This window comes from Alkalimarinus alittae, from assembly GCF_026016465.1.
Classification (GTDB): Bacteria; Pseudomonadota; Gammaproteobacteria; order Pseudomonadales; family Oleiphilaceae; genus Alkalimarinus; species Alkalimarinus alittae.
In genome coordinates this window covers 2,354,727-2,470,069 of sequence record NZ_CP100390.1, presented here as the reverse complement: position 1 = coordinate 2,470,069, position 115,343 = coordinate 2,354,727, and the positions used below count along the sequence as shown (strand labels likewise).

General features: G+C 41.4%; 115 protein-coding genes and 1 pseudogene (2 of these 116 cut by a window edge). 75 read left to right on the top strand and 41 right to left on the bottom strand.

Annotation, left to right across the window (positions count from 1 at the left end):
- On the bottom strand, window positions 1-212 hold the 5' end (the start) of the coding sequence (locus NKI27_RS11260) for a TetR/AcrR family transcriptional regulator (protein ID WP_265046152.1). Its footprint begins 418 nt before the window's first position; 212 of the gene's 630 nt are visible here — the first part of the coding sequence; its start codon is at window positions 210-212; the stop codon falls past the left edge of the window.
- Window positions 213-459: 247 nt separating this feature from the next.
- On the opposite strand from NKI27_RS11260, the gene ttcA reads away from it, so the two are divergent.
- Window positions 460-1,308: a tRNA 2-thiocytidine(32) synthetase TtcA gene (gene ttcA / locus NKI27_RS11255; protein ID WP_265046151.1), complete on the top strand. Its 849-nt coding sequence runs from the start codon at window positions 460-462 to the stop codon at window positions 1,306-1,308.
- A 10-nt stretch (window positions 1,309-1,318) separates the two neighbouring features.
- Here the strand turns inward: ttcA and NKI27_RS11250 are convergent, their stop codons facing one another.
- The 15 genes from NKI27_RS11250 to NKI27_RS11180 form a co-directional block, all read right to left on the bottom strand.
- On the bottom strand, window positions 1,319-1,855 hold the full coding sequence (locus tag NKI27_RS11250; protein ID WP_265046150.1) for a hypothetical protein: 537 nt from the start codon (window positions 1,853-1,855) through the stop codon (window positions 1,319-1,321).
- Between the two features lie 300 nt (window positions 1,856-2,155).
- Window positions 2,156-2,683 (bottom strand): Tll0287-like domain-containing protein, encoded by a 528-nt coding sequence (locus NKI27_RS11245; RefSeq protein ID WP_265046149.1) that lies wholly within the window; start codon window positions 2,681-2,683, stop codon window positions 2,156-2,158.
- Between the two features lie 125 nt (window positions 2,684-2,808).
- Window positions 2,809-3,339 carry a phosphoribosyltransferase family protein gene (locus tag NKI27_RS11240; RefSeq protein ID WP_265046148.1) on the bottom strand — a complete coding sequence of 177 codons (531 nt, stop codon included), beginning with the start codon at window positions 3,337-3,339 and terminating at the stop codon, window positions 2,809-2,811.
- Between the two features lie 183 nt (window positions 3,340-3,522).
- Window positions 3,523-4,914, bottom strand: a complete 1,392-nt coding sequence (gene hemN / locus NKI27_RS11235) for an oxygen-independent coproporphyrinogen III oxidase (protein WP_265046147.1) — start codon at window positions 4,912-4,914, stop codon at window positions 3,523-3,525.
- Between the two features lie 121 nt (window positions 4,915-5,035).
- A complete protein-coding gene (locus tag NKI27_RS11230; protein WP_265046146.1) occupies window positions 5,036-5,719 on the bottom strand; it encodes a sulfite exporter TauE/SafE family protein in 684 nt (227 codons plus the stop codon).
- A gap of 58 nt (window positions 5,720-5,777) precedes the next feature.
- The gene (gene ccoS, locus NKI27_RS11225; protein WP_265046145.1) at window positions 5,778-5,990 is read right to left on the bottom strand and encodes a cbb3-type cytochrome oxidase assembly protein CcoS; all 213 of its coding nucleotides are present in this window, start codon (window positions 5,988-5,990) and stop codon (window positions 5,778-5,780) included.
- Window positions 5,991-6,067: 77 nt separating this feature from the next.
- A complete protein-coding gene (locus NKI27_RS11220; protein WP_265046144.1) occupies window positions 6,068-8,488 on the bottom strand; it encodes a heavy metal translocating P-type ATPase in 2,421 nt (806 codons plus the stop codon).
- Window positions 8,489-8,995, bottom strand: a complete 507-nt coding sequence (locus NKI27_RS11215) for a FixH family protein (protein ID WP_265046143.1) — start codon at window positions 8,993-8,995, stop codon at window positions 8,489-8,491.
- A 159-nt stretch (window positions 8,996-9,154) separates the two neighbouring features.
- Window positions 9,155-10,582 (bottom strand): cytochrome c oxidase accessory protein CcoG, encoded by a 1,428-nt coding sequence (gene ccoG, locus NKI27_RS11210; protein WP_265046142.1) that lies wholly within the window; start codon window positions 10,580-10,582, stop codon window positions 9,155-9,157.
- 169 nt (window positions 10,583-10,751) lie between these two features.
- Window positions 10,752-11,648 (bottom strand): cytochrome-c oxidase, cbb3-type subunit III, encoded by an 897-nt coding sequence (gene ccoP, locus NKI27_RS11205; protein ID WP_265046141.1) that lies wholly within the window; start codon window positions 11,646-11,648, stop codon window positions 10,752-10,754.
- Window positions 11,641-11,826, bottom strand: coding sequence for a cbb3-type cytochrome oxidase subunit 3 (locus NKI27_RS11200; protein ID WP_265046140.1), 186 nt, complete (start codon window positions 11,824-11,826; stop codon window positions 11,641-11,643). Before NKI27_RS11200 ends, ccoP begins: the two co-directional genes overlap by 8 nt.
- Before the next feature lie 8 nt (window positions 11,827-11,834).
- Window positions 11,835-12,443: a cytochrome-c oxidase, cbb3-type subunit II gene (ccoO, locus tag NKI27_RS11195; protein WP_265046139.1), complete on the bottom strand. Its 609-nt coding sequence runs from the start codon at window positions 12,441-12,443 to the stop codon at window positions 11,835-11,837.
- An 11-nt stretch (window positions 12,444-12,454) separates the two neighbouring features.
- On the bottom strand, window positions 12,455-13,882 hold the full coding sequence (gene ccoN, locus NKI27_RS11190; protein ID WP_320109422.1) for a cytochrome-c oxidase, cbb3-type subunit I: 1,428 nt from the start codon (window positions 13,880-13,882) through the stop codon (window positions 12,455-12,457).
- A 379-nt stretch (window positions 13,883-14,261) separates the two neighbouring features.
- Complete coding sequence (locus NKI27_RS11185) at window positions 14,262-14,981, bottom strand: helix-turn-helix domain-containing protein (protein WP_265046138.1); 720 nt, start codon at window positions 14,979-14,981, stop codon at window positions 14,262-14,264.
- 32 nt (window positions 14,982-15,013) lie between these two features.
- A complete protein-coding gene (locus tag NKI27_RS11180; protein WP_265046137.1) occupies window positions 15,014-16,579 on the bottom strand; it encodes a methyl-accepting chemotaxis protein in 1,566 nt (521 codons plus the stop codon).
- Window positions 16,580-16,882: 303 nt separating this feature from the next.
- Between NKI27_RS11180 and rlmM the strand changes: the two genes are divergently transcribed.
- Window positions 16,883-17,950, top strand: coding sequence for a 23S rRNA (cytidine(2498)-2'-O)-methyltransferase RlmM (rlmM, locus tag NKI27_RS11175; protein WP_265046136.1), 1,068 nt, complete (start codon window positions 16,883-16,885; stop codon window positions 17,948-17,950).
- A 14-nt stretch (window positions 17,951-17,964) separates the two neighbouring features.
- Here rlmM and NKI27_RS11170 read toward each other — a convergent pair whose 3' ends face one another.
- Window positions 17,965-18,249 (bottom strand): antibiotic biosynthesis monooxygenase family protein, encoded by a 285-nt coding sequence (locus NKI27_RS11170; protein WP_265046135.1) that lies wholly within the window; start codon window positions 18,247-18,249, stop codon window positions 17,965-17,967.
- A 152-nt stretch (window positions 18,250-18,401) separates the two neighbouring features.
- On the opposite strand from NKI27_RS11170, the gene tusA reads away from it, so the two are divergent.
- The gene (gene tusA / locus NKI27_RS11165; protein ID WP_265046134.1) at window positions 18,402-18,638 is read left to right on the top strand and encodes a sulfurtransferase TusA; all 237 of its coding nucleotides are present in this window, start codon (window positions 18,402-18,404) and stop codon (window positions 18,636-18,638) included.
- Window positions 18,639-18,723: 85 nt separating this feature from the next.
- Here the strand turns inward: tusA and dsbD are convergent, their stop codons facing one another.
- The gene (gene dsbD / locus NKI27_RS11160; RefSeq protein WP_265046133.1) at window positions 18,724-20,583 is read right to left on the bottom strand and encodes a protein-disulfide reductase DsbD; all 1,860 of its coding nucleotides are present in this window, start codon (window positions 20,581-20,583) and stop codon (window positions 18,724-18,726) included.
- Window positions 20,584-20,869: 286 nt separating this feature from the next.
- On the opposite strand from dsbD, the gene NKI27_RS11155 reads away from it, so the two are divergent.
- The 6 genes from NKI27_RS11155 to NKI27_RS11130 all read left to right on the top strand — a co-directional run bounded on the left by NKI27_RS11155 (window position 20,870) and on the right by NKI27_RS11130 (window position 26,981).
- On the top strand, window positions 20,870-21,409 hold the full coding sequence (locus tag NKI27_RS11155) for an elongation factor P hydroxylase (RefSeq protein ID WP_265046132.1): 540 nt from the start codon (window positions 20,870-20,872) through the stop codon (window positions 21,407-21,409).
- Window positions 21,410-21,537: 128 nt separating this feature from the next.
- On the top strand, window positions 21,538-22,983 hold the full coding sequence (locus NKI27_RS11150) for a DEAD/DEAH box helicase (protein ID WP_265046131.1): 1,446 nt from the start codon (window positions 21,538-21,540) through the stop codon (window positions 22,981-22,983).
- Window positions 22,984-22,996: 13 nt separating this feature from the next.
- Entirely contained in the window at window positions 22,997-24,133 is a 1,137-nt protein-coding gene (pdxB, locus tag NKI27_RS11145) for a 4-phosphoerythronate dehydrogenase PdxB (protein ID WP_265046130.1), read from the top strand.
- A gap of 31 nt (window positions 24,134-24,164) precedes the next feature.
- Complete coding sequence (locus NKI27_RS11140; protein ID WP_265046129.1) at window positions 24,165-24,845, top strand: flagellar brake protein; 681 nt, start codon at window positions 24,165-24,167, stop codon at window positions 24,843-24,845.
- Between the two features lie 77 nt (window positions 24,846-24,922).
- Window positions 24,923-26,071, top strand: coding sequence for an ATP-NAD kinase family protein (locus NKI27_RS11135; RefSeq protein ID WP_265046128.1), 1,149 nt, complete (start codon window positions 24,923-24,925; stop codon window positions 26,069-26,071).
- Complete coding sequence (locus NKI27_RS11130; RefSeq protein WP_265046127.1) at window positions 26,064-26,981, top strand: class I SAM-dependent methyltransferase; 918 nt, start codon at window positions 26,064-26,066, stop codon at window positions 26,979-26,981. Before NKI27_RS11135 ends, NKI27_RS11130 begins: the two co-directional genes overlap by 8 nt.
- Before the next feature lie 130 nt (window positions 26,982-27,111).
- Here NKI27_RS11130 and NKI27_RS11125 read toward each other — a convergent pair whose 3' ends face one another.
- Together NKI27_RS11125 and NKI27_RS11120 are read right to left on the bottom strand one after the other, a co-directional pair.
- Window positions 27,112-27,558 carry a hypothetical protein gene (locus NKI27_RS11125; RefSeq protein WP_265046126.1) on the bottom strand — a complete coding sequence of 149 codons (447 nt, stop codon included), beginning with the start codon at window positions 27,556-27,558 and terminating at the stop codon, window positions 27,112-27,114.
- Between the two features lie 67 nt (window positions 27,559-27,625).
- Window positions 27,626-28,840 (bottom strand): pyridoxal phosphate-dependent aminotransferase, encoded by a 1,215-nt coding sequence (locus NKI27_RS11120; RefSeq protein ID WP_265046125.1) that lies wholly within the window; start codon window positions 28,838-28,840, stop codon window positions 27,626-27,628.
- Window positions 28,841-28,998: 158 nt separating this feature from the next.
- On the opposite strand from NKI27_RS11120, the gene NKI27_RS11115 reads away from it, so the two are divergent.
- Complete coding sequence (locus tag NKI27_RS11115; RefSeq protein ID WP_265046124.1) at window positions 28,999-29,664, top strand: DNA-3-methyladenine glycosylase I; 666 nt, start codon at window positions 28,999-29,001, stop codon at window positions 29,662-29,664.
- Window positions 29,665-29,724: 60 nt separating this feature from the next.
- Here the strand turns inward: NKI27_RS11115 and NKI27_RS11110 are convergent, their stop codons facing one another.
- Both NKI27_RS11110 and NKI27_RS11105 read right to left on the bottom strand, forming a co-directional pair.
- Entirely contained in the window at window positions 29,725-30,261 is a 537-nt protein-coding gene (locus NKI27_RS11110; protein WP_265046123.1) for a hypothetical protein, read from the bottom strand.
- Window positions 30,262-30,884: 623 nt separating this feature from the next.
- Window positions 30,885-32,041 (bottom strand): IS3 family transposase gene (locus NKI27_RS11105; RefSeq protein ID WP_265049475.1). Its coding sequence is split into 2 segments (ribosomal slippage): window positions 30,885-31,795 and window positions 31,795-32,041, totalling 1,158 coding nucleotides; the frame shifts between segments, so codons are not numbered across the junction.
- A gap of 23 nt (window positions 32,042-32,064) precedes the next feature.
- On the opposite strand from NKI27_RS11105, the gene NKI27_RS11100 reads away from it, so the two are divergent.
- From NKI27_RS11100 to NKI27_RS11025, 16 genes are all read left to right on the top strand, one after another.
- The gene (locus NKI27_RS11100) at window positions 32,065-32,751 is read left to right on the top strand and encodes a substrate-binding periplasmic protein (RefSeq protein WP_320109462.1); all 687 of its coding nucleotides are present in this window, start codon (window positions 32,065-32,067) and stop codon (window positions 32,749-32,751) included.
- A 287-nt stretch (window positions 32,752-33,038) separates the two neighbouring features.
- Window positions 33,039-33,527, top strand: a complete 489-nt coding sequence (locus tag NKI27_RS11095; RefSeq protein ID WP_265046122.1) for a glutathione peroxidase — start codon at window positions 33,039-33,041, stop codon at window positions 33,525-33,527.
- A gap of 47 nt (window positions 33,528-33,574) precedes the next feature.
- Complete coding sequence (locus NKI27_RS11090; RefSeq protein WP_265046121.1) at window positions 33,575-34,066, top strand: MarR family winged helix-turn-helix transcriptional regulator; 492 nt, start codon at window positions 33,575-33,577, stop codon at window positions 34,064-34,066.
- A gap of 212 nt (window positions 34,067-34,278) precedes the next feature.
- On the top strand, window positions 34,279-34,986 hold the full coding sequence (locus tag NKI27_RS11085) for a succinate dehydrogenase iron-sulfur subunit (protein ID WP_265046120.1): 708 nt from the start codon (window positions 34,279-34,281) through the stop codon (window positions 34,984-34,986).
- Between the two features lie 151 nt (window positions 34,987-35,137).
- Complete coding sequence (locus tag NKI27_RS11080) at window positions 35,138-35,377, top strand: CDGSH iron-sulfur domain-containing protein (RefSeq protein WP_265046119.1); 240 nt, start codon at window positions 35,138-35,140, stop codon at window positions 35,375-35,377.
- Between the two features lie 31 nt (window positions 35,378-35,408).
- Window positions 35,409-35,762: a DUF1428 domain-containing protein gene (locus NKI27_RS11075; RefSeq protein ID WP_265046118.1), complete on the top strand. Its 354-nt coding sequence runs from the start codon at window positions 35,409-35,411 to the stop codon at window positions 35,760-35,762.
- Window positions 35,763-35,815: 53 nt separating this feature from the next.
- A complete protein-coding gene (locus NKI27_RS11070) occupies window positions 35,816-36,265 on the top strand; it encodes a hypothetical protein (RefSeq protein ID WP_265046117.1) in 450 nt (149 codons plus the stop codon).
- 174 nt (window positions 36,266-36,439) lie between these two features.
- Entirely contained in the window at window positions 36,440-37,105 is a 666-nt protein-coding gene (locus tag NKI27_RS11065; RefSeq protein ID WP_265046116.1) for a PEP-CTERM sorting domain-containing protein, read from the top strand.
- Between the two features lie 128 nt (window positions 37,106-37,233).
- Window positions 37,234-37,905, top strand: coding sequence for a pseudouridine synthase (locus tag NKI27_RS11060; protein ID WP_265046115.1), 672 nt, complete (start codon window positions 37,234-37,236; stop codon window positions 37,903-37,905).
- Window positions 37,906-37,937: 32 nt separating this feature from the next.
- Window positions 37,938-38,390: an immunity 22 family protein gene (locus NKI27_RS11055; protein WP_265046114.1), complete on the top strand. Its 453-nt coding sequence runs from the start codon at window positions 37,938-37,940 to the stop codon at window positions 38,388-38,390.
- Between the two features lie 55 nt (window positions 38,391-38,445).
- On the top strand, window positions 38,446-38,655 hold the full coding sequence (locus tag NKI27_RS11050; RefSeq protein ID WP_265046113.1) for a hypothetical protein: 210 nt from the start codon (window positions 38,446-38,448) through the stop codon (window positions 38,653-38,655).
- A gap of 76 nt (window positions 38,656-38,731) precedes the next feature.
- A complete protein-coding gene (recC, locus tag NKI27_RS11045) occupies window positions 38,732-42,091 on the top strand; it encodes an exodeoxyribonuclease V subunit gamma (protein WP_265046112.1) in 3,360 nt (1,119 codons plus the stop codon).
- Window positions 42,088-45,621: an exodeoxyribonuclease V subunit beta gene (recB, locus tag NKI27_RS11040; RefSeq protein ID WP_265046111.1), complete on the top strand. Its 3,534-nt coding sequence runs from the start codon at window positions 42,088-42,090 to the stop codon at window positions 45,619-45,621. The genes recC and recB overlap by 4 nt, the downstream gene beginning before the upstream one ends.
- Entirely contained in the window at window positions 45,614-47,464 is a 1,851-nt protein-coding gene (gene recD / locus NKI27_RS11035) for an exodeoxyribonuclease V subunit alpha (RefSeq protein ID WP_265046110.1), read from the top strand. The genes recB and recD overlap by 8 nt, the downstream gene beginning before the upstream one ends.
- A gap of 13 nt (window positions 47,465-47,477) precedes the next feature.
- Entirely contained in the window at window positions 47,478-48,596 is a 1,119-nt protein-coding gene (locus tag NKI27_RS11030) for a helix-turn-helix transcriptional regulator (protein WP_265046109.1), read from the top strand.
- Window positions 48,597-48,810: 214 nt separating this feature from the next.
- A complete protein-coding gene (locus NKI27_RS11025) occupies window positions 48,811-49,362 on the top strand; it encodes a helix-turn-helix domain-containing protein (RefSeq protein WP_265046108.1) in 552 nt (183 codons plus the stop codon).
- 54 nt (window positions 49,363-49,416) lie between these two features.
- On the opposite strand, the gene NKI27_RS11020 is transcribed toward NKI27_RS11025, so the two are convergent.
- Window positions 49,417-49,842, bottom strand: coding sequence for a response regulator (locus NKI27_RS11020; protein ID WP_265046107.1), 426 nt, complete (start codon window positions 49,840-49,842; stop codon window positions 49,417-49,419).
- 347 nt (window positions 49,843-50,189) lie between these two features.
- Between NKI27_RS11020 and NKI27_RS11015 the strand changes: the two genes are divergently transcribed.
- The 4 genes from NKI27_RS11015 (at window position 50,190) to NKI27_RS11000 (ending at window position 52,167) form a co-directional block, all read left to right on the top strand.
- Window positions 50,190-50,588 carry a PilZ domain-containing protein gene (locus NKI27_RS11015; protein WP_265046106.1) on the top strand — a complete coding sequence of 133 codons (399 nt, stop codon included), beginning with the start codon at window positions 50,190-50,192 and terminating at the stop codon, window positions 50,586-50,588.
- A 76-nt stretch (window positions 50,589-50,664) separates the two neighbouring features.
- Window positions 50,665-51,069 carry a hypothetical protein gene (locus NKI27_RS11010; RefSeq protein ID WP_265046105.1) on the top strand — a complete coding sequence of 135 codons (405 nt, stop codon included), beginning with the start codon at window positions 50,665-50,667 and terminating at the stop codon, window positions 51,067-51,069.
- A gap of 9 nt (window positions 51,070-51,078) precedes the next feature.
- Window positions 51,079-51,675: an SCO family protein gene (locus NKI27_RS11005; protein ID WP_265046104.1), complete on the top strand. Its 597-nt coding sequence runs from the start codon at window positions 51,079-51,081 to the stop codon at window positions 51,673-51,675.
- Between the two features lie 192 nt (window positions 51,676-51,867).
- Window positions 51,868-52,167, top strand: a complete 300-nt coding sequence (locus NKI27_RS11000) for a hypothetical protein (RefSeq protein WP_265046103.1) — start codon at window positions 51,868-51,870, stop codon at window positions 52,165-52,167.
- 117 nt (window positions 52,168-52,284) lie between these two features.
- On the opposite strand, the gene NKI27_RS10995 is transcribed toward NKI27_RS11000, so the two are convergent.
- From NKI27_RS10995 to NKI27_RS10980, 4 genes are all read right to left on the bottom strand, one after another.
- Window positions 52,285-52,884 carry a hypothetical protein gene (locus tag NKI27_RS10995; RefSeq protein ID WP_265046102.1) on the bottom strand — a complete coding sequence of 200 codons (600 nt, stop codon included), beginning with the start codon at window positions 52,882-52,884 and terminating at the stop codon, window positions 52,285-52,287.
- Window positions 52,885-53,001: 117 nt separating this feature from the next.
- On the bottom strand, window positions 53,002-54,909 hold the full coding sequence (locus NKI27_RS10990) for a putative bifunctional diguanylate cyclase/phosphodiesterase (RefSeq protein ID WP_265046101.1): 1,908 nt from the start codon (window positions 54,907-54,909) through the stop codon (window positions 53,002-53,004).
- 348 nt (window positions 54,910-55,257) lie between these two features.
- Window positions 55,258-55,896 (bottom strand): hypothetical protein, encoded by a 639-nt coding sequence (locus tag NKI27_RS10985; RefSeq protein ID WP_265046100.1) that lies wholly within the window; start codon window positions 55,894-55,896, stop codon window positions 55,258-55,260.
- Window positions 55,897-56,019: 123 nt separating this feature from the next.
- On the bottom strand, window positions 56,020-56,433 hold the full coding sequence (locus NKI27_RS10980) for a hypothetical protein (RefSeq protein WP_265046099.1): 414 nt from the start codon (window positions 56,431-56,433) through the stop codon (window positions 56,020-56,022).
- 415 nt (window positions 56,434-56,848) lie between these two features.
- Here NKI27_RS10980 and NKI27_RS10975 point away from each other — a divergent pair, with 415 nt between their 5' ends.
- Window positions 56,849-57,715, top strand: a complete 867-nt coding sequence (locus NKI27_RS10975) for a DHH family phosphoesterase (RefSeq protein ID WP_265046098.1) — start codon at window positions 56,849-56,851, stop codon at window positions 57,713-57,715.
- A gap of 2 nt (window positions 57,716-57,717) precedes the next feature.
- On the opposite strand, the gene NKI27_RS10970 is transcribed toward NKI27_RS10975, so the two are convergent.
- Window positions 57,718-60,024, bottom strand: a complete 2,307-nt coding sequence (locus NKI27_RS10970; RefSeq protein ID WP_265046097.1) for a YgiQ family radical SAM protein — start codon at window positions 60,022-60,024, stop codon at window positions 57,718-57,720.
- A gap of 299 nt (window positions 60,025-60,323) precedes the next feature.
- On the opposite strand from NKI27_RS10970, the gene NKI27_RS10965 reads away from it, so the two are divergent.
- From NKI27_RS10965 to NKI27_RS10950, 4 genes are all read left to right on the top strand, one after another.
- Window positions 60,324-60,983, top strand: coding sequence for a class I SAM-dependent methyltransferase (locus NKI27_RS10965; RefSeq protein ID WP_265046096.1), 660 nt, complete (start codon window positions 60,324-60,326; stop codon window positions 60,981-60,983).
- A 79-nt stretch (window positions 60,984-61,062) separates the two neighbouring features.
- Complete coding sequence (locus NKI27_RS10960; protein ID WP_265046095.1) at window positions 61,063-61,680, top strand: MlaC/ttg2D family ABC transporter substrate-binding protein; 618 nt, start codon at window positions 61,063-61,065, stop codon at window positions 61,678-61,680.
- A 31-nt stretch (window positions 61,681-61,711) separates the two neighbouring features.
- Complete coding sequence (locus NKI27_RS10955) at window positions 61,712-64,267, top strand: efflux RND transporter permease subunit (protein WP_265046094.1); 2,556 nt, start codon at window positions 61,712-61,714, stop codon at window positions 64,265-64,267.
- Window positions 64,268-64,330: 63 nt separating this feature from the next.
- Window positions 64,331-65,506, top strand: coding sequence for an acyl-CoA dehydrogenase (locus NKI27_RS10950; protein ID WP_265046093.1), 1,176 nt, complete (start codon window positions 64,331-64,333; stop codon window positions 65,504-65,506).
- A 111-nt stretch (window positions 65,507-65,617) separates the two neighbouring features.
- On the opposite strand, the gene NKI27_RS10945 is transcribed toward NKI27_RS10950, so the two are convergent.
- Window positions 65,618-66,016, bottom strand: coding sequence for a hypothetical protein (locus NKI27_RS10945; RefSeq protein WP_265046092.1), 399 nt, complete (start codon window positions 66,014-66,016; stop codon window positions 65,618-65,620).
- A 226-nt stretch (window positions 66,017-66,242) separates the two neighbouring features.
- On the opposite strand from NKI27_RS10945, the gene NKI27_RS10940 reads away from it, so the two are divergent.
- Window positions 66,243-66,647, top strand: coding sequence for a hypothetical protein (locus NKI27_RS10940; RefSeq protein WP_265046091.1), 405 nt, complete (start codon window positions 66,243-66,245; stop codon window positions 66,645-66,647).
- 71 nt (window positions 66,648-66,718) lie between these two features.
- Here the strand turns inward: NKI27_RS10940 and NKI27_RS10935 are convergent, their stop codons facing one another.
- Window positions 66,719-67,387: a glutathione S-transferase gene (locus tag NKI27_RS10935; protein ID WP_265046090.1), complete on the bottom strand. Its 669-nt coding sequence runs from the start codon at window positions 67,385-67,387 to the stop codon at window positions 66,719-66,721.
- A 255-nt stretch (window positions 67,388-67,642) separates the two neighbouring features.
- On the opposite strand from NKI27_RS10935, the gene NKI27_RS10930 reads away from it, so the two are divergent.
- Together NKI27_RS10930 and NKI27_RS10925 are read left to right on the top strand one after the other, a co-directional pair.
- Window positions 67,643-67,777 carry a hypothetical protein gene (locus tag NKI27_RS10930; RefSeq protein ID WP_265046089.1) on the top strand — a complete coding sequence of 45 codons (135 nt, stop codon included), beginning with the start codon at window positions 67,643-67,645 and terminating at the stop codon, window positions 67,775-67,777.
- A gap of 61 nt (window positions 67,778-67,838) precedes the next feature.
- Window positions 67,839-68,312 carry a nuclear transport factor 2 family protein gene (locus NKI27_RS10925; protein WP_265046088.1) on the top strand — a complete coding sequence of 158 codons (474 nt, stop codon included), beginning with the start codon at window positions 67,839-67,841 and terminating at the stop codon, window positions 68,310-68,312.
- 11 nt (window positions 68,313-68,323) lie between these two features.
- On the opposite strand, the gene NKI27_RS10920 is transcribed toward NKI27_RS10925, so the two are convergent.
- Entirely contained in the window at window positions 68,324-69,625 is a 1,302-nt protein-coding gene (locus tag NKI27_RS10920) for a DsbA family protein (protein ID WP_265046087.1), read from the bottom strand.
- Between the two features lie 151 nt (window positions 69,626-69,776).
- Between NKI27_RS10920 and NKI27_RS10915 the strand changes: the two genes are divergently transcribed.
- From NKI27_RS10915 to NKI27_RS10850, 15 genes and pseudogenes are all read left to right on the top strand, one after another.
- Entirely contained in the window at window positions 69,777-70,238 is a 462-nt protein-coding gene (locus tag NKI27_RS10915; protein ID WP_265046086.1) for an NfeD family protein, read from the top strand.
- Between the two features lie 17 nt (window positions 70,239-70,255).
- Window positions 70,256-71,107 carry an SPFH domain-containing protein gene (locus NKI27_RS10910; protein ID WP_265046085.1) on the top strand — a complete coding sequence of 284 codons (852 nt, stop codon included), beginning with the start codon at window positions 70,256-70,258 and terminating at the stop codon, window positions 71,105-71,107.
- Between the two features lie 104 nt (window positions 71,108-71,211).
- Window positions 71,212-71,916 (top strand): class I SAM-dependent methyltransferase, encoded by a 705-nt coding sequence (locus NKI27_RS10905; RefSeq protein WP_265046084.1) that lies wholly within the window; start codon window positions 71,212-71,214, stop codon window positions 71,914-71,916.
- 196 nt (window positions 71,917-72,112) lie between these two features.
- Window positions 72,113-72,211: pseudogene (locus NKI27_RS19485) on the top strand (YdeI/OmpD-associated family protein); the annotation flags it as partial.
- Between the two features lie 98 nt (window positions 72,212-72,309).
- Window positions 72,310-72,837 carry a M23 family metallopeptidase gene (locus NKI27_RS10900; protein ID WP_406802349.1) on the top strand — a complete coding sequence of 176 codons (528 nt, stop codon included), beginning with the start codon at window positions 72,310-72,312 and terminating at the stop codon, window positions 72,835-72,837.
- 49 nt (window positions 72,838-72,886) lie between these two features.
- A complete protein-coding gene (locus tag NKI27_RS10895; protein WP_265046082.1) occupies window positions 72,887-73,183 on the top strand; it encodes a hypothetical protein in 297 nt (98 codons plus the stop codon).
- A gap of 182 nt (window positions 73,184-73,365) precedes the next feature.
- Window positions 73,366-73,920: a WG repeat-containing protein gene (locus NKI27_RS10890; protein ID WP_265046081.1), complete on the top strand. Its 555-nt coding sequence runs from the start codon at window positions 73,366-73,368 to the stop codon at window positions 73,918-73,920.
- 129 nt (window positions 73,921-74,049) lie between these two features.
- Window positions 74,050-74,196 carry an FMN-binding negative transcriptional regulator gene (locus NKI27_RS10885; protein ID WP_320109421.1) on the top strand — a complete coding sequence of 49 codons (147 nt, stop codon included), beginning with the start codon at window positions 74,050-74,052 and terminating at the stop codon, window positions 74,194-74,196.
- Entirely contained in the window at window positions 74,189-74,734 is a 546-nt protein-coding gene (locus NKI27_RS10880; protein WP_265046080.1) for a DUF6624 domain-containing protein, read from the top strand. The genes NKI27_RS10885 and NKI27_RS10880 overlap by 8 nt, the downstream gene beginning before the upstream one ends.
- Window positions 74,735-74,808: 74 nt before the next feature.
- The gene (locus NKI27_RS10875; RefSeq protein ID WP_265046079.1) at window positions 74,809-75,141 is read left to right on the top strand and encodes a rhodanese-like domain-containing protein; all 333 of its coding nucleotides are present in this window, start codon (window positions 74,809-74,811) and stop codon (window positions 75,139-75,141) included.
- Between the two features lie 178 nt (window positions 75,142-75,319).
- Window positions 75,320-76,348, top strand: a complete 1,029-nt coding sequence (locus NKI27_RS10870; protein ID WP_265046078.1) for a DUF2157 domain-containing protein — start codon at window positions 75,320-75,322, stop codon at window positions 76,346-76,348.
- Window positions 76,349-76,570: 222 nt separating this feature from the next.
- Window positions 76,571-77,110 (top strand): PEP-CTERM sorting domain-containing protein, encoded by a 540-nt coding sequence (locus NKI27_RS10865; protein ID WP_265046077.1) that lies wholly within the window; start codon window positions 76,571-76,573, stop codon window positions 77,108-77,110.
- 269 nt (window positions 77,111-77,379) lie between these two features.
- Complete coding sequence (locus NKI27_RS10860; RefSeq protein ID WP_265046076.1) at window positions 77,380-77,934, top strand: PEP-CTERM sorting domain-containing protein; 555 nt, start codon at window positions 77,380-77,382, stop codon at window positions 77,932-77,934.
- 199 nt (window positions 77,935-78,133) lie between these two features.
- Window positions 78,134-78,385 (top strand): hypothetical protein, encoded by a 252-nt coding sequence (locus NKI27_RS10855; RefSeq protein WP_265046075.1) that lies wholly within the window; start codon window positions 78,134-78,136, stop codon window positions 78,383-78,385.
- A 595-nt stretch (window positions 78,386-78,980) separates the two neighbouring features.
- Complete coding sequence (locus NKI27_RS10850; protein ID WP_265046074.1) at window positions 78,981-79,265, top strand: hypothetical protein; 285 nt, start codon at window positions 78,981-78,983, stop codon at window positions 79,263-79,265.
- A gap of 352 nt (window positions 79,266-79,617) precedes the next feature.
- Here NKI27_RS10850 and NKI27_RS10845 read toward each other — a convergent pair whose 3' ends face one another.
- The 3 genes from NKI27_RS10845 to NKI27_RS10835 are packed head-to-tail and all read right to left on the bottom strand — an operon-like array spanning window position 79,618 to window position 84,693.
- Complete coding sequence (locus NKI27_RS10845) at window positions 79,618-81,843, bottom strand: molybdopterin oxidoreductase family protein (RefSeq protein WP_265046073.1); 2,226 nt, start codon at window positions 81,841-81,843, stop codon at window positions 79,618-79,620.
- 9 nt (window positions 81,844-81,852) lie between these two features.
- Window positions 81,853-82,866 (bottom strand): YheT family hydrolase, encoded by a 1,014-nt coding sequence (locus NKI27_RS10840; RefSeq protein ID WP_265046072.1) that lies wholly within the window; start codon window positions 82,864-82,866, stop codon window positions 81,853-81,855.
- Window positions 82,867-82,869: 3 nt separating this feature from the next.
- Window positions 82,870-84,693, bottom strand: coding sequence for an acyl-CoA dehydrogenase (locus tag NKI27_RS10835; protein WP_265046071.1), 1,824 nt, complete (start codon window positions 84,691-84,693; stop codon window positions 82,870-82,872).
- 133 nt (window positions 84,694-84,826) lie between these two features.
- Between NKI27_RS10835 and NKI27_RS10830 the strand changes: the two genes are divergently transcribed.
- The 5 genes from NKI27_RS10830 to NKI27_RS10810 all read left to right on the top strand — a co-directional run bounded on the left by NKI27_RS10830 (window position 84,827) and on the right by NKI27_RS10810 (window position 89,221).
- Window positions 84,827-85,798: a GlxA family transcriptional regulator gene (locus tag NKI27_RS10830; RefSeq protein WP_265046070.1), complete on the top strand. Its 972-nt coding sequence runs from the start codon at window positions 84,827-84,829 to the stop codon at window positions 85,796-85,798.
- Window positions 85,799-86,019: 221 nt separating this feature from the next.
- A complete protein-coding gene (locus tag NKI27_RS10825) occupies window positions 86,020-86,286 on the top strand; it encodes a hypothetical protein (RefSeq protein WP_265046069.1) in 267 nt (88 codons plus the stop codon).
- A gap of 162 nt (window positions 86,287-86,448) precedes the next feature.
- Entirely contained in the window at window positions 86,449-86,781 is a 333-nt protein-coding gene (locus NKI27_RS10820; protein WP_265046068.1) for a glutaredoxin family protein, read from the top strand.
- A 94-nt stretch (window positions 86,782-86,875) separates the two neighbouring features.
- The gene (locus tag NKI27_RS10815; protein WP_265046067.1) at window positions 86,876-88,798 is read left to right on the top strand and encodes a DNA topoisomerase III; all 1,923 of its coding nucleotides are present in this window, start codon (window positions 86,876-86,878) and stop codon (window positions 88,796-88,798) included.
- Window positions 88,799-88,966: 168 nt separating this feature from the next.
- The gene (locus tag NKI27_RS10810) at window positions 88,967-89,221 is read left to right on the top strand and encodes a hypothetical protein (RefSeq protein WP_265046066.1); all 255 of its coding nucleotides are present in this window, start codon (window positions 88,967-88,969) and stop codon (window positions 89,219-89,221) included.
- A 158-nt stretch (window positions 89,222-89,379) separates the two neighbouring features.
- Here NKI27_RS10810 and NKI27_RS10805 read toward each other — a convergent pair whose 3' ends face one another.
- Window positions 89,380-89,670: a YkgJ family cysteine cluster protein gene (locus NKI27_RS10805; protein WP_265046065.1), complete on the bottom strand. Its 291-nt coding sequence runs from the start codon at window positions 89,668-89,670 to the stop codon at window positions 89,380-89,382.
- A gap of 105 nt (window positions 89,671-89,775) precedes the next feature.
- Here NKI27_RS10805 and NKI27_RS10800 point away from each other — a divergent pair, with 105 nt between their 5' ends.
- The 3 genes from NKI27_RS10800 (at window position 89,776) to NKI27_RS10790 (ending at window position 94,772) form a co-directional block, all read left to right on the top strand.
- Window positions 89,776-90,546, top strand: coding sequence for a ribonuclease H family protein (locus tag NKI27_RS10800; RefSeq protein ID WP_265046064.1), 771 nt, complete (start codon window positions 89,776-89,778; stop codon window positions 90,544-90,546).
- A 102-nt stretch (window positions 90,547-90,648) separates the two neighbouring features.
- Entirely contained in the window at window positions 90,649-92,535 is a 1,887-nt protein-coding gene (locus tag NKI27_RS10795; RefSeq protein WP_265046063.1) for a propionyl-CoA synthetase, read from the top strand.
- A 212-nt stretch (window positions 92,536-92,747) separates the two neighbouring features.
- Window positions 92,748-94,772: an NADPH-dependent 2,4-dienoyl-CoA reductase gene (locus NKI27_RS10790; RefSeq protein ID WP_265046062.1), complete on the top strand. Its 2,025-nt coding sequence runs from the start codon at window positions 92,748-92,750 to the stop codon at window positions 94,770-94,772.
- Window positions 94,773-94,894: 122 nt separating this feature from the next.
- Here NKI27_RS10790 and NKI27_RS10785 read toward each other — a convergent pair whose 3' ends face one another.
- Window positions 94,895-95,485: a Crp/Fnr family transcriptional regulator gene (locus NKI27_RS10785; RefSeq protein ID WP_265046061.1), complete on the bottom strand. Its 591-nt coding sequence runs from the start codon at window positions 95,483-95,485 to the stop codon at window positions 94,895-94,897.
- Between the two features lie 194 nt (window positions 95,486-95,679).
- Here NKI27_RS10785 and NKI27_RS10780 point away from each other — a divergent pair, with 194 nt between their 5' ends.
- The 14 genes from NKI27_RS10780 (at window position 95,680) to eda (ending at window position 110,819) form a co-directional block, all read left to right on the top strand.
- A complete protein-coding gene (locus tag NKI27_RS10780) occupies window positions 95,680-96,555 on the top strand; it encodes a MotA/TolQ/ExbB proton channel family protein (RefSeq protein WP_265046060.1) in 876 nt (291 codons plus the stop codon).
- Window positions 96,545-96,961, top strand: coding sequence for an ExbD/TolR family protein (locus NKI27_RS10775; RefSeq protein ID WP_265046059.1), 417 nt, complete (start codon window positions 96,545-96,547; stop codon window positions 96,959-96,961). The genes NKI27_RS10780 and NKI27_RS10775 overlap by 11 nt, the downstream gene beginning before the upstream one ends.
- Window positions 96,958-97,383 (top strand): ExbD/TolR family protein, encoded by a 426-nt coding sequence (locus NKI27_RS10770; protein ID WP_265046058.1) that lies wholly within the window; start codon window positions 96,958-96,960, stop codon window positions 97,381-97,383. The genes NKI27_RS10775 and NKI27_RS10770 overlap by 4 nt, the downstream gene beginning before the upstream one ends.
- Window positions 97,380-98,207 carry an energy transducer TonB gene (locus NKI27_RS10765; protein ID WP_265046057.1) on the top strand — a complete coding sequence of 276 codons (828 nt, stop codon included), beginning with the start codon at window positions 97,380-97,382 and terminating at the stop codon, window positions 98,205-98,207. The genes NKI27_RS10770 and NKI27_RS10765 overlap by 4 nt, the downstream gene beginning before the upstream one ends.
- A gap of 187 nt (window positions 98,208-98,394) precedes the next feature.
- Complete coding sequence (locus NKI27_RS10760; RefSeq protein ID WP_265046056.1) at window positions 98,395-100,653, top strand: TonB-dependent receptor; 2,259 nt, start codon at window positions 98,395-98,397, stop codon at window positions 100,651-100,653.
- 58 nt (window positions 100,654-100,711) lie between these two features.
- A complete protein-coding gene (locus tag NKI27_RS10755) occupies window positions 100,712-101,395 on the top strand; it encodes a Fe2+-dependent dioxygenase (RefSeq protein ID WP_265046055.1) in 684 nt (227 codons plus the stop codon).
- Between the two features lie 18 nt (window positions 101,396-101,413).
- On the top strand, window positions 101,414-102,550 hold the full coding sequence (locus tag NKI27_RS10750) for an alpha-hydroxy acid oxidase (RefSeq protein WP_265046054.1): 1,137 nt from the start codon (window positions 101,414-101,416) through the stop codon (window positions 102,548-102,550).
- A 175-nt stretch (window positions 102,551-102,725) separates the two neighbouring features.
- Window positions 102,726-103,166, top strand: a complete 441-nt coding sequence (gene cynS, locus NKI27_RS10745) for a cyanase (protein ID WP_265046053.1) — start codon at window positions 102,726-102,728, stop codon at window positions 103,164-103,166.
- A 180-nt stretch (window positions 103,167-103,346) separates the two neighbouring features.
- Window positions 103,347-104,159, top strand: coding sequence for a formate/nitrite transporter family protein (locus tag NKI27_RS10740; RefSeq protein ID WP_265046052.1), 813 nt, complete (start codon window positions 103,347-103,349; stop codon window positions 104,157-104,159).
- Between the two features lie 87 nt (window positions 104,160-104,246).
- Window positions 104,247-105,959 carry a bifunctional protein-serine/threonine kinase/phosphatase gene (locus NKI27_RS10735; protein WP_265046051.1) on the top strand — a complete coding sequence of 571 codons (1,713 nt, stop codon included), beginning with the start codon at window positions 104,247-104,249 and terminating at the stop codon, window positions 105,957-105,959.
- Between the two features lie 181 nt (window positions 105,960-106,140).
- The gene (gene zwf / locus NKI27_RS10730) at window positions 106,141-107,631 is read left to right on the top strand and encodes a glucose-6-phosphate dehydrogenase (RefSeq protein ID WP_265046050.1); all 1,491 of its coding nucleotides are present in this window, start codon (window positions 106,141-106,143) and stop codon (window positions 107,629-107,631) included.
- The gene (pgl, locus tag NKI27_RS10725; protein ID WP_265046049.1) at window positions 107,628-108,338 is read left to right on the top strand and encodes a 6-phosphogluconolactonase; all 711 of its coding nucleotides are present in this window, start codon (window positions 107,628-107,630) and stop codon (window positions 108,336-108,338) included. Before zwf ends, pgl begins: the two co-directional genes overlap by 4 nt.
- 13 nt (window positions 108,339-108,351) lie before the next feature.
- Window positions 108,352-110,157 (top strand): phosphogluconate dehydratase, encoded by a 1,806-nt coding sequence (gene edd / locus NKI27_RS10720; protein WP_265046048.1) that lies wholly within the window; start codon window positions 108,352-108,354, stop codon window positions 110,155-110,157.
- 32 nt (window positions 110,158-110,189) lie between these two features.
- Window positions 110,190-110,819, top strand: a complete 630-nt coding sequence (eda, locus tag NKI27_RS10715) for a bifunctional 4-hydroxy-2-oxoglutarate aldolase/2-dehydro-3-deoxy-phosphogluconate aldolase (RefSeq protein WP_265046047.1) — start codon at window positions 110,190-110,192, stop codon at window positions 110,817-110,819.
- 19 nt (window positions 110,820-110,838) lie between these two features.
- Here eda and NKI27_RS10710 read toward each other — a convergent pair whose 3' ends face one another.
- The 5 genes from NKI27_RS10710 to NKI27_RS10690 all read right to left on the bottom strand — a co-directional run.
- Complete coding sequence (locus NKI27_RS10710) at window positions 110,839-111,909, bottom strand: HDOD domain-containing protein (protein WP_265046046.1); 1,071 nt, start codon at window positions 111,907-111,909, stop codon at window positions 110,839-110,841.
- A 151-nt stretch (window positions 111,910-112,060) separates the two neighbouring features.
- On the bottom strand, window positions 112,061-112,291 hold the full coding sequence (locus tag NKI27_RS10705; RefSeq protein WP_265046045.1) for a hypothetical protein: 231 nt from the start codon (window positions 112,289-112,291) through the stop codon (window positions 112,061-112,063).
- 120 nt (window positions 112,292-112,411) lie between these two features.
- A complete protein-coding gene (locus NKI27_RS10700) occupies window positions 112,412-113,089 on the bottom strand; it encodes a YoaK family protein (RefSeq protein WP_265046044.1) in 678 nt (225 codons plus the stop codon).
- Between the two features lie 58 nt (window positions 113,090-113,147).
- Window positions 113,148-114,491, bottom strand: a complete 1,344-nt coding sequence (gene mgtE, locus NKI27_RS10695) for a magnesium transporter (protein WP_265046043.1) — start codon at window positions 114,489-114,491, stop codon at window positions 113,148-113,150.
- A 71-nt stretch (window positions 114,492-114,562) separates the two neighbouring features.
- Window positions 114,563-115,343, bottom strand: the 3' portion of a protein-coding gene (locus NKI27_RS10690; RefSeq protein WP_265046042.1) for a tyrosine-type recombinase/integrase. It continues 470 nt past the right edge of the window; 781 of the gene's 1,251 nt are visible here — the last part of the coding sequence; its start codon lies off the right edge, out of view; the stop codon is at window positions 114,563-114,565.

Below are 115,343 nucleotides of genomic sequence, written 5' to 3'. Positions count from 1 at the left end.
ATGTAGTTTGAGAGTAAGGCAGAGAATATAGATTGTTTATCTTCGAAATAATTATAAAATGTGCCTGAGGCTAAGCCTGTGCGTCTTATAATATCCCGAACAGTGACCTGGTCGTAACCTTTCTCACTGAAACAGTCCCTTGCCGCAGAGATGATCGCTTTCCGATTGTTAATGCGATTTAACTCTCTCTTCCCTAAGTTCTCTTTAATCATCCTTATATCCTTTATGAATTAGAGCAGAGTGATTATATATCTTTTAGTTTTTATTGCCCATAGCCGTAGATGGCTAAAGTCATAAAATGTAACGTTATTATTAATATTATCAGTAATATCAGTCGATTATAGAGGTATGATTAGGGGGGTCGATTAATGATGAAATCTTAGGTTATCGTTTAAGGTCTATATGATTTATAATCAGCGCCATTAAAATTGTGCCTAAATTGCAGGTTAATAGAGCGTTATGACAGTTTCGGTTAGCGAAGATAAAATTGAACAGCTTGAAATGAACAAGCTTCAAAAGAAGTTAAGGCATGATGTCGGTAAGGCTATTGTTGACTTCAATATGATTAGTGAAGGCGATAAGGTTATGTGTTGCTTGAGTGGAGGTAAAGACTCGTATGCAATGCTTGATATCTTGATCAATCTTCAACGAAGGGCACCTATCCGTTTTGAAATCATCGCTGTTAACCTTGACCAAAAACAGCCGGGTTTCCCTGAGGCTATCTTACCAAACTACCTAAAAACGTTAGGTGTTGATTATCATATTATTGAAAAAGATACCTACAGCATTGTTAAGGATAAAATTCCTGAAGGTAGTACAACATGCGGACTTTGTTCTCGGTTAAGACGTGGTATTTTATATAATTTTGCAGCTGAGCATGGCGTCACCAAAATAGCGCTCGGTCATCACCGTGATGACATTTTAGAAACGCTCTTTTTAAATATGTTTTATGGTGGAAAGCTGAAGTCGATGCCTCCGAAGCTGAAAAGTGACGATGGTAGAAATATAGTCATTCGGCCAATGGCTTATTGTCGCGAAAAAGATATTGCACGCTATGCTGAGATTAAACAGTTTCCTATTATTCCTTGTAACCTGTGTGGGTCACAAGAAAATTTACAGCGTAAAAAAATCAAAGAGATGTTTCAAGAGTGGGATCAACAGCACCCAGGACGCTTAGAAAGTATGTTTAGGGCTATCCAAAACGTTGTTCCTTCGCACTTAGCTGATACTACTCGGTATAATTTTGATTCAATGACGCAGGCAGAGCCTATTGAGCCATTTGAGAAACTCGATGTTCTGAATATATAAAGACTCAGCGCTAAGCAATATTAATTATGCGAGAAGGTCGCTGTTCATTTATAGGTGATGTAATGCCCAATACTAAGCGTTTATAGCTTTCACAAAAATCATGCTGATTATGGTGTGACTTTTGAGGCCGAAAGTGTCGGTGCCAATATGCTGCTAAGTATTGAATACTGTCTTCACTGAGTGCGACCTTTGCCCGCCTATAAATGCACCAAGCAATGCTGGTAGCGTATGCTAAGTTGGTGTTAAGTTCATCGTGAGGATTACTAAGAAAGGTTCTTTGGCTTGCTAGCCCCCTAATCTGGCTTGCTAAATCCGGATCAAATGCCAGATAGTTATCCCATATATCCATGTGGCGCCGTTGAGAAATATTGTACAGTCCGATCCCAGTATCTTCTTTACTAGCATCATAAGCCCTCAGTGGCGTAAGGCCAGTCTCAACAGCAGCGGTGCCTACTAGCAACTTCGCCGTTACAGCATTCGTCTCATTTAAGTATTTGAGCGTTGGCGAAATGATTTGCTGCTTTAAACTACCCGCGTCTATCAACATGATCAGATCCACATCAACCTTTACTTTAGATAAAGCAATTTATGAGCCATTAGATAGCTTAGGATAAGTTCCAATGTTCTAAGTTAGCTTCACTTCATTAAAATTATTTTAATTAACCGCTCTAACTTTCTGTTAAATAAAGTATAGGTGTGATTGTGTTTTGTTGTAGTTGTAACGAAGGATAATAATGTAAAGAATTGTAAGTTTTAGGTACTCCGAGAGGGAGAGCAGGCGACCCTTTTGGCTAAGGAGGCCGCCTATTTTATGACACTAATACTGGGTCCTCAGGAACTGAGGGCTTTAGAGCTTAATCTTAACCGTAAATGCACCTCTAATATCACCCTCTTTAAAGCCTGTTGCAGTGTCATTAGGGTAGAGGGCTGAAATTTTTTCCTTTAAGTCTGGTTTAACAGTGCCGCCATGACAGGCAAGGCATCCTGCTTGTGTTGGGATTGCTTTCATAAATCTAAATATTTTTTCTCCATCAATAACGGTGATAGCGCCATGCTCTAGCATCGACATATCAACACCTTCATTTTTTTGTTGTTCAAATGAGGCTAATATTTGACGCTCCCAGCTGTCAGGGGCGTTTGATGAGTTTCTTGGCTTCAAGCTTGTTCGTCTAACATCAATATCTTGGTCTGTTGATACTGATGTTGTGATGATAGGGGCTTCGATATTACATACTTCAAGTGCAGCTGAAGGCCCCTTAGCTTTCATTGTCGAAGTTAGTGTATGTTTTAACGCTGAACCAAGCTGCTTAATTGCCACCTTGCTTTGCTGGGTTAGCGACTGAAGATCGTCATCAGCATTGACGGTCTGACTCATTATTAGACCAGTAAGTAGGGTTGTGAAAATGCTCAATTTTGTTGTTTTATGTATTAAGTCCATAGGGGGTTGACCTATATTTACATGTCAGTTTAGTTATATATCTAAATGGTTATGTAAATATACTACAAAGAAATAAGGGGGTATAGATTTAAATCAAGTGATTGGGCTTGTGCTACTCCGCCACAATCAGATAATGCCACTATGCAGCAGATCTCATTTATACTGGCGCCACTACGCCTTACCAAAGCAGATGCTGTGCTGATCGTGTGTCCAGATATAACAACGTCATCAAATAAAAGCACGTTATCAGTACTTTCACACTCATCTTCTCTTATATAAAGCGCCTCATAATTAATGCCAGGGTGTAGTTCTTTGTACCATTTTTCTGGGGTTCGTTTATATTTTCTGATGAATGATAAGGGGCAATTGAGGCCGTAAGCGACTGCTGATGCGAAAGGTAATGCATTTGTTTCTATAGCAACGATTCGATCAATATTGGCATCGATGTAATGTTGAACAAAACCATCAATGACCATTCTGAATGCTTTTGGGGTCGATATTAATCTAGAAAGATCAATATAGCTGATGCCTTTCGTTGGGAAGTCGTTATAACGGGAGATTAAAGACTTAATAAGATAATCATCAAAAACCATAGTGTTCACCTTAACCGTTAATAGCCATTAGTGCTAAACAAATGGAATAGAAATACTAGGCGTTGTTATAAGTAAGTATAGATTAAGTTAGGTTAACTTGGGGAAAGATATAAAGATACAAGCGAGTAACGTGTTTTACTACGCGACTCGCTTAGACGTCGTTAAATTATTTACAGCAGGACGCTAGATGATTCTAGAATAGCCCTTTTGTATTTCTTCAGCAGGAATGTATTTATCAAATACTTTACAGATTGCACGTATTAGAAGTCGCCCACCGGGTTGTACGTAAATGGTATCACCCTCGATATTTATAAGCTTGTCAGTCACGTACTGAGATAAGCGGCTCATTTCATCTTTAAAGTATTCAGCAAAAACTAAATTGTGTTGTTTTTCAAACGCGTTCATATCAAGGCTGAAATGACAGATAAGCTGCATAATCGCATCTTTTCGAATTAAGTCGTCATCAGTAAGCCAAACACCACGTTTTACTGGCAGTAAGTTGTCGTCAATAGCTTGATTGTATTCTTCAAGATCATGGTGGTTCTGGTAATAACATTGACCCACTTGACTGATAGATGAAACGCCCATACTGATTAAGTCGCAGTCGCTGTGAGTTGTATAACCCTGAAAGTTGCGATGTAACTTACCGTGTTTTTGTGCGATCGCTAATTCGTCATCTGGCTTAGCAAAGTGATCCATACCGATATAAACATAACCGGCATTCAATAGCGTTTCGATGGTCTCATGCAGAATGACAAGCTTTTGATCAGGTGTTGGTAAATCTTCTTCATTGATTCTTCGCTGAGGCATAAATCTGTGGGGCATATGCGCGTAGTTAAATACAGATAGCCTGTCTGGGCTCATATCAAGTACACGTTGGACTGTCTCAGCAAACGTTTCAGGTGTTTGAAAGGGGAGACCGTAAATAAGGTCAAGGTTGATAGACTTAAACCCTAGTGCTCTACCGGTATCAAGTACAAACCGTGTTTCTTCCTCTGACTGTACGCGGTTAACGGCTTTTTGAACTTTAGGGTTAAAGTCTTGAACACCTAATGAGATCCGATTGAAGCCAATTTCTCGAAGGGTTTTTAAGGTCTCTTCGCTGGCTTCTCTTGGGTCAATTTCAATCGAGTAATCGCCACTATCATCATCAAGTAATTTGAAGTTTTTACGCAATTCAGACATTAACTCACGCATCTGTTCATCGGCTATGAATGTGGGTGTACCGCCACCCCAATGCAACTGCTCTACAATGCGATTTTCGGAGAATAAATCTGATTGCATTTTAATATCTTTATACAGGCGATCTAGATATGGCTGTGCACGATCGCGATGCTTAGTAATCACTTTGTTACAAGCACAGTAGTAGCAAACATGCGCGCAAAAAGGAATGTGAACATACAGTGATAACGGCGCGTCGCTATTTCTGCACATGTCAGCGGCAGATACGCAGTCCTTGGCGCCAAACTCTCCATCGAATTGAACCGCTGTTGGGTATGAAGTGTATCTTGGACCAGAAAGGTCGTAACGCCTGATAAGATCTTCATTCCAAACTAACTTGTCGATATTGTTCATATTGAAGGTTAACCTGATAATAGGTGAAATAGGTATAAAATATTCTGTTCAGTATAGCGGGTTGTTAGGTAGGGTCGTTGACACATATCAACGGATGTTTATTGCGTTTATTCGTTAGCTTTTAGACTGCTAATGATTGTATAAAAGGAAAGCTCCAAACCCCATAAATGATTAACAGTGTTCCTGACATGGCTTTAAAGCCTTTATTTTTGAGTAGGCTGGACGCCCTCTCAGCTAGTAAACCGGTGGTAAGGATCGCGGGGAGTGTTCCTAGCCCAAATGCCATCATTAAAGCGGCAGAGCTTAGAGGTGCATTAGCCATGCTAGACCATACTAGTGTCGAGTAAACTAGGCCGCAGGGTAACCACCCCCAGAGCATTCCTAGCAGTAGAGCGCCTCTTAGGTCTTTGACGGGTAATATTTTTTTAGAATAAGGCTCTACTTTTCTCCATAGTGTACTGCCTGCTTTTTCGATCAATGTTAGGCCGTTTCCCCATCCTGCTATATAGATCCCCATCAGTACTAATAACGTGGCAGCGAATGTTCTAAGTCCTAAAAAAACAACAGAGCTTTGGTCTGCCAGCAGCCAACCGAAGGTGCCAACAATAAGCCCCGCTACTGAATAGCTAGAGATACGGCCTACGTTATAAGAAAGTAGGGTAAGTAGTAGGCGTTTTTGATAGCCCTCACCTGTTGGGATTGCCATCGATAGCGCGCTAGTGATGCCTCCACACATACCAATGCAATGTGTACCGCCAAGAAGGCCTATGATGAATGCTGTGCTGAGTTCAAGCGTGTGTTCCATAATGAATATCTGTCGCTGTTTTAAGGCGTGAGGATTTTGCTCTAAAAGACGTTAAAGACTAGTCAGTATTATTAGGTTTACAGACGGGGACGGTTGGCTCAGGTTTTGAGTTGTTTGATGGCACCATACCCTCATCATCGTCAAATAAAATGCTATGGGCGGGGCCTTCAAGGTCATCAAATTGGCCACTCTTTACTGCCCAGCTAAATATAACGACGGCTAGAGATATTAGGACAATTGATAGCGGGATTAATATGTATAGGATTTCCAACGTGTAAACCTCTAACTGGAATCAACAAGGTTGAATTATAACAGAGACGCTTTCTGGCTACGAACTTCTCTAATTATTTAAGCTTTAAGTCGCATGGCATTACACACAACAATAAGCGAACTGGCAGACATACCGATTGCTGCAGCATAAGGGGGGATCATACCGCTTGCAGCTAAGGGGAGTGCTAAAAGATTGTAACCGATTGCCCAGCTGATATTCTGGCGGATTATTTTACGGGTTTTTTTACCGGTCAATAACGCTAATTCAAGAGTATTAAGATTGTTTGATAGTAAAATGGCATCCGCTTTCAATTTTGCTAGGTCATTCGCATTGCCCATGGCTACGGAAAGCTGAGTGCCAGCCATTACGGGGACATCATTGAGCCCATCACCGATCATTATGGTGTTTTTACCTGCCTCTTGTTTTGACTGCATATAACGTAACTTGTCTTCAGGAGAGGCGCCACCAATTGCGTCTTTAATACCTAATGTTTTAGCCGTAGATATTACTGAACCTGATTGATCACCGCTTAATAACGTACACTGATAACCGTCTAACTGAAGGTTTCTAATGACATCTATGCTTTCATCTCTCAGTCTGTCTCCGATTAGAAACCAACCAACGACTTGCTTTGTTGAGGTTAAGGCTAGCCACTGATCATCACTTGGAGCTGAAATAGTAGAATTAGGGTGGTCGATTAACGCTGAAGCATATTTAATATGCCCTATGCGATATTTACAGCCGTTAACTATACCTTCTATACCACCACCTGGTGTAGCGACGATAGATTCGGTTATAAGCGGCTGAAATTCTTGAAATGCTTTAGCAATAGGGTGTTCAGAGTGCTGTTCCAGGCTTGCAGCAATGTTCAGTAGTGTACTTCGGTCGAGTGTCGAGGTGGGTATGACGTCACTGACAATGATTTGCCCAACAGTTAATGTGCCGGTTTTATCAAATATAAGGTCGTTAGTTTGAGCGAGAGACTCTAAGACGTGTCCGCGTGTAATTAAAAACCCTTTTGAGCGTAATAAATTGGTGGCGGCGGTTAGTGCGGTAGGTGTAGCTAAAGAGAGTGCACATGGGCAGGTAACGACTAATACAGACAGTGCAATGGAAAACGCATCGGCTGAACCCTTTAGCCACCAATATATAAATACAGAAGAGGTAATCACTAATACGGCAGCCACAAAATAACTGGCGACTTTGTCAGCAATAAGTGCAGTCTTAGGTTTCTCGCTTTGAGCTCGGTTAAGTAACCTCATGATGGAGCTGATGCGAGCGTTTGAGCCCACCGCTGTAACCGTCATCTCAAACGCGTTCTCAACGTTGGTGGTGCCTCCGGTAACTGCATCGCCCGCTTGTTTTGTCACAGGCATAAATTCACCGGTTAAAGCTGATTCATCTAGGCTACTCTGGCCGAGGCTAATAATACCGTCTGCGGGGATGACAGTGGCAGGCTTAATAAGTACTAAATCCCCAACTTTGAGATCTTTTGCCGCAATGATAGCCTCTTCACCGTCAACTAATTTTATGGCAGAAGGTGGGATTAAACTTATTAACTGCGAAATCGATTGGCCGGACTTTAATCGTGCTTGGCTCTCTAAAAAACGCCCCAATAGAAGGAAGAAAGTAAACATCGCCACAGAGTCAAAATAAACATCTTCTCCACCAGTAATCGTAATATATACGCTAGCGGTGTAGGCAATGAATATAGCGAGAGATACGGGCACGTCCATGGTTAAGTGGCGTGTTTTAAGGTCTCTAATAGCCGCTTGAAAGAAAGGGCGAGCGGAGTAAAGCACAACCGGCGTGGTCACAAAAAGGCTTACCCAGCGAAAAAGTAAAACGAATTCATCAGAGATGCCATTTATCATACCTACATACAGTGGTACTGATAGCATCATATTCTGCATCATCGCGATGCCAGCAATGCCAAGCCTAATAATAGCGCTCTTTCTTTCTCTGTTTAAAATTTCTTCTTCTAAGTTCGGCTTAAAGGGATGTGCTTTATAGCCCAGCTGGTAAACCATCAGCAAGATATCACTTAATAACGCTTGGCTAGATGACCAAGTTAATAGTGCTCGCTGGGTTGTGTGATTAATATGAAACGATTTAACCCCTTGATTAGAGGATATATGCTTTTCGAGTAGCCATATACATGCTGAACAGGTGATACCTTCAATGATAAGCGTTGCTTCATTGATCGCAGAAGAGCCTTCAGAAGCCTGAACTTCTGTTACAAACTCTTTTTGGAGTTCAGGGTTATCGTACAGCTTTAATTCATTCTTTGTGATGTCAGCAATTTCTTGCGGTGTTGTAGATAATTGACTTCGATGTTGATAGAACCCCTCCATTCCGCTATCAGATATCATCTGAGCAACGGCTTTGCAGCCTTGGCAGCAAAAATCACGATTTTTACCACCAAGCGCTAGCGTTATATTTGCGTTTTTGGGGTTTGGCTCGCCGCAGTGGTAACAGAGTCCAGGGTTTTGGTCCACTTAAGCACCTGAGTCTAGTTGTATGACGGTATCGCTAGGTAACGCTGCTTCTCCTTTAAGCCTCCATGTTGAGTCTTGCGCGATTATATCGATATACCAGCGGCCAGTGAGTGGCTTTTCAAACTGAGTAGAGTATGTGCTTCCTGGCTCTGGCAGAAGCTTTGTTTCAATATCTTGTCCATCAAGCGTAGGGTGGAGTAACTTTAATGTTAAAAAAGAAGGTGGCGACGTTAGATCTCCGTTAAGTGACAGTGCAACTCGACCCGAGCTATCGAAACTGACTTTTGCACTGAGGTTAAGTTCTGTCGCTTTGTTATCTAGCGCAAGCTCCTGGTTAATCGCGAGACCATCTTTATAGTAGTTATCGCTGACTAATGAGTTTTCAGTTGATATAGCGGTATATATCATCAGCATACAGTAGCAAATTGTGACTGCAGGAATGGAGATTAGGAACCATAGCCAAAACTGTTTATACCAAGGGGCCGTATCATTATCAAAGTGTGTCATAGGTATTTAATTCTACAATATTAGAGTGTAAGAGCTTAGAGAACCTCTGCAAACCGCTTAAATGAGCGATTAATAGAGATTCTCTCAGTAATGTGTCAAGAAGCCAAGAACCCTTTTGTTATAAGGGGTGTGGCTTCAAGAAATGAATGTCCATAGGGACTAATAATTTAGCGGAGCAAGAAAACGACTATCTGATGTTGCTTTAACGGTTGGGTCATCAACAGCAATAACTTCAAATTCAATATCATGTTTAGTTTCTGTCATATTTGCCGGGTCAATTTCAATGCTTGTTGGCAGAGAGTGCACTTCGCCAGAGTTTGCCGTAAATCGAGTTGTTGTGGTGATCTTTATTCCTTCAATGCCCGATACACGCACTTCAAATTCGCGCTCTGTATTAGCCATATTAATGACTTTTAGGGTATAAGAGTTTTCAACTAGGCCCATACCGGTCAGTTGATAGAGTGCTCCACGGTCTTTTATGACATCAAGTGCTACCGGTACTCTCGAATAGACGGCATAAATAACAGACGAAATCATGAATAGAAGCACTAGACCATAGCCAACCGACTTTGGGCGAACCATATGGCTCTCTTTACCTTCAAGCGTGTTTTCATTGTCGTATCGAATCAGCCCTTTCGGGTAATTCATTTTTTCCATGACTTGATCGCATGCGTCAATACATAAAGCGCAGCCAATGCATTCATATTGAAGCCCGTCTCGAATATCAATACCTGTAGGGCATACCTGAACGCATAAGCCACAATCAACGCAGTCACCCAAACCAGTTTGCTTAGGGTCTACTGATTTCTTCCGACTGCCGCGAGGTTCACCCCTGTTAGGATCGTAAGAAACAACCATGGTATCTTTATCGAACATAACTGACTGAAAGCGTGCATAGGGGCACATATAGAGACAGACTTGTTCCCTTAACCAGCCCGCATTGGCGTAAGTGGCAGCGGTAAAGAAAAGAATCCAAAAATAAGCCCAGCCACCAATGAAGTTAAAACTGAAGAAATCTACGATAAGCTCACGGATAGGGTAAAAATAACCCACAAACGTAAGCCCTGTGGCAAAGGCTATCAAGAGCCAAATAGAATGCTTGAGCACTTTCTTAAAGGTTTTGGACGCGTCATTAGGCGCTTTATCAAGCTTCATGCGCTTATTTCTGCTTCCTTCAACTTTCTCTTCAACCCACATAAAAATAAAGGTCCAAACTGTTTGAGGGCAGGTATAGCCACACCAAACTCGACCAAATAGGGACGTGATAAAAAACAGGCCAAAGGCACAAATGATCAAAAGCCAAGAGAGTAAGACAAAATCTTGTGGCCAAAAAGTAGCGCCAAATAGGTGGAATTTTCGACCAGGAATATCAAAATAAATGAGCTGCTCGCCATTGATGGACACCCAGCAGAACACAAAATACATGCCCATTAGAAGCCATAAAGAGCCTGTTCTTATTCGTTGGAATACACCCGTAACGGCTTTAACATAGATTTTTTCACGCGATGCATACAGGTCGTAAGTAGTGACTTCAGCATCATTTTTAGAAGAAGGGTCAATATTTTTGACTGGAATCTTGGCGCTCATTGCTCTCACCGTATTGTAATCTGTTTAGCAATAGAGTTTGAAACAACCGCATTGCCTAAAAAGACTAGGTTGGAGATAACTAACTTAACTGTGTAGGGTCAAACTACGTATAAAATGAATTGTTTTTATTAGAAATTAAGGAGGGTTGAATCAACCCTCCTTAAACTATTTATTTACCTTGTGAAAGGCTATAAATATAAGCTGCTAGCACGTGAACCTTCTCTTCACCAAGAAGGTCATTGTGAGCAGGCATCACGCCAGCACGACCATATTCAATCGTCTGCATGATCATTGTTGGAGTGCTTCCGTATAACCATACGTTATCGGTTAGGTTTGGAGCCCCCATTGCTGGTGTACCTTTAGCATCAGCACCATGACAAGCAGAACAAGCGGTTTGGAACATTTCTGCTCCGCGTTCGCTAGATGCGTTATCTGTAGCTCTGTTGCTAAATGACAGCAAGTAGTTAGTCAAATCAGCAATATCTGATTTAGTCATCGCAGGGTTTAAACCCTTAGCAGGCATGTTGCCATTTCTACCGTGCGCAATAGTCTGCTTAATGGTGTCAGGGTCACCACCATAAAGCCAATCATTATCAGCAAGGTTAGGGAAACCCACAGAACCTCTTGCAGTCGAACCATGACAAATTGCACAGTTGTTAGCAAATAGACGCTGACCTACTTTTAGTGCTGCATCGTCAGTTGCTAGCTCTTCAATAGACTTTTCTGCAAAGGCTTCAAAGATAGGACCATATTTAGCGTCTGCATCTGCGACTTCTTGTTCCCACTGACCGGTTGATGTCCAACCAAGTAGGCCTTTGTAAGAGCCTAGACCAGGGTAAAGTGCGTAGTAAGCAAGCGCGAAAAAGATGGTCCCCATAAACATGTAGAACCACCACTTAGGAAGCGGGTTGTCATACTCCTCTATACCATCGTAGACATGGCCCGTTGTTGCTTCAGATTCGGTGTTGTTCTTTTGGCCTTTACGGGTGGCAAATAAAAGCCACCAGCAGCCAAAAACACTGCCTAAACTGATAATTATGATCCATGCGTTCCAAAAACTACTCATGGTCTTTTTTCTCCGTATCGATCAAAGTACGCTTGGCTATTTCTTCATCTTCAAAAGGTAGATTAGCGGCATCATCAAACTTGTCTTTGCGCTTAGAACTATAAGCCCAAAGACAGATGCTGATGAACGCAATCATGACTAAAATTGTTGAAATGCCACGTAACGTATTAATATCCATGATGCTTATTACCGCTTACTCTTCAGCAAAGTACCTAATTGCTGAAGATAAGCCACCATTGCTTCAATTTCGGTTTTACCTTTAACTGCTTCAGATGCACCAGCAATATCTTCGTCTGTATAGGGAACACCTACTGATCTAAGGGCTTCCATACGCTTTGGCGTGATTTTGTGGTCAATCTTATTGGTAAATAACCATGGGTATGATGGCATTTTAGACTCAGGTACAACGTTTCGAGGGTTGTACAAGTGAGCTCGATGCCAATCGTCGCTGTATCGTCCGCCTACACGTGCCAAGTCAGGCCCGGTACGCTTAGAACCCCATAAGAATGGGTGCTCATAAACATGCTCGCCTGCAACAGAGTAGTGACCATAACGTTCGGTCTCTGCACGGAAAGGTCGAATCATCTGTGTATGACAGACATGGCAGCCTTCACGAATATAAACGTCACGTCCTTCTAATTCCAATGCACCTAGTGGCTTAAGGCCTTCTATTGGTTCAGTTACCTGCTTTTGGAAGAACAAAGGAACAATTTCTACTAGTCCCCCAAAGCTAATGGCAACTAATATCAACACAATCATTAGCCCGAGGTTTTTTTCTACAACTTCATGTTTCATGTTAAACCTCCTTAAGCTGTCTGTGGGACGTTATCAAGTGCCTGAGCACCTTTTACGCGCACAGTCATCCAAGTGTTATATGCCATTATCAGCATTCCTGAAAGGAATATTGCACCACCGATAGCGCGTACTAAGTAACCAACATGGCTGGCTTCTAGTGACTCAACAAAGCTATAGGTAAGTGTTCCATCATCATTGATCGCTCTCCACATCAAACCCTGCATAATACCGTTTACCCACATTGCTGCGATATACAGTACGGTACCAATAGTGGCAAGCCAGAAGTGAACGTTGATTAATGAGGTGCTATACATGCTATTAAGGTTGTATAGCTTCGGAATCAAGTGGTACATGGCACCGATAGACACCATTGCAACCCAACCTAAAGCGCCTGAGTGAACGTGACCTACGGTCCAGTCAGTGTTATGTGATAAAGCGTTAACTGTTTTAATCGCCATCATCGGGCCTTCAAACGTAGACATACCGTAGAAGGAGAGAGAGACAACTAAAAATCTAAGAATTGGGTCTGTACGTAGTTTATCCCAAGCACCTGATAGCGTCATCATACCGTTAATCATACCACCCCAAGATGGCGCAAGCAGGATTAGCGACATTGCCATACCGGCACTTTGTGCCCAGTCAGGGAGTGCGCTGTAATGCAAGTGGTGAGAGCCTGCCCATACATAGATTGAAATCAATGCCCAAAAGTGAACGATTGATAATCTATATGAATATACAGGGCGGCCTGCTTGCTTAGGTACGAAGTAGTACATTATTCCGAGGAAACCAGCGGTTAAGTAGAAACCAACGGCATTATGTCCATACCACCACTGAACCATCGCATCAATAGTGCCTGGATAGATAGAGTATGATTTCCATAGTGTGACTGGAACTTCAAGGTTATTAAAAATGTGTAGGACAGCAATCATTAAAATGAATGCGCCGAAGAACCAGTTTGCAACGTAAATATGCTTTGCTTTTCGCTTCATGATCGTGCCAAAAAACAAAACAGCGTAAGATACCCAAACAATTGCAATTAGGATGTCGATTGGCCACTCTAGTTCTGCATACTCTTTAGTCGATGTATAACCTAATGGTAAGGTGATAACGGCTAAAACGATAACCAGTTGCCAACCCCAAAAGATGAAGGATGCCAAAGAGTCGGAAAACAGTCGTGCTTGGCAAGTGCGCTGCACAACATAGAAGGAAGTTGCAAAAAGTGCTGAACCACCAAAAGCAAATATAACCGCATTTGTGTGAAGAGGGCGAAGACGACCAAAGCTAAGCCAAGGTGTATCGAAGTTGAGTGCTGGCCAAACTAATTGTGATGCGATCAATACGCCCACGGCCATCCCAACAATACCCCACACGACAGTCATAATGGCGAATTGGCGCACCACTTTGTAGTTGTATGTCGTCTGATTGTTTACTGTGCTCATTATTCAGGATCCAATTTTTATCACAAGCTAGAAGTGAAGAGGACTATAAGAAATAACGCAAGCTATCTCTTTGAGGTTGAAAAAACATAACCGTGCTCCCGACCAGTTAATTCAACTAATATCGCTACGTGTATATAAATAAATCGACTAAAATCGATAAATCTATAGTAGCAGCGCGCGAAGGATACGTTTTGTTATTGATAAAAGTCAATAGACACGCCCTTGGGAGGCAGTCTATTTTGTTTGTGGTTAAGGGGTGATTGATATAAATCAATACCTTGCTTATAAATACCTCTATTTAGGTATTTTGAAGGGGGTTAATATTGATTCCAAAACTATACAACAATGATGCTGATAGTTTTACAAGGGCTGGAGGGGATTAGATTTTTAGTTCTGAGTAGTTAACGATATGAATGTTTTTACCGCTAGCTTCAATCAAATTTTTATTTTGTAGAATAGTTAATGAACGGCTTAAGGTTTCTTTAGTAATACCCAAGTAATTAGCTATTTCGCTTCTGCTCATGCTGAGCTTAATATCTATATAGTTTTGACTTCTTAGCTTATATCGCGATGAAATATTATAAAGAAAAGCCCTTACTTTCGTTTCAGCATTAGTGGTTACTGCGAGGCTTTTTCTTATTTCAGTCTCTTGGTGGCTATCGATTGCAAACAGATTAACTAGATTAGTTAAAAGTGAGGGTAGGCTATTAGCGCTTTTGATCAGACTTTGGTAATCCATTATGCAAACACTACTGTCCTCAAGCGCTATTAATGTATTTGGGTAAGCGCCCATAGCAATCCCGTTTTGGCCAGCGAGTTCGCCTTTTAATTTGAACGATGTAATTTGTGGCTTAGGCAGACTTGAATGCCAAACTTCTTTTGCAGACCCTGCTGTAAATGCATAAAGGTCCTTAAACGGTTGACCTTCAGTATAGATGATTTGCCCTGCTTTTATGGGCTGTTTTTTGAGTACTAATGACTCAGAAATGTCTATAACGGATTCGCCAATAGTTTTAGGAGCGCAAACAGGGTGTAATGCGCAATCTAAACAGGCGATGTGGTCTGTATTTTCTGTTTCGGGCAATAAGATTTGATTCATGCATAGAATTACACCCTAGTGCACTGAAGCAATCATTGATGATGATCAAGCTGCGAAAAATAGATTTTATAGTCAGAATATAGGAGGTTAACGTTATCTGATGTGTCGGTGATCTGTTTTGATAGCATTGAACCATTGGTGCTGATCAGCGTTAAGTTGTCAGCTAGATCAGACGTAAGTTGATGTTGTTTGGTTAATGTTTCACTGTGGTTGATGATCTCAGTGTTAAATTGATCCAGTAATTGAGTTATGTCTTGTAGGTGCGCGTTAAGGGTATCCAAAATAACGGTTGTATCGTTCACCTCGTTCCGCGTGTTGTTAAGTAGTTCTTTGGTGTCATGAGTGTCTTGGTCGAGTGTGCCTAAAATAGATTCTATCGCCTCAGTTGACTGTTGAGTTTTTGTGGCAAGCGTTCTTACTTCGTCAGCAACAACGGAAAAGCCTCTACCTGCATCTCCAGCTCTTGCTGCTTCAATAGATGCATTCAGTGCGAGTAAGTTGGTTTGCTCCGCTATTCCTTTTATTTCAGACAGTATGGTCGCTATCTGGGTGCAATCATCAATTAGCTTGTCGGCTAATGCGCTTGATTTGATAGAGTTCTCATCAAGCTTACGTGTTTTCTTTATAGATTGTTCGCTGCAATCAGTGCTTTCAGAAACCTGCAAAAGCATGTTTTCTGTGCCAGTTAAATGAGATTGCGCTCCGACTAATACGCGTTCAGAGTGGGCGATAAAGCGTTGAACCTGATCCGCTAAATTAGTGTATTGATTAGTTTGCTCAGCGCTCAATTCTATTGCATGTTTGAGCGGGTTTAGTGTTTCGTCTGCTTTTGCTGCAATATCGGTGATAGATTGTTCAAAACGATATTTCATAATATCACGCTGACGTTCTAGCGTTTTTAATGCAGTGTGGATATTAGAGGTGTGAGACACCTTACCGGTATACATATACTGGGTGATTTTACTTGAGTAAATATTGTTAGCGATATTCCTGATGTACTTAGACTCTTTCGTTAAGTAAGTACTGAACAGCAAACCGATAATGACGGTTGATAACACGATTATCGGCAACGCCCACTCAATCGGGGCAGTTTTTACTAATAAACCGGTCATGCAGGCAAGTAGAGCATAAGATATTAGCCCCATGAGAGCGGGTGGAAGTTTGTAGTGCTTAGGCGTTATTGATTTTCGATTATCTTTAATTCGGCTATATATAATCTCAGCGCGGAGCTTCTGCTGATCTGAGGCCGCAACGCTAACAGACTCAAACCCGATGATTTTACCCTTATTAGTGATGGGCTCTATGTATGTGTCTGTCCAATAAAATTGGCCCGCCTTACTTCTATTTTTGATAACGCCCATCCAGGTATTGCCACTCTTTAAGGTTTTCCATTGCTCTTCAAACATTCGTGACGGAACATCTGGGTGGCGAACAATGTTGTGAGGAGTATGTGTTAACTCCTCTGTTGAATAACCTGATATTTCGATAAATGCGTCGTTACAGAACGCTATTTCACCTTCGGCATTGGTTCTTGTTACTAGGGTTGCTTTAGGTGGGAAACAGCGTTCCTCATTTGTAATGGGTAAATTTTTACGCACTGATTATCCGGTAGTAAGGAAATGAAGGGTTATGCTTAAGAATAGGTTGTGATTGAGGGTAAGACAAATGAAGTTATTAGACTGTCAGTATTTAGGTGGTAAATGATGATCTTTCTCAGTTATGTATGCATTCGTATCAATTTTGTAGGTTTTTCTTCATAATAGCGCTCCATCTGGATAAATTTTTTTTAAACTGTTTTGTTTTATTAGATTCTGAGACGTGAGACCAGAGCCGACCGACTAAATCGGTATGTTGACTAACCTGAATAATCTATACGTAAAATACACCGATAATAGGTAAATATGAATATTATTTTATTGTACTGCCGTGCAGGCTTTGAAGGTGAGTGCTCTCAAGAAATACAAGAAAAAGCGTCGTACGCAGGTGTTTTTGGGTATTGCAAAACAAATAAAGGGCAAGGGTTTGTTGAATTTGTGCTTACTGATGCTAAAGATGTAAAAAAGGTCTTTAAACAGGTAGCGCTAAATGAGCTTATTTTTACGCGCCAGTGGGCTAGGGTTAATGAGCCGTTAGAAAATGTATCTCGCGAAGATAGAGTTCAACCTATAATCGACTTCCTTTTGTCATCAGGTCAAGGTGTATGCGGCAAGGTGTCTGTAGATTGTCCGGACAGTGAGGGTACAGCCAACTTAAAAACCTTTGCCCGAAAATTCACAGCGCCAATTTCTAAAGCACTTAGAAACAACGGGCTTTTAACGCCAAAACAAGATCCAAATCTAGATGTGCTTTGTCTATTTTTCTCTGACTTCGATAAGGTTTACATTGGAGAATTAGATAATAAGAACAGCAGTCCTGATCACTTAGGTATCTCTCGCTTAAAATTCCCAAAAGGCGCGCCAAGTCGATCAACGCTAAAACTAGAAGAAGCTTGGCGAACATTTTTTCATCCTGATGAATGGTATGACTTGTTGGGCGGTCATCAAAAAGCAGTGGATCTTGGCGCCTGTCCAGGCGGTTGGACTTGGCAGTTAGTTAACCAGGGGATGGATGTATTCTCGGTTGATCATGGTCCTATGGACGACGATTTAATGAAAAGCGGTCATGTTACCCATGTGCTTGAAGATGGGTTTGTATATAAGCCAGCTAAAAATGTTGACTGGATGGTCTGTGATATTGTTGATAAGCCAAAACGGGTTAGTTCAATGATAATTGATTGGCTTGTAGGTGGGTATTGCACAAAAACAGTTTTTAACTTGAAGCTACCTATGAAAAAACGGTATCAAGAAGTGCAAGAATGCCTTCAATTAATTCAAACCGCTTTATCTGAGAATGGGCAGCGGTGCCGCATTCAAGCCAAGCATTTGTATCACGACAGGGAGGAAATCACCTGTTTTATACAGGTGATTTGAAAGCCTGAAAAAGTTTATGCTTGTTCAAGTATGGTGATTTTTTCATCCGTCTCAAGCATAGGCATAAGTACGTTCATGACGTCTTTACGCTCATCAGACTGAAACCAGCGATGCCAGTCTTGAACGCTTCTCCAGTTTGAGAGAATTAATCGGTGGTTTGGGTCATTTGCGTTTCTAAGTGACTCACCCGAGATGAATCCATCTGCTGACACAGCTTGTTGCAGTGTGTTTTTAGCCGCCTGCTCATAAGTTGTTTCTAAGGTTTCAGCAATATGCCGCTCGATAATCACTCTGATCATAAATTGAACCCCATGTTTTTTGTTAGTTAATGCTAAATATGTAAAACATATAATTAAATGCCTGATGAAGCATCAATATAATGTATATGTTTTATTGGATATGGTTATTATACTAGTACTATTTAATGTTAGACGACAAGGTAAGAACTGCTTTGAGTGAAATAAAAGTGAGTCATAGGTTAGACACAAAAGGGTTGTATTGTCCTGAGCCTGTAATGATGCTTCATACCCAAATAGATGATTTGGCGGCAGGTGATATATTAGAGGTGTTGGCAACCGACCCTTCTACCAAGCGAGATATTCCTAAATTTTGTGCATTTTTGGGTCATGAGTTACTTGAGCAAGGCGAAAAAGAATCCATTTATTATTATTTAATTCAAAAAGGCTAATGCAGTCTCTGCAACGCTTGTTTATGCCGGTAGCTCGGGTAATCGTCACATAATGGTCGGCCCGATTTACTGCGATTAAATACAATTAAGTTGCAATGTTTAGCTGGCTAAGTACGTCATTTAGCTTGTTTATAAACTGTTCTTCGTCTAGCTCGCCCATGACCCTTAAGTTAATTAATTCGTTTCCATTAGAGTCAAAAAATAGAATTGATGGTGGCCCAAAAAGTCCAAATTCATCTAAAAATAACTGGTTATCTACATCGTTTTCTGTGACATCCGCTTGAACTAATGTGAAGTTTGACATGAGTTCTGCAGGTAGCGGCTTTGAAAACACTTCTCGCTCCATAACTTTACAACTAATACACCAGTCAGCATAAAAATCTAAAAGAATGGGTTTACCTACGGCAATAGATTGTTCCGTCAGGGTATTGAACTGATCTAAGTTATAAACTCTTTCGAACGCTGCTGTTTCAAAAGTAGTAGACGTTGAACGCTCTGCGTTGCTACTTATCAATTTCTCTAAAGGATTAAGTGGATCGCTTGCGCCAGTTAAAGCGCCAATAAACAGGGTGGTAGCATACAGAACTAGAAATAATCCTAGTCCTTTTCCTAGTCGCTCCCAGCCAAATTTAGCGGCTTCAAAAGCTCCCATCTGAGCGCCCGACAACCCTACAAGAAGAGACCAAAGCAAAAGCGTTACCGTTGATGGTAATAGTCTTTCGAGTAGCCAAATCGCGACCGCAATCAGCATGATACCAAACACGGCTTTTACGGCATTCATCCAGTGACCTGCCTTGGGTAAGAACTTACCACCCCCAACGCCTACTGCGATAAGAGGAACACCCATACCAAGGCCTAAGGCAAATAGCGATAGTCCTCCTAGGGTTGCATCAGCGGTTGTGCTGATATAGAGCAGCGCGCCTGCAAGAGGGGCTGAAACACAGGGTGACACAATAAGGGCAGACAGAGCCCCTATAAAAAATACACTTAGTGATTGGCCACCTCTAATATTCTGGCTTTTGTTATTTAAGCGGTCTCTTAATCGTTCGGGGAGTTGTAATTCATAGAAACCAAACATTGAGAGCGCAAGTAACACAAAGACAATCGAAAAGGTGATTAATACAGCTGGTGCTTGTAGATAAGCTTGAATATTGGCGCTAGCCCCGAGTAGACCAGTAATGACACCGGCTGCTGCATAAGTTAATGACATGCCTAATACATAAGCGAATGAAAGATTAAATGATTTCAATGTTGTGGGGTTCTTTTGACCCGCAATAATACTAGAAATAATTGGAATCATAGGGAACACGCAGGGCGTGAAGGTTAGACCTAGCCCTAGCAGAAAGAAAATTCCAATGATAGCAGGTAGCGAGGCAGTTTGAATAAAGCTAAAAATACCGTTAGCACTGTCGTAGTCTGCTGCTAGAGATTGGTTATTATTCGCTGCTTGTTTGGTTAATGCTGATGACGAGGTATTCGTGTTTTTAATAAATAATGCTGTTTTTGTCTGCGGTGGATAACAAAGCCCCGCATCTGCACATCCCTGATAACTCACGTCAATTGAGGCTTCTTGAAGGTTGTTCAAGGTAACCGGGATTTGAACCATAATGTCTTTATGAAAGACAGTGACTTCACCAAAGTAAGGGTCGTCTTTTTTCTCGCCCACTAATGAGTAGACAGGGGTACCTAAGGTGCCTACTAAGGCATCAATTTCAAACTTAAAACGTTCTTTATAAAGGTAATAACCCTCTTCAATATCCCAGAGGAGGATAATGTTATTACCCTCAACGCGTGAACGAAAGCGAAAAGCGTCGTCTACAGGTAAAAATTCAGAGTCTGTAAACAGACCGTTAGCGAATCCTGATGTGCTGCTACCGAATGATGCATATGAACTAGCGGAAGAAAAAAGTAGAATAACCGTTAATAAAGATATAAATCTATACATGAATTTTAAACCGCTTGGATAATGAGACTGTTGTTTGACGTATTGGCTCTATGTCTGACGTCAATATAATGCCAAAGTTCCTTTGGGGACGTGACCTTGGTTAATAAACGTTAGTTTTTTCGAGTACTAGATAAAGATTAAGCACCTCATGATCAAATATGTTCGTTTTGTACCGTTTCAACAGTGGATTATCAAGTTATAATGATTAACATTTATTAATATACTCAGTTACGCTTGCCGTTGTGAACCTAAAACCCAGTATACAGTGAAGAGATAAGCAGTAGAAATGCCCGTTTTTCCAGAAGTTTCAAGCCTTATAGCACTATTTAATAGCTGCTTCAAAGAGTCAGAAAATACTATTTTAGTTAAAGGGGATGATGAACCTATTTACCTGCCTGCCACTGTCAATAACCCTTACAATCAAGTGATTTTCGCGCATGGTTATTTTAGTAGCGCACTGCATGAAATTAGTCATTGGTGTATAGCGGGTAAAGAACGACGCAAGAAAGTTGATTTTGGATATTGGTATGAGCCAGATGGAAGATCAATTGAGCAGCAACAAGCGTTTGAAACTGTCGAAATTAAACCGCAGGCGCTAGAGTGGATTTTCTCATTGGTATCAGGCATAAAATTTAATCTCAGTGCAGATAATTTAGGCGGTGAGGTGTCACCCACTGCCGACCTTTTTGCCCAGAATGTACGTTTGCAGGCACTTAGTTATTTGAGTCATGGCTTGCCTAGCAATGCCGCTCAGTTTACGGATGCTTTAATAACTCATTTTGGCACCAGAGACCAGTTAGTACCTGATGCATTTGAATTACATTAAGCGGGTTAATTGTAAAGAGAGGACGCAGCGCTAGTCGGCGATGCTATAAAGAAATATAAAGTTGAATTATTGACCAAAACCACCCACTATAAGTGGGTCGAAAGTTTATTAAAATCAAGGAATACCCATTGTTAAACAAATTATTTGACCTTTTTTACCGATTGCTTCAATTATTGGGGCTTAAACCACAGAATAACGAAAGTGAAAAAGGCTTAAAATCAAGTGTTAGTCGGCAATCGCCGAGTAACCCAAAAGCGTCAAATTCTAAGGCTAATACTCAGCCGAAAAGCAACTCAGAGCATGTATCCGTCAACCAGAGCTCAACCGCAAAATCTGAAAAGAGCGTTAAGCCTGCAAAAAAAGAGCGTACCTGGACTGCTGATCAATTTGTTGTAGAGCCCGAAGAAGGGAAGTCACGGTTTCACGATTTCGGCCTCGATGATCGACTTTTGCATGCGATCTCAGATTTAGGGTTTAAATACTGTAGCCCAATACAGGCTGAGTCGTTACCCTATACGTTACAAGGTAACGATTTTATTGGGAAGGCTCAAACAGGCACCGGTAAAACAGCGGCGTTCTTAATAACCACTATCCAGAATTTCTTGCTAAACCCTATCCCAAAAGAAGACCGCTATGCGAGTGAACCAAGAGCTCTCATTATTGCGCCAACGCGTGAGCTGGTGATGCAGATAGAGAAGGACGCACATCTTCTTACTGCTCACACCGACCTGCAGGTGTACTCCGTTATGGGGGGAATAGACTACCAAAAGCAACGAACACATATGAGAGATAAGGTTGTCGATATCCTCGTTGCCACACCAGGACGTCTTATCGATTTCTTAGGCAGTAAAGATGTATTTTTAGATCAAGTAGAAACGCTGGTGATAGATGAAGCTGACCGCATGTTAGATATGGGCTTTATTCCTGATGTAAAACGAATCATTAGTCACAATAAACCCGTGGGTGAGCGGCAAACATTGTTATTTAGCGCCACTTTCAATGATGATGTATTAAACTTGGTGAATAACTGGACTAAAGATGCCAAGTTTATAGAAATTGAAGCTGAACAGCAGACTACTGATAGAGTTGAACAAACTGTATTTATGGTCTCAACCGATGAGAAGTTGACGGTCATCTGTAACTATATTCAACAAAATAATGTCCAAAGGGCTATTATTTTTGGTAACCGAAGAGATGAAACAAGAAGGTTACAAGAAACCATCAGAAAGCTTGGTATAAAGTGTGCGCTTTTGTCGGGAGAGGTGCCGCAGCATAAGCGTATTAAAACCCTTGAAGGCTTTAAGAGTGGTGAGATTCAGATATTGGTTGCTACGGATGTGGCAGGTCGCGGCATTCATGTCGATGATGTGACTCATGTATTTAATTATAACCTACCTGAAGACCCAGAAGATTATGTTCACCGCATAGGACGAACAGGCAGAGCAGGTAAGGAAGGTAAGTCTATTAGTTTTGCGTGTGAAGATGATGCGTTTTTATTGCCAGAGTTAGAGCGTTTTATCGGAATGAAGCTCGATTGCACGTACCCTGACGAGACGCTAACAAAAAAACAATAACGTGGACTGACTGATGAAGATCGTTGCAGACGAAAACATTCCTCTCCTTCATAATTTTTTTGGTGATGTTGGAGACATTGAAACCTATCCTGGCCGAGCGTTAACGAATGAGTGCGTTATGGGGGCCGATATATTATTAGTTCGGTCCGTCACTCAAGTTAATGAAACGTTACTGGCAGGGAGTAATGTTAAGTTTGTAGGAACTTGCACCATTGGTACTGACCATATCGATACCGCTTATTTGCAGAGCAAGGGCATCACGTTTTCAAGTGCACCTGGGTGTAACGCTACATCAGTTGTTGAATATGTAATCAGTACGTTGTCTGTGTTATCTGAAGTTAGACAAATTGATCTTTCGGATATCACTGTTGGTGTTGTTGGGTGCGGTAATGTTGGGAGTAGAGTTGTTTCTACGTTAAAGCGATTAGGGCTTAAAGTGCTCGCAAACGACCCTTTGGTTGACCAGACCGAGATGGTTTCATTTGAAGAAATTCTAAAATGCGACATTATTTCGCTGCACACACCGTTAACAAAAGAAGGTGATTATCCCACGTATCATTTGTTTGATGAAAATACGCTTGCCAAATTAACTGAACAACAGGTGTTGATCAATACCGGCAGAGGTGCTGTTATTGATGGTGAGGCATTAAAGCAAAAATTAAAGAAACAACCTAGATTTACTGCCGTTCTCGATGTATGGGAGACAGAGCCAAATGTCGACATTGAACTGGCGGGTCTAGTGACTATCGGTACGCCTCATATTGCAGGGTATAGTCTTGATGGTAAAGTAAAAGGCACCGAGATGATTTATCAAGCCCTTTGTCGCCATTTGGGGTTACCTTTAAGGCATCAGGTTGCGCAATTTATCCCTTCTCCACCCTTGTCTAGAATGCATTTTACGTCAGAAGCTGAGCAGGCGTGGTCTATGCATACGGCTATTAGAACGGTTTATGATGTAAGGCATGATCACTATAACCTGATGAATACACTACAAGGTACAGAGCAGCAAAGAGTGCAGGCATTTGATCAGTTAAGAAAGCAATATAGACCACGTAGAGAATTTTCAACGATTAAAGTTTTTCTTAAAAATACCGATTCCGCTATGCATAGTATGTTTAAAGCGTTGGGTTTCAACGTTAAAAGTGCTTGAATTATAAATTTTAATAATAAGAGATATTATTTTGGCTGAAGATGCTAAATCTAAGGAAAATACTCAACCGTTTGAGGCTCTGGGTGTCACGGTTGGCTCGCCCTTAACGATTGAAACCATTTCGCCTAGTCGACGTATGAATGTAAAGGTGATGGGCTATCTAGTCGGTAAAAGCCTTTTAATTTCCCCACCCCTTAAAGATGGCAAAGAGCAACTGCTCGAAAAAGGCGAAACGCTTGCAGTAAGAATGCTTATTCGAAAGCAGATTTGTGCCTTTGAAACACGGGTTAAGTACCGCTCTTTGCAGCCATATTCATACTACCATCTTGAATACCCTACTGCGTTAGCATCACTTCAGGTTAGAAGTTCAGAGCGGGTGGATGTTAATATTCCTGTCATTATAAAAAGTGATTTTGATATCGGCTTAGGCGACTGGCCTAAAGAAGCTTCAATTACCAATATGAGTAAAACCGGGGCTGCAATTACATGTAGCAACGCCCTCGGGTTTAATGGTCATGAGATAGTAGTGGTATTGGATGTTGAAGTAAGTGGCCTTAAGCGCACACTAGAACTTCACTCCATTATTCGTAATAAAGAGCCGCTAAAGGGTGAGTCTGATTTATGCACGTTTGGTGTTCAGTTCATCGACCTTAAGGATGAAGATACACTGTCTTTAGCAGGTTTCATTTATGAAAATAACATGGGTGTATAACACAGTTTACCGTACTTGATGTTTAGGGCATATTAGCTCGCTATATTTTTCTTACTTCCCCTTTTTGTAGGATCTTCATGTTTAAAATAGGACTTATTGTCAACCCTGTTGCCGGTATCGGTGGCCCTGCGGGCTTAAAAGGAAGTGATGGAGAGAACATCTATCTGCAAGCAAAAGCGTTAGGGTTTGAATCAAAGTCATTGCAAAGAGCCATCGTTGCCATCAGTCGTTTAGAGACAGTAGGCGATTCGGTTGAGTTTATTACCTGTGCGGGTGCCATGGGAGCTGATTGTTTTAAAGACTCAACTCTAAGATATCGCGTTGTATATTCCCCAACTGATCAAACTCACACTCAACCTGATGATACTCGCCATGCAGCGACAGCAATAATGGCGTTTGGCGTAGATATTATATTATTTGTTGGGGGGGATGGGACTGCCCGCGACATTTGTTCTGCTGTAGATAATAATCAACCTGTATTGGGCATACCCGCCGGCGTTAAAATGCATTCCGGTGTTTTTGCTGTTACTCCTAAAGCGGCAGCTCAGTTAGTCATTGATATGATAAAAGGTGGATTAGTCTCCATTGCAGAGCATGAAGTTCGAGATATTGATGAAGATGCTTTTAGGTCAGGCGTTGTAAAGTCAAAACATTACGGTGAGATGCTAACCCCTCAAGAAGGCCGATATTTACAGCATGTAAAATGTGGCGGAAAAGAAATAGAAGCGCTAGTGCTTGATGATATAGCGAGTGAAATCATTGAAAATATTGAAGATGATACGCTTTATGTCATGGGCTCTGGTGGTACCGTGATGCATATTAAGAATACACTCAGTGATGAAGAATGCTCATTATTGGGTGTTGATTTATTTCTAAATAACAGCCTTGTTGCTAAAGATGTTAATGAGCATCAGCTTTTTGATTGGCTAAGTCAGTACCCAAGTAGGCTTATCGTAACGGTCATCGGCGGACAAGGTCATCTTTTTGGTCGTGGTAATCAACAGTTGAGCCCTAGAAATCTTCGAAAGATTGGCTTAAACAATATCACCATTGTGGCGACAAAGAATAAAATCAAAGAGATGGATAGTCGCCCGCTAGTGGTTGATACAGGCGATGATGAACTTGATCAATGTTTAGCGGGGGTGCGTCAAATTGTGACCGGCTATGATGATCGGATTGTTTACCCTGTCGAGTATGTGAATGGACAGGTCAGTACTGATGAATGAATTAATTGAGCAAGTAAAGCGTAATGTTTTAGCGCTAGACAGTAGTCAGGATAGCGGAAGAGTTTTTCATGGACGAGGTAAAAGTCTGTCTGGTTTTGAAAATATAACCGTCGAATATTTATCAGGTACATTGCTCGTCATTATGTTCGGTGAGCGATCAGATGAATGGATACAGGATTTTGCACACCAAATATCAGACGAACTTAAGCAACACGTCAGCATGGATGTGCTTTTTCAAGCGCGTTACGTTAAACAAGCGCCGGTTTTTAACTCAAACGGTGAGCCTGTTGAGTTAGAAAAAATCATAAATGAAAAGCATCTAAAGTATCAGCTTCATCTAGGTGGCAGTCAAAACTTCGGCTTTTTTACTGATATGGCCAATGGCCGAGAGTGGGTTTCACGTCACTCTAAGAATCGTAAAGTTCTGAATCTCTTTAGTTATACCTGCTCTTTTTCTGTGGCTGCGGTATCGGGTGGGGCCGAAAAAGTGGTTAATATAGATATGAGCTCTGGCGCTTTATCGGTAGGTAGAAAAAATCATCAGCTGAATGGTTTGCCAATAGGTCAGGTTCTTTTTCAAAAGCTTAATATTTTAAAGAGTTGGGGGCGGATAAAAAGATACGGCCCTTATGATCTTGTCATTGTTGATCCGCCATCCTTTCAGAAAGGAAGTTTTTCATTTAGCAAAGACTATCGAAAAATGGTGAGCCGTTTGGCTGAAATGACCACGGCTAATGCCGATGTGTTATTTTGCTTAAATGATCCGTTCGTAACGGTTGAAGCGTTTAAGCAGCTACTAGAAAGCGACTCCTTTGAATTTCTATCAAGGATTGAAAACCCCGTAGTGATGAAAGAAGTGCAGGACGATTTAGGGTTAAAGGTTTTACATTATAAAAGGGTATCGGGTTAATATAATCCACTCTCGTAGTTTTGGTGGGCAGCTGAACGACTTGAGTTAGGCGTTAGCGCTGGCTTTTCGCGTCTTTCTTTGATTCCGCTTCGCTGCATCACGGCTACAAATGATGAGGTTGTTGCGCGTTTTACTCTCGAAACAGTAGTCGCTGCATGGCTTCAGCAAGTTGAGTTGACGTTCCTTTTCTCTGGATTTTTCGCACTAAATTGATGTTTGTCTGTAAGTCTGAAGGGGTGTTACTCAGTTGGGCGCCACTTCGCTCAGACAGTTCGATAATCTTGGGGTCATTGCACACGCGTGAGAGAAGCGAGAATGACTTCTGAGTCAACACTGCTTGGTCAATCGCATCCTGTCGTATCGTTGACTCAAACCGTAAATAACCTTCTTCTTCGAGCCAAAGCATGCAGCCGAAGCACGCTTGATGGCGTGGGGCATGAAGGCCATATTCATCGGGCGTATCTTCACCCGAGATATCTTCAACAAAAACACTGCTTTTCTTAGGGAAATTAAGGTAAAGCTGATTTAATATTTTAGCCGCATCTTTAAAGAAGTCTTCTATATGTAAATCAGCCATGTCTTAATGTTCTTGTTGCTGGATTTTATGCCTTTAGAAGGCCGTAAATGAGTACGTGAAGTAGATGTTATTGCTTATACTTCTTTAAAAAGTGAGCGAAACGACCAATAGCATCTTCAAGTACGTCGACTCTTGGAAGAAATACAACACGAAGATGCTGAGTATCGTCTATGTTAAATGCGCTACCTTGTACGAATAGCATTTTTTCTTGTTTTAACAAATCGAGTACAAGTTGCTCATCGTTTTTAATATTAAAGTGTTCAGGGTCTAGCTTAGGGAACATATAAAGTGCGCCCTTAGGCTTTGTGCAAGATACACCGGGTATGTCATTCAGTAATTTCCAGGCTAGATCGCGCTGTTCTAGTAACCGACCACCGGGTTGCACAAGATCATTAATGCTCTGGTAACCGCCAAGCGCTGTTTGAATTGCATACTGTGCAGGTACGTTCGCGCAAAGTCTCATAGACGATAGCATTTCAATCCCTTCGATCAAATCAGTAGCTTGGTGCTTGGCGCCACTAATAATCATCCAACCAGATCGATAGCCGGCTGCTCGATAGGCCTTAGATAATCCATTAAAGGTCAGGAATAAAATATCATCTGCGAGTGACGCTAGGCATGTATGTACGGCGTCATCGTATAAAATTTTGTCATATATCTCATCGGCCAAAACAATTAAGCTGTGTTCTCTAGCCACTTCTACAATTTCTTTGAGTATCTCAAGACTATAAACAGAGCCAGTAGGGTTGTTTGGGTTGATGACCACGATAGCTTTAGTATTGGGTGTGATCTTACTGCGGATATCATCCATATCCGGCTGCCAATCGTTTTCTTCATCACACTTATAATGAACAGCGTTACCGCCACTTAGCTTAACGGCCGCAGTCCAAAGCGGATAGTCGGGAGCAGGGATCAATACTTCATCCTTAGGATTGAGCATTGCTTGCATCGCCATCACAATCAATTCACTAACGCCGTTCCCAAGGTAAATATCTTCTATTTCAACGCCGGTAATGTCTTTTTGTTGGGTATAATGCATGACGGCTTTACGGGCAGGAAACAGCCCTTTTGAGTCGCAATAACCTTGAGCGGACGCTAGATTATGAATGATGTCTGTTTGAAGCTCTTCAGGCACATCAAAGCCGAACGGGGCAGGGTTACCAATGTTAAGCTTAAGAATACGATGGCCTTCTTCTTCAAGCCTTCTTGCTTCTTTAAGCACCTCACCACGGATTTCATAGCAGACGTTGTCTAACTTACTGGATTTTTTGATTGTTTTCATAAATGTAGGCTTTCTTAAAATGAGGTGTGTAGCATTAGAACAGATAGTTCCTTATATTAGCTATTGTATATAATAGCAATGCTTTTGAAAAAGTTTTTAATTCAATAATCTATAGTCTGGTGGTAAAAAACTAGCGTTCAATGGTGAGGTAGCGCGTTTTGAGTACGTTTGATCAAATATTTGATTTGGCATTAAGAAAGTTTAACTCGCTAGAGGCGCTTGAGTCTTTAATGCCAACAGTGCTAGATGCTGCTCAGCTGAAAGCTAAGAGTAATGCCTTTTACCTATCCGCTATGACCCGAAGAATATTTCAAGCGGGCATGACTCACTCAGTCATTAATTCAAAGTGGGCGCATTTTGAAAAAGTCTTTTGGGGGTTTGATCCAAATAAGTTGGTACTGATTGATGATGCTTTTATGGAGCGAGCGATGCAAGATAAAGGGCTGATTCGTCATTGGGGAAAGCTACAAACGATCCCGATCAATGCGCTTGAAATGAAAGATATAACGGCAGAAGGTGTTGATTTTGGGCAATTGCTTGCAGAGTGGGATCAAGATATCACCCAATTATGGACGTATATCGCCAAACGTTTCAAACGAATGGGCGGACAGTCTACGCCTGCCTTTCTTAGAATGGTGGGCAAGGATACTTTTGTGCTAACCGATGATGTGGTCCACATGCTTATGAGGCTGAATGTTATTGATAGCAAGCCAACTTCAAAGGCCGATATTTTGAAGGTTAGCCGATTTTTTAACGAGCTAAAAGACACATCAGGAAAGCCTCTTTCTTATATCAGTAAACTTATGGCGCTGTCTTTGAATTAGAGTGGGGCATCAATAAAGTCTGAGACTATACTCTCGATAGATCAGCCCCCCAAAATGTCATTACTTAGATGATGGTTTAGAGTATACAAACTCTGGACCTTTTGACGTACAAAGCCCCTCGCCAGCTTTTAGGTAATGCTCATCTACAGGTGGATACATTACGATAGCGTAAGAGGATTGCAAGGCAGAGTCTTCATAAACGTTTCGCAAACATCGGTCTATTTCTCCTTCTGTAGGGCATCTTGATTCTGAGTAAGTCATCGTGTGATTTTCCATTTCACCTTGAATCTCGCACGCTAATCTTCGCTCATCTTTATCAGGAATAATATTGTAATAGACAGATTCCGTGCACATATTGCTGACACCCCAGCTACCTCCATTTGTACTTTGAAAGCAACTTGTTATTAAAGGTGTCTCATCCGAATCGGTATCAATAACGTCGGAAGGATCCATTGTGCTGGCTTCATCGATCAATTTACTTTCTTCTATAGCGTCTAGAGTGTCTTCTGGCGTGTATTCGTCACTGCTCTCGGAACAGCCCATAATGAACATGGATAATGATAAAATGAGGGTGCTATTTTTAACGGTTGTATTCATCTATGACTTCCTTATCAGCACATAGTAGGAAAATTAAAAAACTAATCAGGATATATAAGAAAAAAGTGACTAATAGTCAGTATGGGCTCGTTAACCCCACTACTTAACGGAGCAAAAGAAGGTGTTCTAATGGCTGCTGTTAACTTAAGTTTAAAAGACCGCAGTACCTATTTCTTAAAATCCCTTTTAAAGAACCTGAATGATACAAGAATTCTCTTAATTGCCATAATTTATTTAGCGGTTAAAAGATACGCGTATAAGGCCTTGCCTGCGTGAAATTTTATAATGAGAGGGCGTTGAGCGAATTCTGAAATTATTGAACGTTTTGAAACTACTGGCTTCCGACTGTTAAGTCATCCACTGTGCTGTTAGTATCAAACATAGCCCCTTTTTTCTCTTTTTATATATACTGTGTTTTAAAATACAACTTAAAATGGTGAACGATTTGTTAAGCGTTACGCAATCATTTAGGTTTGTTCGTCAGGCTGTCTTAGCCATGATTCTAATCGGTGGCTTGACGTCACCATCTTTTGGCGCATGCGATAAAACACTTAGGTTTGGGTGGGACAACTGGGCACCTTATCATTTCAGAAATGACGCAGGCCAAAATATAGGTGTTCTGGTCAACTCCAGCCGGACACTTTCCTAAAGGAATTCTCAAACTCAATTGGCGACTGATCAGCATTAGCTGAATGTAGTCGATCAACATTATAATATTTCATGTATTTTGTTACGTCTTCTTGCATATGTTCACGCGTTGGTTGCGGCACTTTAAGCAACCAATCATGTTTTAAACTACCGAAAAAACGTTCAACAACAGCGTTATCCCAGCACGCTCCAACATCACCCATGCTCGCACGACAATTTAACCTTTTCAATAAACGCCTAAAGCCATTACTTGTGTATTGAGAGCCGCGATCACTGTGGAATACCACCCCTTTTGGAGGTTTTCGCAAGTGATGTGCTTTTGTTAGTGCTTTCTCCACTAGATTACGCGTCATGCGCTTAGATATATGCCAGCCAACAATACGGCGTGAATATAAATCCATCACAATGGCTAGATAAAGCCAGCCTTCACCTGTCTTTAAGTAACTTACATCGCCAGCCCATACTTGATTTGGCCCAACAGGGTTAAAGTTCATGTTTAGCAGGTTGTCTGCAACACTATCGCTATGTTTTCGTTTTGTTGTGACTTTATAAGCAATACGCTGGGTCACAACTAACTTCAGTTTTTTCATTAATTTAATTACGCGATAACGCGTTACTTTAAAGCCTTCTTTGCGTAATACCTTAACAAGCTCTCGACTACCCAAGCTGTTTCGACTTGCTTGAAACAAAACTTTAGTACGTCGATACAAGCGCAGTGTTTCATCGTTTATTAATTCACCTGGTTTTTTTAACCAAGCATAATAAGCGGATGAACTAACCTGCATTGCTTGGCACGCTATTGATATGGTGTACTTTGTACCAAGCTTACTGATAAATGAATATTTTATTTCATTTCTTTCGCAAAGAAGGCGCTGGCCTTTTTTAATATCTCACGCTCCATTTGTAAGCGCTTATTATCTTTTCTAAGCTGAATCAGTTCTGCTCGTTCATCAACTGACAGCATTTCACCTGAAGCCTGCTTTTTGTGTTTTGCGACCCAGTTATATAAGATTTTGTCAGTGACGCCTAATGATGCGGCAGCCTCTACAACGGTATAATTTTGTTCGAGCACTAAAGCAACTGCTTCTTGTTTAAACTCGTCTGGATAACTTTTATTTGTTCGTTTAGTCATATTCACCTCAATAATAGGATTATATTCCATTATTAAAGTGTCCTGTTAATTCAAACACAACAATAGGTGTGTCCTTTGATGTGATGGATAAAATCACGAAGGCCATTAATTGTCCGTATGAGGCTCACCGATACCCCTGGAAACGGTTGATCTATCTTATGGAAACGGATGGTATTGATGTGTTGTCAGACATACAACCAAATGCTGAGCGAGCAAAAATTGCTTATTTCAGTAAGCCTTACGGTTATCAACATATTGCCTTATTTGTTAGAAAGGGAGAATCAGAAAAATATCCGATTAATTCACTTGAAGAGTTAAACCAATATAAATTCTTATTAGGTGTAAGGGATAGCGTCGACTATGGCCCAGAATTTAAACGAATGCTAGATAACCCTAATTTTAACACTAGGCTCGATTGGCTAGCTGGACCTACCAACCCCAAAAAACTCGCAGGAAAAAGAATCGACGGTCTGCTTATGGACCCTCTGGCCGCGCCGCATGTATTCCGAGAGCAAGGTGTCTACGACAAGCTTGAGAGGCACCCTATGCCTTTCCTAAAAGCGGGTCAGCTTACGCTGATGCTAAACAAAAACAATGTTAGTCCGCGGGTTGTCAAAAAAATTAATGAGGCAATTGATGACCTGAAAATTAGTCAACAATATCTCCCTATGTTACTAAAATATGAAGATGTTATGAGCACCAGTAAATAATTAGTTAATAGGGCGGACACGCAGGTCCTCCCCTACAAAGGTTGGATTATATATATTCCCCCTAACGTAGTGGCAGGCCTATGTGTTTGCCCTGATTTTGACCTAAGTACACACTTTACGTTCTTAGCCTTTGTTTCTGTAAACCGTATTGTCTAAAAAAAACACACACATTCATCAGTATGGCAATGCCTTAATATATTTATATTGTGTACGATCTAATTGCTCAAAATATAAATATATGCAATAGTGCTTTTTCGTTTTTAGACTAACTTTCTGGAGAGTTTCAAATGAGTGATACTATTTATGAAATCCCGCTTAAAAAAATAAACGGCGAAGAAGCAAATTTAGAGCAATATAAAGGTAAGGTGCTTCTTATTGTGAATACCGCTAGTAAGTGTGGGTTTACGCCTCAGTTTGAAGGACTCGAAAAACTCTACAAGCGTTATGTCGATAAAGGGTTGGTGATTTTAGGTTTTCCTTCTAATCAGTTTTTGCATCAAGACCCTGGTTCTAACGATGAGATTAGTGAGTTTTGCTCGTTAAACTACGGTGTGACGTTCCCTATGTTTGGTAAAATCGATGTGAATGGACCTGATACTCATCCGCTGTATGCTACATTAAAAAAGTCTGCCAAAGGCTTGCTAGGTTCTGAAAAGGTAAAGTGGAATTTCACTAAGTTTTTGGTTAATAAAGAAGGGCAAGTAGTTAAGCGTTTTCCGCCTACGACTGAACCATCAAAGTTAGCGCCTATTATTGAAGAATTGTTAGCGAGCTGAGTTGCTTAAAGCATATTTTAATCCTGGTATCTCTGAGTAGACGGTTTATGAATGATCCTATAGGTTCTAAAGAGAGTGACGCTCTCAAACTTGAAAATCAGCTGTGCTTTTTACTCTATACAGCATCAAGAAAAATGACGTCTGCTTATCGGCCATTATTAACTGAGCTGAATTTAACATACCCACAATATTTGGTAATGCTAGTGTTGTGGGAATATTTTGATGATGTAGCAACGATTCGTTCGAAGCAGGGGCTCAAAGTAGGCGTTATTTCAGAAAAGATTCAATTAGATAATGGTACATTAACCCCGCTACTAAAAAGGCTAGAAACGCAAGGCTTAGTCACGAGAGCAAGAGATTTAGAGGACGAGCGAGTGGTAAGAATTGGTTTAACACAAGCGGGAATTCAGTTAAAAAAGCGTGCAGGTAAAATACCCGAAACAATGTTGTGTAATAGTGGTTTAAATGCCGACCAATTTGCTGAAATTTATGCAGAATTAAAAGTGGTACTTAAGAAAATACCGGGAATGGTGGGGTAGCAACCATCATGCATCCGGTGGGGGTGGCCGTCAATACTGTGCAACCCATTGGCATGTGAGGAGAGGTCTGTTGGCTAGAGGTTAATCGCGTAAGCTAATCAAATTATTTTTTGCATAAAAAATGAGCTAGTGAAGTAGGGGGATATCAACTATATAACTAAGGGTAAGAGTTTAGAGTTTGCAAGAAAGCGACCTGTTAAATGGTGAAAGCAATGATTGATGTACAGCTCTATCGATACAACCCTGAATGTGATGATGTTCCTTATATGCAATCGGTAACGCTCCCTGAAGCGTTTCGTGGGCGCATGGTTTTGGACGCCTTAGAATACCTACGTAAATTAGATCCAACGTTGGCATACCGGCGTTCCTGCAGGGAAGGGGTTTGCGGTTCTGATGGCATGAATATTAACGGCAAAAACTGGCTAGCCTGCATAAAACCCGTTGCGGAAGCTATTGTGAAATCCAGTCTACTGGTTATAAGGCCTTTGCCGGGCATGCCTGTCATTCGTGATCTGGTGGTAGATCAGACCCTCTTCTTCGAGCAATATAAAAAAGTCCAACCCTGGCTTATCACTCATGACCAAAATCCACCTATAGAAAGACTACAGTCACCGGAGGACCGCGCTAAACTCGATGGTCTGTATGAGTGCATACTTTGTGGTTGTTGTACTTCACAGTGTCCGTCTTGGTGGTGGAACCCACAACAGTATTTGGGGCCAGCTGCATTATTGCAATCATTACGGTTTATTCTTGATAGCCGAGACCAAGCGCGTATTGAACGCCTAAGTAATCTGCAAGATCCATTTAGTGTGTTTCGCTGCCGAAGTATTGGTAATTGTTCTTGGGTGTGCCCAAAGGGCCTTAATCCCATGGGGGCAATCGGAATGCTAAGGCGCGAATTGATGCGTGACGCTATATAATAAATATCAAACTGTCACTTTTCAGAAGTCTGACCTAGTCTATAGCTTATTACTTAATATATCAGACCTAGCGTTTCTGAAGTTTAACCATGAAGCTCAGTGGTTTTTAAGTTTCTAGTTTCATGTTCACTTATAAAAAAGAGATACGATAATGGATGAGCCAGTCAGAGTTTCAAATACACCTTATGCAACCGAAGTGGAGGCAGGTAAAACCTATTTTTGGTGCGCATGTGGTAAAAGTGCTAAACAGCCTTTCTGTGATGGTTCACATCGAGCCTCTTCATTTACGCCTGTGAAATATGAAGCTAGCGAGTCTAAAAAGGTATTTTTCTGTGGTTGTAAGCATACAAAATCACAACCCTTGTGCGATGGCAGCCATAAAAGTAAATAACCAATAAATATCAGGCTAATGGGTGATTTAAATGACGTATATAGATGGTTTTGTCGCTGCAGTGCCTACTGTCAGCAAAGATAAATATATCGAACATGCTAAGTTGTCTTCTGTTGTTTTTAAGGGGTATGGTGCTTTAAAAATTATAGAGGCATGGGGGGATAACGTGCCTGACGGAGACGTAACTTCGTTTCCTATGGCGGTTAAATGCGCGAAAGATGAAACGGTCGTATTTTCAACGGTTGTTTGGCCGTCTAAAGAGGTTCGTGATGCAGGGTGGGCGGCTATTATGGAAGATCCAAGAATGCACCCAGATCAGAATCCGATGCCTTTTGACGGTAAGCGTTTAATATATGGTGGTTTCGACGTAATTTTAGAAGAATAAGTGTTAGTCGATTTATTTTTTTAAAATTCGGACTCATTACAAAGGATAAAATAATGATAATTACTCACGTATTATTCGTTGCTCTTGTTTCTTTATTAGGTGCGTCTCAGGTTTATGCAGATTCATCTCCATCAAGTGATGCTAAAGGTATGTCTGGTGCAAAGGGTACGTTTAGTTTTAAGCCCACTGATCATACACCTGGTATCGTCACATGGTGGAAAGATACTGACGGTGTTAGCCCTGGTGTGGCAGGCTGTCATGTTGGAACGAACGAGCAAGGTGTGCCGAACGGAAGAATGTTTGGAGAAGCTTGCCTTGATGATGGTATGTTGGTTGAGTCGAACCCTGGAAAAGGCGTTATTCACCGTCATAAAAGTGACATAGGGCATCCTGATAAGTTTGATTGTAATGCTTGGTGTGTTGGAGAAGGTATGACGGAAGGCGTGTGCAAGGTAGCAAGCGCACCTCCTTGCGAGCAATCTGCAGTCTGCGCTTGTGAGTAGTTTGTGCTTGCAGAATGCTTACGGGCGTCCATATATTTTACACTTTGTATCCGATTTATTGTTTTAAAGTTTTTAAGGTACTGTTATTAAGTCTTTTTTAATTAAGTGGTCTACTCTATGCTTGTTTAATGTAAGAATGTAAAATAAACAAACTAAGAAATGGATTTAAATAATATGAAATTAAGAAGTATTCTTATTGGTGGTATCTTAAGTGTAGTGTCAACGGCTACTTTAGCAGCGCCTATCTCAATCGACTCTTATGATATTCAGAATGCGAATGTAAGTGGCTATGGAAACTGGAGTCACTCATACGACGGAATTATTTCACCTCTTGCAGGAAGTGTTGCTAATTACAGTGACGGTTCTGGTACTTTGAATGATGGCGTAATTGGATCAAATAAAGACAATACTCAATTATTTTCTACTGGCGATAATGCTTCAATAGATTTATTTTTAGGTACGAGTTCTACGCTTTCTTCGCTTTCGTTGTTTAGCTTTAATGGTTCTTCAAATGGTATTCCTGGAAACATCACAGGCCTTAATGTCACTATTAACGGCATTACTGAGTATTTTTTAACCTCTGGTTTTGGTACTTCAATCAATCGCCACTCAAACCCTCATGAGTATATTGATTTGTCTGGATCAGCGTTGTCTGGCTTAACTGCAGATGTGGTTACGCTGTCTGGTTTTACTACTGTAAACCCATTTGCTGAGTATTATTCAATTTCTGAAATTCAGATTGAAGGGATGGCTTCACAGGTTCCAGAGCCTGGTAGTTTGGCATTGTTGCTTGCTGGTGTAGCGGGTATTAGTGCTTCTCGTAAATTGAAAAAAGCTTAAGTTTCTATAAATAAGCTCAATAGAGACACCAATAAGTATGTTGGTGTCTCGACTCTTTTAGTTCTAAACTTCAATCGATTTAAGTATAGTGGTCTTTAGCTTTTAAACACTATGATTAGATCACCCTTATGCAGCCTCAGGCAGACCCGTTTATAGTTCCTATTTGTAAAGAATCGATTGAAATCCTCTTCGAGGATGAACATCTTCTGCTTATTAATAAGCCCACAGGTTTGTTAAGCCTTTCGGGAAAGCATCCCGCTAATATTGATTCAGTTCATTATCGTTTAGTTAAAGATTACCCTACAGCTACGATGGTTCATCGGTTAGATTTTGGCACCTCTGGCTTGCTAATTATTGCCTTAAATAAAGTCGCTAATGCCCATTTAACAAAACAGTTTCAGGCTCGTACCGTAATAAAATCTTATACAGCGGTGTTACATGGGCATGTTAAAGATGATGTGGGTTCGATTGATATACCGATGATAAAAGATAAAGAAAACTTCCCCCTTCAAAAGGTATGTTATGTTACGGGGAAATCGGCACAAAGTGATTATCACGTTATTGAAAGGTCAGCTCGTCCGCAAACGACAAGCGTTATATTTAAGCCTATAACAGGGCGAACACATCAATTGCGCGTTCATAGCAGAGAGTTGGGGCACCCTATACTGGGGTGCGACTTATATGCGACAGATGAAGCTTTCTTTATGGCGGATCGGCTAATGTTACATGCCACCCATATTGAATTTGATCATCCAGTATCAGGGGAAAGGGTTAATGCTTGTTGCCCGAGTCCTTTTTAGTTTTTATATCATCTTATTTTATGGAGTGACAAGTGGAGTCAAAGAAAAGTAGCGTTGCTAAAGGGCATGATTTCTCAAAGAAAAATAAAGTATCCGTTTGGGTATCGCAGCACCCTTATGCAGATATTCCTGATGAGTATTTTGAAGAAACATTTAGCAAGAAGAACACCCGCGCAACCAATACGTGGTCAGATAACTATAATCTGGCTTATTTTGTTGTTGAAAACATGGAAACCAATGGGGCTGAAACCGGTACAATCCAAGTGAAAAACGCCGCTGGGCATTGCTCATTTTCAACTTCGTATATCGAAACGCTGATGAGTAAAGCCAAAAAGAAAAAAATTGACGATATTACTTGGATCATTTTATTGTTTGATTGTGAGTTTAGCCCTAAATTATCGGGTGTTGAAAAAGATCAATACACTACGTTTTTGGGTGCCTTTAATTATGATGTCGAAGCGGATAATCTATATGAGGTTGACTAGTGTTTGTTCGTTAAACACTTAAAATAGACCCCAATATTTATCATGTAGGTATTAGATGAGTTTAAAAGCATATGAATTAGGGCCTTTGATTGTATTTGCCCCTAATGGTGTGACCGCGAAATCATTCGCGGCACCTCAAATTCGTCCTAGCAGTGAGTGGGCCAAATCTGTATCTGAGTGGGTGGCGTTGATGGCGACTCGACGTAATGACTTGGATCACCTGTTAGATCCCACAAAACAAGACCCTTATATCCACGAGCAATAAATATAGCCGCTCTCCTTGTTGATGGTTCAAAGGCATCGTGTAAATCCCCCCTTTTGCATAATAAGAAGGATTCTGTATGTTGAATTTCTACCCAGGTAACCGAATGGAAGACCTGGTGACATTGTTAAGTCGATTATTAGAAATCCCTTCTGATGACCCTTTGTCTGAAGATACTGTTGTTGTGCAAAACCAGGGTATGCATCACTGGCTATCGCTTGAGTTAGCCAGCCGTAGAGGGGTCGTAATGAATACCCGTTATCCGCTACCGGGTAACTTTTTCTGGGGATTAATTAATACCATTTTAGCGGACGAATCCTTACCTGATAAAACACCCTATAGCCGTGAAATCCTTATTTGGGCTATTTATGAGTCACTAGGGGCTGATTCGTTTTTTAATGATCCTAGCTGTGCTGAGGCTAATCATTACTGGTTTGATGCAGCGAATCAGAAAGAGGACGCGTTAAAGCGCTTTCAGTTATCAAGAGAGTTAGCTGACCTTTTTGAACAATATTTAATTTATCGACCTGAGTGGATATCATTGTGGGCGTCGGACGGTGGGCGTGCGGCTAGTGAGGCTAATGCAAGTGACCTTATAGCTCATCACTGGCAAGGCACGCTATGGACACATTTACATAAGCGCCTAGGGGATCCTCCGTTATCTTTAATAGAAAAAGCCATCGCAAAATTAGCAACAAGTTCTCAGCCATTACCAAAACGTATATTTATTTTTGGCATTAACGCGTTGCCTCCGGTATGGATGGACTTTATTAAGGTTATTGCATCCTATACGGATGTTCATTTTTTTATGCTTAATCCCTCTGATGAATATTGGGGTGATATAAGAAGTGAAAAAACGCTCATTCGCGAGCGTGCCAAGTGGCTTGAAAAAGGGCAGCCTTTATCTGCGATTTTCGATGAAATCGGTAATCCCTTACTGGCGAATCTTGGTCAACAAGGTCAAGAATGTTTAAAGCTGTTATGCGATCGTACAGATACAGAAATACCACTATTTTATAGCGCAGGTCGCGATACGTTATTACAACGTGTGCAGGATGACATTCTTACTTTGTCTGATAAGCGCACTAAACAGCCAGATAGCGCCAGTGAGCAACCTGAAGAAGGCGACTCAAGTATCGTCGTCGCCTCTGCACATAGCGCACTACGAGAAATACAGGTGCTACATGATTGGCTGTTGATGCAGTTTAAGCACGACAGCACGCTGACCCCTAAAGATGTGCTGGTGATGAGTCCTCAAGTAGAAAACTATGCACCCTATATCGACTCAGTATTTAAACGAGGGCGATCATTTGATACTGAAGTCGATCCACAGCTGCCATGCTCAATTGCTGATCGAACGCTTAATGATTTAGAACCAGTTATTCAGGCATTTATTGAGCTATTAACATTACCGGATAGCCGCTTTCAGGTGAGTCAAATTCTGGGGTATTTACGCATACCTGCGGTACAAAGCCGGTTTGGCTTAGAGCCTTCAGATGTTGAGCTTTATACCCACTGGCTATCTGTTGCGGCTATTCATTGGGGCTTAGACCGAGAGCATAAAGCGGGGTTTACTGGTGTTAAGCGTAGTAATGAACGGTTTACTTGGAAACAAGGATTAGATCGCCTCATTATCGGCTTTGCGCAAGCCGACAGTGAGCAAATCTATGAAGGGGCTGATGGCATTCAGATGCTAACACTGCCTTGGGTTGAGGGGAGCTACGCTGATAAACTCGGAAGGCTATTGGGGTTGATAGAAAATCTCCAATATTATGCAAAGCAACTGACACAAGAGCGAACGCCTGCTGATTGGCAACACTTTTTGATCCGTTTGATAGAAAGCACGTTTGAAGAGGCAGGCGAAGATGCCAGCGGTTATCAAATTATTATTAAAGCGATTAATACCCTGGTAGAAAATGCGGTTGCAGCCAACTTTAGTGGAAAATTATCGTTACCAGTCGTCTCTGCTTACTTAAACAACTGCTTTAGTCAGCCGCAACAAGGTCAAAGCTTTATGACCGGGCAAATTACTTTTTGCTCTATGATTCCGATGCGAAGCGTACCGTTTAAAATTATTGCCATTTTAGGCTTAAACGATGGTGACTTCCCTCGTCAACGACAACCCATGGGGTTTGACTTACTTGCTGAATCACCGCCACGTTTAGGTGATAGGTCGCGTAGGGGGGATGATCGTTATCTTTTTCTTGAGGCGCTAATATCTGCACGCGATAAGCTCTACTTAAGTTATCAGGGCAGTGATATTAAAAATAACCAAGAACGACAACCATCACTCTTAGTTAAAGAGCTTATAGATTACCTAGACGCGGGTTACGGTTGGAATTCCAATAAGCAAATACAGCGTCATCCGCTTCAACCTTTTAGTCATAAAAACTATCAGTCGCCATTCTTTGGCTTTAACGGCAGTTGGCTATCGCTAGGGGATGGGCGTGAGCCCCGTGATAATTTAACGCCCATACCTTATAAGTCACAACCTGCTGAAGCAGCTAATGCAAAGCAGGTTGAAGGTGACGTATCAACAGACGATGACGCGTTGATAGCGATTGATGTAGAGCGACTGGTTTCATTTTTTGATAACCCGTCACGGGCGATGGGGATAGAGCGATTGAAACTCTATCTCAATGCCGCAGTCGCTGAAATGCCTGAGGACGCAGAGCCATTTACAACTAACTTTTTAGATCGCTATATTATCCAGTCGGAGCTTATTGATAGCAGTATTGATGGAGACGATTTAGATCAGCGAATTCACCACGAGTTGCTTAGGGGGAATCTGCCTGATACACCCCGTACGGCGTTAGAATTGGCTGAATGGAAAGCGCAGGCAGAGGTTTTCTCAGCAGCACTAAAAAACATGATAGACCAACCGATGGAGCGAATAAGTATATCGGTGGTGATTGGAGACTACCAAATTTCTGGCACTTGTTGGTTAAGCGGTTCAACCGTTATATTCTGGCGGCCTGCTGACCCTAAAGGTAAAGATTTAGTGCGGATGCGGTTGTTTCATCTTTTAGTCTCGCTGGCTTCTCAGCGGGGAGATTTTCCATTGATAGAATCCACTAAAGGTTTATACCGTGATCAAAAAAATGAAGGTTACCAAATACTTGAATTTGGCTTGATTGAAGACCCCCAAGCAGAGCTTGAAAAATGGCTGGCAGAGCGAGAAGAGGGGCTTATTTCCCCTCGATTGATCAATGCAGAATTGGCAAGAAAAATTTTTGAAAAGCGACGGGCAGGCAAAGTATTCGCGGCTTCTGACTTTGATGGTATTTGGTGCGATAGCTTTAATCAACGAGGGCTTTCGTACGATGCCTACATACAATGGTTTTGGCAGCAAAAACCTGAATGGCCTGGTATATGGGAGCAAGCAATCGTTGACCTTTATAGTCCCTTGTTTGATTCATTACAGGAGCATCAACCGTGAGCCAAGATTCTGTCTTAACGCTAGATGCGCATAAAATCCCCCTTGAAGGTATTCACCTGATTGAAGCCAGTGCGGGAACAGGTAAAACATTTAATATCACGCGCATTTATCTCAGGTTACTCTTAGAGCGTAAATTAAAGGTACAAAACCTATTGGTGGTCACGTTTACCAAGGCAGCGACTGAGGAATTGAAAGGGCGAATTGATTCTGAACTCAGAGATACCTTGGCCAAGTGGGGGAAGCGAGATTCAGCAGATGAGTTTTATCAAAGCCTTGAGTCTATTGTTTCTCATGAAGAGGCCAATATCATTTTACGAACGGCCATTGGTGATCTTGATGAAGCCTCTATTTTTACCATTCATGGGTTTTGCAAGCGGGTATTATCTCAGAATGCCTTTGAAAGTGGATTGCCGTTTGACCTTGAAATGGAAGTGGATAGTAACGCGTTAAAACTTGAAGCGGTTAGGGATTGGTTCCGGCGATTAGATGAAACCCCTGAAGATTATTTAGATGTTACTCGATATTACTCAACACCAGAGGCGTTCACTGATACATTTCGGTCGTTGCTGGGTAAAGAGCTTTCGATTGAAGGGAGTAACCCTGAAAAGGTAAAGCAGACTTTTCTTACTAAAAAAGCGGACGCTTGTCGGCTTATCGAACAACATTCAGGCGTCATATTTGCTGAATTGATTGATAGTCACAAAGATAAAGTGAAAAGACAAGACGAGTATAGCGAGCTAATGGCTTGGCTGACGTCGACTGAGTTAGACCCAATGCCAAAATCTGCCGGGTCGGTGTTTGATGGTAAACGCTTTTCGAGAAAACCCGATGAGGTTAAAACTGAGTTAAATGCGCTTTTTGGTCCCTTAAAAGATCTAAAGCAACAAGCCGTAAAAATTGCTGACGAAATAGGGCGTGCTCGGGCCGATGCAATCGTGACCGAAGCACTAAATGCCATTACCTTGAATATCATAGAGCGAAAAAAACGTTCTGCGTTAATGGATTTTGATGATCTCGTAACCTCTCTTCTACACGCGTTAACTGGCGAAGTTGGTGACGCATTAGCCCATCACTTGGTGAATCAATATCCCGTGGCTTTAGTGGATGAGTTTCAAGATACAGACCCCAGTCAATACGCAATCTTTAATAATATTTATAACCGAGCAGGCCTTACATCCATTACACCGAGTGCGTTATATATGATTGGCGATCCAAAACAAGCCATATATGGGTTTAGAGGCGGGGATGTATTTGCGTACCTTACCGCCCGCGATCATGCTGATAGTCAATGGTATATGGATACTAATTGGCGCTCTTCATCTCGTGTAATAGAAGGCTATAACCGTCTATTTTATGGGCAGGCCATTCCCTCAGGAGATGATCAAGCGAGCGTTGAGCAAACCACGCATGTGTTTAATTACGGTATAGGCTATATACCGGTTAAATCTTCTACTAAGGCTGATGAAAGTAATTTATCAACAGTATTTGGTAAACCGCTGAAGTATATCTATTTTCCTGAAGATAAAAACTACGGAAAGGGGGCTAATAATCAACAATTTAGGGCGGTTATAGCCGATTGGTGTGCAAGTGAAATTAAGCAGTTATTAACCACTAAAAAGACCGCCTCCGGTGAGGTAATTGAAGAGCGAGATATCTCAGTTCTGGTTCGAGATCGTATCGAGGCAGAAGAGATCCAAGCGGCACTTTCTAACCATGGCTGTTCATCGGTTTATCTAAGTAATCGTGAAAATGTATTCTTGAGTAGTGAGGCATCAGAACTACTCTCGGTGCTTATGGGAATGCTATTAGCAGAAGATGATCGAATGTTGATTGCTGCGCTCTCTACTCGACTCTGTGGATTTGATAGTCAGCAACTTTATAAACTTCAAGAAGATGAATTATTCTGGGAATATCATCGAACCCGGTTTGTCGATTCAAGAGCTAGTTGGGTGCGGAAGGGGTTGATGGCAACCCTGTTTAAACTGATACATCACAGCTTCAAACCCGAGTTGCAACGACACGAGCGGGCGCTAACCAACACATTGCATTTATTAGAGCTATTACAGACGGCGAGTCAAAAACACCGCCAGCCTTGGGAGTTAGTCAGTTGGCTAAGGGATAAAATTGAAAACCCAGCAAGCGATAGCGCATCTGAGTTGAGGCTTGAAAGTGACGATAATCTAATTCAAATTGTCACCCTGCATGGTTCAAAAGGGTTGGAATACCCCGTGGTGTTTATACCTTTTGCCACTCGATCAAAAGGCGGTAGTAATAAACCGGCCTATTACACCTACCATGATGAAACAACTAAAGCGCCTAAGGTGTTTGTAGGGGCTGACTCTGACATTCAGCAAATAGCCGAGAGGGAGCGAGCAGCCGAAGATGTCCGACTGCTGTATGTTGCTGTAACCAGAGCAAAATACGCATGCTACTTAGGGGCTACGCCATTCTCAGATTACCAGCGTTCACCGCTCGGCTTAATGCTTGGGCTTAATAAAGACGATGACCTTTTAGGCGCGATTATGGCTACAGTGAATGACACGCCTTTAAGTGCAGAAGTGGTCGATGTAACCGAAACATTAGACGATGATAGTGAACGTATTGACACAACAACGGCGCTTTATGATGACGCGTTAGTTAACGCAAAACGTGAAGATCAGCAACCCGTCACCGTTCAACGAATGACGCGAAATATTGAAGATGATTGGTGGATAAGTTCGTTTTCAGCTATTACGCGTAACCTTAAGCATGGCGTGATGGCAGAACCTGATCGGGATAATACCGAACGTTCAGATGTGGTCGAGGTAAAACAAAAGCTCGATTTAAGGTTTACCCTAAAAAAAGGCGCTGCGGCAGGTAACCTGCTTCACGATACCTTAGAGGTGGTCGACTTTCAGAAACCTTTATGGACTGACGCGCTCAAAAAACCACTGATTCGTTTTGGTAAACTTGAAGATGACCAGATAAATGCGTTGATTAACTGGCTTGACGAATGCCTTGCTGCCGAATTATCAGACGGTCTATCGCTGAGTGAATTAGCACTGAATAAAACCCTACGAGAAGTTGAGTTTTACTTTCCTATCCATGCCACTACCCGGAAAGCGCTGAGTGGTGTATTACAGCATCATCGACAGACTAAAACGTTTCCTCAGTTACCTGAAGGTGTGCAGTTAAAAGGCATGATGCATGGGTTTATCGACCTCGTATTCGAATGGCGGGGTAAATATTATATAGCTGATTACAAGTCGACGTATTTGGGGGATGAGTATGGTTGCTACGATCACGAACATCTATCTCAAAACATTCAAGATAACTTCTACGATCTTCAATATCTGATCTATTGTTTAGCCCTTCATCGATACCTAAAACAAAGAATTGAAGATTACACACCCGAAACTCATTTTGGTGGTGTTTATTATCTCTATCTAAGAGGTATGGGGGTTAACGGACAAGCAGGCGTCTATTTCTCAAGTATAGAGACAGAACTACTAAACAGACTGGATGAGCTATTTGGAGATAATAATGCATAACCGTTATGGCGATTTTATTTCTACTTATTCAGGTGTTAAAGAAATTGATTACTTCTTAGCGAAATCTCTCGCCGATGTGATGAACAGGGCAGACGATGAGTTATTGTTCTTTTCAGTACTAGCGTGTAGTCAGGCACTGAGAGAGGGCCATAGTTGTTTACAGCTAGCCGAGTGGGCTGAAACAACGCAGTGGGAGCAGGTAACAGAAGATGATATTCGCACTGGCGGTTATCAGTTCCCATCTGTGGTCGACTGGGAGCAACACCTCAGTTTGTTATCGATTGCGCCTGCGTCGACCCACCCAATCGTATATGAATGTGGGCGACTTTATTTGCGTCGATATTGGCACTTTGAAGATGAAGTGGTTAATGCCATTAAAAAATATAGCCATGAAGTATCGTTTGATCATTCACGCGCAAGCCATGCCTTGGCTCAGTTATTTGGCCATGACAGCAGTTCGACTCACTCAGCGGATATTGATTGGCAAAAAGTAAGTGTTGCTAACGCACTCGGTAAACAGTTTTGTATTGTGACAGGTGGCCCGGGAACGGGAAAAACCACGACGGTGACGAAGTTGTTGGTGGCGCTATGCGAAGTTTTTGATGAACCGTTTATCATTAAAATGGTGGCCCCAACAGGTAAGGCCGCTCAGCGTTTAACCGAGTCTATTGGTAACGCAAAAGCCCAACTACAACGCCAGCATGAGTTTTCAGAACAGGTATGGTCGTCAGTGCCAGATGAAGCGATGACCATACACCGTTTATTAGGGGTTATACCTCGTCATCACCAGTTTAGATTTAACGAATCAAACCGATTAAGCCTCGATATTCTGCTCGTGGATGAAGCCTCAATGGTTGATTTACCTTTGATGGCGCGTTTATTTCGAGCATTGCCAGAGCATGCAAGGGTAATTTTATTAGGAGATTCAAACCAACTACCTTCAGTCGCGGCAGGCAGCGTCTTAGCAGATATCGCACCTGATCCACACCCAGGTTATAGCAAGTCTAATGCGGCGCTGTTGAACGCCCTAACGGGTTACTCTATACCTGTCACGACACAAACTTCAGTGGATCATCTGACTAAACTGACTAAAAGTTATCGGTTTAAAGATGATGGCGGAATAGGGCAGCTTGCAAAAACCATTATCACTGGTGACATAAAGGCCAGTTGGACACTGCTGAATGAAGTGAGTGATGAGCTCTCGTTGACGCCGCAAGGTGATTTTAATGGTTGGCTAAAGCAGCTGGCTGAGTCGTATTACTTCCCTGTTAGTCAACCGAAAGACGTAAACGTGGCCCTTCAGCAATTCTCGGGCTTTCGTTTTTTGGCCGCAACACGGGGCGGTGAGCGTGGAGTAGACGCTATTAATATAGCGATAGATCGTGCTATCAAACGACACCTCAGTGTACCTATCCATACGCTTTATTATCATGGTTGTCCTATCATGATAAATGAAAATAGCTATGAAACGGGCTTATTCAACGGTGATATTGGTATTATCTGGCGACACGAAGATCGGCTTCAAGCGGCTTTTCCTGTGGGAGATGGTGAGGTTCGTTGGTTAAGTTTAAGTCGACTGCCTTCTTTCGAATTGGTTTACGCAATGACGATACACAAGACGCAAGGCTCTGAATTTAACCGCATTGCAATCGTATTGCCAGAGTATCATTCACCGATTCTCAGTCGAGAGCTTATTTATACCGGCGTCACTCGTGCAAAAAACGGGTTAGAAATTAACTGTACCAAGCATGTTTGGAGTAAAAGTATTAAAAAACGGGTTAGCCGAAACTCAGGTTTATTCGACAAGCTCTACCGCGATAAACCACAGATTGATTTGTTTTGATTTTGAGGGGTAGATGAAGACGTTTATAAGGCGGCTAGCCATTCTCGATTATTTACGTGCTTCTCGTGTTCAAAAGTCTACAGACGAGATTCTTAACCACCTCCTAAGTAGTGATTATTTTGAGAGTTATGGCTCGGCGGACACGCTAGAAAGCCTATCGGACTCTAATTACTCGGCTATTAGAAGAACCATACAAAGAGACCTTAACTTTCTTTATGGTGCCAATGATGTATTGAAAGACGAGGGGGATAATGAATTTGGACTAGAGGCGGAACGAGGAAGCGGAAAAAGCCTGCTGTGGTCGCTAGACCCTTACTCTACGCTAGCCTACGACTTTGAGAAAATGCCGACCTATCTCGCGTTGTCGTTCGCCATGACGCAAAAGCACCTGTCAGGCATTATGCCCAAAAACACACTGACGGAGATGGCGCGCTTCTTTAAAGATGCAGATTCTAAATTGCAAAAAGAAGCCTCAAAAGTGTCACCTCAACAATTTGGCCGGTTAAAAGATTCTGTCGAGTTTTATCAGCGAGGGCAACGACTGCAAGCGGCTAATTATGATATTACAGTGCTTGATACTATTTATAGGGCGATCTTAAAAGAGAAACAGTTAAATATACACTACCGAGGTAAAGCCTATCGGGTTCACCCATTCGGTGTTGTGATTCTTTTACCTAAGCTTTATTTAGTTGCAAAAAAGCACGAGGATATTAATAAGCCTAATGAATATAGACACTTTCTTATTCATAAAATTGATCAAATTGAAGTGGCCACCTATTCATCGAACGTCCCTGATCGCTTTAACTTAGCGACATATCTTGATGAAGGGAATATGGATGTCATGATCGACTACCAAGATAAAGCGCTTTATCAATTGGTATTACGGTTTAACATTTTTGAGCCCACTAATTTAATGGCAGACTTAGCTGAAAACCCCATCAGTCACGATCAAAGCTTAGTAAAAATAAGCCCGTCTATTTATGAGTTGACGGCCAGTGTGAAGCGAACCGTGCAACTTAAAAATTGGATTATGGGATTAGGGCGAGTGGCAACGGTTATTAAACCTAGCGTTATCCGTAATGACATTATTTCAGAACTGAAGGCATTATCAGAGAACTATACGGGTAAATAATAGTCTTTCCAACCTGCCAGATAAGTATAACTGTGCTAGTTCTAAGCACCATTTTCAGTAATATTTTTTCTATATTAAAAAATAACTGCTACATTGAAGTAGCATTTTTTGTTTTTTATTGGAAAGTGCTACTTCAATGTAGCAGTGTGGTTTTACTAATTCTCATAAATATGAGAAAAAGCATTCTTAATGAGCGCTAGGCATAAGAAGAATAATGAAATACAAAACCCAGTTTCCTGTGATTAAAAAAGACTTTGCGCTTAGGTTGAGAGCAGCAAGGGAAAAAAACGGTCGAAAGCTATCGAAGATGCATGTTGCCCGCTTAATTCAGGTCGATAGAAATACAATTGCCCGTTGGGAAGATCCTGAAGATAAAGCGTTACCCAACGATCTTATAAAGTTTAATAAGTTATGTGAGATTTTAGGTGTATCACCTCAATACCTGATGAACGGTATTAAAGAGTGGGAGTTGAGTGTTGCGCCAGAGCATCGAGAATTTATAAAGTTGTTTTATACCCGTTATCGCTTAAATTCCGACTACCTCTACTTTATTAAGTATTCAATGGTTCTTAGGGATGAAGTAATAGAGGCTCAAAATAAAGTATGGCAAGAAAGCAGAAAACAGTTCAAAGACATATTTGATAAAGAAGCGCGTCGTCATCAGCAGATAGTAATAGAAGACCAGCAACAGCGTGACGAAGAAAAGCAGCGGCAGTTAGAAGCGCTAAATTATCGTGAAGAAGAGCAGAGTAGGCTAACAGATTAAGTCAATAGATAGGCCTATCGATCCATTGACAGGCATTGTAACGTATATAATTAATTAAACAGCTGAAATGGGCTTATGTATCTTAGTCCAATAGTGCACAAGGCCTGCTAACTGATCAGCGCTTTGGAGAAAATGGTCTTCTTTGATTACATATGAGTTTGCACCCAATGTGTATGCTTCTTCTACAAGGCAAGGTTCATCACAGGAAGAAAAGATAACAACGGGAGTCATCAGGAATTCTTTTTGTGACCTTACTTTTCGTAAAATTTCTATACCACTCAGCTTGGGTAGTTTGACGTCAAGTATAATGAGTGTCGGTTGTTTTTTCGGGTGTGTTAAGTAGTTGTAAGCCTCTTCTCCATCAGAAAAGCTTGTAACTTTGCCGTTAAAACCACTGTTTTTTAGCTCTCTAATGGTCAGAAGTTCATCATCCGGGTTATCTTCAACCAAAATTATATGAGAGTGTTTACCTATAGCCATAATGCCTGCCGGATTAAAATAAAAGGAACCAGTTAACAATTCATAAATTATAACTCAATTGATTGTGTATTATTACAGGGTATTTGTTCATTGCTATTGTCTTACATCAGTTCGGCTAACTAAACACTAGCCTTTAAATATGTATAGTGATGTAGTTATTTAGAAATGCAGCAAGGATGATGCGCTTTAAACGATTTAGTTGTTCTGGTTGTCGTGTTTTTGCTTGTTAATTACGCGATTTAAGTGATTGATTCGGGATTCAGAGTGCTTAGTCGGTCAAATAGAGCTATATTTACTATATATTTAATAATTTCCGTATCTAACCCCTTGTTACTTGAAACTAAATTATGACAGATGAGCGTCGCCAAAAGCCTCGATTACCGTGGTTAAAATTTAACTCTAAAGTAAAAGTTCGTAGAGGGCTGTTCTCGAGTGAGTGGGTCAATATTGTCCCATTTGATTATAGTAAATACGGTATGGGTATTCAGACCGATGAAGTGTTTGAACTTAATAATACTGTTCAGTTAACTATTTCATTGGAGATGGAGGTGGGCGCTGTAGAGGTTGAGATAATTCCCGGAATTGTGAGGTATCGAGAAAAACACCATAGTCGATTTAACTATGGTATTGAGTTTGATTATAAGTCAAAGAGTATTAGCAAGGGGCAGGTTAAGACTGACTTAGAACATATTGAGCAGGTCTTAAAAAAGCATGATCAGATAAAAGCACGCCTTGATGGCATGTAGTTAGAGGTGGTTTATCTTTAATATTAAGCACCTGTTAATCATTGTTCTTTTGATTGTAGTTCTTGGTGTTGTTTTGATGCTGCCCCAGTTGATTAACAATCCATCTCATCTAGACGATAATGTGGTATCCCATGTAAGCTGCCTTTTAAATAAAGGTGAATGCACTTACCAGTCTTTAACTTACGGTGAACTAACCCTTTCAGTTACACCTAATAACTTTAAAGCATTAATACCACTGACGGTTACGTTGACCACGAATAACCCTAATATTACGCGCTCATTTGTCAGCCTAGATGGCAAAGATATGTATATGGGGCTAAACCAGTCTGAGCTTACTCAATCTGGCGGTAAAGGTCACTGGAAAGGTGTTATTACCATTCCCGTTTGTACTGTTGATGCCGAGATGGCATGGTTGTTCTCGGTAACTCTTCAAGGGCTTGAAACAGAGCGCTTAGTTTTTAACATTAAATCAAAACACTGACATAAACCTATGAAATTAAAATTATTAATACCGATATTGTTGTTAGCTATTTTATTTGCGGGTGTTTGGAGTGGGCTAGAGATTTACAATAGCGACGACCAGGATCCGTCAAAGCTAAAAGCTGCTTTTTTAACGGGCGGCGACTTTAAAATGACTGGAGGGGAAACTAAATTTGAACTTTCAGACGTGAAGGGGAAAGTGGTTTTACTTTACTTTGGTTTTACGTCTTGCCCTGATGTATGCCCAACAGGGTTATCGGTGATTAAATCTGCATTGCGAAAACTTGGCGATCAAGCAGATGATATTAACGTCCTGTTTATTACGTTGGACCCTGAGCGGGACACTGAACAGCGCTTAAATGAATATCTTCCATTTTTTGATGCCAGAATAATAGGGTTGAATGGTACAGCTTCTGAATTAGCAGCGGTGGCCAAACAGTATGGTGTCTATTATAAAAAAGTGAATTCTGAAGAGTCTTCTACGGGTTATACCGTTGATCATTCGGCCAACTTTTTCGTGATAGACCAAGACGGCGTATTAACTTATGTTTTAGATCACAATGTTAGCAGTAAAACGTTGGCAGAAATGATCCGTAAAGTGCATTAACCTCATTCCTACAGTCATACTGTGCGTTACTCCCTGTTATTTGATATTTTATCCGTGTAACATTATTTCACATTTGTCATGTGATCGTTTATTGGCGCTCTAGAGCCGTTGATATACGTTTAATTGCAAATATTGCGTAGTTTATTTTGAATTAAGTTGTCATTTGTACGTTGTCATTGTGAGGTTGCGGTAATGGATTATACGGAGAGTCTTAGAGGGGTTCTTGTTAGAAAAATCAATAAAGCCGAAAGAGATCTTCAGCAGCTAAAACTCGATTATTGCCGGTTTGTATATGGTATATCGCACCGCTCTAAAGTTGCTTGTGACGAGTCTGTTTATTTAGTTAAGGCTGTTGACCTTGATTCTATGGTTCGCAATGAAGAGGGAGAGTGGAGTAAGCCGCAGGTGTCAGGTGTTCTACTGGATAGTGATTTCAACCCTGTCGGGGGTGGTGTTATTCAGATAGGTAAGCGATGGGATTTAGTCGCATAGCGCTTATTCATATCTAGAATTAAATTGGAAAAGGGTTTTAATCAAACCCTTTTTTATTGCCTGTATTTTTTGGCGGCTAGCACTGAATAGCTAAAACTAGCAATACCGCTCAATGGATTAAGCAACAAATCCAAGTGAGTTCAAGTTGTTTAAAAGTGAGTGCTCTTCGGGGATAAACTTTTTTGATAACCACGTTCTTGCTGCATCTATACCCGCTGTGTACGCATTCTTTTCTACGGCTTGCTCGTCTGAGTGGTAGAGGTTTGAGATAAATCTATCTGCAAGCTCTTCGCTGTAACTAAGGTTCTTAGTGAGCAAATATCTCATCACGTCATCTTTATCGGTGCCTGTACAATCAAAATGCTCGGTTATTGCGTTTGCTGCACCCAGTAAGTAATAGCTAATCCCGCTGCCAATCCATTCTTGAGCTGGTGATAGAGGGTTGATACCGTTGCGCTTTATTTCAAATAATTGAATGCCTGTAAATATCTGAGAACTGGTAATGCTTTCAACTCTGGAGTTACGGCGATGTAGGTTTTGGTTGGCACTTAGGGGGTGGTTGATAGCATTTAACTTTAACTTAGGGCTGGTTGGCTCTACAGTGTTGTCGGATACTGCTATCTGTTGGTTGTTAAATAGTGTAGCGACCTGATAGGCTAAATAGGCTAGAAGACCCAAGAGCGTCAGCTCTGATGCGTGAATCAATAATGAAATCATTTCCATGTTATCCATACTGCTAGTGATTGTGAGACTATTATACCAAATGTTTCAAAATGTAACGTGATGCTTTCGGCAAGAAGTATGACTTACTGTTCACAAAAAAATAACAATAGCCTATGCTGACTTAAGTTGCTCTGCTGTAAAAAAACGATAGAGGTCTTCAAAGGTGAGGGGTTTGCTAAAGTAGTAGCCTTGAGCGTAATCACATTTATTAATAACCAGAAAGTCACGTTGATCTATATTCTCGACCCCTTCTGCAATCACCTTTAAGTTAAGTTTATGCGCAATGGCTATAATGGCGGAGGTGATTTCCATATCATTAAGGTCTTCAGGGATATCTCTTACGAATTCTCGATCAACCTTTAGTATGTCAACGGGCAACCTTTTCAAATAACTCAATGAGGAATACCCTGAACCAAAATCATCTATCGTGATGGTCGAACCTGTCGATTTAATTCGGTTTAGCTGCTCGATAACCTTATCGATGTTGTTCATTAGCATGCTTTCGGTGACTTCAATTTCTAGGTACTTTGGATTAAGGTCTGTTTCTTCAATGACATCAGCAATGACTTGCTCTAAATTTGGATCAGAAAACTGTCTTGATGATAAGTTTACGGCAACCTTAATGCTTTGGCCGGTGAGTTGTTGCAGCATTTGAGTTTGCATGCATGCGTTCTTTAATACCCATTCACCAATTTGAACAATTAGCCCTGTTTCTTCGGCAATACTTATAAATTCATCAGGAGCAACCAATCCTCGTTCAGGGTGATTCCATCGAATCAGCGCTTCAATGCTTGATATTGAGCCTGTTTTGAGACAAACCTGAGGTTGATAGACTAATGAGAATTCATCCATCTGTAGCGCGTGGCGAAGCTCTTGTTCAATATGAAGTAACTTAAGCGCTTTGGTATTGAGTTCTTCTGTAAAGAAATAGTAGCAGTCTCTACCTCGCTCTTTCGCTTGATATAAGGCCAGGTCGGCATTCTTCATTAATGAATCGACTTCTTGGCTATCGTTAGGTGTGAGTGTGATACCGATACTCGTTGATATAATCACCTCATGCTTACCCAGCATTATCGGTTCTTTAAGCTCTTTTAAGATTTGGTTAGCGATATGACTGATCGATTGGATATCATTGATATCATTTAATAATATTGTGAACTCATCTCCGCCCAAGCGAGCAACAGTATCTTGGGCTCTTACGCAAGATTTTAGTCGTTCAGCAACGATAAGCAGAAGCTCATCGCCCGCGTCGTGTCCAAGGGTATCGTTGATACGTTTAAATTGGTCGAGATCTAGAAATAATAATGCTGCTATATTTTGGCGTCGCTGAGAAGCCGCAATAGATTGCCCCATTCGATCTATAAAGAGGCGTCGATTTGCAAGTCCTGTTAATACATCGAATAATGCCAGTTGCTTCATTGCACTACTGGCTTCTTTAAGCTCTGTTATATCGATGCCCGATACTATGTAATTGGATATCTCGTTATTTTTATCGTAAACGGCCGAGATGGTTGTCGTACACCAAAAATGAGAGCCATCTTTTTTGTGGCTGAGCAGGTCACCTTTCCAATTATCTTTGAGACAATTCATATCCCAAGTGGGTACTTCTTCACCGTTGGGGAATTGGGTTAATCCAATAAGATCAATCGACCGGCCAATAGTATCGCTTTGCTCGTAGCCTGTTAGCTCACAGAACTTATCATTAATGTATTCGATAATCCCTTTGGTGTCGGTAATAGCGATTGATGCGCCACTATTTGTCACGGCGCTGCTTAATTTTACAAGTGAGAGTTCTGATTCTTCTCTTTGAGCGATGGTTTGTTGAAGTGTTAGATTAAGACGTATTAATACCAAGCAAATAACGCCAAACAATACGGCTATAAAGGCTGAAGCGACAAGCTTAAAACCTATCGTATTATCTCCCGCAATTAGGCCTGAGCCGGTCAAGCTCACAACAGCAACTGAAAGGGAGATTAAAGCTCCAGAAACAGCAAATTGTTTGATTAAGCGTTTTAGCACTAATCGAGTACCTATTAACAAAAGGGCTCTACTTGGTCACAAATAATATACCCGTGAATCAGTTGAGAGAGTCTATAAATAGTAATTCACAGGGTATTAAAGCGTTGTAACAGAATGGTAGCTTTATGTGGTTGAAACGTTACTGATGAGCTGGTCGTGTTACAAAACGCTGTATGAGAGTGCCATTGTAAAGGGGTTTTTACATTGATATACATGTTGGAAAATGTGTTATAGATTTTACATTTCATTTAAAAAGTTAGACGGGGAGTAGGCATAAAAAATGCCACCTTAAAGGTGGCATTTTAATATTGTTACTGCAGACAATTTAACTCTGTCATGCATAGGTCGTTATGGTTTATTTGCATCTGTTTTTTTGGAGGCAGGTTTTGTTGCAGCAGACTTTTGAGCGGCTGGTTTTTTAGCTGCAGGCTTTTTGGCTGCGGGTTTCTTAGCCGTTGTTTTCTTGGCTGCAGGCTTTTTGGCTGCAGGTTTAGCTGTAGTCGTTTTGGCAGTGGCTGGTTTTTTAGTCGCCGTCGTTTTTTTTGCTGCAGGTTTCTTAGCAGCAGTTTTTTGGGGGGGGGCTTTCTTTGCGGCGGGTTTTTTTTCTGCAGCTTTGGTTGTTGATTTAGCCGGTGTTTTTTTGGTTGTGGTCGTCGTTGAAGCTGTTTTGTTTTTGGTGGCTGCTTTGGTCGGTTTGTTATCTGCTTTTGCGTTAACGCCAAGCTTCTCTAAAATATTATTTTGAAGTTCAGTAAACTCTTCTACTCTTCGATCGAACTCGCTATGAAAACGTTTTAGTTCGCGTTCTCTGACTGCGTCCATGTCTTCCATTAGTTTCTTAATGGGGTCTTGAATTTGTCCTTGAAGAGTATCAAATTGTTTTTGGGCATCACTCACTAACTTGTCGAAGTGAGAAGACGTTTTTTCGAACTCTTGATTAATGCGGTTAATGATTTTGTCGATGCCTAACTTATCGTTTTTTGCCATCCTAGTATTCTCCCATTAAGAAAAGTAGCAAGTCATTACAGTTTAACACTAATTTAAATTGACGCATGATTAAGCATTAAAATTGTTAACTTGTATCAAGTTAGGGGAGGTTTTTACTAGAAATTAAAGGGCCGCTTGAGAAAGAACGAGAACTTTATTGCTTATTTTTATTTTTTTATTAACCAATTCGACCATGCGGTTTATAGGTGAATCAATTACAGTGGCGCCTTTTGCGGCGTCGCTATTAAGTTCTAGCTCATAGAAGAAGCAGCTACACTCTTTTTTCTGTTTTTTTACCGTTACCGTTAATGAATCAATAACGAGGTCGGTAGGCTCTAAACTTAGGCTTAAAGAAATAGTAATTTTGCTATCCAGCGCAAACAGTTCGTCTGTTTTGATGATGCAATGGGTGTTGTTTAGGGAGAAGGTTTTAACATCAACCCACTCGCTTTTTAAAAAACCACGGCGAACTTTAACACGAATTGTTAGGTCGGGTATTTGAGCGTTTAGCTGAGTCGTATCCCAAATCGCTGTCAAAATTTATTGTTCCTTCAAATGTTGTTCGCTGTTTAAAATGCCTGATCAAATTCTAAGCTTTGTTATAAAAATTGCAAGTATTTCATTAGATTGTTGCGGATTCTTAATGCAATTTTTAGTTATTAGTAATGTTGTCAGTTTAGCGTTAAATTGCTTCTATAAGGGTTTCTTCTTGTTTAATTTGGTATCTTTTTGCGTATGAATCTACGGCACTGGGTGTGTTTATAGTGTGCTGAATTTGGTTTTAATGTTAATTCTCTAAATGTTTGTTAAGGTTATGATATTTATGATTAAATATTGTTATGGTGTGTCTTTTTAACGTTGTTTAATCATCATAATTTAAATAAACCGTCTATCTCTGGCATTTAAATACGAACAATTCATAATAGTGGTATAACTTTATTGGGGGTACAACATGACACATAATTTAACGCCACTTGTGATTTATCACGGTACAGGTTGTTTAGATGGTTTTGGGAGCGCTTACGCCGCGTATAGCTATTTTAAAAAGCAGAAGGGTGTTGATGCTGAATATGTTGGTGCAGGCCATGGCGATACTCTAAATGCAGACGTCAAAGGTCGAGATGTTTATATTGTAGATTTTTCATATAAACGGGATATCTTAAGCGTTATTTGTGAGCAAGCAAATAAGGTCGTCATACTTGATCATCATATTAGTGCGCAAAAAGACTTAGATGGGCTTGATGAACAATATAGCAATTTAACCGTTGTGTTCGATATGGGCCGTTCTGGGGCTGTCATTACGTGGGAGTACTTTCATGAAGAACCCGTTCCACCGTTATTAGCGCATATCCAAGATAGAGATTTGTGGCAATTCCGCATTCCTGATAGCAAACATGTTAATGCTGCACTGATGTCTTATCCTTACGAATTTGAACTTTGGGATGAGTTTACTCAAAGCCCAGATCACTTAAATACACTGATTATTGAAGGGCGAGCGATTAATCGTTTTAGAAATAAGATGATTGAGAACTATAAGAAAAAAGCCGTATTTGGAAAAATTGCGGGCTATACCGTGCCTATCGTAAGTTGCCCAAATGTAATCACGAGTGAACTGCTAGGGGAGTTAGCAGCAGGTCATCCATTTGCCGCCAGTTATAGTGACAAAGTCGATAAGAGAGGGTGGTCGCTACGATCAACCAAAGAAGGGCTTAATGTGGCTGATATTGCTGCAGCATTCGGTGGGGGTGGTCATCCGAACGCCGCAGGGTTTGCTACCGCGATCACAGAGCAAGTATTTGTAGTGATACCTGAAAAGTAACGCTATCGTCTACTTGGCTTTTTGTTCACTTTCGGTTTTGATCTTTTACGGCTATAGGGGCTGCTGTTTGTATTGGCAGCACCTTTAGTGCGAGAGTCAGAGGTTTCTCTTGGTGGTAAGCCAGTGTGTTGCGTTAGTATTTCGCCTTGCTTAGGTTGTCTCGCTCTGCTTTGACCGGGCTTGGCGCCTAATTTTGAACCTGTGTTTCTTTTTGCATTGTCCGCTCGATTTCTTCCAGCATACGGCTTTGCACTGTCTCTTGGTTGAGTTGCAGGCACTAAGTGTTTTTCGCCATTTCCGATAAGGTGCGATTTGCCCATTCGGGTAAGTGCTTCTCTTAAAATCGGCCAGTTAGCAGGGTCATGATAACGTAAGAACGCTTTATGAAGTTTACGTTGTCTAGCACCTTTAGGAACGTTCATCGCCTTTGACTTGTAATCTAAGCGATGTAGTGGGTCACGACCTGTGTGGTACATAGTGGTCGCATTGGCCATTGGTGAAGGGTAAAAGTTTTGCACTTGATCTGCTTTAAATCCATTTGATTTAAGCCAGATAGCCAAGTTCATCATGTCTTCATCGGTCGTGCCTGGGTGTGCTGAAATAAAGTATGGAATCAAAAACTGCTGCTTGCCTGCTTCTTTAGAAAACTTGTCAAACAACTCTTTAAAGCGATTGTAAGTGCCCATGCCGGGCTTCATCATTTTAGAGAGCGGCGCGTCTTCGGTATGTTCAGGTGCGATTTTTAAATACCCACCTACATGGTGAGTCACTAGCTCTTTAATGTACTCAGGGTCTTCAACCGCAAGGTCATAGCGTAAACCAGAGGCGACCATAATGCGTTTGATGCCTTTAATTTTGCGTGCACGTCGATACAGCTGGGTAGTCGGTGAGTGGTCAGTAATAAGGTTGGAGCAGATCGTTGGGTACACACAACTTAACCGCCTGCATCCTGCCTGAATTTCATCACTTTTACAGGCAAGTTGATACATGTTAGCCGTTGGACCACCTAAGTCTGAGATCGTACCTGTAAAGCCTGGCGTTGTATCGCGAATGGCTTCTATTTCTCTCACAATCGAGTCTTCAGAGCGGTTTTGAATGATGCGGCCTTCATGTTCTGTAATAGAACAGAATGAGCAACCACCAAAACAACCACGCATTATATTGACTGAGAAACGAATCATGTCATAAGCAGGAATTATTGCATCACCATAGCTTGGATGAGGCACTCGCTTAAATGCTTGCTCAAATACGTTATCAAGCTCATCGGTAGATAATGGTATAGGGGGCGGATTAAGCCATACAAAGCGCTCACCATGGGGTTGTACAAGTGTGAATGCATTTGATGGGTTGGTTTCTAGGTGCAATACGCGAGAGGTGTGAGCGTACAGCACGGGGTCTTTACTTACTTTTTCAAAGGAGGGTAGTTTAATGTAGGTTTTCTTTGTCCCTTCAGGCGCTAAAATTCTAACAACGCTTGTGTGTTTATCCTCTGAGGTGCTGTCGTTGGTATCTTCTTCGCCTGTACTGCAAGATGGTGCACCATCACTATAACCGGGAACGTTATAGGGGTTATCTTTAACGAATGCTTTGCCAGGTTTGTCTACGCGTGTGGAGTCTTTTTCTTCCCAGTCAGTAGGTAGCGAAGATAGCATTACTGCCGTACCGCGAACATTTGTGATGCTTTTTATATCTTCGCCGTTTGCAATGCGGTGGCTCACTTCTACTAGTGCTCTTTCAGCGTTGCCGTAAAATAGTAAGTCTGCTTTTGAATGTTGTAAAACAGAACGACGCACTTTGTCTGACCAATAATCATAATGCGCTATGCGTCGTAGGCTTGCTTCAATGCCACCAATAAGCACAGGTCTGTCTTTATAGGCTTCTTTACATCGCTGAGTATAAACAATGACCGCACGGTCAGGTCTTTTGCCGCCCTCGTTGTTAGGGGTGTAGGCATCATCATGTCGAATTTTAAGGTCAGAGGTGTAGCGGTTGATCATTGAGTCCATATTGCCTGCTGAAACGGCAAAATACAGATTAGGCTTACCCAACTTCATAAACTCATCTTTGCTTGACCAGTCTGGTTGGGCAATGATGCCGACCCTAAAACCTTGTGCCTCAAGTAAGCGGCCAACAACAGCCATACCAAAACTAGGGTGATCGACGTAAGCGTCACCGCTAATAATGATAATGTCGCAACTATCCCAGCCGAGTTCATCCATTTCAGCACGAGACATCGGTAAAAAAGGCGCCGTTCCATAACACTCAGCCCAGTATTTGGGATAAGAAAATAGTGACTTTGATGCATGCATAATGAGGGATAACCTGAAATAGTAAGAGTTGAGCAAAAAAATCTATTTTACCTGATCAATCTATTTCTGACTAATTTAGTGGGGGATTATTCAAAGCCTTTTACTTTAAATGCGAGCGATAGCCATTATAACGCTTATTGCTGCGAAGCAAACTGACTTTTAAACTACTGAATTTGTAGTATGTTTGATTAACCTCACATTTCTCTCGGAAGATGGTGGGGAATAAGGGGGCGATACATTACACTGGCGCGACTGACGTATGCTTTATGAATCAATAAGAATAGGATGTAAAAATAAAAATGAAAGATAAGTATTGGTTGATGGGGCCCGTATATGACGCACTTAGCTTTGTATTTGCTGGTAATTCAATTTTAAGGTGTAAATGCTCAATGCTAACGCCCGAAAATTTAAAACCGGGTGATAAGGTGTTATTTGCAGGTATTGGTCATGGCAAAGAAGCTATCTATGCTGCAGAGCAAGGCGCAGATGTGACTGTTGTTGATTTATCTAAGGCCATGTTAGATAAATTTAAACAAGGGCTAGATAAAACCAACAAAGACCTCAAAATCAATATCGTCCATAGCGATATCATGAAAGTAGAAGCGTTTGGCAAATACGACATGGTCGTGGCCAATTTCTTTCTGAATGTCTTTGATGAATCATTTATGGCAGAGGTGCTAAGCCACCTGATAAAACTCGGTAAAGAAGATGCATTCATCGTAGTGGGTGATTTTGCCATTCCAGAAGGTAACGTTCTCGCTCGTTTTGCTAAGCGCATGTATTGGTATCTTGCTATTGGAATATTTTGGATTACCACCGGAGCAGCCCTTCACCCTGTGTATGACTACCGGGGGCATATGACGCGGCAGGGGCTTAATGTTATCGATAAAAAGCACAGTACTGTGTTAGGTATCAATGCTTATACGGCTTTTTTAGGGAAGAAAACCCCTTCTAGTTAATTTCAGATCATCATTATGGATAATGCAATTGGTGCTATTCTTATTAGATGTGCACCTCTTTAATAAAAGGATGTTAATTATGTTAAGGCAATTCGTTCACTCCGTTAGTGTTATTACATTAATGGCTATTAGTATTGTGGGTAGAGCCGACTCAACTACATCTGAGCAGTTTATTAAAGCGCTAACTGAGCGTTTGGAAATAACGCTTACAGAAGCTAAAAACAATAAGCAGCTCTCTAATATTGAGTATATCGACGAACTTATTGATCAAGAGATTCTTCCTCAGTTGAACCTTGAGGTCCTTTCTAAAAGAATCTACAGAGAGCATTGGAAAGAGATTGTTGATAAGAACAAAAAACAAGAAGCGATTAATGCCGTTGTGCTATCGCTTAAGCGGACCTATCGGTTGGCGGTGAGTTCTTATGACGGACAAAAAATAGAAATTGTAGAGAGCAAAAGTCTAAAGTCTTATGACATCGTTAGGATTAAAATAGCGACGGATGGAGACAAAGATCATATGATCGACTTTGCCCTTCGTCAATTTGATAGCGCTTGGAAGGTATTCGATTTTTCTGTTGATGGCATCGGTATTAGTAAAACGCTTTACGGTTCTATTAGCCAGCAGATTCAAAGTGATGGGTTAGAGAAAACACTTGAGGCATTGGCCCAATCTGGCCGCGCTAACACAGATTCTTAATCGTTCACCCTGAATACACGTAGCTAATTAAATGAACAGATTTATTTTTCCAGTATTAGGTAAGCTTTATCAGTTTCCTAAAATAGTGCTGTTAGGGCTTACCTTAATCGTGTTGATATTATCAACGCAATATCATCGATTACATCTAGATGCTTCGGCCGACTCATTGGTGCTAGAGGGAGATAGGGCACTAGACGTTTATCGTGATATTAATAAACGGTATGGTTCAGAAGACTTTTTAGTTATCACATTTAGTCCTAAGGAGCCGCTATTTTCAAATGCTGCTCTCGCGACGCTGCAATCATTAAAAGAAGAACTGCAAGCACTACAGCAAGTGTCGAGTGTAGTGACTATTCTAGACGTGCCCTTGTTGTATAGCCCTCCCGTAAAGCTCAGTGAGTTGTCAGAGGGGATACGCTATCTGTCTAATGACGCAACCGATAGGGCGCTAGCAAGAGCAGAATTTACGAATAGTCCGTTATATTCTCAGCTATTAACGAGCGAAAATTTCGATACAACGGCTATTCAAGTCAACCTAAAGCGCGATGATACGTTTTTCAAACTTCTGTATGAGCGAGATCAATTACGAGATAAACAAACGGTTGAAGGGCTAACCCCTAGTGAGCAGCAAGCATTAGAATCTGCAGAGCAAGCCTATAGTGATTATTTGGTTGAAAGTAATAACCGCCAAGACGTGTTAGTCGAAAATGTCCGCAATATATTAGACGGATATAGAGATCGTGGGACGCTATACCTAGGCGGTGTTCCAATGATCGCATCAGACATGATCGATTTTATCAAAAACGACATTGTCGTATTTGGTATTGGTATTATCGTGTTTATTGTTTTGTTATTGGCCGTTATTTTTAGGCGTATCGTCTGGGTATTGCTGCCCCTGTTTACATGCTTGATGGCTGTGGCTGTTATGTTGGGCGTTATATCAATGCTTGACTGGAAGTTGACAGTGATTTCATCAAACTTCGTTGCATTATTGATGATTATCACACTATCTATCACTATTCACCTCGCTGTTAGATTTCGCGAACTCAGTACCGATTACACTCAATCATCGCCGTTTGAATTGGTGATGAATACCGTTCGTTATATGTTACGGCCTTGTTTATATACTGCTGTGACGACCATCGTTGCGTTTGCCTCGCTTGTGGTAAGCGGTATCAGGCCTGTTATTGATTTCGGGTGGATGATGACAATAGGTGTTACCGGTGCATTTGTCGTGACATTTTTGGTCATTCCTGCTGGCTTGATGCTAGTACCGCTTAAGCGTAGTAAGGCTATTAAGGTAAGCAGTCAGTCGCCCGCGTTTACATTGTTTTTTGCAAAAGTCGCAGATAAATACAGTGCCTGGGTGTGGTTACTTAGTTTTATTTTGTTAGCGGTTAGTATCATAGGTGTTAGCCAGCTAAAAGTTGAGAATCGCTTTATTGATTACTTTGATGAAAATACCGAAATATATCAGGGTATGGAGGTCATTGATCAAAAATTAGGTGGTACGATACCGCTTGATATTATTATCAGAGTGAACTCTCAGTCAAAAGAGGTTGCTCAGTTAGATCGGCCGTTGTCAGACGTAAACAACGATAACAATAAAGTTGAAACAGATACGTTTGAAGACATTTCTTTTGATGTGTTTGATGCAGGTTTAGAGGACCCGTTTGGCGATAAGCCCAGCACCACTTTCGGTTACTGGTTTACGCGTCATGGGTTAACTAAAATCGAGCAACTTCACCATCATGTAGATCAGCTTGAAGAAACCGGTAAGGTCATTTCTTTAGCATCGTTATATCAGGTTATGAAAGATGTGACTGGTGCAGATATTGATGATTTTCAATTGGCGCTGATTGGTCAAAACCTAACAGATGACATTAAGCGTGCCTTGGTTAACCCTTACATTTCAAAAGATGGGAATGAAGCAAGAATCACGGTTCGGGTTAAAGAAACCAGTTATCAACTTAACCGTAATATATTGTTAGAGCAGCTAGAAGAGTACCTTCAAGATGAAATGGGATTAAGTAGAAGCGAATATGAGCTAACCGGTATGCTGGTGCTTTATAACAATATGCTTCAAAGTCTATTTAGCTCTCAAATAGTCACGCTGGGTGCTGTTTTTTTTGCTATCACATTAATGTTTACGCTGTTATTTAGGTCATTATTTATGGCTCTCATTGCTATTACTCCCAACTTATTGGCTGCAGGTATGGTGCTAGGGGGGATGGGAGTATTAGGGATTCCATTAGATATGATGACAATAACCGTTGCGGCCATAACCGTCGGTATTGGTGTTGATGATACTATCCATTACATCCACCGGTTTAAAGATGAGTTTGCAAAAGATCAAAATTACGTAGCCACGATGTACCGGTGTCACGGTAGTATCGGTCGGGCGATGTTTTATACTTCTGTGATTATTATTATCGGGTTTTCTATACTCACGCTGTCTAACTTTACGCCAACTATATACTTCGGCTTATTAACGGGCTTTGCAATGTTCTCAGCGCTGCTGGGTTCATTAGTGCTATTGCCTCGGTTAATATTAACGCTAAAGCCGTTAGGTAAAGGTGTGCAATAAACTAAGTTAGTCACTTTATTTAAGTAGATGTTAAATTTAAACGCGTTGTTTCAGGAGATTTGAATGAGCCATAAATCGTTTGACTGGGGTGACCCTTTAAATATTGAAAGCACATTGACTGACGAAGAGCGGATGATAAGAGATACTGTTCATGAGTACGCACAAGAAAAGTTAATGACAAGAGTTCTGCTTGCTAATCGAGAAGAACGCTTTGATCGAGAGATCATGACCGAACTCGGTGAGTTAGGGTTATTAGGCGCAACGTTACCCGAAAAATACGGTTGTGCGGGTGTTAACTATGTTAGCTACGGACTCATTGCGAGAGAAGTTGAGCGTGTCGATAGTGGATATCGGTCTGCCATGAGTGTGCAATCATCGTTAGTCATGCATCCGATTTATGCCTATGGAACAGAGCAACAACGAAATAAATATTTACCTAAGTTAGCAAGCGGTGAATGGGTAGGGTGCTTTGGATTAACTGAGCCTGACGCTGGTTCAGACCCCGGCAGCATGCTAACCAAAGCGACAAAAGTTAAGGGTGGGTATCGGCTTTCTGGTGCGAAAATATGGATAACAAATTCGCCTATCGCAGATGTGCTCGTTGTTTGGGCTAAGTTAGAAGGTGTTATTAAAGGCTTTGTCTTAGAACGAGGAATGGAAGGACTTAGTACCCCCAAGATAGAAGGTAAGTTCTCATTACGTGCCTCTGTTACAGGTGAGATTGTGATGGATAATGTGTTCGTTCAAGAGGCGCATATTCTACCCAACATAGAAGGCTTAAAGGGCCCATTTGGGTGCTTAAACAAAGCACGCTATGGGATAGCTTGGGGAGCATTAGGGGCCGCTGAATTTTGTTGGCATGCTGCAAGGCAGTATGCGTTAGATCGACATCAGTTTAACCGCCCATTAGCGGCCACCCAATTAATTCAAAAAAAGCTAGCAGATATGCAAACCGAGATAAGTATCGGGTTAATGAGCTGTTTGCAGGCTGGGCGTTTAATGGATTTAGACAAGCTGCCGCCGGAAACCATTTCTTTAATTAAGCGGAATTCTTGCGGTAAAGCATTGGATATAGCAAGAGCTGCTAGAGACATTCATGGCGGGAACGGTATATCCGATGAGTATCATGTTATTAGGCATGTGATGAATCTAGAAGCGGTTAATACCTACGAAGGGACTCATGACGTACATGCACTTATACTCGGGCGAGCACAAACAGGCATTCAGGCGTTTTTTTAGGACGCAAGTGGTTGAGTGAGCGTTAGATTAGCCCTGTATAGATTAATGAAAGCAGGCTCTTTAAAAGAGCCTGTCCTAGCACTGATACAAACACAGACGTTCGTCATCTTATTAACTTTGATTGCGTCGATATTCTAATTTATTTTCTATAAACACAATCTCTGAACGACCTGCAAGCCAATCTCGGTCGTAGGGCGATATTAGGTATATGGCAAACACGAATAAATAGAAAATGCCAAACATATAAGAATACGATAAAGTCGCAACGCCTATAAATAACACACTACCTAGCTGTAAGTAGGTTTGTAGTTCGGTAAGGTTTTCACTTTTAGTGGTTTGTTTTAACCCTGTAAATAAAAGATAGAGTTTAGTGCTGACAAAAACGGTTAAGGTAAACACAATAAACAATACTATATTGTGTGTGTTTAGCCCGTTTATAAGAAAGTTAGCCAAAGAAAATAATAACGACACCTGTACCAAGCGGATAGGTGTTTTGTCACTTAAGTCCATTTTAAATCCCCTGTAATTTAAGTCGCCTATTGTTATCACTCCCTTAATGTAGTCCAAAAAAACAAGATTAGGGAGTTAAAAAATAGTAATACATCTAACTCATTCAAGCGCCGTTAAAGTTTAAAAATTGGTATAATTATTGATCTCTACGCCTAATATGTTGTTTATGGCTGTGTTTATTTATACTTACGGCTAGAAACACGCAATTTCATTAAAAGGAACCGTTTTGAACTGGTCAATTGAAAACTTATCCGATAAGCAGGTACTTCACTCAACTATATGTGAAAAAACCACAGAAGAGGGGGTTAAATTGTCTGCTTTAGCTGTGGCAGATTATGCATTGGCAATGCTAGGTGACAGTATTGAAGATGATGCAATGTATTGTTTATTTGATTGGGATGAAGCAGATGCCAAACTACGCATCTTAGTGACTGACCATCGCAAGGAAAATGATGGTAAAAATGTTGTAGATGTTCAGTTTACAGGCTTAGAGCAAGCTGATTTTGATGACAAAACAGAAACGCTAAAATTTTGGTTACGGGACCATCTCACGACCAGTGCAGATTATTTAAGATATTCGTTAGTAGCAGGCTTTACTCGAAACGGGCGTGAAACAGTAGAGTTGATGTAACTCGCGTCAAGATTAAAACTGCATACTCGCAATTCACGCATTAGCGTGAATTGCTCGAAGGATAATGCTAGCTAGGCATAGTCATAAGGGCCGCCAACCGATAATGCTTTTTGATAAGCCGGTCTAGCATGCACACGCTTAACATAAGCAACGATATTAGGGTAACCGCTATCTGCCACGCCTGATGCCACACAAGCCTCTAGCGGGAAGCTCATTTGCATGTCTGCACCGGTAAGCTTGTCACCCGCAAACCATTCATGATCGGCCAGATAATGCTCAATAAACGCTAAATTACCTTTGATGTTAGGCCCAACAAACGACTTCATTACTTTTTGAGCGATTGATTTAGCAATCGGCTTCGCAAAAAAAGGCATTGGACTTGTACGCACCTTATCAAACACTAACTTCAATAATAACGGCGGCATTAAAGAGCCCTCAGCAAAGTGCAGCCAGAATACATAATCCCGATGCGCGGCGGACGCGGTATCGACGGTAAACTGTCCGTTACCGTACTTACCGATTAAATATTCAATAATGGCCCCGCTTTCTGCAACGGTAATATCATCATCAGTAATGACAGGTGATTTGCCTAATGGGTGAACGGCTTTAAGGCTTTCAGGGGCTAAGCTGGTCTTTTTGTCCCTTTCATATCGCTTAACTTCGTAAGGAACCCCAAGCTCTTCTAAAGTCCAAAGTATTCGCTGCGAGCGTGAGTTTTCTAAATGATGAACGACAACCATAGGAAGCTTCCTTTGCGGTATTTATATGTATGTTGAACGAGTGTACCGTTATTTTACTAATCATTCGAATTCATTGATTTAATCATAATCTATTAGTTAAATTTATAGTGTAAATACGTATAAAACCATCGTTAAAAATTAGGTAAATTAAGTTAAAGGAAAATTGATCGCACCTTCATTTTTTCGTTGACTCAATGATAAACAGTACTATACTGTGTAGATATACAGTATTAATTAATAACAGAGGAAAGTTATATGAACATCTCAATGAGCGGTGATACTATTTGTGTAAGAATGCCCGTTAATCAGCAGGTTATGGCTTTTTATTATAAACGAGTCGGAAGTGAGTGGGTTAAATATAAGCGTGAAGCTATTTTAACTGTACATTAATCTACTGGCTATATTGAGTATGAGTGCTATTAATCAGGAGTACTATTAATCAGGAGCACTAATGAGTAACGAAAAACAGTTGATAGAGACATTTTACAGTGCCTTTAAAAAGCGTGATTATCAAATTATGGCGAGTTGTTATCACCCAGATGCTACGTTTAAAGATGAAGTATTTCAGTTAAAAGGCCGCGATATAGCCGCTATGTGGCAAATGCTTTGTGAGCGCGGTGCAGATATGGAGATGACGTTCTCGGTCACAGAAAAAGACGGAAAGGTAAACGCTCATTGGGAACCTCGCTATACGTTTAGCCAAACAGGTAGAAACGTCCACAATATTGTTGATGCAGATTTTGAGTTTAAAGGCGGAAAGATTATAAAGCATGTCGATCACTTTAGCTTTTGGCGTTGGAGTCGTCAGGCTTTGGGTATTTCAGGGTTATTGCTAGGCTGGAGTAGCTTACTGCAAAATAAAGTGGCGACAGTGGCTAATAAATCTCTACAACGCTTTAATGATAACAATCTGAGCAGGGTTTAGGTGTTTGTGTTTTAACTCATATCTTTGATGATTTGATTCTCAATCACAAAAATACGATCTTGCCCCCATACGGCTGTGTTTTTGTGCTGAAAACTAGGAACACCCCAAAGACCTAAGTTATACATATCCTTTAAGTTTTGCTCGGCCCACAATCTCCAACTGTCTCCTGCTAGCAGTGATTTGGCTGTATTCCAATCAAGTCCGCAAGAGGTTACTATTTTCTTAAGTCCTTTGTCGGTTTCAGATCGAATGCCTTGCGCGTTAACGGCACGGGCATAGGCAAGTAAATACTCAACACCTTTCCCCTCGCTTTCAGCATAATCAAAAAGGGCGTAGCAACGCTCTACACCAGCACCCAGAGGGTCAGCTACAAAACCATAATTGATACCGTATTTATTCGCTTCTCTTTTTGTATCGTGAAAAATATACATCTTTTTGGCATCGGGAACCGCTAGGCCACGCATGACCATTGGTAGTACGGGTTTAACGATGAGCGCTATATCATAGTATTTTGCTAATCTAACCGCTCGCTCTAACCCAAGGTGTGAATATGGGCTTCTGATCGAAAAAAACAGTGTAAGCGGGGAGGGGTGAACGGTTGCATTGGTTGTCGCTAGGGGGAATGTATTGCAGGCATTAACGTGTGTACGATTATAATAAATGGAGGGTTTTGCTAGCGTAGAAAGGCCTAGTTTATTTGCTCGGCGCTCTAAATGCTCGAGTCGATCTATCCCCCAATACCATTCACCTGCATAATGGATCATCCCCGCCATGTAATGACCTAATTTTTTTAGTCGGGTCTCGTTTCGAGCGAGGTTGTTATGTACTGTGTCGTCTGATGTATTGTCATAGTTAAAATGTGTATCTCTTGAATGCCAGTAATTGTCAAAAATAGCATTAAAATTTCTTAAAACATTACTTGATGATTCGGCTATAATAAGCTGATTAGTATATAAAATTGTTTTATTAATATCTTTGAGTGGTGGCTCGCTAGGAAAGCTTAACTCATAAAGCTGCGCCAAGATTCGAGCGTCTTTAAACGCATAATCTGACAACATTTCTTGCTCAGGAAACATGTCATCGTTAGTACGTAAGATGGCTCGTAGCCTTAGCGTAACCTGATATCGTTTTTCTAAATCGGGAAGGACTTGAAGAAGCAGGTAACTGTAAGGGTCGTTAATATGAAGAAAAACGTCTAAAACATGCGGTTGACCTGAACTGAAGCGCTTGAGCTCAGATACGGCTCTTTTAAAGTTTAGAAGCGCATCACTTGAGATGATGCGAGCCAAGTGAGGCATTATGATGCTTTTCAATTAGTGGATCCCGTCATTAAATAACCTTTAACTTACTTTACCTATTTTCTTATAAGAAAACACTGCTACTATAGCCAGATAATTTAATGGCACTGTCTTGATTCAACACCATAAGACAGTTCGAATGTATGTTAGCTCGAAGGGTCGCGTTATGGTCGAATGGTTAGATGCCAATATTCTTTATTGGCACTGGGTAGTGTTCGGTATTTTATTAGCTGGTGCAGAGATCTTTGCTCCAAGTTTCTTTTTGTTGTGGCTCGGTGTTAGCGGTTTATTAGTGGGGTTTATTAGTTACTTCGTTAATATCTCATTTAGTACAGAAATCATCCTTTGGGGCGTTTTCTCGCTAGCGAGTTTAGTTATTTGGTTCAAACTTATTGCGCCGTTAATGAAAAATAATACCTTGTCAGGTATGAGTCGAGAGGCGTTGATAGGTCAAGAAGGCACCATCACAGAGTACAACCAAAGCGTCTCTAAAGGGCGCTTACGTTTTTCAGCACCCATTGTTGGAAATGACGAATGGGGGTTCAGGTGTGAACAGGCATTAAGTGTCGGTGACAGAGCTGTCGTCACCGATGTAAGTGGAAATGATCTGATCGTCAGAAAAAAATAGAAACGGGAGTGATTTAAATGGAAGTGATTATTGTTGCTGTTGTCGCGGTTGGCCTAGTGCTAATAACGATTGCGAAAGGTGTGCGCCTAGTCCCTCAGGGTGAGAAGTTTGTTGTTCAGCGGTTAGGTAAGTTTTACCAGACGTTAAACCCTGGCCTTAATTTTGTAATTCCGTATGTTGATACGGTTGCCTATAAAGTAACCACTAAAGATATTGTGCTAGATATACCTTCACAAGAAGTTATTACTGAAGACAACGCTGTTATTTTAGCTAATGCTGTTGCGTATATTAACATTCTAAGCCCAGAGAAAGCGGTATATGGTGTTGAGAATTATCAGATAGCGATCCAAAATCTCATTCAAACAACGCTTAGAGCGATAATTGGTGAGATGAGACTTGATGCTGCACTGTCATCACGTGACCACATTAAAACACGATTAAAAGATGGTATTTCAGACGATATTGCTGATTGGGGTATCACGTTAAAGAACGTCGAAATTCAAGATATTAACCCAAGCCAAACGATGCAAGCGTCAATGGAAGAGCAGGCTGCAGCAGAGCGTCAACGCCGAGCAGCCGTCACTCGTGCAGAAGGTGAAAAGCAGGCAACCATACTTGAAGCAGAAGGGCGTTTAGAAGCCTCTAAAAAAGACGCTGAAGCACAGATTGTCTTAGCTAAAGCATCTGGACGTTCTATTGAGTTAGTCACGCAAGCAATTAAGGAAGACGAATTACCTGTTATGTACCTATTGGGCGAGAAGTACATCGATTCAATCAAAACCTTATCAAAGTCAGATAATGCCAAAACCGTCGTCTACCCTGCAGACCTAATCGGTACAGTTAAAGGTATCATGAGCCGGGTTAAGTAGCCTTAAACGTTCGAAGGCGCAAAGTGGTTTTATAATGCTCGCACTTGAGTATATAGAACCACGCAGCGTCGTTTTAGATTATATTATTTTGAATAAACGGAATTATGAATCTTCTAGAATCTCAAACTGCTTTTATTACTACTCTTATAAAAGAGCACGCTCCGCAAGATACGTTGCAGTTAGGTTTGGGTAATCTCGACCTAACTTTATCTGTATGCCAGGCCTTAAATCAATTAGACAATGCCGCGCTAACGTTAATAACCCCAAGCCTTTCACAGCATTCAAGTTTCTTAAAAGAGATGAACAAGCTAAAAATTGGCATGCTAAGCGACCTAGTTGAACTGATTAGAACACCTGCAGATGAAGTGCTCCCAGACTTTTATTTTCAGAACAGAACTATAGATCTAGCGATCATCAACGAAAATGAAGCTTTTGATCAAGCGTTAGTCGCATTCTATTACGTCGATAAAATGCTGGTATCTAAAGGGACGGTTATTATCAATGACGCCGACTCCCCCGTAATGAAAAAGCTGTGTCGTTACCTCGTTACAGAACGTGAGTATACCCTTCAACGAACACTCGAAAGCACCAAAAAAGGCCCCGTCGTCTCGCGACTCTTGCGAAAACAGTTCAACCGAGCGCCAGAGATAATCAAAAATACCGTTAAAACGTTTATAAACTCAGAGCTATTAATAAGCGACGAAGACCTAGGGTTAGAATGCTCAATGGTCGCGCTCACCAAGCGAGCAGAAGAGGGCGAAATCGATATGGATTTTGATACCTTATTAGAGTCGATTATTAACGAATAGCTTTAACCCACTTCAGCTACGGGATATGGGACACCGATATGTTTTTTGAATAGGGTGGGGGAAGAAATCAGCTAGAGCACTTTGACGAAATTCTTGATAAGCATTTTGTGTCAAAGCCTATAGTTGGCAATATCTATCTATTATACGTTGGCTAATGTCTTGTTTGTTGATGAACAAGTCTCTTATCATTTGTTTCGTGCATATCCGTGCAGTGAAAGCAGATGGGCGCTGGGAAAACGCTTATGCGGTTAGTGAAATAGAATTGCCTGAAGCCTTTTTAGCTAAACTGGGAAGCCTCTCGTAGTAAGTGGTTGTGGCGTATAGTCCTATGCTGAGCGCCGGCACGCCGAAAAGCCGAGCGTTAAGCCCAATTCGCCATTCATACTACAATGAGTGAAAACTGTGAAAAAGAGTGTTAAATATTCAATAATAATAATCTTACTGATCGGGATAGCTGGCTTTATTTTGCCTGAGCGCGTAAGTGTGCCTGTGTTGGGTGCCACAACGAATGACTGGAACAAAGATTCATTCTGGTATGAGCCCTGGGGAAGTTCTGGCGTTCATAAGGGGATCGATATCTTTGGTAAAAAGAGCACGCCAGTTGTAAGCACTGTTGATGGTTTAGTGCTATATCAAGGAAATCTACAAAAGGGTGGTAATGTTGTTCTAGTATTGGGCCCCAAATGGAGGCTGCATTATTACGCTCACTTAGAGAGTATTGGTGTAAAGGGGTTGGCGTTTGTTAAGTCAGGTTCGACCATAGGTAGTCTAGGTGATAGCGGCAACGCCAAAGGTAAACCACCTCATTTACATTATTCAATTGTTTGCTTGCTTCCTCGGTTCTGGTCAATCGACAGGACTACTCAGGGTTACAAAAAAGCGATATTCTTAGACCCAAACCTATTGCTGGTGGGTTCATAAAAATTTTCTATGCGGTCAGATGCAGGCGTTAAAGCGTTAGTGAGTTAAAATGAGTACAAAAGAAAATACAAATATACCTCGTAAAGCATTCGTTATTTTTATATCCCAAGTAATCGCTTGGCTTTTAATCTTAACGCCATTTTTTGAGGATTTCAGTGCTAGTAATGATGCTGCCGGTGCCGGGATGGCCGGTGGATTATCGATTTTATTCGTTGTATTTCCATGTATGGCTTTTGTGTTTGTTACCAGTTTTTATTATTTTAAAAAGAATATACCCACACGGTTTAGGGTTATGTCGGCATTTAATTACTTAGGGTTGTTTTTAGTGCTTGCTGTAATTTACTAGTCACTAAGTTTCTATCAAACAGTTTGACCGAGCTTTAAACATTCCTGTTAGCTTATGGTACAAGAACTTGTGAATTTTTATTACTTCATTATTTATATCTTTTTAACTATTTAGGATGGATGCTGACGTTGATTATATTATTGTTTAGTCTTCAGTGCGTTCACGACATTAGAAGGTTTTAGATGAAGATAGCAATATTCACACTATTACTACTTTCTTCCTTTTCAATACGGGCAAATGAGACATGTGCCTATTTTGCAAAAGAAACTATTCAGAATAAATTCCCTGAATGGCAGTCATATGATAACTGTGCGACATATAAAGGTAGAATCCTAAATGTATTGCCAAATCACCTTAGTAAAGTGGCTTTTGATGTTTCTGGTCTAGCGCCATTTTGGGCTTCAGGGCACTACTTTTATCTTAAAGAAGACGGTAATTTTCTATCCGTCATACCCTTCGATAATGGTGCCGATACATTCAGAGAAGGGTTGGTCCGGTCAGTCATTAATTCAAAAATTGCTTACTTTAATCAAGAGCTACAAATGGTTATACCACCAAAATATGATTGGGGTTGGCCATTCTATAATGGCCGCGCATTAGTCTGCACTGGCTGCAAAATCTCAGAGCCTGATGACGATGGGCATAAACCTGTCAAAGGTGGGGTGTGGGGTTATATTAATAAATCAGGCAAAGAAGTTGTAACTGTAAAATTTAACCAAACCGAGGTTCCTGATTGAGTCTTTTTCCTTGTTTAAACGGTTTCTTCAACTAAGAGGATGCATTGGCGCCAGCAAAAAAATTACAAAAATAGGCTGTCAACTTGTTGATTATCCGTAAATATCACGGCACAGTGATAATTGTAGGAGATGGATGCCTACATTTCACCCTCGTGGTATGAAACCAAGGTAGAAACAGGCCAAGTTGTCCCAACGTGGGATTACTTAGCTTTTCATGAAGAAGGTATTGCTCGCGTTATAGAGGATCCGAATTGGCTGAAACGTCATCATGAATAAAAATCTTGCAGATGAACTGGTCGAGATGATGACAGAAGACCAGTGGATGTTACAGCAACTTTTCGATTCTGGAGAGTTGCCATCTGATACTTATCATCCTCGAATGAAACTCCTCCATGAGCAGAATGCTTCTCGCCTGAAAAAGATTATTGGTACTTACGGCTGGCCAGGTGTTTCGTTAGTTGGCGAGGAGGCTGCTAAAGCTGCATGGCTGATTGCTCAGCATTCTGTTTCAGACTCCGGTTTCATGGGTGAGTGTGTCTGCCTACTAGAAGATGCTGTTGCAAGTGGGGAGGTGGCCGGCTGGCAGTTGGCATTCCTTCATGACCGGGTGCGAACACTATCTGGCAAGCCTCAATACTACGGCACCCAGTTTGATGTTGATGAATCTGGATGGCCTGCACCGTTCCCTATCGAGGATATCGCTATGGTTAATGAACGCCGTGCGCGTCTTGGGTTGAACTCTATTGAAGAGCGGCAAGAACAAATGACCGAGCAGGAACGGAAACGACGTGCCAATATAGGACAGATCAGTTAACAAAAAGCAGTTAAGTGACCAATACGCCGTGCTTCATATCGGCAACCGATCATTATACACGTAAGGATTAAACGATGAACTTAAAAAAATATTCTTGGGTTTTTTTGCTACTAATAGCAACCGGTTTCAGCACCATGACACACGCAGAAACCGCTTGGATTGATGTTAGAAGCGAGCAAGAGCACCTTGTAGATAATATTGAAGGCGATGTTCGTATTTTACACGGTGATATTATTGCAGAAGTAAGCGAAATGTTTCCGGATAAGAGTACGGAAATAGTGTTGTATTGTCGTAGCGGTAACCGAGCAGGTAAAGCATTGTCTGCACTCAAGAGTGCGGGATATACAAATGTTTCCAACGCGGGCAGCATTGGTGATGCGCGTAGAATACGAGGCATGGTTGAGTAGTAAGCCATGATATGAGCACTTAAACACATATTAACTTGGGTTTGCACGACGTAAAACGTTAAGTGTTGTGAGTGGCGTGGGTCAATCTAAAGGAATGGCGAGTGTCTAATTGTTGGTTGTCAGGCATTATCACGGCAAAGTGTTGTTATTTTGTGCGATTATAATTTAGAGATAGGCCATGGATGTTACTAAGAAAAAGTTAAATGATGCGGCTGACGAAAATATAATTACGCCGCTTCAGGCTGAGGCTCTTTATGAGTTTTTGGCTGCTCAGTCTCAAGATGAACCAAAATTTACGTTTACTCATGTCCTTTATTATCTGGGCGGCCTTATTGCTATTGGCGCGATGACGCTGTTTATGAATCTGGGGTGGGAGTTATTTGGTGGGGCGGGGATATTTTGGATTTCTGTTCTGTATGCAGCCGTCGGATTAAAAATCACAAATTCACTAACAGCCAAGGGACTAGCCATACCTGCAGGTATTAGCGCTACATTTGTGGTCTGTTTAACGCCGTTGGCGATTTATGGGCTCCAGCAATGGCTCGGTGTTTGGCCTGAAGATAGTGTTTATAGAGACTACCACCGATATATAAGGTGGCATTGGTTATATATGGAGTTGGGCACATTAGCCATTGGGGTTATTGTTGCTTGGAAATATAAGTACCCTTTTTTGGTGATGCCCATTGCAGTAACGCTTTGGTATATGACGATGGATATTACATCGATGATTTCTGGTGGGGATATTTCATGGGAATTAAGAAAGCTAGTCTCGTTATATTCAGGGTTGTTAATGGTAGGGCTCGCTTTCTGGGTGGATATTAGATCGCACCGTAAAGCTGACTATGCTTTTTGGATTTATATGTTTGGTGTTATCGCGTTTTGGGGAGGATTATCTTCTCAAAATTCAAATGATGAACTGTCAAAATTTATTTATTTCTGCATAAACTTATTAATGATTGGTGTAGGTGTGATGTTAGTGCGAAGGGTGTTTGTTGTTTTTGGTGCTCTTGGCATGTGCGGTTATCTTGGCTATTTAGCATACAATGTTTTTAAAGATAGTTTGATGTTTCCAATAGCGTTAACGGCAATCGGGCTTGGCATTATTTATATTGGTATTCTTTGGCAAAAATACGAGAAAACAATCACGCTAAAGTCTCGTTTGTTACTGCCTGTTTCGCTAAGAGAGCTACTTGAAAGCAAAAGATAAACCCCAGCCTCGGTGCCGAAATGGCCGTAGTGTAAGGTTTGATGACGTTTGTGGATAACAATATGTAACATTATTTTACAATTTTACCCTGTATGTCGATTAGATTTACAGTCTGTGTTGTTTTTGGTGGGTGGAAAGCTAAAACTACTCACAAAAACAAAGTGTTATAAACTTGGTGTGTATATTGCTTTTCATAATTTAATTTTAATTATGGAGAGAAAAATGAAAAAATTTATTTGTGTGCTTGCTTTTTTGATTTCTGGAACCGCTAGCGCAGGGTTGATTACGGTAGATTTTCCCAGTAATGCATCGACCTCAACTGCAGCTGGTGGGCAGTATTTTTTCAGTCCATCACATACTGTTGAGGAAACATACACAAGTACAGGTATTGATGCGGTCTCTTCTTTAAACTTAGCCCTTTATCTTGACTTTAATCGCCTGAATAGAGGCGCTTTTGTAAATTTTGATGTTCTTATCAACTCTATAGTGGTAGGTGGTTTGACATTTAATGAAGGTGATTCTCTAGGGTTGTATAACTTTAGTTATAGTTTTGCTGAAATAATAGGTTTAGGTACTTATACCTTGACGCTAGCGGCTACCAATTTTGTTCCTAGTGGTGATGGCTCTGTTGGCTTTTCTGAATCAGAGAGTTTTGCGCAGCTTTCTGGTGATGTTGCGTCAGTTCCAGAGCCTGCCAGTATTGCTTTGTTGGGCTTGGGGTTGATTGGGTTTGGCTTAGCTCGGAAGAGAAAGAGTGTTTAAATAGTTAACGCCTAGCTTTATAAAAAAGCCTCGATTTATTCGGGGCTTTTTAATGCCTAAAAAACTGTAGCAAGCTTAGTTGTTTTGCTTGAGCTTGTGTTGGTGTTGAAATGTAAAATTGTGTTAAATTTATCGTCTATTTTTTATTTGGGTTGTCGATATATTTTACATGTCTAGTTTTTGTGTAAGGCAAGTGTTTGTTTTTTAGGCATATAATTATTGGCACGAAACCTGCTATATTCATTGAAATTACTAAAAGGATAGATTTGATGAAAAAAGTTTCTTGTTTGTTAGCTTGTATGTTCGTGGGTTCTGTGAATGCGACTGTATTGACGTTTGATGATGTTGCACCTACTGACTTTGTTGATACGACTTATCATGGTTTCACGCTAGCTGATGGCTCTATTGGTAGTTGGAACTTTATAAACTCAACGGCTTACTCTGGTTCTCAGTACATGGTTAATCATAATGGCGATAACCTAGGCCAACTTACTTATAATTCAGGCACATTCGATTTTGATGGCGCATACTTTCATCAAGATAACCGTGCACCTAATGCAACTGTAAATGTTTTTGGCTTGGATGACTTGGACAATGTTCTTTATAGCAAAACTATAACGGCCACTGCTGACTGGGTTTACCATTCATTTGATTGGTCTGGGGTGACTACATTCAAGTGGACTGCCTCTCCTCAATCAAATATCAGTATTGATGACTTTACGTTTAACATTGGTTCTGTCTCAGTACCTGAGCCAGCTTCTTTAGCATTATTAGGCCTTGGACTAGCGGGTTTAGGGTTTACTCGTAGAGCATCGAAAGCTTAAAAAACGCTTACTAAGCGTAGCTTTTAAAAAAAAGTTAAAACACAGGCATCAAACATGGATTGTTATTGATGCCTCGTAAAGCCTTCGAATTTATATCCCTTCTTCTCTTATCAGCACTCCGTGCTTATTAGCTGTCTTATTAGCTCTAATGTTAGCCCTACATATCTTCGAGAAACTCTTAGCTGTTAGGGTGGCGACGGTGTTTGCTCAATTTGATGTCTTCAATAAAGTTATAAATCGAGTCTACGAAAACGTTCTTTGTGATCAGCAAAATCAAATAAACGAGCCCATTAAAGCAATTTACCGTAGAATTCGTAACGATATTATTGGGCCCGAAAGGTTTGAAATGTATCATACTGGTGATAAAAAAGAGACTGCTTTAGGACGGTCATTAACAAGGGTGGCTGAGCTGGCAGATATTACGTCTCTCGTGGTTGAAGCGTTTGGTTGAGAGGGCGAAAATCGCGGCAAAGCGCCACGCCTATCACACATACTGCATTATTCAGTATGCAATAGGCGCGGCTTTAAGTCGCGCATATACGTACTTTAGTGTTAATACGTAACTACAAATTTAAGCGTTTTTACGTTTTTGTTTTTTATCGTTTCGTTTTTCTTTTAATGTACGCTTGGGTTCTTTTTTCACATTTCTAGACATAATGATATCCTCTAAGTTTTTAGTATCAAAGAATTCAAATCCAACAATGTAATTAAATAGACACCTCCTTTTAAGTAATTTGATAGAGGCTGTCGCCTCTGTTTCTTATAAAAAGGGAGCAAAAAGTAGGCACACTTGGGTGCACTAGAAGGGTAAAATGGTGGAAAGTCTCCAGCGCAAATATAGGTAAATATTATTCATATTTAATCCTGAAATTGAAATATTAAATAACGTATCAATACGATACCCGAACTAAATATATAAGCAAGCCCTTGGTATGCTTTCGTACTCGTCTATTCGACACGGGTTCAAGAACCGACTAATATCGAGTAGAGTGGTTGTGAGGGTTTACGTTATTCTCCGCTACAGACTTAACACTAAGGGCTTAGTTATGAACGTCGATAAAGCGAAGAAACGAATTGCAAAGCTTATTAAAAAGGGCGCTAAGGGTTATCCTACGATCGCTATAGAGTATTTTGGAATAACACCTGATGTGGCTTCTGAGGTGGTTGTAACATTTACGTTAGATGAGGGCAGTGAGTCACAAGTACAAAAGATTGCGAGTGAGTACGATGCTCGCGAAGATGAATCTATACAGTCTGTATTGGTTAAGATTATAGAGCGTGCTAATGCGAATACTGTGACAGAAGTAGACGGTATATCGCCAATTGATTAATGATGGTGGTATCGTTAAGTAGAGGCCTAAAGGCTACCGCCTAATGTCGGTAGCCTAGGGTGATTAGTTTCCTAAAACATTCGTTTCGGTTTTCTTTGATTTTTTAGCTGCTTTCTTTTCTTTGGCTGTTAACAGCGGTTTCTTTTTAACATTCTTTTTGTTGTCTTGTCCTTTGCTCATTATATTTATCCCTAGCTAGAATTGTTCAAACCTAAGGTAAACATGAGATGACCTTAGGGCCATTTCTAAGCATTGACAGCATTATGAACACTGATGTCGATGGTCAGTAATATCAGTATGGCCCTAATGACGAACAACTGAAAGGATTAGTTATATTATTATAAATACGCGTTTAACGTGTAGTGGCATCGGTTGCTCTTCTGTTCCGCTTCCTCCGCTTTCCGACGCTAATGATGACAGGCACACCATTAAGCGCCGCGTTGCCTGAAAGGTCATCAAGAAAGAGCTCGTCAGTTAAATCGTTTACACTCACGCCCGCATTTTTTTCAGCAATCTTCCAGCCTGTTCCTTCTTTATTATGGCCCCAGCCATGAGGGATGCTAATAACACCTGGCATTAACTCGTCGGTAATTTCGGCTGCTATATTTACTGAGCCAGTTCTTGACGTTACTTTTACGGTTTGGTTGTCTTTTATGCCTAGTGCCTCTGCATTTGTGGGGTGGATCATCATCGTGCAGCGTGACTTGCCTTTAACTAATCGATGGCTATTATGAAGCCAGGTATTGTTACTTCTGACATGCCGTCGCCCTATGAGTAATAACGAACCTTTAACGTTTAGGTGTTGTTTGTTATCAAAAAAATGACGTTCTAATCGTTTAATGTCGTCAGTAAAAAAAGATAGTGACATGTTGATCTTTTTGTCGCGTGTATAGAGCCCGTTAGGAAGTTTAGGGCGGAGCGGGCCAAGATCAATACCATGAGGTTTCTTTTTTAACTCTGCTAGCGAGAGCCCTTTTAAAAGGTTAAGACCGCCACCATAAGCACCGGTTCTAAGCAATAAATCGAGCAACGCCTGAGGGCCTAATGCCATCTTTAACTTATGGTTTATGGTGTCTTTAACGGTTGGTTTAGATTTAAGCCTGTGAGCGAGTTCTAGGAAAATCTGCCAATCATGCTTTGCGCCGGTTTCTGGCTTAAACAGTGGTTCTGAATATTTGGCTGTATTGCGAACGGCTAGGGTGTGAAAAATAAGGTCATAATGATCGCGTTCAAGAGCGCTCACTGGCGGCAATATGATATCGGCATGACGGTTACTTTCATTACAATAAAAATCGATCGCCACCATAAACTCTAGCTTGCTAAATGCGTTGTCGAGTTGCATGCCGTTTGGTGTAGACAGTACAGGGTTACCTGCCGCGAGTACCATGGCTTTAATTTGGCCTTCGCCTTCCGTTAGAATTTCTTCTGCAAGTGCTGAAACGGGTAATTCACCGCCAAAGCCTGATAGACCTCGCACTCTGCTTTTGATTCGGCCTATATGACCTTTGCCTGATTTTGGCAAAATATCTGCTGCAGGGTGAGTAAACATCATTCCGCCTGGGCTGTCTAAACGGCCTGTGATGATATTGAACATCATGATAAGGTATTGAGTGAGAGTTCCAAACTGCTGAACTGAGCACCCCATACGGCCATAACATACAGCGTTATCTGCTGCGCAAAACTCTCGTACCAACTGTCGTATGTCTTCAGCGCTGATACCCGTAATAGGTGCGACCCTTTCTGGGGTATAAGGCGCGACGACCGGTTGTAATGAATATAAATGTTCAGTCGTGTTTTTAAGCTTTCCGGGAGAACAGCGTTTCTCATCAAATACGACGTTTAGCATTGCGAGTAATAACAGTGCGTCAGTACCAGGCCTGATAAAGTGATGCTGGTCTGCCATCTCTGCTGTTTCTGAACGTCTGGGATCGATGACGATGACCTTACCTGATCGTTTTTTTATGGCTTTTAAGCGGTTGCGTACATCGGGTACAGACATAATACTGCCATTGGACGCAATAGGGTTTCCACCCATAATTAGAAAGTGATCAGTTCTATCAATGTCTGGTACAGGGATCATCAGCTGATGACCAAATAAAAGGTGCGAGACAATGTGGTGGGGAAGCTGATCTACTGATGTTGCTGAAAATTTATTTTTTGTTCTTAATGCATGTAATAAGTCTTTACCAAACAGCATGGCGCCCATGTTGTGAACGTTGGGATTGCCCAAGTAGGTGCCGACCGCGTCACGACCGTATTTTTTTTGAATACTGTTTAATTTATCTGCAGTTTTGTTGAGGGCTTCTTCCCAAGAGATTTCTTTCCAACCTGAAGGTGTTCGCTCAATAGGTCGCTTCAATCGATCTGGGTCTTCGTGTAAGTCTTGAAGTGCTGTTGCTTTTGGGCAAATATGGCCTCTACTAAAAGGGTCTTGTTTATCGCCTTTTATCGAGACGATTTTATTGTCTTGCGTTTTTATTTCAACGCCACACATGGCTTCGCAGAGAGTGCAGGTTCGGTAATGCGAACCTTGCTGAGATGTCTTAGTGTCATTAGAGTTATTTATTGTTGTTTTCATTGTCTCTTCCTAAGCGTGTTCAAACAGAATTCGAGGGAGTGCATCGTCAAGCCAGCAATCTAGTCGCCAATTTTTTATAAACCCACAGTGGCCGCCGTTCACGAATGAAAATATTTTGAGATTGTTATTGCTTTCAAAATGACAGAAGCTTTGGTTTGGAATGACAGGGTCATCTTCAGCCATAATAATAAAGGTTTTGACAGAGAGGTCTGTAAAGTCTGCTGGGTTTAACGTGTACTGAGAAAAATAATCTTCGGTAGTCGAGTAGGGAGTGTGTTTATCGACAAGTTGGTCGGTCATTTTAGACAAATTTTGCTGTGTGATTAGATGGCTGAAATCATATTTATCTGGAAAGTGATTTTGCTTGCTCTTGAGCGCGCGTTTCCACTTTTTAGTAAAATATTGTTTGTAAATCGTTAACCCATCGTTGAGTGCCTTCATCGTATCTGCAGGCGAAATAACAGGGCTTATGGCTGTAATGCTCGCTAATTTAAGCTGCTCTTCTTTTACGCGTTGGCTTATTCTTAATGCTATATTCCCGCCTAAAGAAAAGCCTACAAGTGCGTAATCTGTGTAGGCGTATCGATTACTTATATTTTTGATGGCGCCTGATATTTCATCGAGTCGCGCTGCATGAAAAAGATCTTCATTAAGGTATCCGCTAGGGCCATGATCCCTTAAGTGAAGCCTTAATATTGAATAGCCTTTGTTATAGAGTGAAGATGCAGTTGATAGCAAATAGGTGGACTCTGCTGACCCTTCCCAGCCGTGAATGAGAATAATCAGTTTAGATGCGTTATTTGATTGATTGGCTTGTTGGTCATCTTTTAGTTGTGGGGAGTGGAGTGCATGTAAGCGCACGCCGTCTCCGCAATCTAATATAACTGGCTGTTCTTGTTCACGTAGGTCGTGGGCTTGGTTCTTTAATAAATGTTTTCGTAGCTTGCTACTCGCGAGCACCGACTGTAGGTGCTTATTGGTCAGTAACCCTTTTGGTTTGAACGGAGGCTGTTCTGAATTCATTGATTAAAACCACTCATTCTGCATGGCTAAGCAGGTCTCATCTCGGTTTTCTAATAAGGCTAAGTCTTGATGAATGCTACTTAATTCCCATTTAAAAAAGTACTGGGCTGCTTGTAGTTTTCCATTATAAAAATGGGTGTCTTCAGTATTGGTCGTTGAATTTAGTTTAAGTTTAGTTAAGCCTGCCTCGGCTGCTAGTGCTTGCCTTAACCAGAGCCATGCAACCGTTACTTTGCCTACAATGTTCATATAGCAAGCCGCATTAGCAAGCGTGCTTTCTACTTTATTCGCGGCAAGATCAGCCCCTAATTGCATAGTGATCTTTTGAACAGAGAGCAACGCCTGACCCAAGGTTTGTGCCCACACAGAACATCGACTATTTTCTGAGGATTGAGCGCGTACGATGTCTGATTGAATTCGCTTTCCTAATAATTGTAAGCCCAGGCTGTTGTGTTGCCATACTTTTCGCCCAAGCAAATCTAGCGACTGAATACCATTAGTACCTTCATGAATGGGGTTTAGCCGATTATCGCGCCAATATTGCTCTACAGGGTATTCTCTTGTGTACCCAGACCCACCCAGTATTTGAATAGCAAGATCATTGGCTTTAGGGCCAAACTCAGAGCACCAGGATTTGATAACCGGTGTGAGTAAGTCGAGTAAAATTTGAGTGTCTTTAACGTCAGTTGAGTGCTCAAGTGTATTAATATCGTCTAAGAGTGACGCACCTAATAGGCATAGAGATAGCCCGCCTTCGACATATGACTTTTGGGCTAACAACATACGACGCACATCGGCATGTTCTACAATCGGAATTTGTGAGGCCTCTGGACCATCAGTCGCCTTACGGCCTTGAAGTCGCTCTCGTGCGTAATGTAACGAATACAAATAGCCTCGATACCCAATCATGGTGGCGCCCATCGCAACACCCACTCGCGCTTCGTTCATCATTTGGAACATATACCGAAGGCCTTGGTGCGCTTCACCAATCAGGTAGCCTACACATGCGCCATTATCACCGAACGCTAAGGCCGTTGATGTCGTACCTCGATAACCCATCTTATGAATTAAACCGGTCAGCGTGACATCATTACGTTGATTGGGCTCACCGTTACTGTCTAAGGTATATTTAGGCACCAAGAAGAGAGAGATGCCTTTAACACCAAGAGGTGCCCCTTCAATTTTGGCTAACACTAAGTGCACAATGTTATCGGTTAATTCGTGATCCCCTCCGGAGATAAACATTTTATCGCCTTTAATGAGGTAATGGCCTTCGGTTGTCGGTTTAGCTGTGGTCCTTATATCGGCAAGGGAAGAGCCCGCGTGCGGCTCGGTTAACGCCATTGTGCCACTAAACCGACCTTTGAGCAGGGGTGATAAGAATTGATCTTTAAGTGTGTCACTGGCGAATATTCTGATTAAGTTTGCCGCTGCTGCTGTCAGAAAAGAATAGCCAGAGGTTGAGGCGTTGGCGCTAGTGAAATACCCCATGCAAACTGCCATGATAACTTCAGGGAGTTGCATTCCGTCTAACTCATAATCTTGCCTGCCTGCAATGAATCCTGCTGTCGCTAGTGCATCAAATGCAGTTTTAACCTCTGGAATGATACTTACTTTTTTGCCGTCAAACTGAGGTTCATGGTTATCGAGCTTGGCGTTATGATTTGCAAATAAATCTTCGGCAATTTGGGCTGCTGTATCAATAGCGGCATTAAAGGTTTCTCGGCTATGTTCAGTAAAACGCGATCGTTCCGTTAATGATGCACTGTTAAGCACTTCATACAGTTGAAACTGGATATCACGGGAGTTCAATAGTGTATTAGGCATAGCGAACCTTTTATTAAATTAATGGCCGGTAGTGGCAATTACTATCGCATAGAAATAATACGTTTTTAACTGGCTGTTATGACAATAATTATGCGAATATAGCCATGTTAATAAACGATATTAGGGGGGGGATATGCGTCATGTCACTGTTATAGGGTTTGATTATGCTTTTGCTTCTGCCATTACGGGTGTTTCAGACCTTCTAAGTACTGCGGGTGTTACGTGGAACTATATTCATGGTAAGGCGCTGGCATCTGAATTTAACGTTGAAATTGCGACGTTAGACGGGTCGCCGGTTAAGTGCGCTAATAATATTGAAGTAAAAGCACATAAAGCTATTAACGAAATTGAAACGACGGATCTGTTGTTGATACCCACTATCGCTGGTGATATTGAGCAGACGTTGAAACGAAACAGTGCATTAATCCCTTGGATTATTCAACAAGCAAAGCAGGGGGCTGATATTGCTTGTAATTGCACTGGTGCCTTTTTATTGGCAGAGACAGGGCTTTTAGACAATAAATTAGCCACGACCCACTGGGGTTTTGTTGAGGCGTTTCGACAGCGATATCCTAAGGTAGACCTACGGCCCGAGCAATTAATAACCGCTGATGGCTCTTTTTTTTGTTCGGGGGGCGGGATGGCTTGGTTAGATATGGCACTGTTTTTGATCGAGCGTTACTGTGGTTATGATATTGCTATGGCCAGCGCTAAATCCAATGTGTTTGATATAAGTAAAACAAGTCGAGCGGCGTACAGTAGTATTCCGGGTAAGCGATACCATCAAGATAACGCTATTTTAGCATTACAAGATTGGCTAGATGAAAACTTTAGCCAGAGCATGAGTGTATCTCAACTCGCAGAACGAACCTCTATGACCGAGCGCACGCTAAATAGGCGCTTTAAACAGGCGACCGGAGATAGTTTAATACACTATTTGCAATGCCTCAGAGTTGATGCCGCTAAGAAACTGTTAACGGGCGAGCCTATTACCATCGAGCTTATTACTCAGCGGGTTGGGTATCAGGATGTATCTTCGTTTATTCGGCTATTTAAAAAACATACAGGTATGTCCCCAAGTGCTCATCGTGCAAGGTTTTCATGAATATAAAATTAACATTCAATACGTATGCTGACTTTTTTATTCATAAATCGTTATACTGATGGAGTAAAATCGTTAATCATCCAACGATAAGCCCAAAATCGTGCTACAAATCAACTAAGTCAGCGCACATAGACTTCGTAACTTTGTCACCTTTTTATATCAAAAACGTCTACAAACCAAAACGGTACTTGAGGCGTTAAACGTACAAGGAGTATCTTGTAGTGCAAGACAAAATTACGCTCATAGTTGATTATTTAAATGAAGTAAAAACACGTTGTACATTTAATGCAGCGGCAGAATCTATTGGTATCACACCCCAAGCGCTTAAAAAAGAGCTAGGCGATCCACGCCCAGAAATATCTTGGTTTGTGAGCCCAACCTCAGGCGAACCTATGCGTTACTTAGACACTGAAAAGCATCCTGAGCTTTATCGAACTTCTCGTATAATTACGTCATCAAAAGTTCTAAAACGTAATCTAGATCTGTAAAGGTTAATCAAGTCAATCAGAGGCGACCTCGATGGGTTAGGCCTCGATTGCTTGTTACCGCCTACCCAGAAGCGATTGTCATCCCGGTTAAGTTTTTAATATAAGGTACAATAACGATGTTTCTGGACAGGCACTCGTTAGTTTGAGCAATAACGGAAGGTTGTGTTGAAGAAGTTCATATTTATAATAATTGCGTTAGTTGCTTTTCAGTATCGTGGTGAAATAGAGAATTACTTATTTCCGCGGCCTGACTATGGGAATATGCATGAAGGTAAAGTGATTCTTTATGCGACCTCATGGTGCGGGTACTGTGAAAAAGCGCGTAATCTTATGGATGAAAATAATATTCCGTTTTACGAATATAATATTGAAACTTCTTCTGAAGGTAGAGAGCAGTATCAATCACTTGGAGGGCGAGGAGTCCCCGTGTTACTCATAAACGGTAATGTCATTAAAGGTTACAGTCCAAGCGATATTATAAAGTACGCAAAGTAATGCGTCTTACTTGTTGCTCTTTTCTTGTTTAACCAGTAGTCTATACAGTATTGTTTGCTGCCTTGTAATAGCCTCACTTCTGTTATAGCTCGTTATGAAACTCTATATTGCTGAAAAACCAAGCTTAGGGCGTGCCATCGCGTCGGCATTACCGAAACCTCATCTAAAACTAGATGGCTGCATTAAAGTCGGTAATGGTGATGTGGTGACTTGGTGTATTGGTCATATATTAGAGCAGGTTGAGCCTGAAGCTTATGATCCTGCCTTTAAAAAGTGGCAACTCGAACATCTGCCTATTTCGCCTAGCGACTGGAAACTAACCCCAAAATCAAACACTCGCAAGCAATTTACAGTTGTTAAAAAACTAATTAAACAAGCTGACACAATTGTGCATTGCGGTGACCCTGATCGCGAAGGTCAGTTGTTAGTCGATGAAGTGATTAATCACGTAGGTATTAAACCATCAGTAAAAAAGACGCTTCAGCGTTGCTTGATTAGTGATTTAAATACATCTGCCGTTAAGCAATCATTATCCATGCTTAAGCCCAACAGTGAGTTTGCGCCCTTATCTATTTCTGCCTTGGCGCGTTCAAGAGCCGACTGGCTGTATGGAATCAACATGACGCGTGCATATACACTGCAAGGTCAAAAAGTGGGGTTTCAAGGGGTTGTGTCGGTGGGGCGTGTACAAACACCGATATTAGGTTTAGTGGTTAGACGAGACTTAGACATCGAGCAGTTTACGCCTGTTAATTTTTATGACGTATTGGCTTATGTCCAGACGGACTCTAAAACGGTATTCTCTGCAAAGTGGAAACCGAGTGAAGCCTGTTTACCTTATTGTGATTCTGAGGGGCGAGTACTCAATAAAGCTTTAGCTGAAAACGTTGTTAATAGAATAAACCAACAGCCTGCAATTGTTAAAAAAGTAGAACGTAAACCCAAAAAACAAGCCGCGCCACTGCCTTATAATTTATCGTCATTGCAAATTGATGCGGCAAAGCGATTTGGAATGAGTGCTAAGTCGGTTCTTGATACCTGTCAGTCGCTCTATGAAAACCATAAGTTGATTACGTACCCAAGGTCAGATAATCGATATTTACCGATGGCTCACTTTCACCAAGCCTTAAATATTGTAGATGCCATCAGTCATTCAGCTAATTTAAAACGTGAATGCAGTGGCGCTAATTGCAGCTTAAAGAGTAAAGCTTGGAATGACGCTAAAGTAGGGGCGCATCATGCCATTATCCCCACGGCTATGAGACGTAAGGGGGTGCTTTCGAAGGCTGAACAGCACGTGTATGAGTTGGTTGCTAGGCAGTATCTTATGCAGTTTTACCCTAGTTGGCAGTATATTGACGGCGTAATAGAGCTCGATATTTCAGGTGGAGTTTTTATAACAAAGGCGAGACATACAACCACTAAAGGGTGGAAAGAATTACTGGTGTCGTCCATACTGCAAAAAGAAAGTAACGATACGCTGCCTACTGTCGAAGTAGGGCAAGTGCTACACTGTGATAAGGGCGAACTGGTAGAGAAACAAACACAACCGCCATCTCCTTTTACAGATGCGACCTTATTAGCGGCCATGACGGGTATCAGTCGTTATGTCACCAACCCAGATATTAAAAAGATTCTAAAAGAAACAGATGGCTTAGGCACTGAAGCTACTCGCGCTAACATCATTGAGTTATTATTTAAGCGACAATTTTTGGCACGTCAGGGTAAGCAAATACGATCAACATTAATTGGTCGAGGCTTAATTACTAGCTTACCAGAAAGTATGACGTTACCTGATATGACGGCGCACTGGGAGTCTATGCTAGATAAAATTAGCTTAAAAGAGCAAAACTACTTTGATTTTATGGCACCATTACAACAATCGTTACTTGACTTGGTCGGTTACGCACGCTGTAATCTTCCTGTAGGCTTAAAAGGGTTGAAACAGAAAAATTCTAATAAGTTCAAAGCAAGCAGTAAGTCAGTTAAGAAGAAATACACAAAAGCAAAAAAGTGAATAATTAGTGCGCGCCATCTAAGCAATAAAACCTACCTTTATACTTTGGACGCGGTAAACGTAACATTACTATCGTTTTGGGTGTTTATGTTGGATTATCGGTTTAGAACGTAAATTTAAATACTACTCATTAATTCATATACGATAAACAATATTGGAGATTCGATTTTGGAAACAGTTGTAAAAAAGTGGTTCAGAGATAAAGAATATGGTTTTCTAGATAATGGCAGTGGCCCAGATATCATGGTTCGTAAAGCTGACCTACTTAATTGTCAGTTTTTAAGAATTGGTGTGACAGTTGAGTTTGAATGCCACCTGGATAAGTCAAAATTGATTGCTAAGAATGTGAAGCTTTCACACCAAAAAAGCCAACAAAATGGCGGAAGAAACGCTAAACCACACCCATTTGGTGTTATGACTTAAGCATTAAATATGAGTTGTGGGGTCGTTAGAAACCCATTTATCGCTTAGCTAGATTTAGTTTTAGTTCTTTATGTTTAGATATTGAGGTTCCCGTTTTGCCGGAGCCGGTGAGATGTTCGTCAGGTAGTGCCTGTAGATTTATAGTGTTGTCAGTTGAGTTAAGGGTAATCGTTTCGTGCATCTATGCACTCATCTTCACCCATCGCAAACTCTCTGCAAATAAGCGGTCTATTTTCATAAATCGAGCACATCATAGTGTTACGGTCGAGTGCTGCACACCAACCGTCACTGAGTCGATCCATGGTTTCACCGCCCCATTTGTCGGTTTTAATATAACGGTCTGGCACACCTGTGTCTGTGATAATCATAACTTCCATGCGACAGCAGATCGCTTCGCAGTTTGAGCAGGTAATTTTCTCATCGACAACATTTATGGCACTTATTTTCATGGAATACAGCTCAAATTTCACAATGGACAACGGTTAGCCTGTTAGATTATATCTTGTTATCAGGTGACTAACCGCTCATTTTAGTGTTTTCACAAAGGAACAATTGTGGCTTCAAAATATTATGTTATATGGCAGGGTCGAGAAACCGGTATTTTTACAGACTGGGCGAACTGTAAAAAGCACATAGATCATTTTCCTGGTGCACGATATAAATCATTTAAAACATTACCTGAAGCTGAAGCAGCTTACGGTGGTCGTTCCCCTAACACTCGAAGCGCTAACTCTAAAAGTGCAACGGCACCAAAAAGTAAACGAGCTACCGTTAAAACTTATTCGGCGGCAGAAGTTGATAAGCTCAATGTTGACACTAAAATTTTTACCGATGGCGGTTGCGAGCCTAACCCTGGTGAGGCCGGATCAGGCTTGGCCGTTTATCGTAAAGGTAGGGTAGACGAACTTTGGTACGGTCTATACAACCCAAAGGGCACAAATAATACAGCGGAACTTAGCGCATTGTTTGAAGCATTAGTGCTTGCAAAAAAAGAAGTCGAGAGTAACCGTTCGGTAGCCATTTTCTGCGACTCAAAGTATTCAATTCAGTGCATCACACAGTGGGCTGTAAGTTGGGAGAAAAAAGGCTGGAAAAAAGCAGGAGGTGAGATAAAAAATCTAGACCTTATCAAGAAAATGTTTGCGCTATACCTGCAACTTAAAAGCGACATTAAGGTATTGCATGTTAATGGTCATGTAGGGGTTGAAGGCAATGAGTTAGCCGACAGAATGTCTATCTTAGCCATGGAGTCAAAAGAGCCACGTTTTATTCAATATACAAAAGACATTAACATAAATTCAATATTGGCTTTAAGGGCAGGCTAATCATCAAGCTGTTAGCCTTTTGTCTTAGATGAATTGATCAAATAGTGTTCTAAACTTTCTTGCAAGTGTATTCGGTATACAGCATTGCAAGGGAGTTTATATATGACCTATAAAGCCACCTATCAATCATCAATTAGTGACCCTGTTTCTTTTTGGAAAGAAAAATCTGAACTTATCGCTTGGTATAAAAAACCTTCAACCATACTGAGTAAAAACCAAGATGGGTTAGATTGTTGGTATGCGGACGGTGAACTCAATACGTCTTATCTCGCATTAGACTACCATATAGAGCAGGGGCGAGGTGCTCAAACAGCCTTAATCTATGACTCGCCTGCCACAAATAGTGTTCAACAATATAGTTACACAGAGTTAAGAGACAAGGTCGCTTTTTTTGCTGGTGCTTTGGATGCTTTAGGTGTATCAAAAGGTGATAGGGTTGTGCTCTATATGCCGATGATTCCCGAGGCCGTTATTGCGATGCTAGCTTGCGCTCGTATCGGGGCGGTTCATTCTGTCGTGTTTGGTGGGTTTGCGGCGAGCGAGCTGGCTGTAAGAATTGACGATGCTACACCAAAAGTCATTATTTCGGCGTCATGTGGTATTGAAGTCAGCAAGGTGATCGAATACAAACCCTTATTAGATCAAGCCATTGAGCTGGCGACTCATAAACCCCATAGTTGTGTCATCGTGCAGCGCCCACAAGCTATTTGCTCGCTGGTTGAACATCGTGATTTTGACTGGCAAGACATAATGGCGATAGCCACAGCAAAAGACCCTGTTCCCGTTTTAGCAACCGATCCCCTATACATTCTTTATACCTCTGGTACCACCGGAAAGCCCAAAGGGGTCGTTCGTGACAATGGCGGTCATGCTGTTGCAATGCGATACAGCATGGAGTGGGTTTATGGTGTTAAGCCTGGTGATGTTTATTGGGCCGCCTCTGATGTAGGCTGGGTGGTTGGGCATTCGTATATCGTTTATGCGCCGTTAATTACCGGTTGCACTTCTATTTTGTACGAAGGTAAGCCGGTTAAAACCCCTGATGCCGGAGCATTTTGGCGTGTTTGCTCTGATCATGGCGTAAAAGTATTGTTTTCTGCTCCCACTGCATTTAGAGCTATTCGCAAAGAAGATCCAGATGCTAAGTTGATGCAACAGTACGATCTCAGCAAGCTAGAACGCTTATTTCTCGCAGGTGAGCGGCTTGATCCACCGACGTATGAATGGTTAAAACAGAAAACAGGGCTGCCGGTTATAGATCACTGGTGGCAAACTGAAACCGGCTGGGCAATTGCCTGTAACCCTATAGGTGAGGCATTAATGCCTGTTAAACCGGGCTCTGCCACAATGCCGACAGTTGGGTTTAATGTTCAGGTCTTAAATTCACATGGAAAACCTGCGGAGCCTAATGAGCAAGGTAGTGTTGTAGTTAAATTACCTTTGCCACCGGGGTGTTTACCTACCGTCTGGAATGATACTCCTCGATTTAAAAGTTCATATCTCGATACATTTGATGGTTATTACTTATCTGGCGATGGCGGTTACTTTGATGAAGAGGGTTACCTTTTCATTATGGGGCGAACCGATGATGTGATTAATGTAGCAGGGCATCGGCTATCAACCGGCGAAATGGAAGAGGTCGTTGGCTCTCATGAAGCCATCGCAGAGTGTGCGGTATTTGGAGTGGCAGATCCTCTCAAGGGTCAGGTGCCTATTGGTTTGGTGTTACTTAAAGACGGTGTCGATGTCGACGATGATGAATTGGAGCAAGAACTAATTCAGTTAGTCAGAGACCGGATTGGTCCATTAGCCTGCTTTCAACGAGCCATGATCGTGGAACGACTACCAAAAACAAGGTCAGGCAAGATATTACGTAAAACCATACGTCAAATAGCGGATGGTGAAGAATACACAGTGCCATCAACCATTGATGACCCATCCATACTAACTGATCTTGAAGATAGGTTTAGTCATTTAGGTATGTCATAAAAGTCGGGTTAACGTTTTGTATATTTAGTGAGATCTTCGTATTCGATTATCAAATGTTAAGGAATGCAATAATCGTATCAACTAGTATATCGGGCAATGACAATAAACTCTGGGTCAATAATTCACCAGAGAAAATACAAAAAACTAAATAAGTCTGATCTTTAGTGCTTATAACACTCACTAAAGATACTAATTGATACGTGGAGATAGAGATGTCAGCAGAACGTTACCCAAACATGTTAAAGCCATTAGATTTAGGCTTCACCACGCTCAAAAATCGAGTACTTATGGGCTCAATGCACACCGGCTTAGAAGAACAGCCTGATGGCCTTGATCGAATGGCCGCTTTTTTTGCAGAGCGAGCGCGTGGTGGTGTTGCACTGATTGTGACAGGTGGTTTTGGACCGAGCGCAGAAGCGGCAACTCATCCACAAACTCAGTTAATCAAAAATGAGGAAGATGCCTTATCACATCGTGTTATTACGGATGCGGTACATAAAGAAGGTGGCAAAATCTGTATGCAGATATTGCACACAGGGCGATATGCATTTAACCCTAACTCTGTAGCACCTTCAGCGGTTCAAGCACCAATAAATCCGTTTAAGCCTAAAGCACTCGATGAAGAGGGCATCCAAAAGCAGATAAATGATATTGTTCAGTTAGCCGTTCATGCCCAAATAGGCGGCTATGATGGCGTCGAAATTATGGGATCAGAAGGTTACTTCATAAACCAGTTTCTAGCTAAGCGAACTAATCACCGAGATGACGACTGGGGGGGGGACTACGAGAATAGAATGCGCCTCGCAGTTGAAGTTGTTCGCCGTACGCGTGAAGCGGTCGGTAAAGAGTTTATTATTATTTACCGTCTGTCAATGCTTGATTTGGTAGAAGGCGGCAGTACTTATGAAGAAGTTCTTCAATTAGGTAAAGCGATTGAAGGTGCGGGTGCGACCATTATAAATACCGGTATCGGTTGGCACGAAGCGCGTGTGCCCACTATTGCAACTAAAGTGCCTAGAGCTGCATTTACATGGGTTACGGCTAAATTTAAAAAAGAACTAAATATCCCGTTAATTACCTCTAACCGAATAAATACACCAGAAGTCGCTGAAGAAGTATTAGAGCGTGGTGATGCCGATATGGTCTCAATGGCTCGTCCATTCTTAGCGGACGCGTTCTTTGTACAAAAAGCGATTGAAGGTAAGAGCGATGAAATCAACACCTGTATTGGCTGTAATCAGGCTTGTCTCGATAACGTATTTAGCGGCAGGCTAACAAGCTGTCTAGTGAATCCTAGAGCTTGTCATGAAACCGAAATGGTGATGACGCCAGTCACAGATGTTAAGAAATTAGCCGTTATCGGTGCGGGGCCAGCAGGGTTGGCGTTTGCTACCACAGCCGCCGAACGTGGCCATCAGGTAACGTTATTTGATGCAGGCGATCAAATTGGTGGCCAGTTTAATATTGCTAAGCAGATCCCAGGTAAGGAAGAGTTTTATGAGACGCTTCGATACTACGGCAAACAAATAGAAAAAACAGGCGTTAATTTAGTCCTCGGTCGTAACGTAACAGTAGACGACTTAAACGGTGACGACTTTGATGAAATCATCTTGGCGACAGGTATTCAGCCTCGCTTACCTGAAATAGACGGCATTGATCATCCCAAAGTGTTGGGTTATCTTGATGTGCTTCGTGATAAAGCACCCGTCGGTAAGAAAGTAGCCGTTATTGGTGCTGGAGGCATTGGCTTTGATGTATCAGAATATCTTTGCCACAGCGGAGAAGCGACTAGCCAGAACATCGAAGCTTTTATGAAGGAGTGGGGCGTCGATATGACGTTTAAGGCTCGAGGTGGTATTGAGGGCGTAGTTGCTGAGGTGCCACCTTCACCACGCGATGTTTACTTACTCCAGCGTAAGAAGTCAAAAGTGGGTGCTAAGCTAGGTAAAACGACTGGTTGGATTCATAGAACTGGCCTTAAGAACAAAGGCGTAAATATGATCCCTGCTTGTACTTATGAGAAGATTGATGATCAAGGCTTGCATATTGATGTTGCGGGTGAAAAACGCATTCTCGATGTTGATAACATTGTTGTATGTGCTGGACAAGATCCTCTACGCGACTTAGTTGAAGGTTTGAATAAGCCTTATCAGTTGATTGGTGGTGCTGATTACGCTGCAGAGCTTGATGCAAAGCGGGCGATTGATCAGGGTACGCGATTAGCGTTGGCTATTTAAGAAGATTGAAGGGCGGACTGGCAAGTCCGCCCACACATGGACTGGTAATTGTTTGTTTCTTGGGGATTACACCCCGCATGGACTGGTATTATTTCATCCACCTGGGGATGTTCCCCCATTTACTAACTGTTCTTGTTCAGACTCTTTTTGAGCCTAGACAAACTAACAGGCGTCATGCCTAGAAATGATGCAATGTGATACTGAGGAATACGGTCTAGTAGATGCTGATACTCTTTACAAAACCATCGATAACGCTGCTCGCCATTACATATTAACCGTTTAGCATCTCGCTTAGCGTTACTCACAAAAAGGCTGTGCATGAAGGTGATTTCGAAATTAAGTATTTCAGGTTTATCTAAGGCGTAGGCATGAAATTTTGGATAGTTTGCAACCAATAGCGTAACCGGCTCAATCGTTTGAATGTAGTAAGGGCAAGGGGCGCCGCTAACAAAACTAGAAATAGGCCCTAAGAGCATCCCTTCTTCGTAAAAACCTTCGTTAACTTCATTACCTTCTTGGTCTACATAATATATGCGGACTAATCCCTCTGCTATATAAAAAAATTCATCACAAGGCTGACCCGCTTTAATCCAGTGTTCGTTTTCATTTAATTGTTGCAGATGAAAGAACTGAACAAAACCGCGCCAGTCACTGAGTTCTGCGTGAAAGCGCTCTTCTAAGGTAGCACGCATTTTTACAAAGTGTTGATCCACATTTGCCTCGGTTTTGAATAGTGTCTGAAGGGTATAGATTATCGCCTAGTCGTATTGACCAGTAAAGAATTCCTCTGCGTTAACGTTAAATGACTCCGTTAAACCTAAATGCAAATGATAATAGTTCTTGATTAGATTAGTAATAATCATTATCATTCGCATAAATAGTGATTAATATCAATTTGAGGTGTTTGATGTCGCAACCAGAACCCGCCATTCCGCAGATTCATACAGCTGAACTGAGCGATACTGAAGCAGAGGCTTTAGTTCAAGGTGTATCAAGTAATATTCCTGAAGTATTAACAAATGAACTTGCGGTTGACTCTGTAGATAGCAGTTACCAATTGCTTGACTTAAACCTAGAAACAAACCCCGTATCAAAATCTGCCGCAGAGTTCTTGCAAGTGGGTGGTCCAGTTGTTTGGGTACTGATGACGTTTTCTGTTGCTGCAGTGGCGATTGGACTCGTCAAAATTTGGCAGTTCTATCGTGCTAAAGCAGAACGTGTTGATGATATTGATGCTAGTTTACAAGCGTGGGCTCAGGGTGATGTTAAAAAGGCTGAGTCGTTCTTAGTTAAAAATCGTCCTTTATCTCAGTTGGTTTTAAGTGCTCAGAAAGCTTGTGACTATATTTATTGTTCGGGGTTGGTAGGTGTTTCTAATCAAAATGACGCCTTAAAACGTCATAAAGAAGAGCTGACAAGGCTCGCCAACGAGTTAATGCAAAATTTACGCAGTTATCTTAGGCCGTTGGAGATGATTGCGACTTTAAGCCCCTTACTAGGATTATTAGGTACGGTTATGGGGATGATTGAAGCCTTTCAGCAGATGGAGTCTGCGGGTAGTCAGGTAGATCCATCCGTTCTTTCAGGGGGTATTTGGCAAGCGCTCTTAACTACCGCAGTAGGTTTATCCGTCGCTATACCCGTTGTGATGTTACATGGTTATCTGGAGCGTAAATGTGAGCGTATTACTTACATTTTGAATGACTCAGTTACACGTGTATTTACACAGATGCCACACTACTCAGATAACGCTGAACAAGGTGAGCTAGCACATGCTGCTTGAAGCCCAGTCAAAAAAAATAAACAGAATTAGTTTAACCCCGTTAATCGATGTAGTGTTTATTTTACTGCTATTTTTTATGTTGTCTTCTAGCTTTAGTCATTGGTTCTCGATTGATATTTCAATGCCAACAGGCAGCAAACTTGAAGCACGTGAAGCCGCTAGAATACAGCTTTTAAATCAACAAGGTCTCATAACCTATAACGGTTCCACTTTTTCAATAGGCAATTTAGCGTTTGTTAAATCACTAAAAGCAGACGGCAAGAACCAAGTCTTTATTGATGTTGAATCAAATGTTAATACACAAACTATTGTGAAACTCATTAGCGTGTTAAATGAACAGGGCATAAAAAAGGTCGCTTTAGGTGATGTTTTTATAAAGTCTAAGGTTCAAATAGAGGCATTATGAACTTCGTTCAAGTACCCATTTCAAGTAAAAACCAAAATGACGAGAACCTAATACCCTTAATTAATGTTGTTTTTTTAATGTTGATATTTTTTATGGTGGCAGGCGTTATCCGAGAAACTGACAACTCAAGTATTAACTATCCAAAGTCTCTTTCTGTGAATGAGATCGCTGATAAGACGATTACTGTGATCGTTAATAAAGCATCAGAAGTGAAACTAAATAAACAAGCGGTAAGTCTTAAGCAGTTATCAGATCAACTAAATAAGCGAGTGTTAGAAGAGCTTGACCCTCAGGACCTGTATATCATTTTAAAAGTTGATGGGGCAGTTGCGGCTGAAAGCCTCCAGGGTGTGTTGAAAGCAATTCGCCAAGTAGGGTTACTAAAAGTTCAGTTAATTACTGAATTTGGAGAAATAACATGACAATAAAGGCGACACACTGGGCTATAACGTTGGTTATAGCGATTAGCCTTCACGCACTTATTTTTATTGTAATGCCGTCAGATAGTTTAAAAAGTGCTGCAGCAGAAGGAAAGCAAGGTGTTGAAATTGATCTAGGCATGATGGGGGATTTTGGAGACACCATTGAAACGTCCGATGCTGTAAACGATATGGTTAAACCTGTTACTGAGGTTTTAGAAGAAAACGTCACTGAAAGCATAGTTGAAGAGGTCGTTGAGGAACCTGAAATACAACAAACAGAAATATTAGTAGATCGCTCAGATGCGAAACAAAACGTCGATGCCAGGATAGTCGATATAAAAACTAAATCGACAGTTAAAGAAAACGTTAAGGAAGATCGTTTAGAACCTGTAAATAAAATAGAAATAACTGAGGCTGAAAATACTGAACATGACAATTTTCAAGTTGAAGCACCCAAAGAGAATCAATTAATCACACAGAAAAAGAAAAGTACAGGTGATGCTAACTCGTTGAGTACCGGTGGGGATGCAGGGGTCAGCCGAAGTTACTTAGCTAAGCTTTTGGCTCAATTAGCACAGCATAAACGCTACCCATTGTCTTCAAGGAGAAAAGCCGAAGAAGGCATTGCCATACTGGATTTTAAAATCAGTCGTACTGGGCGCGTACTAGATTTTGATATACAGAAAAGCTCAGGGTTTGATGCATTAGATAAAGCGGTATTAGTGATGTTAAAGCGAGCAGAGCCGTTCCCTCCAGTACCTGCAGATATAAAAGGTAATAATATACGTTTCACGCTACCTATTGCATTTAAATTAAATAGTTAACCTGTTTCTACCTCGGCTTTGGCGTAATACGTCATGAAGTATTAAACCAAACCAACCACGACTTTCTTTTCGTTATATCAGGCGTTTGGCCAGGCCATGGTGTGCATGTTTAGAAAGTAACAACCGCTTAGTGAAATCACTGGGCATGTAATTATTAATTTTTAAACTACGTTCAAAGGATTATGTTATGTCGAAATATAAGGGTGAGAGCCATACCCACTTTGCTAAAGCAAAGCCTGCAATGATGGCCAGTACGTTAGCGATGAGCATCTCTTCTGCATTAGTAGGAGGTGCTTACGCCGAAGAGAGTAATGTCAACGTAGAAACCAATGAAGAAACCAGTGTGGTGATGGATACACTCATGGTAGAGGGGGCAGGCGTGACTGTGAGTGATAATCCTTATGCTGAAAAAGGGGCACCATACAAGGCTAAGACATTAGCCGACGTCAGACGCACACGTGATATTGCAGATACACCTCAAACGATAACTGTTCTAACGAAAGATCAGATAGAAGAGTCGGGTAAAACTGAACTGAAAGATATATTGAGTGCGCAACCAGGCATCACGTTGGGTACAGGTGAAGGCGGGAACTCATTTGGCGACCGATATATTATTCGAGGGTATGAAGCGCGAAGTGATGTCTATACTGATGGTTTGAGGGATCCAGGCCTAATTACTCGAGAAACATTTGCTTTAGAGCAAATTGAAATCACCAAAGGCCCTAGCTCAACTTTTGCAGGAAGAGGCTCTACAGGTGGTGCGGTTAACAGCGTGACTAAAAAAGCTAGCATTAACGATACCTCAACTCAGCTAGATGCTGGACTCGGTACAGATAAATTTCAACGTTATACCTTAGATCATAATGCGGCAGTTAATGATGATTTAGCATTTCGTATCAATGGATTATATACGTCTAGTGATATTCCTGATCGCGAGCCAGCAAGTGAAGAACGTTTTGGTGGGTTACTGTCTGCCACTTATAAAGCCACTGACAATGTTGAACTCAGTGCAGATTACTATTCGTTTAGAAGTGATGATAAAACAGATCCTGGTACTTATTTAGTTGATGGTAAACCTGATAAAAATGTTAAGTATGTCGGGCAAGATGGTCTAGATTTTCAAGAGACAGAGGCTGATATTGCAACGTTCAATATTGACGTAGACATGGGGGGGGGCACTCGTTTAGAGAACAAAACTCGTTATGGAACCACGGCTAACGATTATGCTATTTCAGTATATAGCACTCGTCGTTCGGGTTTGCGTACCTTTACAGGCTGGCAAGAAAATGAATATCTAGGAAACCAAACAAACTTTATTCTTGATGCCGATATTGCCGGCATGCGGAATACTATTGTAGTGGGTGCTGAGTTTGCTAACGAAAAGGTCGCTTCTGGTAATTACACGGTTACCACTGACAGTATTGGCACTATTAATCCTTATGACCCAGATAACTCATCATGGGTGGGCAGTATTGATAAAAATCCAAAACGCACTGAACTAGAATTGCAAACCATTTCTGCTTACTTAATGGACACCATTACAGTAAACGAAGACTGGGAAGTATTCGCAGGTTTACGTTATGACCAATTTGATTATGAGCTATGGGCTGCAGAGTCTACATCTCGTTTTGGAGTGGTCACACCTGAAACAGTCTATGACTATGATGACGGATTCTTTAATGGACACTTAGGGCTTGTTTATTCTCCATGGGAAAACGGCAATATTTATGCAAGTTGGAGCACATCTTCAAATATCAATGGTGGCGAAGCAGATGCAGGAACAAGTTGTGGATATGGTGGCTTATGTACAGATACTAGCGGTAATTATGCTGCAGATCCTGAGCAGTCAACCAACCTAGAAATCGGTACCAAGTGGAACTTGATGGATGACAAACTACTCGCTACAGCGGCTATATTTCAAATCACTAAAGATGACGTGATAGAAAGTGGTGTCGATTCTTATCAGACAGGCGGTAGCTTTAATACGGGTAAAAACCGAGTTGAAGGTATCGAGCTTGGTTTGAGCGGTAATATTACTGATAAGCTGAGTGGGCAGGTCGGTGTTGCAATTATGGACTCTGAAACACTTAAGTCGTTTAACCCAGAAAATGTTGGAAAACCGAAAGCCAATTTTGCAGATAACAGTGCCAACGTTCAACTTAAATATCAGCTAGAACCTGCATTAGCGCTTGGCGGTGTAGTAACGTATTCAAGTGAGATTTATGGTGGACAACCAGACAGTGCCGCAAGGGAAACGATTAGCTTGCCTAGCTACACGGTTGTGGATTTGTTTGCTACTTATAAGTTAAACAATAACTTTAATGTTCGGGCTAACCTGAATAATGTTGCAGATGAGCAATATTATACAGCCGTTTACCGAGGGGGCAGCATTGTTTATATCGGGGACGGACGCTCTGCTGATGTCACCGTAAGCTACTTATTTTAGGCTAACTTGAGAGAGGCTTTGCCTCTCTCAAACACCGTTTACTTCTGAGTCAATCGTTATGATAATCTCGATAGAAAATATCCTTAATCAAGAGCAGTTAGTGCATATTAGATCGTTGTTGGCTGAAGCAGACTGGCAAGACGGCTTATTAACTGCCGGCCAGCAAGCCTCATCGGTTAAGTATAATCAACAATTACCTCAAACCAGTGAACTCAATGAATATCTAGGTGATCAAGTGTTGAGAGGCTTATCTAAGCATCCGATGTTTATATCAGCTACGCTCCCTTTAAAAATATATCCACCCATGTTTAATCGTTATCAAACCGGTAATAACTATGGTTTGCACGTAGATAATGCAATGCGAGTGGTGCCAGGCACAACCGTGCGAGTGCGCACTGATTTATCAGCCACACTCTTTTTAAATGAACCAAATGAGTATGAGGGCGGGGAGCTTCGTATAGAAGGCCAACATGATGCACGTGAGATTAAATTAAACGCTGGCGATATGATTATTTATCCATCGACACAACGCCATACCGTTAAACCGGTAATTTCAGGCAGTCGTCTAGCAAGTTTTTTTTGGATACAAAGCATGGTACGTAATCATGAGCAGCGTGAACTGTTGTTTAACTTAGATCAAAGCGTTCAATCATTAATGACTCAGCACAGTCAAGATCATGCAGATGTGTTGCGGTTAACAGGGGTTTATCAAAATCTGATTCGACAGTGGTCAGATACGTAATATTTGTAGAGGCAGTCGATGAATAACCACATTAAACCAGCCCTAAGTGCGCTACCATCTGACTTGGTTAGCGTTGCTGATTTTACGCGAGTGGCTAAGGCGCATATTCCACCTTCAATCTTCGAATATATCGTAGGTGGAGGTGCCGATGAGATGTCATTAAAACGAAACCGGTCTGCTTTTGATGAATGGAATATTCTGCCAAGAGTGTTACGTGATGTCACTCAGGGGGGCACACAAACCAATATATTAGGTGAAACGTTACGGCACCCAATTTTATTGGCACCTGTTGCATTTCAGAAAATGGTTCATCCATCAGGCGAATTAGCAACGCTTGAAGCGGCAGACTGTCTTGAAACAAAAATGGTGGTCAGTACACTGTCGACTACTGAAATAGAAAAAATAGCACACGCCAGCTCGCAGCGTCATTGGTTTCAATTGTACTTTCAAGAAAATCGTGAATTTACCTTAAGCCTTGTAAAAAGGGCAGAAAGAGCAGGTTATACGAAATTAGTGGTAACGATAGATGCGCCATTACACGGTATTCGAAATAGAGCTCAGAGAGCAGGTTTTGAACTACCAGCAGGTATTACTGCTATAAATTTAATAGATAGACCTCCGTTACCCCGAAAAATATTAGAGTCGCATGAAAGCGTCGTCCTACAAGGTATGATGAGTGAAGCCCCCACATGGAATGATATAGATTGGCTGCTCAGCGTAACATCGCTGCCCATTATTTTAAAAGGTATCTTGCATCCAGAAGATGCAAAAATTGCAAAAAATAAAGGAGTAGCCGGCCTGATTATCTCTAATCATGGTGGTAGAGCGCTGGACTGTGTCCCTTCTGGCCTTGATGTGTTACCTGCTATCCGTCAGTCGCTCGGCAAACGCTATCCTTTACTATTAGATGGCGGTATAGAGCGAGGAACCGATATATTCAAAGCGTTAGCCTTAGGTGCAAACGCGGTGTTGATAGGGCGGCCTCAACTATATGCATTATCGGTAGCTGGAGCGCTAGGTGTGGCGAGTATGTTACGTATTCTTAGAGAGGAGCTTGAAGTTACGATGGCACTTGCCGGTACCGACACTCTTGAGAAAATAACACCGCAATATTTACAGCGAATAAACTGTGACTGCACCAATCCTAACCACTAAAACCGTTAATGCATTTCTTTAGTGCTTCCACGCGCGTCTTCACATAAATAATCATTGTTTCAATACCTTACAAATAACGGATAAAGCCGTGTATTTATCAATATACGGCTTTTGGCATGGTTATCGCAATTACCTGATTAGCGAAACTAATGTTAAACGTGTTGGAGTGATCTGTATGAATAAGTTAGATGTGACTGAAGCAATTATCTTATTGAAAAAAGAGAAAGATCTTACTTGGGAAGCCATAGCTGAATATATTGGCATGTCACCTGTTTGGACAACGTCTGCTTGTCTAGGAATGAATAGCTGCTCAGAAGATGTGGCAAGTAAGCTGATTGAGTTTATTGGCTTACCCTCAGAGGCTAAAGCCGTTTTAATGGCTTACCCTACAAAAGAGTGGGATAAATCCATTCCTCAAGACCCTCTTATTTATCGGCTATATGAAGTCGTTGGCGTTTATGGTGAGACTTTAAAAGAAGTAATTCAAGAAAAGTTCGGTGATGGAATTATGAGCGCAATAGACTTTACGATGGATGTAGATAAAGAAGAAAACCCTAAAGGAGATCGAGTAATCCTAACGCTCAATGGTAAATTTCTACCTTATAAATCGTGGTGATCTAAAGTGGTGCAATTTATCGGATCTGTACTCAATGGAATGCACCGTAATAATACTTATTTGATAATGATAAGTCTTTAATTTTAAAAAAATATAATAAAAACAAGGTTTTGAAAGTTGGCATTTATAATGCTTATACATATTTAACTATTATTCAATATTAATCTAGAGAGAGCATTTATGGCTTATATAGAACCTAGCGAGTTTGTCACCAAAATGGTTGATGCTGGCGAATCTAAGGTCTACATGTCAACCAAAGATACACTTATACGTGCCTTTATGGCTGGCGCCATACTGGGGCTTGCTGCGATATTTGCAATAACCGTTGCGATTAAGACAGGTAGCCCGCTTATTGGCGCTATTCTTTTCCCTGTTGGTTTTATCATGCTTTATTTAATGAAGTTTGATTTGCTCACCGGTGTGTTTACCTTAGTACCATTAGCACTTCTTGATAAACGACCTGGTGTTACGTTTTCGGGTGTAATGCGTAATTGGGGCTTGGTGTTTCTGGGTAATTTCGCAGGCGCACTGACCACGGCCTTTTTTATGTCGTTTATATTGACCTACGGTTATTCGATTGACGGGGGTGCGATTGCTGCCAAAGTGAGTGCGATAGGTGAGTCTCGAACTTTGGGTTATCAATCACATGGCTTTTCAGGCTGGTTGACCATCTTTGTACGTGGAATGCTGTGTAACTGGATGGTTTCAATGGGGGTTGTCGGTGCGATGATTTCAACATCTGCTGGCGCTAAAATGGCAGCAATGTGGATGCCTGTAATGCTGTTCTTTTTCATGGGGTTTGAACACTCAATCGTTAACATGTTTTTATTCCCTTTCTCAATGATTATGGGGGGAGACTTTACCGTAATGGATTACTTATTATGGAATGAACTTCCAACGGCATTAGGTAATCTAGTGGGTGGCTTCTTACTGGTAGGGCTACCGTTATACTATACCCATGTTAAAACATCTCCTGAGCGTCAATTGGTTTAATTAATTTTGAACCTTAGATTATAGGGCTCCGTAATCATCGTTACGGAGCTTTTTGCTTTTATACGTTGACGTTTAAGGAGTTAGACTGTGGCTCAAGCGCTGGCTGTTAGTGTTGGTAATGCGACCGATAAGGGCGTTAAAGCGATTAACCAAGATTATATGGGGAGTGTTGTACCTGCTGAGCCTCTATTGAGTAGCAAGGGCATCGCTTTAGCCATGGCTGACGGCATTAGTTCAAGTAAGGTGAGCCAAGAGGCGAGTCAAGCAGCCGTCTCTGGTTTTTTAGAAGACTATTACTGCACCTCGGATTCATGGTCAGTGAAAACATCTGTTCAAAAAGTTGTTAAATCAATTAACGCTTGGCTATATGCTCAGACACGAAATAGCCCTTATCGTTTTGAGCGTGACACCGGTTATATATGCACGTTTAGTGCTTTGGTGTTGAAGTCAAATACTGCACATATATTCCACTCAGGTGATACCCGTATCTACCGTTTGTGTGGCGGGCAACTTGAGCAGCTTACAGACGATCATAGGCGTGTTGTATCTGATGAGGTTAGTTATTTAACCCGAGCACTTGGCATTGATCAAGCCTTAGAGATTGATTATAAAAGCGTGTTATTAGAAAAGGGCGATACGTTTATTCTAGCGACGGATGGCGTATATGAATTTATAAATGGCCAACAAATATCGGATGCTATTGCCGATACTGAGACGCTTGATTTGGCAGCGTTGAGTGTAGTTCAGCAAGCGCTAGCGAGTGGCAGCGATGATAATTTAAGTATACAGCTTCTGCGAGTAGACCAAGTTGCTGACTACCAACTCGATGAAGTACAGCAATTGACGATGCTGCCACTACCGCCAACACTTGTGCCTAGAATGGAATTTGATGGTTATGAGATTATTCGAGAGATATATATTAGCAGTCGTAGTCACGTTGTATTGGCGAAGGACTTAGAAACAAATCAAACCGTCGTGATAAAAACACCCTCAACCGAGCTTCGTAATAACGCACAATACCTCGAACGCTTTATGTTGGAGGAGTGGATAGCCAAGCGTGTTAACAACCCCCATGTAGCAAAAGCCATTAGCTCAAACCGTAAACGAAATTATTTATATTTAGTCTCTGAATATATTGAAGGGATTTCACTTAATCAATGGATGATTGATAACCCTAAGCCAAGCCTAGAAGAAGTTAGAACTATTATTGAACAGGTGGCAAAAGGTTTACAGGCCTTTCATCGGCAAGAGATGATTCATCAAGATCTTCGCCCAAATAATATTATGATCGACCATACGCATACGGTAAAAATAATTGATTTTGGCTCTACTTATATTTCAGGTGTTACAGACCCTAAAAGCGAAGAAGACATGCGTGGAACTATGCGTTATTCAGCCCCAGAGTATTTTTTAGGTCAACTCGGGACACCTCGTTCTGATATTTATGCGTTAGCTGTGATTACTTATCAAATGTTATCGGGGCGATTTCCTTATAGTACGAAGATTGCACAGGCTAAAAGTGTAAACGCTCAAAGAAGGCTAAACTATAAAAGCTTAATTGATGATAACTCTGAACTTCCCTTATGGGTTGATGATGCACTTCGCAATGCACTGCAGGTTAACCCTTTAAAACGCTACTCTGAACTATCTGAGTTTGTTTACGACCTTCGGCACCCGAATAAACGATTTTTATCTAAAAACCGAGTGCCTTTGATAGAGCGAAACCCCATCGTGTTTTGGCAGAGTATCAGTATTATTTTAATGGCTATAATTATTGCTCAGTTGATCGCGCTTAATTAATTGCTTTGCTACGCTATATTGACCATAGTGAGTCATATTAGGGATGGTATAGCATAATGGTCGTAATCATCTATAACGGTATTTCTAACTGTCGCGTCTAGTTTTGAGGCTTTGTGCATGCGGATGCTTGTACACTTATCAGGTGGCCGGGCTTAATGTTGAATAAGGGGTGTAGTGATATATGATTCCTTTGAATGAACCTTTTGACCTTGTTTTATTTGGGGCAAGCGGTGACCTTTCTACTCGTAAGCTTTTTCCTGCGTTGTTTTCATTACACCTTGATGGTCGTTTGCCTTCTGAGTGGCGGTTAGTGGCACTCTATAGACGTGAGCATGTTGATTTTATTGAAAACTTACGCATACCTATTATGTTAAATCATAATACTAACGATGAAAGTATGAAGGCTAAATGGGATACTTTTGCAACACATATTGTTAGCTTTTCGTTTGATGCGACCGCGCCTGAAAATTACGGTGAACTTAAAACGTTTGTTAACCAAATGCCTGACACCTCGACTATCTTTTATCTTGCGACCCCTTCAGTTCTATATGGCAAGATTTGTACAGGCTTAGCCAACGCACAGCTTAACACTGAAAACAGTCGTATCGTGCTTGAAAAGCCCATCGGATCTGACTTAACCTCCGCTAAAGACATAAATGAATTAGTTAGCCAGCATTTTAAAGAGCAGCAGATATTTAGAATTGACCATTACTTAGGTAAAGAAACAGTACAGAACTTATTAGTTCTTCGGTTCGCCAATACTATTTTTGAGTCTCAGTGGAGTCAAAAATATATCGACAATATTCAAATTACCATCTCTGAAACCCTAGGGGTTGAAGAACGCGCCGAGTTTTATGATCAAGTGGGTGCGTTAAGAGATATGGGGCAAAATCACTTGCTTCAACTGCTGTGTATCGTGGCTATGGAGCCACCCTCAAGATTTACCGCAGACGCAGTACGTGATGAAAAGGTTAAGGTGTTAAGGGCGCTACGAACTTTAAATGATTTAGACGTTCACAAAAAAGTCGTTCGTGGACAATATAAAACCGGTGTTTCTAACGGTTCTGCGGTTAAAGGCTATGTTAATGAAGCGGGTGTTGACCCCGCGAGTGAAACTGAAACCTATGTCGCCATGAAGGTTGAAATCGATAATTGGCGTTGGGCAGGTGTGCCGTTTTATTTACGTACAGGTAAGCGACTTGCTCATCGCGCGTGTGAAATTGTCGTTAATTTTAAAGAGGTGCCACATTCAATATTTGATTTACAACATAAGAAAACGATGGCGAATAAACTGGTATTTAGACTCCAACCGGATGAAGGTATACGGCTAATATTATGTGAAAAGAAAACTGGGCCGGGCGTTAACGTACGCTCAACAGAGCTCAGTTTAAGCCCTGACTATTTGCACCGTAAACGTGTTCCCGATGCGTATGAGCGATTACTCGGTGATGTGATAAGTAATAATCAAACGTTATTTGTTAGGCAAGATGAACTAATAGCAGCTTGGGAATGGCTAGACCCAATACTTAAGCATTGGAATGAGTCTGAACAAGGCCCAGAACCCTATATTTCAGGAAGTTGGGGGCCAGCCGCTTCAACACTGATGCTCGCTAAAGATGGCCGCTTATGGGATGAGACGTTTAGCCCTTCTGAGCAGGAGGCTGACGAGTGATAGAAAGATTCTATGAACATAACCGGTTACTTACCGCTGCGTTATCTAACGCCATTAGTGAGGACTTGTCTCAGCAACTGGTGGCCACTCATAAGGCCAGTATTGCGGTGAGTGGCGGAAATACACCTAAGGCATTATACGAACAGCTATCAACGGTAGCACTTGACTGGCCAAAAATTAGCGTCACTCTAACAGACGAACGATGGGTAGATACTAACCACCCTGATAGTAATGAGGGTATGGTAAGGCGCCATTTACTTAAACATAATGCAGTCTCTGCCTCATTTTTATCACTTAAAACAAGACATACGACTGCAAAAGAAGGGGCGTTGGTGTTAAGTAAAATGCTTAAAGATCAATTACCGTCAGTTGATTTTGTCCTACTAGGTATGGGGTCAGATGGTCATTTTGCATCACTTTTTCCACACACAGAATCGCTCGTTAAAGGGCTTGATAAAGGTGACTTAACACGTTGCATCGACACTTTTGCACCTGTTGAACCGAAACAAAGAATCTCATTGACCCTATCAATGCTATTAACCGCTAAGAAGATCTATTTATTAATCACGGGGGATGATAAGTTGAGTGTATATCGGCGCGCTTGTTTAAATGATCAAATAAATCACACCTCAACGCTTCCGATTGCAGCCGTTTTAAATCAGACAGAGGTTCCGGTTGAGGTTTTTTGGTCTCCATCAGAGAGCTAAAGGGGTAACGGTCATGAATAATCACATAATAGAGATTACCGAACGAATCGCCGAGCGTAGCGTTTCAACACGAACCTGTTACCTAAAAAAAATAGAACAAGCGTATATAGCAGGGCCTGCTAGAAGCCAAGTGAGCTGTACTAATCTTGCTCACGATGTCGCGTCGGCCTCTGATAGCGATAAGTTGATTCTTAAACAGCGAACGCAGCATGCCAATATTGCAATTGTTTCAGCGTATAACGATTTGCTGTCCGCTCATCAACCCTACGGTAACTTTCCTGATTTAATCAAAAAGAGTATTGCTAAAAAAGGCCATGTTGCCCAGTTTGCTGCAGGAGTCCCTGCGATGTGCGATGGCATTACGCAAGGCCAACCGGGTATGGAGTTGTCTCTCTTTAGCCGTGATGTTATCGCAATGTCGACGGCTGTAGCGTTAAGCCATAATGTATTTGATGGCGGATTATACCTTGGGATTTGCGATAAAATTGTACCTGGTTTGTTAATTGCCGCTTTAGAATTTGGGCATTTACCCGCTATTTTTGTCCCCGCTGGACCAATGCCTACAGGTATCCCGAATAAAGAAAAAGCCCATATCAGACAGCAATATGCCGAAGGGTTGATAGACTCAGATGCGTTACTAGAGGCGGAAGTTAAGTCTTACCATTCGCCGGGTACTTGTACTTTTTATGGTACTGCTAATAGTAATCAAATGTTGATGGAGTTTTTGGGGCTTCATCTGCCGGGGTCTTCATTTATACCACCCGGCAGCGACCTACGTAATGCTTTGACAGAAAGGGCTGCTGAGCGAATCTGTGAAATCACAGCGCTAGAAGATGAATACACTCCTCTGGGTAACATGATCGATGAGAAATCGATCGTAAATGCAATGGTTGGTTTAATCGCAACAGGTGGTTCGACAAATCATACGATTCACTTAGTCGCTATTGCAAGAGCGGCAGGCTTTATTATTGACTGGGATGACTTTGCTTCATTATCTAAAGAGGTGCCATTACTCGCGCGTGTTTACCCCAATGGTGACGCTGATATTAATCAATTTAATCTCGCAGGCGGCGTACCGTTTGTAATTAAAGAGTTACTAGCCCTCGGGTTATTACATAATGATGTATCGACCATTACCGGACAGGGCTTAGAGGCGTATACGACTATGCCGCAGTGTACTGGTAGTGCATTGACGTGGTCTGAAATCACCCATACCCAAGATAAAACAATTATCAGGCAGGGGGGTGATCCATTTGCAAAAAGCGGTGGTATTTGTTTAATTCAAGGTGATCTTGGTCGCGCTATTGTAAAGCTCTCTGCCGTACCTGCAGCACACCACGCGATTACGGCACCTGCTGTCGTGTTCAGCTCTCAAGAAGCCGTTAAACAGGCATTTGAAAAAGGTCGCTTAGATAAACACTGCGTTATTGTGGTCAAAAATCAAGGCCCCAGAGCCAATGGTATGCCGGAGCTCCATAAATTAATGCCACCACTCGGAGTGTTACAAGACCGAGGCTATAATGTGGCATTAGTTACTGATGGTCGCTTGTCTGGTGCGTCAGGTAAAGTACTATCTGTTATTCATATGACGCCTGAAAGCATTGCTGGAGGGTTTATTTCACGTGTGGAAGACGGTGATATTATCGAAATAGACGCTACGTCGGGCACATTAACCGTCTCTGCTGATCTTGCATCAAGAGCACCAAACGTAGGGGATCAACAGGCCTCAACAGATCAACTTGGAGCAGGACGGAATCTATTTAACGGCATGAGATCTAGGGTGATATCGGCAGAAGAAGGTGCAACAACGTTTCAATAGAGATACCCCATTGAACAGTAAAGGGAGTTGTTATGAATAAATCTAAAGCCATGTTCGATGCCTGGCTCATGCAAGGTAAACCTGTTGTTGCTGTGATTGTTATAGATCATAAAGATAACGCTATACCGTTAGCAAATGCGTTGAAAGCAGGCGGAGTGCGTATGGTTGAAATTACGTTGCGAACGCCTGCAGCCTTAGATTCCATCAATGCATTAGCCGATCAGTTTCCAGATATTATTGTGGGTGCGGGAACAGTAGTAACCCCCGAGCAGGTTGATCAAGTGGCCAAGGCTGGAGGACGATTTATCGTTAGCCCAGGTTTTTCTGCAAAAATTGCTGAGCGAGCAGAACAATACGGCGTTGCTTACTTACCCGGTGTTGCGACAGCCACTGAGATTATGACTGCACTTGAAAGCGGCTATGAATTCCTAAAGTTTTACCCTGCTGCACAAATTGGCGGGGTTAACATGTTAAAAGCCCTTTCTGGGCCATTTCCCCAAGTGATATTTTGTCCAACGGGAGGCATCAGTGAGCAAGATTATAGTGATTATCTTGACTTAGATAACGTGCGCTGTATCGGCGGTTCTTGGTTTGCGGCGAACCACCTTATAAGGGAAAAAAACTGGGACGCTGTGACGACACTAGCTGCGAGATTATCGTAATTTACTCGTACTAAATACCTTAGGGTATAGCTGAAGCAGCCTTTAGTTTTTCCTCAAGGTATTTAATCACTTTTTTATCAACGGCTTTAGGTGCACGACTTAAACGGTGTACATCACGGTCTGCAATAGGAGAGCGTGATACTGATTGCAATATCTTATGTGTGCCCATAAAGATACCGTCACGCAGCGGTGAAAGGGACTTATCAGTAGAAGGCCTTTCCGCGTCTAGTAAGTATTTATTAGACGCGGGTGGCAAGCCCCATTGCTGACAAATCTCATGACACATTTTCCAGTTTCTTTTTTGAATGATCGATTTAATCATTGAGGGTTCTAATTCACCTATTGAAGGATCATCAGCTGAATATGACAGTAATGAGCGATAGATTAATAAGTACGTTAATGCAGGTAGCAAGCCTAAGATGTAAAGGGCGCTAGACTCATGCCCTTGATAGAAGGAATACTGATCACTGGCTGTTGCGGATAAAAGCCCCCATTCCCAGACTTTTTGGCTGAACTCTCCTTCTTTGCTGTTGCCCCCTTTCATCAGCGGCATCATGACAGTGGCTGATATGATGTTCCTAATACCTTCACTACCCAGTATAAATACCGCTTGTTCCACGCTGTCTATCGGTTCGCTTGATACACGAAAAAAAGGTGAATTGGCGGTTTTGAGTGTCTGGGTTGCCAGAGCCGGGTCGGCAAGGAGGGTATTTGATATTTCACGGGTTGATGAGTCATCTTTATTTAGAAGCTTGATAAGCAGCGGAAATGAGGCAGGCCGTCGTGGTATTTGATCGATGCTGAGTGCATCATGATCTAAAGTTTTAAGTATTTTTTGTTCTTTTTCGTTTAATTGGTCTGTTGTCATTTGGAGTTCAGATTCAGTGCAGTTTAATAGCCAGCAAAAAAATGCAGATTCTAACTCGTTAGACGTAGACTGAATAAGGTGGTTTTCAGTTTCATCTAGATTAAGTTTGTTGGTATCTATCGTTGCTGAAGGTTCAGAATGATTAGCGTTGAGGGTGCTTTCGTAATGAGGGGGAACAGAAGAGGCTCGATTGAAAATTCGATTAATCCATTGCCAAGGCATATCACTCTACTTCCTGTTATTAAGTTAAATACGGCCAATATTTTGGAACTTCGCATTTAGTTAAGAAGTCTATAGGCTTTATGTCAAATCGAAGAAACAGGTCTGCGTTAATGTAATGACAAAAAGTAGAGTGTAAGCTGTTTTGACTAGACTAGGCGACGTTATCTGCCGTATTAAGTGAACGCCCTTTTTTAACGGCGTCTTGATATAGGTTTGACGCTATACGAATGAGTTGCGCTTGTTCCAGTACTGAAAGGTTTTTACTTTTAAATGAGGGCGATATTCCGTAATCTGTTGACCCTGGTTGACCATTAAACTTGAACGTACTGCCTGAACTATGCGTTACAAGCTGCTGTTTAATGGATATATTCCAATCTTCCATAATTTAGACCATGCATTAAATTTGTAAAAAAGCAGTTTACCAATAATTTTATACATGTGTAAGCTGTCTTATATAAAATAATGATTTTTTAATGGCGTATGGACACTGCTTATCCACTCGTTAGCTGCTTAATGACTTCTTTGTTTGGCTTTTTTGATATATTCGATAGCTCAACGCGAGTAATAAACAAATAAATGCGGGTGCTAAGAGTGCTTTAAATAGCATTTTCTCAAACAAGAAAGCACCAAATATACTCCCTACGATAAAGCCTGCAATGATCAATATAAATAAGATAGCTTTTCGTTTATCAAAGGCTTCACCTCTCAAGACTGAACCCAGCATAATGCCTAGATCAGTAAATATACCGGTTAAATGAGTAGTACGTATAATGGCTCCGCTGTACGTGGTGGCCAATGCGTTTTGAAGACCGCAGGCGGCTGATGCAGCGAAGTGCCCGTAGTAAGATCCTTTTGATAGCAGATAAAATGCCACAAAAATAAGCAGCCCTTCAATCATTAACGTGGTGTCGTAATGTCGTCCAAGCTTTAATGCACTTCCTCTCAATAGAAATCCAGAGATTGAAGCACCCAAAAAGAATGCTGCTAAAATACCCAGTAAGTGAAAGGTGCTTTGCACAGAGTTCTCAAATATTTTTGTGCCTAGCAATGTTGCGGTTCCTGAAACATGGGATACCGCTTGGTGCTCAAAGCCTAAGAGACCGATTGCATTGATGCAGCCAGCAATAAATGCCAAAATAAACGCACCATATTCTATCCATTTCGGTAAGTTTCTTATCAACGTCTAACCCCAATTAGCTTGTTACAATGATCAGTATTGAGTTCATGTTAACCTAGTGTCATAAATCCAATAGCGAAGTAGCAATAGAAAAGTACACCACTACGCCAACGGCATCTGCAATGGTCGTGACGAGTGGTCCGCTTGCGGTTGCAGGGTCTAGTTTAAGCTTGCTTAATAAGAAAGGTAAGGATAAACCCACTAAACTGCCGACCATCACCACAAACACCATGGTTAAGCCTATCACCATAGCAATTTCATAACCGCCGCGCATTACGCCCACCGGAAAGACTAATAGAGCCATGGTTAATCCGAGTGCTAGCGCAATAACAAGCTCTCGTGAGATAAGCTTTTTCCAGTCTTTCATGGTTACATCTCCTGTTGCCATGGCTCGAACCATAAGCGTGGCAGACTGCGACCCGGCATTACCGCTACTATCAATTAAAAGAGGTAAGAAAAATACGAGGGATACATACGCTAAAATAGTTTCTTCAAAAAACGCTAACCCGGCACCCGAAAACAAGTTTCCGAATATAAGTAAAGAAAGCCAAACAACGCGTTTTTTATAAAGTAGCCCCATACTGGCTTTCATGACACTTTGCGTTAACGGCTCTACGGTGCCTGCTTTATGAAAATCTTCTGTTGTTTCTTGCTGCATAGCGTCTGCAGCATCATCATGAGTCACGATACCTACTAGTCTGTTATTGGCATCTACGATTGGGATCGTGGTTAGATCATAGCGATTAATGGTATTAGCAACGTCTTCTTGAGCGTCATCAATCGACATTTTAACAGGGTTTTGATCCATTATTTTGGATATCGGGGTGTCATCTGACGCTAATATAAGCTCATGTAACCGCACAACACCCAATAGGCGTAACTCAGCATCAATAATATAAGACCGATAGATGGCTGTTTTTTTGGGGGCCTCATGTCTAAGTTGGTCGATAGCCTGTTTTGCGGTTAGATTGCCCGCAAGCGTGACATACTCAGAACTCATTAACGCGCCAGCGGTCTTCTCTGCATAAACAGATAATCGCTTAACGTCCTCGCGTTGCTCTCTATCGAGATCTTCTAATAATTGTTGTTGTTCGCTAGGCTCTAACTGGTTGTACAGGTCAACACGGTTATCTGAAGCCATTTTCGATGCAATTTCAGCTAGCGCTTCATGGGATAAAGCGTTGGCAAATTGAACCTGTGTTTCGAGGTCTAAATAGCTGAAGACTTGGGCACGTTTTTCAACGTCAAGTTTAAGTAAATGAGTCAAGCCTAAGCCCAGATCTAAGCTTTCGATAAAGGCTGCAATATCAACGGGGTAGGCTGATTCTATAAAGTAATTTATTTCTGTTGAATCAGCCTGGGCTTCGGGAATTGAAACACCTTGATACAGGTTACTTGTACTCATAAATCTCTCCAACGAAGATCCCGTTGAGTATGGGGTATTGGTCTAATATTAAGCCGTTGAAGCTATTATAGTTAGCTAGGCTTAATTGATTTTTTGCGTGCAGATGCGTGGCGTTCGCGTAATTCAACATCGATATATTTATCTGTAATTGCGCTCGAGCCGTGACCTGCATCATCACGCACATGCTCACGAGGGCGTCGCTTAACATCATCAGAAATACCCGTGTGCCTTAACCAGTGAACTGTCGCGGTTTTTAAACGCTCAGAATCTTCGGTAAAGCCATCTTCGATCATTCTTTTCACGGCTGCATCGAAGCAGGTTTGAACGATATTTCTAATTTGACGTGTACTTGAAATGCCACCAGAGCCTCGTGTTTTAGGGATTAGCGGTGTTTGTTCTCCAGGGTAGGGTAATACGGATAGGTTACGATAGGTGCGATATCGTTTTAAAGCGGTAAGCATTTCGTCACTGACCGAAACCGAACGCTCTTTATTACCTTTACCGACAGTAATGAACCACCAATTTCCATCCATGTCGAGCTGAAAATCACCCATTTTAGGGTACCAACGATCACTTTGAGTGAGCTCTGATATACGTAAATACATGCCGTAGAGTGCATTCATAACAAATAGTGTTCGCTCGTGTATTAATGCATTTTGTTCGGCCATGATCTCGGCGGTTTCTATTACATACTCCCACTGAAGGTCTGAGAGGCGGCGAATTTTCTCACTTTGTTTTTTTCGGATGAATTTACTTTTTTGACGTATCAACGAAATAGGGTTTACGTCACTGTGCTCTTCTTGAATCAGGAAATTGAAAAAGCTACTAAGAATCGAAAAAATGGCCTGAAAT

Bases quoted from the DNA above. Each gene is read 5' to 3' on its own strand.
- ttcA (WP_265046151.1), top strand. From the start codon at position 460: ATGACAGTTTCGGTTAGCGAAGATAAAATTGAACAGCTTGAAATGAAC.
- NKI27_RS11250 (WP_265046150.1), bottom strand. From the start codon at position 1,855: ATGTTGATAGACGCGGGTAGTTTAAAGCAGCAAATCATTTCGCCAACG.
- NKI27_RS11245 (WP_265046149.1), bottom strand. From the start codon at position 2,683: ATGAGTCAGACCGTCAATGCTGATGACGATCTTCAGTCGCTAACCCAG.
- NKI27_RS11240 (WP_265046148.1), bottom strand. From the start codon at position 3,339: ATGGTTTTTGATGATTATCTTATTAAGTCTTTAATCTCCCGTTATAAC.
- hemN (WP_265046147.1), bottom strand. From the start codon at position 4,914: ATGAACAATATCGACAAGTTAGTTTGGAATGAAGATCTTATCAGGCGT.
- NKI27_RS11230 (WP_265046146.1), bottom strand. From the start codon at position 5,719: ATGGAACACACGCTTGAACTCAGCACAGCATTCATCATAGGCCTTCTT.
- NKI27_RS11215 (WP_265046143.1), bottom strand. From the start codon at position 8,995: ATGACACACTTTGATAATGATACGGCCCCTTGGTATAAACAGTTTTGG.
- ccoG (WP_265046142.1), bottom strand. From the start codon at position 10,582: ATGAGCGCCAAGATTCCAGTCAAAAATATTGACCCTTCTTCTAAAAAT.
- ccoP (WP_265046141.1), bottom strand. From the start codon at position 11,648: ATGAGTAGTTTTTGGAACGCATGGATCATAATTATCAGTTTAGGCAGT.
- NKI27_RS11200 (WP_265046140.1), bottom strand. From the start codon at position 11,826: ATGGATATTAATACGTTACGTGGCATTTCAACAATTTTAGTCATGATT.
- ccoO (WP_265046139.1), bottom strand. From the start codon at position 12,443: ATGAAACATGAAGTTGTAGAAAAAAACCTCGGGCTAATGATTGTGTTG.
- ccoN (WP_320109422.1), bottom strand. From the start codon at position 13,882: ATGAGCACAGTAAACAATCAGACGACATACAACTACAAAGTGGTGCGC.
- NKI27_RS11185 (WP_265046138.1), bottom strand. From the start codon at position 14,981: ATGAATCAAATCTTATTGCCCGAAACAGAAAATACAGACCACATCGCC.
- rlmM (WP_265046136.1), top strand. From the start codon at position 16,883: ATGAATATTATTTTATTGTACTGCCGTGCAGGCTTTGAAGGTGAGTGC.
- NKI27_RS11170 (WP_265046135.1), bottom strand. From the start codon at position 18,249: ATGATCAGAGTGATTATCGAGCGGCATATTGCTGAAACCTTAGAAACA.
- dsbD (WP_265046133.1), bottom strand. From the start codon at position 20,583: ATGTATAGATTTATATCTTTATTAACGGTTATTCTACTTTTTTCTTCC.
- NKI27_RS11155 (WP_265046132.1), top strand. From the start codon at position 20,870: ATGCCCGTTTTTCCAGAAGTTTCAAGCCTTATAGCACTATTTAATAGC.
- pdxB (WP_265046130.1), top strand. From the start codon at position 22,997: ATGAAGATCGTTGCAGACGAAAACATTCCTCTCCTTCATAATTTTTTT.
- NKI27_RS11135 (WP_265046128.1), top strand. From the start codon at position 24,923: ATGTTTAAAATAGGACTTATTGTCAACCCTGTTGCCGGTATCGGTGGC.
- NKI27_RS11130 (WP_265046127.1), top strand. From the start codon at position 26,064: ATGAATGAATTAATTGAGCAAGTAAAGCGTAATGTTTTAGCGCTAGAC.
- NKI27_RS11125 (WP_265046126.1), bottom strand. From the start codon at position 27,558: ATGGCTGATTTACATATAGAAGACTTCTTTAAAGATGCGGCTAAAATA.
- NKI27_RS11120 (WP_265046125.1), bottom strand. From the start codon at position 28,840: ATGAAAACAATCAAAAAATCCAGTAAGTTAGACAACGTCTGCTATGAA.
- NKI27_RS11110 (WP_265046123.1), bottom strand. From the start codon at position 30,261: ATGAATACAACCGTTAAAAATAGCACCCTCATTTTATCATTATCCATG.
- NKI27_RS11095 (WP_265046122.1), top strand. From the start codon at position 33,039: ATGAGTGATACTATTTATGAAATCCCGCTTAAAAAAATAAACGGCGAA.
- NKI27_RS11090 (WP_265046121.1), top strand. From the start codon at position 33,575: ATGAATGATCCTATAGGTTCTAAAGAGAGTGACGCTCTCAAACTTGAA.
- NKI27_RS11085 (WP_265046120.1), top strand. From the start codon at position 34,279: ATGATTGATGTACAGCTCTATCGATACAACCCTGAATGTGATGATGTT.
- NKI27_RS11080 (WP_265046119.1), top strand. From the start codon at position 35,138: ATGGATGAGCCAGTCAGAGTTTCAAATACACCTTATGCAACCGAAGTG.
- NKI27_RS11075 (WP_265046118.1), top strand. From the start codon at position 35,409: ATGACGTATATAGATGGTTTTGTCGCTGCAGTGCCTACTGTCAGCAAA.
- NKI27_RS11070 (WP_265046117.1), top strand. From the start codon at position 35,816: ATGATAATTACTCACGTATTATTCGTTGCTCTTGTTTCTTTATTAGGT.
- NKI27_RS11065 (WP_265046116.1), top strand. From the start codon at position 36,440: ATGAAATTAAGAAGTATTCTTATTGGTGGTATCTTAAGTGTAGTGTCA.
- NKI27_RS11060 (WP_265046115.1), top strand. From the start codon at position 37,234: ATGCAGCCTCAGGCAGACCCGTTTATAGTTCCTATTTGTAAAGAATCG.
- NKI27_RS11050 (WP_265046113.1), top strand. From the start codon at position 38,446: ATGAGTTTAAAAGCATATGAATTAGGGCCTTTGATTGTATTTGCCCCT.
- recC (WP_265046112.1), top strand. From the start codon at position 38,732: ATGTTGAATTTCTACCCAGGTAACCGAATGGAAGACCTGGTGACATTG.
- recD (WP_265046110.1), top strand. From the start codon at position 45,614: ATGCATAACCGTTATGGCGATTTTATTTCTACTTATTCAGGTGTTAAA.
- NKI27_RS11030 (WP_265046109.1), top strand. From the start codon at position 47,478: ATGAAGACGTTTATAAGGCGGCTAGCCATTCTCGATTATTTACGTGCT.
- NKI27_RS11025 (WP_265046108.1), top strand. From the start codon at position 48,811: ATGAAATACAAAACCCAGTTTCCTGTGATTAAAAAAGACTTTGCGCTT.
- NKI27_RS11020 (WP_265046107.1), bottom strand. From the start codon at position 49,842: ATGGCTATAGGTAAACACTCTCATATAATTTTGGTTGAAGATAACCCG.
- NKI27_RS11015 (WP_265046106.1), top strand. From the start codon at position 50,190: ATGACAGATGAGCGTCGCCAAAAGCCTCGATTACCGTGGTTAAAATTT.
- NKI27_RS11010 (WP_265046105.1), top strand. From the start codon at position 50,665: ATGCTGCCCCAGTTGATTAACAATCCATCTCATCTAGACGATAATGTG.
- NKI27_RS11005 (WP_265046104.1), top strand. From the start codon at position 51,079: ATGAAATTAAAATTATTAATACCGATATTGTTGTTAGCTATTTTATTT.
- NKI27_RS11000 (WP_265046103.1), top strand. From the start codon at position 51,868: ATGGATTATACGGAGAGTCTTAGAGGGGTTCTTGTTAGAAAAATCAAT.
- NKI27_RS10995 (WP_265046102.1), bottom strand. From the start codon at position 52,884: ATGATTTCATTATTGATTCACGCATCAGAGCTGACGCTCTTGGGTCTT.
- NKI27_RS10985 (WP_265046100.1), bottom strand. From the start codon at position 55,896: ATGGCAAAAAACGATAAGTTAGGCATCGACAAAATCATTAACCGCATT.
- NKI27_RS10975 (WP_265046098.1), top strand. From the start codon at position 56,849: ATGACACATAATTTAACGCCACTTGTGATTTATCACGGTACAGGTTGT.
- NKI27_RS10970 (WP_265046097.1), bottom strand. From the start codon at position 60,024: ATGCATGCATCAAAGTCACTATTTTCTTATCCCAAATACTGGGCTGAG.
- NKI27_RS10965 (WP_265046096.1), top strand. From the start codon at position 60,324: ATGAAAGATAAGTATTGGTTGATGGGGCCCGTATATGACGCACTTAGC.
- NKI27_RS10960 (WP_265046095.1), top strand. From the start codon at position 61,063: ATGTTAAGGCAATTCGTTCACTCCGTTAGTGTTATTACATTAATGGCT.
- NKI27_RS10955 (WP_265046094.1), top strand. From the start codon at position 61,712: ATGAACAGATTTATTTTTCCAGTATTAGGTAAGCTTTATCAGTTTCCT.
- NKI27_RS10950 (WP_265046093.1), top strand. From the start codon at position 64,331: ATGAGCCATAAATCGTTTGACTGGGGTGACCCTTTAAATATTGAAAGC.
- NKI27_RS10945 (WP_265046092.1), bottom strand. From the start codon at position 66,016: ATGGACTTAAGTGACAAAACACCTATCCGCTTGGTACAGGTGTCGTTA.
- NKI27_RS10935 (WP_265046090.1), bottom strand. From the start codon at position 67,387: ATGGTTGTCGTTCATCATTTAGAAAACTCACGCTCGCAGCGAATACTT.
- NKI27_RS10930 (WP_265046089.1), top strand. From the start codon at position 67,643: ATGAACATCTCAATGAGCGGTGATACTATTTGTGTAAGAATGCCCGTT.
- NKI27_RS10925 (WP_265046088.1), top strand. From the start codon at position 67,839: ATGAGTAACGAAAAACAGTTGATAGAGACATTTTACAGTGCCTTTAAA.
- NKI27_RS10915 (WP_265046086.1), top strand. From the start codon at position 69,777: ATGGTCGAATGGTTAGATGCCAATATTCTTTATTGGCACTGGGTAGTG.
- NKI27_RS10910 (WP_265046085.1), top strand. From the start codon at position 70,256: ATGGAAGTGATTATTGTTGCTGTTGTCGCGGTTGGCCTAGTGCTAATA.
- NKI27_RS10905 (WP_265046084.1), top strand. From the start codon at position 71,212: ATGAATCTTCTAGAATCTCAAACTGCTTTTATTACTACTCTTATAAAA.
- NKI27_RS10895 (WP_265046082.1), top strand. From the start codon at position 72,887: ATGAGTACAAAAGAAAATACAAATATACCTCGTAAAGCATTCGTTATT.
- NKI27_RS10890 (WP_265046081.1), top strand. From the start codon at position 73,366: ATGAAGATAGCAATATTCACACTATTACTACTTTCTTCCTTTTCAATA.
- NKI27_RS10885 (WP_320109421.1), top strand. From the start codon at position 74,050: ATGGATGCCTACATTTCACCCTCGTGGTATGAAACCAAGGTAGAAACA.
- NKI27_RS10880 (WP_265046080.1), top strand. From the start codon at position 74,189: ATGAATAAAAATCTTGCAGATGAACTGGTCGAGATGATGACAGAAGAC.
- NKI27_RS10875 (WP_265046079.1), top strand. From the start codon at position 74,809: ATGAACTTAAAAAAATATTCTTGGGTTTTTTTGCTACTAATAGCAACC.
- NKI27_RS10870 (WP_265046078.1), top strand. From the start codon at position 75,320: ATGGATGTTACTAAGAAAAAGTTAAATGATGCGGCTGACGAAAATATA.
- NKI27_RS10865 (WP_265046077.1), top strand. From the start codon at position 76,571: ATGAAAAAATTTATTTGTGTGCTTGCTTTTTTGATTTCTGGAACCGCT.
- NKI27_RS10860 (WP_265046076.1), top strand. From the start codon at position 77,380: ATGAAAAAAGTTTCTTGTTTGTTAGCTTGTATGTTCGTGGGTTCTGTG.
- NKI27_RS10850 (WP_265046074.1), top strand. From the start codon at position 78,981: ATGAACGTCGATAAAGCGAAGAAACGAATTGCAAAGCTTATTAAAAAG.
- NKI27_RS10845 (WP_265046073.1), bottom strand. From the start codon at position 81,843: ATGAAAACAACAATAAATAACTCTAATGACACTAAGACATCTCAGCAA.
- NKI27_RS10840 (WP_265046072.1), bottom strand. From the start codon at position 82,866: ATGAATTCAGAACAGCCTCCGTTCAAACCAAAAGGGTTACTGACCAAT.
- NKI27_RS10835 (WP_265046071.1), bottom strand. From the start codon at position 84,693: ATGCCTAATACACTATTGAACTCCCGTGATATCCAGTTTCAACTGTAT.
- NKI27_RS10830 (WP_265046070.1), top strand. From the start codon at position 84,827: ATGCGTCATGTCACTGTTATAGGGTTTGATTATGCTTTTGCTTCTGCC.
- NKI27_RS10815 (WP_265046067.1), top strand. From the start codon at position 86,876: ATGAAACTCTATATTGCTGAAAAACCAAGCTTAGGGCGTGCCATCGCG.
- NKI27_RS10805 (WP_265046065.1), bottom strand. From the start codon at position 89,670: ATGAAAATAAGTGCCATAAATGTTGTCGATGAGAAAATTACCTGCTCA.
- NKI27_RS10795 (WP_265046063.1), top strand. From the start codon at position 90,649: ATGACCTATAAAGCCACCTATCAATCATCAATTAGTGACCCTGTTTCT.
- NKI27_RS10790 (WP_265046062.1), top strand. From the start codon at position 92,748: ATGTCAGCAGAACGTTACCCAAACATGTTAAAGCCATTAGATTTAGGC.
- NKI27_RS10780 (WP_265046060.1), top strand. From the start codon at position 95,680: ATGTCGCAACCAGAACCCGCCATTCCGCAGATTCATACAGCTGAACTG.
- NKI27_RS10775 (WP_265046059.1), top strand. From the start codon at position 96,545: ATGCTGCTTGAAGCCCAGTCAAAAAAAATAAACAGAATTAGTTTAACC.
- NKI27_RS10770 (WP_265046058.1), top strand. From the start codon at position 96,958: ATGAACTTCGTTCAAGTACCCATTTCAAGTAAAAACCAAAATGACGAG.
- NKI27_RS10765 (WP_265046057.1), top strand. From the start codon at position 97,380: ATGACAATAAAGGCGACACACTGGGCTATAACGTTGGTTATAGCGATT.
- NKI27_RS10760 (WP_265046056.1), top strand. From the start codon at position 98,395: ATGTCGAAATATAAGGGTGAGAGCCATACCCACTTTGCTAAAGCAAAG.
- NKI27_RS10755 (WP_265046055.1), top strand. From the start codon at position 100,712: ATGATAATCTCGATAGAAAATATCCTTAATCAAGAGCAGTTAGTGCAT.
- NKI27_RS10750 (WP_265046054.1), top strand. From the start codon at position 101,414: ATGAATAACCACATTAAACCAGCCCTAAGTGCGCTACCATCTGACTTG.
- cynS (WP_265046053.1), top strand. From the start codon at position 102,726: ATGAATAAGTTAGATGTGACTGAAGCAATTATCTTATTGAAAAAAGAG.
- NKI27_RS10740 (WP_265046052.1), top strand. From the start codon at position 103,347: ATGGCTTATATAGAACCTAGCGAGTTTGTCACCAAAATGGTTGATGCT.
- zwf (WP_265046050.1), top strand. From the start codon at position 106,141: ATGATTCCTTTGAATGAACCTTTTGACCTTGTTTTATTTGGGGCAAGC.
- edd (WP_265046048.1), top strand. From the start codon at position 108,352: ATGAATAATCACATAATAGAGATTACCGAACGAATCGCCGAGCGTAGC.
- eda (WP_265046047.1), top strand. From the start codon at position 110,190: ATGAATAAATCTAAAGCCATGTTCGATGCCTGGCTCATGCAAGGTAAA.
- NKI27_RS10710 (WP_265046046.1), bottom strand. From the start codon at position 111,909: ATGCCTTGGCAATGGATTAATCGAATTTTCAATCGAGCCTCTTCTGTT.
- NKI27_RS10705 (WP_265046045.1), bottom strand. From the start codon at position 112,291: ATGGAAGATTGGAATATATCCATTAAACAGCAGCTTGTAACGCATAGT.
- mgtE (WP_265046043.1), bottom strand. From the start codon at position 114,491: ATGAGTACAAGTAACCTGTATCAAGGTGTTTCAATTCCCGAAGCCCAG.